We start from the raw sequence: 115343 nt of genomic DNA, 5'->3' as shown, positions 1-115343 counted from the left end.
GGGGCACGGGCTCGGTCTTCCTGCTCCTGGACGAGCCCGAGGTCTACGGCCTGCCCCCGGACCCGGTCGTGCCCACGGCGCGGCTGGCCGAGATGTTCCGCACCGCGGGCATCGCCGGGCTGGGGCTCCTCGGGGCTGCCGCCGTCGCGTTCCTGGGGAGGCGCCCGTGACGACGTCCCGCTTCGACAGCTACCGGCCGCCGGAGGACGGGCCGCGACGCCGGCGCCGCACCTCGGTGCGCGACGCGGTGACCGGGGCCGCCCGCGACGTCGTGCAGGGCGGCCGCAGCTGGCTGGACCGTGACGGCGGTGGTCGGCGCGAGGCGCCCGCGGTGCCCGACGCCGAGTTCGTCGACTACTACGGCCAGCCCGTCATCAAGCCGGTGCCGTGGAAGCACGAGATCCCGGCCTACCTCTTCCTGGGCGGCGTGGCCGCGGGCTCCGGCCTGATCGCCGCGGGTGCCGCGGCGACCGGGCGTCCGGGTCTGCGCCGGAGCAGCCGGCTGACGGCGATGACCGCGGTCGCGCTCAGCGGGGCGACGCTGGTGGCCGACCTGGGCCGGCCGGAGCGCTTCCTCAACATGCTGCGGACGGTCAAGCTCACCTCGCCGATGTCGGTCGGCACCTGGATCCTCTCCGGCTACGCCGCCTTCGCCGGTGCGGCCACGGCGGCCGAGGTGTCGCGGATGGTGCCGCTGCCCGCCACGGGACCGCTCGCCGTGGCGAGGACGGCGCTGGGGGTCGTGGAGGCCCCGGCGACGGTCGGGCAGGCGCTCTTCGCGCCGCCGCTGGCGGCCTACACCGCGGTGCTGCTCTCGGACACCGTGACGCCGGTCTGGTTCGAGAGCCGGCGGCAGCTGCCCTTCGTCTTCGTGGCGTCGGCGGCGATGGCCTCGGCGGGTGTGCAGCTGGCGCTCGGTCCCGGCCGGACGGGGCCGGTGCAGCGGCTCGCGGTGCTCGGCGCCGCCACCGACCTGGTCGCGACGCACCGGCTGGAGCAGCACCTGGAGGGCCTGGAGCTGCGCGAGCCGCTCGAGACCGGCCCCGCCGGACGCAAGCTGCGGCTGGCCAAGGCGCTCACGGTCGCGGGCGGCCTCGGGGCCCTCGGGGCCCGCCGCAGTCGCGCGCTCGCCGTGGCGTCGGGCGTCGCGCTCGCGGCGGCCTCGGCGCTGACCCGCTTCGGCATCGTCGAGGCCGGCCTCGAGTCGGCGAGGGACCCGCGCTACACCGTCGGTCCGCAGCGCCGCCGGCTCGAGGAGCGACGCGCCCGCGGCGCGGTCCACGACAGCATCACGACCGTCGGCTGACCGCCGTGCGACGCTGGGCCGCATGAGCGATCCCGTGACCGTCCCGACCGGCGCCTCCGTGGAGGACTTCCTCGCGGGGGCCGAGCCCGCCGGGCGTCGTGAGGACGCCCGGGTGCTCGTGCAGCTGATGTCGGAGGTGACCGGCGAGGAGCCCGTGATGTGGGGGCCGTCGATCGTGGGCTTCGGCTCGCAGGCCTACGCCTACGCCAGCGGCCGCACGGGGGACTGGCCCGTCGTCGCCTTCTCCCCGCGCAAGGCCTCGATGGCGCTCTACGGTCTGCAGCACCCCGACCGCGAGGCGCTGCTCGACCGGCTCGGGCCCCACAAGCGCGGGGCCTCGTGCGTCTGGGTGGGGCGCTTCGGCGGGATCGACCTCGAGGTGCTGCGCGAGCTGGTCGCGGCCGCCTGGGCCGCGCGCGACTGACGGGGGCCGGCGCTCCGACCCGAGCCCTCAGACGACCTCGACCATCGCGCCGCCGAGGGCGTCGACCGGCAGCGTCTCGCCGACGACCGGGGCGCCCGGCACCTCGCCGACCACGAGCAGGCCGCCGGAGGTCTGGGCGTCGGCGAGCAGCAGCAGCTCGTCCTCGCCGACCCGCGGCACGAGGTGCGGCCGCACCCAGTCGAGGTTGCGCCGCGAGCCGCCCGGGACGTGGCCGGCGGCCAGGGCCGCGCGGGCACCCGGCAGGTAGGGCACGGCGGCGGAGTCGATACGCGCCGTCACGCGCGAGGCGCGGCACATCTTGTAGAGGTGGCCGAGCAGCCCGAAGCCGGTGACGTCCGTCGCCGCGCGGGCACCCGCTGCCAGCGCAGCCAGTGACGCGTCGCGGTTGAGCCGCACCATGCTCGCGACCGCGTCGGCGCTGACGTCGCCGGTGGCCTTGGCCCGGTTGTTGAGCACCCCGACGCCGAGGGGCTTGGTGAGGCTGATCGGCAGACCCGGCTCGGCCGCGTCGTTGCGCAGCAGCCGGTCCGGGTCGGCGGTGCCGGTGACGGCCATGCCGTAGACGGGCTCGGGCGCGTCGATGCTGTGGCCGCCGAGCACGGGGCAGCCGGCCACCGACGCGACGTCCAGCCCGCCCTGGAGCACCTCGCGCAGCAGCCCCTGGTCGAGGGCCTCGCGCGGCCAGCCGACGAGGTTGATCGCCATGACCGGCGTGCCGCCCATCGCGTAGACGTCCGAGAGCGCGTTCGCCGCGGCGATCCGGCCCCAGTCGTAGGGGTCGTCGACGACCGGGGTGAAGAAGTCGGCGGTGGAGATCACGGCGATCCCGCCCTCGACGCGGACGGCCGCGGCGTCGTCGCCGTCGTCGAGCCCGACGAGGACGTCCGCGCCGATGGCCGGGTCGACGCCGCGCAGGCCGGCGACGAGGTCCTCGAGCTCACCGGCGGGGATCTTGCAGGCGCAGCCGCCGCCGCGGGCGAGCTGGGTCAGCCGAAGAGGTTGCATAAGCCCACCCTAGGAGCAGGGATCTAGGCTGACCCGTGGAGGCGTCCGGGTTCCTGGTGGGCCCCCCGGTCTTCAACACCGGTGAGACCGAGCATCTCGGTCTGGCGGGTTCGATTCCCGTCCGCCTCCGCCAACTCGTCCACGGGCGCCGACGCCCGCCCGCGCAGCCGAAGGGAGCACGGTGAGCCAGTCCGACCCGCGTCGCGCGATCCCGCGCACCGACGCGCTGCTCGCCTCCCCGGCCCTGGTGGAGGCGGCCGCGCGCCTGGGCCGCGACACGGTCCGGGCCGCGGTCACCGGTGCCCAGGAGCGCGCCCGGCGCGGCGAGATCCCGCCCGCCGAGGTGGAGGCGGCCGCGCTCGCGGCGCTGCCGACGCGTGCCAGCTCGCTGACCCCGGTGCTCAACGCCACGGGGGTCGTCGTCCACACCAACCTGGGTCGCGCCCCGCTCTCCGCGGCGGCGCTCGAGGCCGTCCTCGACGCCGCCGGGCACGTCGACGTCGAGCTCGACCTGACCAGCGGCGCGCGCGGGCGCCGGGGGGCCGGGATGCTGGCGGCCCTGCGCGCGGCGGTGCCCGACGCCGGCGGGGCGCTCGTCGTCAACAACGGCGCGGCCGCCCTCGTCCTCGCGACCACCGCGCTGGCGGCGGGGCGGGAGGTGGTCGTCTCCCGCGGGGAGATGGTCGAGATCGGCGACGGCTTCCGGCTGCCCGACCTCATCGCCTCGACGGGGGCGCGGCTGCGCGAGGTCGGCACGACCAACCGCACGCACCTGCGCGACTACGCCGACGCGATCGGGCCGGACACCGGGTGCGTCCTCAAGGTGCACCCCAGCAACTTCCGGGTCGAGGGCTTCGTCTCCGGGGTGGGCCTGGCGGAGCTCGCGACCCTCCGTCGCCCCGACGGCAGCCCGGTCCCCGTGGTCGCCGACATCGGCTCCGGGCTGCTGCGGCCCGACCCGCTCCTGCCCGACGAGCCCGACGCCACCACCACCCTGCGCGCCGGCGCGACCGTCGTCACCGCCAGCGGCGACAAGCTGCTCGGTGGGCCGCAGGCGGGGCTCGTGCTCGGCGACGCCGACGTCGTCGAGCGCCTGCGTCGCCACCCGCTCGCCCGCGCGCTCCGCGTCGACAAGCTCACGGTCGCCGCCCTCGAGGCCACGCTCCGCGGCCCCTCGACGCCGGTCCACGACGCTCTCCACGCACCCGTCGACGAGCTGCGCCGCCGGGCGCGGCGGCTGGCCGACGAGCTCGGCCGCGAGGTCGTGCCGGTCGAGGGCCGGGTCGGCGGCGGCGGGGCGCCCGGGGTCCCGCTCCCGGGCTGGGCCGTCGAGGTTCCCGTCGAGGCGGTCTCCCGGCTGCGGCAGCCGACCGGCGACGTGCCCGCCGTCCTCGCGCGCGTCGACGACGGCCTCGGACTTGTGGACGTGCGCTGCATACCCCCGGACCGGGACGCCGACCTGCTGCGGGCTCTGCGCGAGGCGCTCGCGGCCCCGCCGGCATGAGGCGGGTCCTCGCCACGGCCGGGCACGTCGACCACGGCAAGTCCACGCTCGTCCGGGCGCTGACCGGGCGGGATCCCGACCGGCTGGCGGAGGAGCAGGCCCGCGGGCTGACGATCGAGCTGGGCTTCGCCTGGACCACGCTGCCGGACGGCACCGACGTGGCGTTCGTCGACGTGCCGGGGCACCAGCGGTTCGTCGCGACGACGCTGACCGGTCTCGGGCCCGCCCCCGCCGTCGTCTTCGTCGTCGCCGCCGACCAGGGCTGGCAGGCCCAGAGCAGCGAGCACCTCGCCGCGGTCCGTGCCCTCGGCATCCCCGACGGGCTGCTCGTGCTCGCCCGGGCCGATCTCGCCGACGAGGAGCGGACGGCGCGGACCCGCGAGGAGGCCGAGCGGCGGCTGCGCGGCGCCGGGGTCACCGCCGAGACGGTCGTGGTCTCCGCCCGCACCGGTGCGGGTGTGCCGCAGCTCCGGGAAGCGCTTGGGCGGCTGGTGGCGAGGTTGCCCGAGCCCGACCCGGCGGCCCCCGTCCGGCTGTGGTGCGACCGGTCCTTCACGGTGCCCGGCGCCGGCACGGTCGTCACGGGCACCCTGGGCGGCGGGACCCTGGCCGGCGGGGACCGGCTGGTGGCGTTCGGTCCCGACCGGGCGCGGGAGGTCGTCGTCCGGGGGCTGCACAGCGCGGACGTGGCCCGCGAGAGCGTCGGCCCGGTCTCGCGGGTGGCCGTCAACGTGCGCCGGGTCGAGGCGGCCGACGTGCCGCGCGGCTCGGTGCTGGTGACGCCCGACGCCTTCGGCGAGGCGGTCGTCCTCGACGTCGCGGTGGCGCCGGTCCCGCTCGACCTCGACCCGCGTCCCGGGCGGCCGCTGCCTCCCCAGCACGCCGTGCTCCACGTCGGCACGACCGACCGGCCGGTGCACGTGCGGCCGCTGGGCGAGCGGCACGCCCGGCTCACCCTGCCCTCGCCGCTGCCGTGGCACGTCGGCGACCGCCTGCTCCTGCGCGACCCGGGCACCCGTCGCCTGTGGTCCGCCACCGTCGTGGACGTCGACCCGCTGCCGCTGCGCCGCCGGGGTGCTGCTCGCCGGCGGGCCGAGGACCTGGAGACCGGCGGCCCGCTCGCCGACCTGCGGTTGCGGTCGCGGTCGGCCGTGAGCCCGGACGAGCTGCGGCGGCTGGCCCTGCCGGAACCCACTGCCGGGGCGCGGGTCGGCTCCTGGTGGGTGGACGAGGAGGCGGTGCGGGGCTGGACCGCCCGGGCCGGGCAGGTGGTTCGTGCCCAGTCCGAGGCCCAGCCCCTCAGCGCCGGGGTGCCCGTCGTCGAGCTGGCCCGCCGGCTCGACCTGCCCGACCACCTGGAGGACCTGGGCCCCGACCTCGTGCGGCACGTCGCCCCGCGCGCGGGGCTGGAGATCACCGACGGGCGCGTGCACCTGCCCCGCGACGCCGGGCTGGGTCCGGCCGAGGCCGCCGTCGCCGAGCTCGAGGCGCGGCTGCGCGGGTCGCCGTTCGCGGCTCCGGAGCGCGAGGACCTCGACCGGCTCGGCCTGGGCCCGGCCGAGCTCGCGGCCGCCGCACGGGTGGGTCGGCTGCTGCGGCTGCCCGACGACGTGGTGCTGCTGCCCGACGCCCCGGCCCGGGCGATGCGCGAGCTCGCGACGCTGCCGCAGCCGTTCACGCTCAGCGAGGCGCGGCAGGCCCTCGGCACGACGCGGCGGGTGGCCGTCCCGCTGCTGGAGCACCTCGACGGGCGCGGCTGGACCCGCCGCCTGGACGGGCGGCTGCGCCAGGTCGTGCGCTAGCTCCGCGCCTCGCGGGCTTCCCTCGCCGGGCGCGGCTGGCGGCTCCCGCTCGTGGCTCGTCCCTCGCGGGTCGGACAAGGTTGTGCCGCTGGTGCGCCGTCGCGAACGACGTCCGACCGGCACAACCTTGCCTGGCGCGGGACCCGCCTGCCGCTCAGGCCGGGGTCGCCACCGCCCGCCGGTGCCACCGCCAGAGCGTCGCCCCGACGGCCGACAGCGCGGCGCTCGTCAGGGCCGCCGTGAGCAGGCTGCCCGTCACCAGCGGCGCGAGCACGCCGGCGAGCAGGGCGTTGGAGATCAGCACGGCGAAGGCCGACATCGAGGCGGCCGACCCGAGCCGGTGCGGGAAGAGGTCGAGCAGCGCCAGCTGCAGGACCGGGAAGGCCACGCCGATCGCCGTCCCCAGCAGCGTCGGCCCGACGAGCACCCACGGCAGCCGGGGTGCGAGGGCCGCGAGGGCGACGTTGGCGGACGCGGCGACGAGCACGAGGATCATCGTGCGGTCGACCAGCACAGGGCCGGAGACCCGCCCGGCGACGCGACCGCTGATCCAGGAGCCGACGGCCATGCCGCCCACCAGCGGCACGAAGAGCATCCAGAAGTCCTGCTCGCCCAGCCCGAGCAGGTCGACGACGATGATCGGCGCGGCCAGCACGTAGAAGATGTAGGCGCCGAAGGTCGCCACCATCGCCACCGAGAGGCGCAGGAAGGTGAAGGACCGGGCGACCGCCCAGAGGCCGGCGAGGATCGGGCCGACGCGCAGGGGGACCCGGTCGGCCGGGTCGAGGGTCTCGGGCAGGACCAGCACCATGGCCACCGCGACCACGAGCGCGTAGGTGCCGACGAACCAGAAGATCACCGGCCAGGTCCCGAGCTGGAGCAGCCAGCCGCCGATGATCGGCGCCATGGCCGGCGCGATCGCGAAGATCAGCATGACCTGGCTCATGAGGCGCTGCGCCCGAGCCCCGGAGTAGAGGTCGCGGATCACCGCGCGGCTCACCACCGTCGCGGCCCCGGCGAAGATCCCCTGCACCCCGCGCCCGACGAGCAGCCAGCCGAGGGTGGGGGCGAGCGCGCAGACCACGGAGGCCACGACATACCCGAGGAGCCCGACGAGCATCACCGGCTTGCGGCCCAGGGCGTCCGAGAGCGGCCCGTGCAGGACGCTCATCGCGGCGAAGGAGAGCAGGTAGACGCTCGTCACCTGCTGCAGCGAGGCGGCGTCGGCGTCGAACTGTTCCCCGAGCGAGACGAAGCCGGGGAAGATCGTGTCGATCGTGAAGGGCCCGAGCATGGCCAGAGCGGCCACGACGGTCGTCACGGCCCAGGCGGGAGGCGCTCCACGAGCCCTCACCGGCGAGGACCCTCCGGCAGCTCCACGGTGAACAGCGGCAGGAAGAAGTGCGCGAGCGGCCCGATGAGGACCGCGTAGAGGACGGTGCCGAGACCGACGACCCCGCCGAGCAGCCACCCCACGGCCACCACGACGACCTCCAGGACGGTCCGGACCAGCCGGATCGAGCGCCCGGAGACGCGCGCCAGCCCGGTCATCAGCCCGTCGCGCGGGCCGGGGCCGAACTGCGAGCCGATGTACATGCCGGTGGCCACGCCGTTGAGGAGGATGCCGCCGAGCAGGAGCAGGACCCGCCACCCGAGCTCGTCGGTCTCCGGCAGCAGGGCCAGCGTCAGGTCGGCCGACGGGCCGATGAGCAGGGCGTTGAGCACGGTCCCCAGGCCCGGGCGCTGCCGCAGCGGGATCCACAGCAGCAGCACGAGGATCGAGACGCCGACGACCACCGTGCCGAAGCTCAGCGGCAACTGCTCCTGCAGACCCACGTGGAGCACGTCCCAGGGGATCAGCCCCAGCACGCTGCGCACGACCATCGCCATCGAGGCGCCGTAGAGGAAGAGCCCGACGAGCAGCAGCGTCAGCCGGGGCGCGAGCCGGCCGGCGCGCAGCTGCTCGATCGGGCCGAGGTTGGCCAGCTGGCGCCTCGGGGCAGGGGTTCGGAACACGAGCGCCAGTGTGCCGGACGAGGGGCGGGCTGCCCCGGTCAGCCCTACAGTGAGGACGTCCCCTCGTCCCGACCCGCAGGAGAACACCGCCATGAGCGAGCACCGGCCCGGCATGGGCGCCTTCCCCGTCGACGGGGGATTCGCCTTCCGCGTCTGGGCCCCGCACGCCGACGCCGTCGCCGTCGTCGGCGACTTCAACGGGTGGGACGGGTCCGCGCACCCGATGACGGCCGAGGAGAACGGCCACTGGTATGCCGAGGTGCCGGGCGCCGAGCACGGCCAGGAATACCAGTTCCTCCTCACCAACGGCGAGGCCAGCTTTCTGCGGATCGACCCGCGAGCGCTCGCGGTGACCAACTCCGTCGGCAACGGCATCCTCTACGACCAGGGCCGCTTCGACTGGGAGGGCGACGAGCGGTTCGACACCCCGGCGCAGCACGAGCTCGTCATCTACGAGACCCACATCGGCTCGTTCATGCCCACCCCCGAGGGTGGCCCGGCCGACCTGCACGACCTCAGCGGCCGCCTCGACTACCTCCACGGTCTGGGCGTCAACGCGATCGAGCTCATGCCGCTCATGGAGTTCGCCGGCGACTACTCCTGGGGCTACAACCCGGCGCACGTCTTCGCCGTCGAGCACACCTACGGCGGCCCGGACGCCCTCAAGACCTTCGTCCGGGAGGCGCACCGCCACGGCATCGCGGTCCTCGTCGACGTCGTCTACAACCACTTCGGGCCCAGCGACCTGTCGCTGTGGCAGTTCGACGGCTGGAGCGAGGACGGCAAGGGCGGGATCTACTTCTACAACGACGAGCGGTCGAACACTCCGTGGGGCGACACCCGCCCGGACTACGGCCGGCCCGAGGTGCGCGCCTTCATCCTCGACAACGCCCGCATGTGGCTGCGCGACTACCACGCCGACGGCCTGCGCCTCGACATGACGCCCTACATGCGGCACGTCGACGGCTTCAGCGGCGACATCCCCGAGGGCTGGGCGACGATGCGTGCGGTGGGCGAGCTGGTGCGCACCGAGTTCCCCGGTCGCCTGGCCATCGCCGAGGACCTGCACGCCGAGCCCGCGGTCACCTCCGTCGAGGAGGGCGGGGCCGCGATGCACGCCCAGTGGGACAGCGAGTTCGTCCACCCGGTGCGCGAGGCGCTCATCACTCCCGCCGACGAGGACCGCTCGGTGCCGGCCGTCGCGAAGGCCGTGCTCCACCGCTACCAGCACGCCTTCGACCGCGTCGTCTACGTCGAGTCCCACGACGAGGTCGCCAACGGCAAGGCCCGGATCACCACCGAGGTCGCCGGCGACGACTCCGACGGCTGGCACGCGCAGAAGCGCGCCACCCTGGGTGCGGCGCTGGTCCTCACCGCCCCGGGAATGCCGATGCTCTTCCAGGGGCAGGAGTTCCTGGAGGACGAGTGGTTCCGCGACACCGTGCCGCTGGACTGGGAGCGGGCCTGGGCCTTCCGCGACATCACCCAGCTCTTCCGCGACCTGGTCTCGATGCGCCGCAACCTCGACGGCACCTCCGCCGGTCTGACCGGCCCGAACACCACGCTCGTCACCCTCGACGACGACGCCAACCTGCTCGCCTACGTGCGCTCGACCGACGACGACCAGCACGTCCTCGTCGCGATCAACCTCACCGCCGAGCCGGTGCAGCGCGAGGTGGAGGTGCCCGGCAGCCACTGGCGCCTGGTGCTCAACACCGACGCCAGGCGTTACAGCCAGCTCTTCGGGGACCACCCCACGCCGGACCTGGTCGTCGAGGACGGGCGCGCCATGCTCGACATCGGCCCCTACTCGGCCGCGCTCTTCCTGCCGGCCTGAGGCGGGGGCGAACTCAGGGCCGCAGGTCGCTCCGCGCGCTGCGTGGCGCCATACCGTGCTCGACCCCCCAGCGCACCGCCTGCGACCGGCGGGTCACCCCGATCTTGCGGTAGGCCTGCCGGATGTAGGTCTTGACCGAGTTGATCGACAGGTAGGTGCGCTGCGCGATCTCCTCGTTGGTCAGGCCCTGGGTGATCAGCGCGAGCACCTCGGCCTCACGGCCGGAGAGCCCGGCGGCGCGCCCGGGCCAGTCGCCCGTGGCCTGCTCGGGCGCCACGTTCGTCACGACGTCCGTGCCGTCCCCACCTCGGTCGGCGGTCCCGGACACCACGACCTCACCACCGGCGACCCGCTCGATCGCGTCGACGAGGTCCTCGGCGGGGGTGCTCTTGGCGAGGAAGCCGCAGGCCCCCTTGGCGAGCGCGGCGTCCACGAGCTCGCGGGGCGTGTCCCAGGTGAAGACGACCACCCGCCCCGAGCGTCGGTCGGCCACCACCGCGTCGAGGTGCTCGTCGGGCACCGGGTGGCCGGCGAAGGTGTCGAGGAGGCTGACGTCGACCGGGTGGCGGAGGTCGCCGTCGATGTCCAGCTCGACCACCTCGACCCGGTGCCGGTAGGGCTCGAGCATGGCGGCCAGGCCGCGCACCACGACCTCGTAGTCGTTGAGGATCGCGATGCGCACGGGGCGGGGAGCGCTCATCCAGGCAGGATAGGGGGTGGTCGGACCGTCGTGCCGCACCCGTGCCACACCCCCAGGGGGGTGGCCCGACTTGAACCGCGCGACTAGGCTCGGGGCGTGTCTTCGACAATCGCAGTTCTGACCATGGCCAAAGGTCGTCATGACCACCTCCTGGGCCAGGTCGACGGGTTGTCCGTCGGCTCAATGCCGCCTGTCGTCCACGGCGTCATCTCGATGGGCGACCGCGACCTGACCCGGGGCCGCCTTCCCCTCGGCACCGACCGCTGGCGCACCGTGGTGCGCCCCGTCCAGTCCGACCGCCGCGCCCTGCCCTTCGCCCAGGCGCGCAACACCGGTGCGGAGATCGCCGCCGAGAACGGCGCCGACCTGCTGTTCTTCCTCGGTGGCGACATCATCCCCGGCAAGCGCGCGCTGGAGCGCTTTTCCGACGCCATCGCCGCCGGCCCGCCGGAGGGCGCGACCGGCCCGATCGTCTGGCAGGGCCCCCTCCTCGACCTTCCGCCGGTGGAGAACCCCGCGCTGGGCTACCCCTTCGGTCGCCTCGCCGAGATCGCCACGCCCGTGGCCAGCGACCCGCTCCTGGAGCCGGGGCAGCTCGCGGTCGAGACCGACTGGGGCCACTTCCGCGGCTACTCCTTCGCGATGACCGTCGCCGACTTCGCCGAGGTCGGCGGATTCTGCGCCGACTACGCGGGGCACGGCCTCGAGGATGCCGACTTCGCCGAGAAGCTGAAGCGGGCCGGCGGCTCGCTGGTCTGGGTCGGCGGCGCCGCCTCCTACCGCCAGCCCGTCCCGGCGCCGGAGATCGCCGACGAGCTGCGCATCGCCCTGCGCCACGCCACCACCTGGCGGGCGCGCTGGGCCGAGGACCCCGACCACCCGCTCTTCGACCGGCTGCTCGGCGCCGGCGTGCTCCAGCGCGCCGAGACCGGCGGATTCGTCGCCGTCTGACGCTCCCGGCTGCTCATCCGGTCCTCGTGGTTGCGAGCGTGATCCCGAAGGGCCTTCGGACCGCTCCCGTCGCGGCGGGGGAAGAGCTCCACCGAGCGGCCCCGGGCTGTTCGCATCCCGGGGCCCAGGGCGCCTGCATCCTCGGACTCGGGGTTGAGGATGCAGGCGCCCGCCTGTCCCGGCAGACCCTGACCGAGCGGGCCCCGACCCGGGGGGTGCGTCAGTCGCTCACCCGCACGAACCCATGGGCGCCCCGCTCGGCGTCGACCATGACGTGGGTGACCACCGGATAGGTGCCCGCCTCGGGGAAGGTGAGCTCGACGAAGCCGCCCTGGGCCGCCTGCAGCCCGAGGGCCTGCGAGCCCGCGCCCTCCGCCTCCGGCCCGAGCAGGTAGGCACCCTCGGAGTAGACGGTGTCGAACTGCCCGCCCACCACGTGGAAGGAGCTCGCCCGGTTGGGCCCGGCGTCGAGCACCCAGATCCGCACCCGCTCGCCCACGCGGGCGGTCAGCACGTGCTCGTCGTACTGGTTGGCGATCCCGTTGAAGGTCACGAACGTCGGCCGCTCGGCCCCGATCGCGTCGGCGTCCACCTCGGCCGCCTCGGCGCCGCCCTGCCCGGTCCCCGCCGCGAGGTAGACCTCCGACTGGACGAGGACGTACTCCCGGTCGACCGCGGGCAGCCCCTCCGCCGGCTCCACGATCACCGCCCCGTGCATGCCGGCGGCGATGTGGCTGCTCATCGGCATGGTGGAGCAGTGGTACATCCAGATGCCGGCCCGGGTGGTGGTGAAGGTGTAGACCAGCGACTCGCCCGGCGGGATGGTGCGCATCGGCTCGTCGGGGGCCAGCGCACCGGCGTGGAAGTCGATGGAGTGCCCCATCGTGCCGTCGTTGACGAGGGTGATCTCGAAGGTGTCGCCGACCTTGCCGCGCAGCGTCGGCCCGGGCACCTGCCCGTCGAACGTCCAGCGCAGCTGGGTGACGCCCGGCGCCACCTCGAGCTCCTGCTCGGTCGCACGCAGCGTGAGACGGTGGGTGGTCCCGGCCGGGGTGGTCAGCGGCGGCAGGGCCGGGTCGACGGGATCGGCGACGGAGGCCTCCGGGTCCAGCACCACCGTGGGGTATGCCGTGCCGTCGGCGGCGCCCGCTCCTGCGGCGGCGCCGTGGCCCCCGTGGTCCGCGGCGGCGGCGCCGGACGGATCCGGGTCCGCCCCGGCCGCCGGTGTCCCGCCCTCGTCGACGACCACGACGTCGAGGACCATTCCCATCTGGCGGTGGCCGACGATCGTGCACCAGCCCTGGGCCGACGCTCCCACGACACCCAGGTCGAGGGTGGCGGACTCGCCTGCCCCCAGCCGGGGCGTGCGCTCGCCGAGCAGCTGCAGGTCGTGCACGTTGGTCGGGTCGGTGTTGGTGAGCTCGACCACGAGCCGGTCGCCACGCGGCACCTCGATGCGGGAGGGCTCGAAGCGCATGTCGACGGCCGACACCTGCACGGTCGTCGTCCGACCGGTCGGCTCGACGACAGACGCCGCGACGTCGCCCGCGCCGGCGACCCCGCCCAGGCCCGCGGCCGCGGGGTCGAGCGCGACGCCGACCGAGACCGCGAGCACGAGGGCCGAGACGGCCGCGACGAGCTGGCTGCCCGACCAGACCGAGGGCAGGTGGTCGGGACCGCCGGGGGCCGTGCCGGGGGAGGGGGTGGCGCCCGCCGGCCGCTCGCCCCGGGTGCGGGCCGCCTCGACCTCGCGCCGCGCCCGCACGGCGGCCAGGATGCCGCCCAGCATGAGCGGCACGAAGGTCGCCAGGGCCACCACGACCAGGATCGACAGGATCACCCGGACGATGCTCGGCACCGGCAGGAGGCACAGCAGCAGCCCACCGTTGACGACGACCAGCCGGGCGGTGCCCCAGCGGTCGAACCACGCCTGCCCCGCCCGCACGACCGTCTTGCCTCCTCCGAGCGCGCTCGGCACCAGGTAGGACAGGGCTCCCGGCAGCAGCTGCGCGGCGAAGCCCACGACGAGGATGGCGGTCGTGGTCCCGAAGCCGTCGGTGAACTCCGCCCACGTCTCCGTGGTCGACAGCCGCACCAGGAGAACGACGATCCCCGCCAGCCACCAGACCAGCGACAGCCCGACCGACGCGGGCGCGAACTCCCGCGGACGGGCCGTCCGCGCCGGCGCCAGCACGGCCGAGCCCCACCACAGCAGGGACACGGCATAGAGGGCGAGGGCGGCGACCGTCACCCACCGCAGGTCGGCCAGCGCGCCGGCGACGAGGAGGCCGACCGCACCGACCAGCCCGGGCAGCGCCTGCTCGGCCCGGCGCTCGGCCCGCGGCCCGATCGTCGTGCGCAGCATCGTCGGCCAGAGGGTGAGCAGCGTGCCGGTGACGGTCAGCCCGACCCAGCCGAGCACGTTGACGGTGATGTGCGCCAGCAGCAGCCGGCCGTGGGTCCGGTCGTCGAGCCCCAGGGCCAGGGTGGCGCCCAGCGCGATGCCGACGGGCAGGCACACGGCGGCCGCGAGGTAGTAGCGCACCGTGACGCGGAAACGACCCGGCAGCGCGGCACGGAGCCGGCGGAAGAGCTGCACCCCGTGCCAGACCACGGCGGTCGTCACGAGGGTCGCGCCGACCACCGTCACCGGCCAGGTGGCCGTCGGCACCCCGACGAGCACGGTCGCGGTCCCGACCAGCAGCAGGACCAGCCGCCGGCTCTGCTGCCGCCGCTCGTCCAGGCCCGGCGCGGTCTTGAGCAGCGCCTGGGTGAAGTGGGTGCTCCAGACCATGATCGAGTGCGTCAGGGCCCCGAGCAGGACGAGGTGCACCATGAGCCACCGCGATCCCGGCAGGAACGGGTGGACGAGCGTCGTGACCACGGCCAGCACCATCCACAGCAGACCCGGGTAGTCGCGCAGCGGCCAGCGCCCGCGCGCGCCGCGCCCGGAGGTCGGGCGGGCCGGGGGCGCGGGACGCGAGGGGGACATCGGCAGGGTGGGCATCAGGCGTGCTCCTCCGGAGCGGTCGGTCGGGGGACCGCGGCCATGGCCGCGGGAGGGGTGTGCGGTGCACGCTCCGGTCGGCGGCGTGCGGCCACGGCCGTGCCGACCGTGACGAGGAGGAAGAGCAGGACGGCGGCGACGTTGGCGACGAGCGCGACCTGCCAGCCGTCCGACGCGTCCCGGAGCACCGTGACCACCCGGGCCAGCAGGCTCGTGTGCAGTGCGGCGAGCGGCACCCACATCGGCGTCGAGTAGGGCAGCCGGGCCCGCAGGACCGCGGGCAGGATGACCGGCGCGTGGGCCAGGATCATCGACATCGCGAAGCCGAGGAAGGTCGCGTGGACGACGACGTCGTAGCCCGCCGTCGTCGGGTCGGGGGAGCCCAGCACCGCCAGGCCGAGGCCGGCGACGAGCAGCCAGCCGTAGCCGAGCAGCAGGGCCGCCGCGGCGAACCGGGGCAGACCCGTCGAGCGGACCAGACGGCGGGCGACGTCGTGCTGCAGCAGCCACAGCGTCAGGGCGACGAGGACGACGCCCTGGGCCCGCCCTCCGAGGGAGGGCCACAGGAGCGCGGCCAGGGCGGTGCCGGTGAGGACGGCGGCGAAGGCGGTCAGGGCGCGGTGCGCGCCGGTGGGCATCGCGAGGCGGGCGAGCTCGACGCGCTCGGCGGCGATGGTCAGCACGACGAAGGCGACGAGCAGCGGCACGACCGCCGCGACCTCGAGCCGGGTCAGCAGCAGGGCGGCGCAGGCGGCGAGCACGGCCCCGAGCGCCTGGACGCCGACGAGCGGGTCGCCGTTGCGTCGGCCCAGGGCGCCGTAGACCACGACGAGGAGCACCAGGCCCTGCACCATGAGCAGGCGGCCGAGGAGCGGGTCGGGGAGCACGACGAGGGCGAGGGCTCCCGCCCCGAGCATCCCGGGGGCGAGCAGGCCCCACGCCGCGCGCAGGGCCACGGCGCGCTCGAGGGCGATCACCGTGCCGAGGAAGCCGAGCACCATGAGGGGCCCGTGGAGCAGGGCGAGGCGGGGGCTGCCCGCCGGGGCCGGCACGCCGGCCAGGGTCAGCGCGGCGTCGAGGCCGGCGAGCAGGGCCAGCCCGCCCGGGACGAGCAGGAGCGGGGCCCAGCGGGGTGCTCGGGGAGGACCGGCGACGCTCATGCCACCGGTGGGGGCGTCACGTCGTCGACCTCCTCCCAGTCGGGCCCCTCGAGCGCGATGGCGGAGGCGGGGAAGAGGCCGTTGTCCTCCCGGTCGATGTGGTGCCGCAGGTCGTGCAGGAAGCGGTCGACCAGCGCGGGGTCGCCGGGGTCGGCGCCCCGGATCGCCGCCAGCTGCGCGTCGAGCGTCGTGTGCTCGGCGCAGAGGCTGTCGATGTGGTCGGTGAACTCCTCCTGCCGCCGCATCACCGCGAAGAGGCCGACCTCCTCGCTGCGGGTGTGCGGGTGCAGCAGGCCCTCCACCCGGTCGGCGGCCGCCGCCACCTGCGAGGGGTCGCCCCCCTCGCAGGCGCGGCGGAGCTCGCCGGCGGCATTGATGATCTCGGTGTGCTCGGCCATGAACCGGCCGATCACCGAGATCGACTCGCAGCCGCAGTAGGTGCACATCGTCAGGCGGAGCGGGTGAAGCGCAGCGTCCAGGCCTCGGGGCCGCGGACGAGGTACTCCCACGTCAGCGCGTCGCCCTCGCGGTCGGCGATCTGGGCCAGCAGCGGCAGCGGGTCGTGCGGGGCCACGAGGTCCATCTGGGCGCCGGGGCGGACGCCGGACAGGGCGCCGAAGATCGTCGCGTGCCGGATGGCGTGCGGGATCTCGCGGGCGTCGAGCGCGGGCACGCCCTCGTCGGTGCAGCCGCAGCCGCAGCCTCCCTCGCGGACGGCGGAGATGGGCAGGTCGGTCATGGGGGTTCCTCTCGGTGGGGTGGGGTGTGGCGGGGTATGCCGTGCGCCGGCTCGGTCAGCCGGGCTTCGGGGCGCCGGGGCGGGCGTAGCGCCACCAGGTGATCGCGACGCACATCACGGCCCAGGCGATGCCGATGACGTAGAAGGCGGTCGGGCTCATGATCGTCAGGCCGACGCCGAAGAGGAACGGCCCGAAGGCGGCGATCGCGGCGGTCCAGCCGATGACGCCACCGGCCTGTCGGCGCTCGAAGATCATCGGCATCTGCTTGAAGGTCGAGGCGTTGCCGATGCCGGCGAAGAGGAAGATCGCGATCATGCCGAGGAGGAAGTGGCGGAAGTCGCCGCTGAGGGCCTCGGCCGAGCTGGTGTCGGGGGTCAGGGCCGGAATGGTGATCGCGATCGAGCCGATGAGGCCCAGGCCCGAGATCAGCGTCCAGATCGCGCCGCCCATCCGGTCGGTGAGCGGCGAGAAGAGCACACGGGCGCCGGCGCCGACGAGCGGGCCGAGGAAGACGAAGGCCGCCACGTCCGGCACGTCGTAGCCGGCGACGAGCATCTGGGCGTCGGCCCCCGCACCCTGGACGATGTCGGGGTTGCCGATGCCGTAGAGGTTGGCCATGAGGAGGCCGAACTGCGCCGACAGCCCGGAGAAGGTGCCGAAGGTCATGATGTAGAGCAGCGTCATCCACCAGGTGTCCTGGTTGCCGAAGATGTCGAACTGCTGGCGGATGTTGGCCTTGACCGGCACCGACTTGAGCATCGTCCAGGCGAGCACCGCGCCGACCACCATGAGCGGGATCCACACGAAGGCGGCGTTCTGGTACCAGACCTCCTGCGGCTCCTGGCCCGGGAAGGTCATCGACTGGCTGCCGCCGAAGACCGCCAGCGCGCCGAGGCCGATGAGGTAGGGCGTGAGCAGCTGGACGAAGGAGACGCCGAAGTTGCCGATGCCCGCCTGCAGTCCCAGGGCGGTGCCCTGCTTGCGCTTGGGGAAGAAGTAGGAGGTCGAGGGCATGAAGCCGGAGAAGACGCCGCCGCCGATGCCGGCGAGGAAGGCCAGCACCATGAGCTCCCAGTAGGGGGCGGTCGGCTCCTGCACGCGCACGCCCCAGCCGAGCGTGGAGGCGATGAGCAGCAGCGTGCTCAGGCTCACCATCTTGCGCGTGCCCATCATCGGCGGCAGGACCATCCACACCAGGCGGAAGAGGCCGGCGGCCAGGCCGGGCATGGCGGCCATCCAGTAGAGCTGACCCTGGCTGAAGGTGTAGCCGAGGGCGTTGAGCTTGGGGATGATCGCGCTGGGCAGGAACCAGGCGACGAAGGCCAGCGTCAGGCAGAAGGTGGTGATCCACAGGGTGCGCCAGGCCAGCCCGCTGTCCCAGGTCTCCTCGTTCTCGGGGTCCCAGGACTGCAGCCACTCACCTCCGGTGCGGCGGTCGTCGACGGTGCTCATGGGCAGGTCTCCTCAGAGGGTCGTGCCGACGGCCACGGCGGCCGGGGCAGGGGCGGTGGGGACGGGGGCCTCGAGGTCGTCGGAGACCTCGGGGGAGCGCTCGTGCAGCATCCGCACGACCGTCAGGTGCATCCACACCAGGCAGACGGCGGTGAGCAGGAAGAGCACGAAGAAGGTCGAGGTCGGGAAGCCCGACCACGCCTGGGTGTAGGCGAACAGCGGCGGCAGGAAGAAGCCGCCGAGACCGCCGAGCATGCCGACCAGCCCGCCGACGGGGCCGACGGCGCCGGGGAAGTACTCGGGGATGTGCTTGTAGACGGCGGCCTTGCCCACGCCCATGGCGCAGCCGAGCAGGAAGAGCAGGGCGGTGAACGGGACGATGTGCATCGCGTAGGCCAGGTGCTCGGTCCGGCTGCCGTCGGCGTGCTCGATGACGACGTGGCCGTTGGGCATCATGAGGAGGCCCGTGGTGACGAGCATGACCACGAACGTGCCGTACATCGCCCGGCGGGCGCCCCAGCGGTCGGAGAACCAGCCGCCGACGGGCCGGAGCAGCGAGGCCGGGAAGATGAACAGCGCGGTGAGCAGCCCGGCCGTCGTGAGCGAGACCCCGAAGTTGTTCATGTAGTAGAGGGGCATCCAGGCCGACAGCGCGACGTAGGCGCCGAAGACGGCGACGTAGTAGAGGCTGAAGCGCCAGACGCGGGGCTGCGACAGCGGCGCGAGCATCTCGCGCAGCGGCCGGGTGGCGCCGGGCATGCGGTCCTGGGACGGGGTCACGACCCAGAGCACGACCGCCATGACGAGCAGCAGCACCGCGTAGACGACCGGGATGAGGCGCCACCCGCCCTGCAGCCCGAGCACGACGGTGGTGCCGGCCGTGGCGGCGATGATCGGCGGGCCGATGAACTTGGTCACCGACGCTCCGACGTTGCCGGCGCCGAAGAGCCCGAGCGCGAAGCCCTGGCGCTCACGGGGCGCCCAGGCGGCGTTCCACGCGATGCCGACGCTGAAGGCGTTGCCGGCGAAGCCGACGAGGAAGGCCAGCACGAGCAGCATCGCGTAGCTGTCGGCCCGGCTGACCAGGAAGGCCGGCACGGCCGTGACCGCCAGCATCACCGAGAGCACCTTGCGACCGCCGACGCGGTCGGCCAGCATCCCCGCCGGCAGTCGCCACAGCGAGCCGTTGAGGACGGCGACGGCCGAGACCCACGACAGCTGGGTGTCGCTGAGGCCGAACTCCTCCTGGATCGGCTTGCCGAGGATCCCGAACATCAGCCAGACGGCGAACATCAGGGTGAACGCCACGGTGGACGCCCACATCACCCGGGTGGATCCGTTGCGGTCGGCCCGGTCCGGGGCGGTGCCGGACGTCGAGGGGCTGCTGCTCATCTGCGCTCCTGATTTGGAGGATAAAGATCATCGAAATGGCTGCCGAGTGTGATCCTACACCGCGTAGGAGTATGCTGCGGACAACCGCCCGGGCGGATGGCCCCGTGCTGATTTACGGCACGGAAGGTTGCTCTTATAACCGGGTTTGACCTGCGACGACACTCGTAGGATAGTTCCGGGCCGACGCCCGGGGGAGGTAGTTGCCACCCCCGGACGGCAGCCCTAGATTGTGCGCAACCGCTCATCCAAAAGGACCCTCGACATGACGAACTCGGTGGACGGCAGGGCCTCCCTGCTCGCCTCGGCCGTGCGGCGCAGGATCGTCGAGCACCTCGCCGCGCTGCCCCGGCTGGCCCTCGAGGGCCAGCCCACGCGCTCGAGCGGGATGACCGCGGCCGAGCTCGGCGAGGTCCTGGGGCTGCATGCGACCACCGTGCGTTTCCACCTCGACCAGCTCGTCGCGGGCGGCCTCGTCGAGGCGCACTTCGTGCGGGCGGGACGCGTCGGGCGGCCTTCCAAGCGCTACTTCGTCGCGCGGGAGGAGGTGCCGGTCGAGAGCGCGCCGCAGGTGGGCCCCTACCAGGTGCTCGCCGGGCTGCTGGCCGGCGCGCTGGACCCGGCGGGGGAGACGCCCACCCCCGAGGAGGCCGGTCGGCGCTGGGTCCGCGAGCGCCTGGGTGTCGTGCCCGACGTGACGGGGCCGCGGGGAGAGGCCGCACCGGCCGCCACGACCGGCGAGTGGCTGGCCGCCGTCGGCGGGGTCGTCGACCTGCTCGAGGAGTGGGGCTACTTCCCGGACCTCGAGGTCGACGGCCGGCAGGGTGACGCCCACCTCGTGCTGCGCGACTGCCCCTTCCTCGACCTCGCCCGTGTGCGCCCGGAGGTGGTCTGCGGCGTCCACCGCGGGCTGCTGCGCGGGGCCCTCGAGATGGCCGGCGAGTCCGGCGCCCGGGTGACGCTCCAGCCGTTCACCGGGCCGCGCACCTGCCAGGCCCACCTGCGGCGCGACCGCGACCGCCCCTCCGACCGACCCACCAATCCGACCGAGCCCCTGCCCACCGGCACCGACCAGGAGACCCCCCGATGAGTGACGTATCGACCCCGCGCCTCGACGGCCCCCTCAGCGACGCTCTCGTCGGCACCCGCCGGTTCTTCACCCGGGGGACCGTCTCCGACGACCGGCGCACGCTGCGCCTGGAGGGTGGCCGCTCCGGTGACGCCTTCTACCGCGACCGCTGGAGCCACGACAAGGTGGTCCGCTCCACGCACGGCGTCAACTGCACCGGGTCCTGCTCGTGGAAGGTCTACGTCAAGGACGGGATCATCACCTGGGAGGCGCAGCAGACCGACTACCCCTCGGCCGGCGCCGACCGCCCCGAGTACGAGCCCCGCGGGTGCCCCCGCGGGGCCGCCTTCTCCTGGTACACCTACAGCCCGACGCGGGTGCGCTATCCCTACGTCCGCGGGGTGCTCCTGGAGATGTTCCGCGCCGCCCGGGAGGAGTACGGCGACCCCGTGCTGGCCTGGGCCTCGATCGTCCAGGACGAGGAGCGCGTGCGCACCTACAAGTCGGCCCGCGGCAAGGGCGGGCTGATGCGCGCCAGCTGGGAGGAGGTCGTCGACCTCGTCGCCGCGGCCTACGTCTACACGGTCAAGCGCTACGGGCCCGACCGGATCGCCGGCTTCTCGCCGATCCCCGCGATGTCGCCCGTCTCCTACGCCTCCGGCGCCCGCTTCCACGAGCTCGTCGGCGCCCCGATGCTGTCCTTCTACGACTGGTACGCCGACCTGCCCAACGCCTCCCCGCAGATGTTCGGCGACCAGACCGACGTGCCCGAGTCCGGTGACTGGTGGGACGCCGGCTACCTCATCATGTGGGGCTCCAACGTCCCGCTCACCCGGACCCCCGACGCCCACTGGATGACCGAGGCGCGCTACCGGGGGCAGAAGGTCATCGCCGTCGCCCCCGACTACGCCGAGAACGTCAAGTTCGCCGACGAGTGGGTCGCCGCCGCGCCCGGCACCGACGGCGCGCTCGCGATGGGGATGGGGCACGTCGTCCTGCGGGAGTTCTTCGCCGACCGGCAGGTCGACTTCTTCACCGACTACAACCAGCGCTTCACCGACCTGCCCTTCCTCGTCACCCTCGACGAGGCCGACGACGGCAGCTACCGGCCCGGCAAGTTCCTCGTCGCCGGCGACCTGCCGGACCACCCGGAGTCGGGCAGCGAGAACGCCATGTGGAAGCCCGCCGTGCTCGACGGGGCGACCGGGGAGATCGCGATCCCCAACGGCACCCTCGGCCACCGCTTCGGCGACGAGGGCCTGGGCCGCTGGAACCTCGAGCTCGGCGACCTGCGCCCGGTGCTCACCCTCCACGGCGTCGCCGACGGCGCGGTCGAGGTGGCGCTGCCGCGCTTCGACAACCTCGAGGGCCACCAGGTCCTGGAGCGCCGCGGCGTCCCGGTCCGCCGGGTCGGCGACCGTCTGGTCACCACCGTGCTGGACCTGCTGCTCGCCCACTACGGCGTCGGCCGCGAGGGCCTGCCGGGGGCGTGGCCGACCGGCTACGACGACCCGTCCGCACCGGCCACGCCGGCCTGGGCCGCCCAGGTCACCGGCGTCCCGGAGGAGCAGATCGTGCGCCTGGCCCGGGAGTGGGCGCAGAACGCCATCGACAGCCAGGGCCGCGGCATGATCCTCATGGGCGCCGGCATCAACCACTGGTACCACTCCGACCAGATCTACCGTGCGCTCCTGGTGCTCACCTCGATCACCGGCTGCCAGGGTCGCAACGGCGGCGGCTGGGCGCACTACGTCGGCCAGGAGAAGGTCCGGCCGATCATGGGCTTCCAGCACCTGGCCTTCGCGCTCGACTGGGCCCGGCCGCCGCGGCACATGAACCAGACCGCCTACTGGTACGTCCACACCAGCCAGTACCGCTACGACACCTTCGACACCGACGGGGTCAACGGCGGGACCGGCGCCTTCGCGGGCCGGGCGACGATGGACCTGCTGGCGCAGTCGGTCCGCCTGGGGTGGACCCCGTCCTACCCGCAGTTCGACCGCAGCTCCCTGGACGTCGCCGACGAGGCGGCCCAGGCCGGGATGCCGGCGCCGGACTACGTCGCCCGCTCCCTGCAGGACGGCACGCTGCGCTTCGCCGTCGAGGACCCGGAGAACCCCGAGAACCACCCGCGAGTCCTCGCGCTGTGGCGCTCCAACCTGCTCGGCTCCTCCGCCAAGGGCAACGAGTACTTCCTCAAGCACCTGCTCGGCACCGACAACGCGGTGCGGGCCAGCGAGGCGCCGCCCGAGCTGCGCCCCCGCGACGTCGTCTGGCCGGAGCGGGCCCTGGAGGGCAAGCTCGACCTGCTGCTCACCCTCGACTTCCGGATGACGAGCTCCACGCTGTTCTCCGACGTCGTGCTCCCCGCCGCCACCTGGTACGAGAAGCACGACCTCAACACCACGGACATGCACCCGTTCATCCACTCCTTCAACCCGGCGATCGCCCCGCCGTGGCAGGCCAAGAGCGACTGGGAGGCGTGGAAGGCCATCGCGCGCCGGTTCTCCGAGCTGGCCGAGGACCACCTCGGCACCCGCACCGACGTCGTCACCAAGCCGCTGTGGCACGACACCCCCGAGGCCATGGCCACGGTCCACGGGCGGGTCCTCGACTGGCGCGACGGCGAGGTCGAGGCGGTGCCCGGCAAGACGCTCCCCGTCGTCGCCCAGGTCGAGCGCGACTACCCCGCGGTCTACGCCAAGATGACCTCGATCGGACCGCTGCTGGAGAAGGTCGGCATGGTCACCAAGGGTGTCGCCTACCAGGTGGGCCGCGAGGTCGACCTGCTCCGCCAGCGCCACGGCACCGTCGCCTCCGGCCCCGGCGCCGGCCAGCCACGGCTGGAGACCGACGTGCAGGTCGCCGACGCGATCATGCACCTGTCGGGCGTGAGCAACGGCCACCTCGCCACCCAGGGCTTCCGGTTCCTGGAGAAGCGGACCGGCACCCAGCTGCACGACCTGTCGGCCGAGCACGAGGGCAAGCAGATCACCTTCGCCGACACCCAGGCCGCGCCGGTGCCGGTCATCACCTCCCCGGAATGGTCGGGCTCGGAGAGCGGCGGCCGCCGCTACGCGCCCTTCACCATCAACGTCGAGCGCTCCAAGCCGTTCCACACCCTGACCGGCCGGCAGCACTTCTACCTCGACCACGACTGGGTGCAGGGGATGGGCGAGTCGCTGCCGACCTACCGGCCGCCGCTCAACATGACCACGCTCTTCGGCGAGGCCCCGCTCGGCTCGCAGAGCGACCACGAGGGTGCCGTCGCGGTCTCGGTGCGCTACCTGACCCCGCACAACAAGTGGTCGATCCACAGCGAGTACCAGGACAACCTCTTCATGCTCTCGCTCTCCCGCGGCGGGCAGACGATCTGGATGTCCGACGTCGACGCGGCCAAGATCGGGGTCCGCGACAACGACTGGATCGAGGCGGTCAACCGCAACGGCGTCGTCGCCTGCCGCGCCGTGGTCAGCCACCGGATGCCCGAGGGCACGGTCTTCATGCACCACGCCCAGGACCGGCTCATCGACGTGCCCCGCACCGAGACCAACGACAAGCGCGGCGGCATCCACAACAGCCTGACGCGGATCCTGCTCAAGCCGAGCCACCTCGTGGGCGGCTACGCGCAGCTCTCCTACTTCTTCAACTACATCGGCCCCATCGGCAGCAACCGCGACGAGGTGACGGTCATCCGCCGTCGCACCGCCCCGGTGACCTACTGACCGCCCCGGCCCCACCACATACAGGAGCGACGAACATGCGCGTGATGGCCCAGATGGCGATGGTCATGAACCTGGACAAGTGCATCGGGTGCCACACCTGCTCGGTGACCTGCAAGCAGGCGTGGACCAACCGCCAGGGTATGGAGTACGTCTGGTTCAACAACGTCGAGACGCGGCCGGGGCTGGGCTACCCCCGCGGCTACGAGGACCAGGAGCAGTGGAAGGGCGGCTGGATCCGCACCGACAACGGGCGGCTCAAGCTGCGCGGGGGCGGCCGGATCAACAAGCTGCTGACGATCTTCTCCAACCCCAAGATGCCCTCGATCCAGGACTACTACGAGCCCTGGACCTACGACTACGAGACGCTGCTCAACGCGCCGGCGCAGGACACCTTCCCGGTGGCCGTCCCGCGCTCGCTCATCTCGGGCAAGCAGATCAACATCGAGTGGTCGGCCAACTGGGACGACGACCTCGGCGGCTCGCAGGAGCACGCGGTCAAGGACCCGATGCTCAAGGGCCTCGAGGACAAGGTCAAGCTCGAGTTCGAGCAGACCTTCATGTTCTACCTGCCGCGCATCTGCGAGCACTGCCTCAACCCCAGCTGCGCCGCGTCCTGCCCCTCCGGCGCGATCTACAAGCGCGAGGAGGACGGCATCGTCCTCGTCGACCAGGACCGCTGCCGCGGCTGGCGGATGTGCGTGACCGGCTGCCCCTACAAGAAGGTCTACTTCAACCACAAGACCGGCAAGGCCGAGAAGTGCACCTTCTGCTACCCCCGCATCGAGGTCGGCATCCCGACCGTGTGCGCGGAGACCTGCGTGGGCCGGCTGCGCTACATCGGCCTGATGCTCTACGACGCGGACCGCGTGCTGGAGGCCGCGGCCGTCGAGGACGAGCACGACCTCTACGAGGCGCAGCGCTCGGTCTTCCTCGACCCGCGCGACCCCGAGGTCGAGCGCGAGGCGCTGCGGGCCGGCATCCCGCAGGACTGGGTGGACGCCGCCAAGCGCTCGCCCGTGCTGCGGCTGATCAACGACTACAAGGTGGCGCTGCCGCTGCACCCGGAGTACCGCACCATGCCGATGGTCTGGTACATCCCGCCGCTGTCTCCCGTCGTCGACGTCATCAAGGACACCGGGCACGACGCCGAGGACAAGGACAACCTCTTCGCGGCGATCGAGGCCCTGCGCATCCCGGTCGAGTACCTCGCCAACCTCTTCACCGCCGGCGCCACCGCGCCGGTCGAGGCGGTGCTGCGGCGCCTGGCCGCGATGCGCTCCTACATGCGCGACATCAACCTGGGCCGCGACCCGCAGGCGCACATCCCCGAGGCGGTCGGCATGACCGAGGAGGAGATGTACGAGATGTTCCGCCTGCTGGCGATCGCCAAGTACGGCGACCGCTACGTCATCCCGACGGCCCACGGCGAGCAGGCGCACGCCCTCGAGGAGCTGGCGACCGACTGCCCGGTCAGCTCCTTCGACGACGAGCTGCTCGACACCTCCGGCCCGTTCGGCGAGGGTTCGGGCCGCGGCGCGGTCACCCCGGTCGCGGTCGAGAACCTCCGGATGCTGCAGGAGCGCTCCGGCTCCACGCTCGTCTCCGGCGGGCAGAAGCGCGGCCGCGTCAACCTGCTCAACTGGGACGGGCGGGGCATGCCCGAGGGGCTCTTCCCCGAGCGCTCCGCCGGGGAGGCGACGGCCGCGGCCGACCCGACCGACCCGCAGGCGCTGCTCGACGACGGCCAGGCCCGGCCCGACAACGTGGCCGGCGCCGACGGAGGGCCGCGGTCATGATGCCCTGGCGCCGCCACCGGAAGGCCGCCCCGACGCTCGACGCGCACCAGCAGGCCGACGCCTGGCAGCTGTGCTCGCTCCTCCTGGACCACCCCGAGGCCGGCCTGCCGGAGCAGCTGCCCGCGCTGCGCGCGGTGGTGGCCGGGCTGCCCGGCACCGTCGGGGAGCCCCTGGGCCGTTTCCTCGACCACGCCGAGCGGGTCGGGCTCGCCGAGCTGCAGCGCGACTACGTCGACACCTTCGACGTGACGCGGCGCTGCGCCCTGCACCTGACCTACTTCCTGCACGGCGACACCCGGAACCGCGGCGTCGCGCTCGTGCAGTTCACCCAGCTCTACCGCTCCCACGGGGTCGTGCTCGAGGGCGAGGGGGAGCACGCGGGCGAGCTGCCCGACTACCTGCCCGTCGTGCTCGAGTTCGGCGCAACCGTCGCGCCCGACGCCGCCTGGAAGGTGCTCAACGACCACCGGGTCGGCATCGAGCTGCTGCGTCGCGCGCTGGAGCGGCGCGACTCCCCGTGGCTCGACGTCGTGCGGGCGCTGCGGGCGACGCTGCCCGAGCTCGACGGCGACGACGAGCAGGCGCTCGCCCGGCTCATCGCCGAGGGCCCGCCGCAGGAGTCGGTCGGCCTCGACGACAGCCCCTACGCCGTCGACCCCGCGCTCGACGGCCTCCGCACCCCGCCGACCTCGGGCTGCGCGCCCGCCGGTGCGGCACCGCACACCCCTGAGTCCCTCGGCACCACCATCCCCGTAGGAGCCCCCCGATGAGCACCTTCCTCTGGGTGATCTTCCCGTACATCTGCCTGGCGACCTTCGTGGTCGGCCACGTCTGGCGCTACCGCTACGACAAGTTCGGGTGGACCACCCGCAGCAGCCAGCTCTACGAGGACAGGCTGCTGCGGATCGGCAGCCCGCTGTTCCACTTCGGGATGCTCTTCGTCGTGGTCGGGCACTTCATGGGCCTGGTCGTGCCGCAGAGCTGGACCGACGGGGCCGGGCTGAGCCACGAGGTCTACCACGTCGTGGCGCTCGCCGGCGGCATCCCCGCGGGCATCGCCGCGCTCGTCGGCCTGGCGATCCTCGTCTACCGGCGCCGCACCGTCGGTCCCGTCTTCCGGGCGACCACGGTCAACGACAAGGTCATGTATGCCGTGCTCGGCGTGGTCATCGTGCTCGGCATGTGGAACACCGTCGCGGGCAGCCTGCTCAACCTGGGCATCGCCGGCGACCACTACAACTACCGCGAGGGCGTCTCGGTGTGGTTCCGTCAGGTCTTCTGGTTCCAGCCCGACGCCTCGCTCATGTCGGGCGCGCCGATCGGCTTCCAGCTGCACGCGCTGGCCGCCTTCCTGCTCGTGGCGATGTGGCCGTTCACCCGGCTGGTGCACGTCTTCTCGGCGCCGCTGGGCTACCTGACCCGGCCCTACATCGTCTACCGCAGCCGCGACAGCCGGCCGGGCACGGCGACCGGCACCCGGGCGCAGAAGCGCGGCTGGGAGCGGGTCCAGTGACGGGGCCCTCCGGCCACCCGGTGCTCGGCGAGCTCACCCCGGTCGAGGACGACGCCTCGCGGGTCGTCGACCTGCTCGTCGAGGGCGAGCGGCTGCTGGAGCAGGCCCGCGTGCAGGGGCGCGGGCGTGCGGTGCGCTCGGTCGTGCGGCAGCCCGGGCAGAACGTCGTCCTGCTCGCGCTGCCCGCCGGCGGTGGCCTGCCCGAGCACGACGCCCCCGGCCCGGCCTCGCTGCTCTGCCTGACCGGCGAGGTGGTGCTGAGCACGGCCGGTGCGTCGTGGCGGCTGCCCGCCGGGTCGCTGCACGCGATCCCCGACGCGCGCCACGACGTGCTCGCCGAGGTGGACAGCCTGTGCGTGCTGACGCTCTCTGCCGCCCGGTGAGGCCGGTGCGTACGCTGCAGACCGTGACCACCCGCATCCCGCCGCTCGCCGAGCCGGGTCCCGAGCTGACCCCGACCCAGGTGTCGCGCTACTCGCGCCACCTGCTCGTGCCGGGCATGGGCCTGGACGCCCAGCGCCGGCTGCTCAACGCCCGGGTCGCGGTCGTCGGGGCGGGCGGCCTGGGCAGCCCGATCCTGGCCTACCTGGCCGCGGCGGGCGCCGGGCACCTCACCGTGATCGACGACGACGTCGTCGACGTCACCAACCTGCAGCGCCAGGTCCTGCACCGCACCGACGACGTCGGCCGGCGCAAGGCCGACTCGGCCGCGGAGTTCGTCCGGGGGCTCAACCCGGACGTCACCGTCGAGGTGCGGCACACCCGCATCACGCCGGAGAACGCCGAGGAGCTGCTCGCCGGGCACGACCTCGTGCTCGACGGCGCTGACAACTTCCCCACCCGGTATGCCGTGTCCGACGCCTGCGCCGCGCTCGGCCTGCCGGTGGTGTGGGCGGCCGTGCTGCGCTTCGACGCGCAGATCAGCGCCTTCGTGCCGGGTGTGGACGGGGCGGTCTCGCTGCGCGACCTCTACCCCGTGCCGCCGCTGCCCGAGGACGTGCCGTCCTGCTCCGAGGCCGGGGTGCTCGGAGCCCTCGTCGGACAGGTCGGCTCGATCATGGCCGGCGAGGCGGTCAAGCTGCTGTGCGGTTTCGGCGAGCCGCTCGTCGGGCGGGTGCTGCTGATCGACGCCCTCTCGCAGCGGACCCGTGAGATCCCGCTGCGCCCGGTCGGTGCGGTCGTGCCGCCCCGCGTCCCGGAGCCGGTCCGCGAGCTCGTGCCGCTCGACGAGGTCGAGCCGGAGGAGGTGGCCGCCTTGCTGAGGCGCACACCGCGGCCGGTGCTGCTCGACGTCCGCGAGCCCGCCGAGCACGCCCTCGGCACCGTGCCCGGCGCGCTGACGATCCCGGTGGGCGAGGTGCTGACCTGGGAGGACGGTCGTGCTCCGCTGCCCGACGGACCGGTCGTCGTCTACTGCAAGGCCGGCCCGCGGGCCCGGCGAGCGGCGGCCCACCTGGTCAGGATCGGCCACCCGGACGTGCGGGTCATGACCGGGGGCATGCTCGCCTGGATCGAGCGCGTCGACCCCTCGCTGCCGAGCTACTGACGTGCCGACGGTCGACCTGCTGGTGCTCGCCGGGGGCCGGGGCGCACGGCTCGGCGGCCGGGACAAGGCGGCGCTGACCGTCGCAGGTCGTCCGCTGCTCGACCGGGTGCTCGACGCCGCGCCCGTGCTGGGCGGCCGGGTGGTCGTCGTGGGCGACACCGTCGTGCCGGACGGGGTGCTGCGCACCCTGGAGGACCCGTCCGACGGCGGGCCGGTCGCCGGGATCGCCGCCGGGCTGGCGGCGCTGGGGGCCGGTGCTCCGTGGGTCGCGGTCGTGGCCGTCGACCAGCCGGGGGCCGCGGGGGCCCTAGAAGCGCTGGTCGGTGCCGTGGCCGAGGTCGGCGTCGACGTGGACGCGATCAGCCACGAGGACGCGGAGGGCCACCGCCAGTGGCTGCTCGCCCTCTACCGACGCGAGGCGCTCGAGGGTGCGCTCGCCGGGCTCGGCGAGGCACGGCATACCTCGGTGCGGCGGTTGGTCGCCGACCTGCGGTGGCGGACCGTCGCCGCCGGCGCGGAGCACGTGGGCGACGTGGACACCTGGGCCGACGCCGAGGGCTGGGAACGCCGCCTCGGATCTGTGACAATCGCGATGGACCGACCCGATCTGGAGGAGTGACGACGATGGCGACCGTGAGGTACTTCGCCGCTGCGGCGGAGGCGGCCGGCACCGAGACCGAGCAGGTCCACGCCGACGACCTGGGCACGCTGCTCGACCGGCTGGTCGAGCTGCACGGGGCCGAGCTGGGGCGTGTGCTGCGGCGCAGCAGCGTGCTCCACGAGGGGCAGTACGTCAGCGACCCGGGCCTGCCGCTGACCTCCGACGCGGTGCTCGACGTGCTCCCGCCCTTCGCCGGGGGCTGACCGTCCGGCGCGACCCTCGCGCGAGCCGGAGGTAGCGTCGCCGGGTCCGGAAACGACCCCGACGCAAAGGTTGCACCCGTGTCCCAGCCCGCCACCGTGCTGGTGAGGAGGTGACGCCCCAGCAGCGTGCCCGCGACCGCCGGGCCGTCGTGGCCGCCTCGCTCGGCAACGCCCTCGAGTGGTTCGACATCATCGTCTACGGCTCCTTCGCCGTGGTGATCTCCGAGCTCTCTTCCCCGAGAGCGACCCCACGGTCGCGCTCCTCGCCACCTTCGGCACGCTCGCCCTGACCTACTTCATCCGCCCGGTCGGCGCGATGGTCATCGGCAACTACGGCGACCGCCACGGGCGCAAGGCGGCGCTGACGCTGACGATCGCGCTCCTGACGCTGGGCGTCGGCATCATGGCGTTCACCCCGACCTACGCCACGATCGGCGTGCTGGCGCCGCTCCTCATGCTGCTCTCGCGGCTGATCCAGGGCTTCTCCGCCGGTGGCGAGTTCGGCTCGGCGACAGCCTTCATGATCGAGCACAGCCCGGACCGCAGCGGGTGCCCTTCGTGTGTTCGGCCTGCTCATCGGCCCCGTCGGCTGGTGGATCCGCCGCTCGATGGAGGACACCGCGGAGTTCCAGGAGGCCGAGAAGGTGGACGTGCCGCTCGGCACTGTGCTGCGCTCCCACCTGGGGCGCGTCTTCACCGCGGCCGCCCGCGTCGGCGTCGCGACGATGTCGGTCTACCTCATCCTCTACATGCCGACCTTCGCGGTCACCGCGCTCGAGCTGCCGGCCTACGCCGGCTACATCGGTGCCGCGATCGCCGGGCCCGTCACCTTCACGGTGTCGCCCTTCGTCGGGCACCTGGCCGACCGGGTCGGGACGGTCCCGGTCACGGCGGTCGCCGTCGTCGGCGCGGTCGTGGTCTACCCGCTCTTCCTCGTGCTCATCGCCAGCCCGAGCGTCCTCATGCTGACCGTGGTCGAGGTCGTGCTCGGCCTCGTCATGGCTGCGTACTTCGCCCCGCTCCCGTCGATGATCGCCTCGATCTTCCCGACCGAGGTGCGCACCACGGGTATGTCGGTGGCCTACAACGTCGGCGTCACGACGCTCGGCGGCCTGACCCCGCTGGTGCTGGCGTGGCTCGTCTCGACCATCGCCGACGTCAGTCCGGCGATCTACTACATCGCCGTCTGCGTGCTCTCCCTCGTCGGTCTGCTGCTGGCGCGAAAGGTCTACGGGATGCGCTGACGGGGTGGGGTGGGCCGGCGTACCCCGGCGACCACGCTCCGAGCCCCGACTGACGTACTCGTCGCGTAGATCACTCGTGATCGATCGTGAGTGAGCTGCATGACGAGTACGTGAGTGGGCGCCTGGGCCCGCGAGGGCCAGACGTGCTCTCTCAGCCGCCGATGCGGCTCATCGGCCGCGGCGGCTGCAGGAAGCCCGGCTCGTTGATGCCGTGGCCCGGCAGCTTGGCGCCGATCGACTCGCGGAAGAGGTCGGCCAGCTCGGCGTCGGACGCGCCCGAGCGCAGCGGAGTGCGCAGGTCGGTCTCGCCGGTCGCGAAGAGGCAGTTGCGGATCATGCCGTCGGCGGTGAGGCGGACCCGGTCGCAGGTGCCGCAGAAGGGCATCGTCACCGAGGCGATGACGCCGACCGTGGCCGGGCCGCCGTCGACGAGGAAGAGCTCGGCGGGTGCGCTGCCGCGGGCCTCGTCGGGCAGCGGCGTCAGCTCGTAGGCCGTGCGCAGCCGCTCCAGGATCTCCTCGCCGGTGATCATCTGCGAGCGGTCCCAGGCGTGCTGGGCGTCCAGCGGCATCTGCTCGATGAAGCGCAGCTGGTAGTCGTGCTCCAGGGCGAAGGCCAGCAGGTCGACGGCCTCGTCGTCGTTGACCCCGCGCATGAGCACGGTGTTGAGCTTGACCGGGACCAGGCCGGCCGCGGCGGCCGCCTCGATGCCGGCCAGGGTGTCGCGGATCCGGTCGCGCTTGGCCAGCTCGAGGAAGCGCTCGCGGCGCAGGGTGTCGATGCTGACGTTGACGCGGGTCAGGCCGGCGTCGCGCAGCGCGGCGGCGGTCTTGTCGAGACCGACGCCGTTGGTGGTCATCGAGATCTCGGGGGCCGGGTCGAGCGCGGCGAGGCCGGCGACGACGTCCACGAGGTCGCGGCGCAGCAGCGGCTCGCCGCCGGTCAGCCGGATCTCCTCGATCCCGAGGGAGACCGCGACCCCGGCGAGGCGCACGACCTCCTCGGTGGTCAGCATCGTGTCGCGCGGCAGCCACGGCACGCCCTGCTCGGGCATGCAGTAGGTGCACCGCAGCGAGCAGCGGTCGGTGACGGAGATGCGCAGGTCACGGTGGACGCGTCCGTAGCGGTCGACGAGGCCCGTCATCTAGTGGTCGCCCCCGGCCACCTGGTCGAGGAGGTGCCCCAGCAGCGGGCCGAGGACCGCCATGTCCTCGTCGACCGCGGACGGCCGGCCGGGCAGGTTGACGACCAGGGTGCCGCCGACGCCCTGCTCGGCGGACCAGTCGACGACGCCGACCACGCCCCGGGAGGCGGCGGCATACGGGGTATGACGTGCGCCCTCGCGGCGCATGAGTTCGGCGAGGCCGGGGTTCTCGCGGGTGATGACCTGGCGGGTGCCCTCGGGCGTGAGGTCGCGGGGGCCAATCCCGGTCCCCCCGGTCGTGACGACCAGGCGGTGGCCCGCGGTGACCGCCTCACGGATCGCCCCGGCCACGGTGTCGATGCCGTCGGGGATGAGCACCGGCGCGTCGTCCACGACGAACCCCAGCGCGCGGAGCGCGGCGACGAGGCGACGGCCCGACTCGTCCTCCCGGCGCCCGTCGGAGCTGCGGTCGGAGACCGAGATGGCTACGGCGGTCCGACCGCCCGGACGGGCGTCGTGAGTGCTCACCGTCCCAGGATAACCGCCGCTCAGAGGAACCGGGCCACCGCTCGCGGAGCCGCACGAGCAGACGCTGGAGGAGCGCCTGGGGCAGGCTCTTCCGGGCCCGTGGCGTGTCTTGGGAGAGATCGGTGCCCGAATCCTCGCCGGCGATCCCGACAGGATGTCGAGGCAGGCTGGACAACATTGGACAAAGATTGTACCTTTGCAGACGAACTACTGTTGGGAGAGCACAGCGATGAGCATCCGGCCGTAATGGTCAGCTGCAGTCTCCCGTCCGAGCCCGAAGGTGCCCCATGTCACGACTTGCGAATCTCATCGCCTCACGACGCTCGTCCTGGGTGGTCGCCCTGGTGGGCATGGCCATCGCGCTGGGCGCCATCGTCGGCGTCGGTCAGGCCGAGCGCGACTCGTCGGCCCTCGACCAGCTGCCCGCCGGCTTCGAGAGCACCGAGGGTCAGGCCCTGCTCGACGAGCTGCCGGACGAGGGCACGCAGACCGCGATCGTCCTCTTCACCGTCGAGGACGACAGCATCGCCGAGCGCATCCCCGAGCTCGCCCAGCTGCTCGAGGACGTCGCCCCGGACGGCGCCGAGGCGCCCGGGTCCGGTGGCGGTGCCCCGGCCGCCGAGGGCGCTCCCGCCGAGGGTGCGCCCGCCGGCGACCAGGCCGGCCCGCGCGAGGGCGTGGGGGAGGGCGCCGGCCAGGGTGGCCCGCCCGCCGGTGCCGAGGGCGGCGAGGCCGGTGGTCCGCCTCCGGGTGTCGCCGACGGCGCCTTCCCCGTCATCCCGTCCGAGGACGGCACCGCCGCCATCGGCGTGCTCACGCTGGACGCCCGTGACGCCACCCAGGCCCGCGACGCCGTCGCCGAGCTGCGCACCGGTCTGACCGCCTCCGCCCCGGAGGGGGTGGCCGCGCAGGTCACCGGTCCGGCCGCCATCCGCGCCGACCTCGCCTCCGTCTTCGACGGGGCCAACTTCACGCTGCTCGCCGTCACCGCGGGTGTCGTCGCGCTGCTGCTCATCATCACCTACCGCAGCCCGGTCCTCTGGATCATCCCGCTCTCCGTCGTCGGGGCCGCCGACCAGGCCGCCGCCACCGCCGCGACCCACGTGCTCAAGGCCACCGGCGTCCCGTGGGACGAGTCGACGATCGGCATCCTCTCGGTGCTCGTCTTCGGTGCCGGGACGAACTACGCCTTGCTCCTCATCAGTCGCTACCGCGACGAGCTCCGGCTGCACGAGGACCGCTTCGAGGCCATGCGCGTCGCGCTCCGCCGGGCGGCCGAGCCGATCATCTTCAGCGCCAGCACCGTCGTCATCGGCGTCCTGTGCCTGCTGCTGTCGGTCTTCCCCTCGACCCGCGGTCTGGGCCTGGCCTGTGCCGTGGGCGTCCTCGTCGCGATGACCGCCGTGCTCGTCATCCTGCCGGCCGCGCTGGTCATCTTCGGCCGCTGGATCTTCTGGCCGCAGGTGCCCCGCGAGGGCCAGGCCGTGCTGGCCGAGTCGCGCTCCCTCTGGCGCCGCATCGGCGACACCGTCGCCAAGGCGCCCGCCGCCTACATCGTGGGCACGCTCGTCGTGCTCGGCGCCATGGCCTTCGGCCTGACCCAGCTGCAGAGCGGCCTGTCGCAGGAGGACCAGTTCCTCGACACCCCGGAGGCGATCACCGCGGCCCAGCGCCTGGGCGAGTCCTTCCCGGCCGGCACCTCCGACCCGGTGCTCGTCGTCACCCGCACCGAGGACACCGCCGTGCTCGAGGACCTGGCCGAGACAGTCGCTGCCGTCGACGGCGTCGACCAGGCGACCCCGCTGGAGCCGCAGGTCGGCATCGGCCAGGTGCAGGTCGTCCTCGACGCCGAGCCCGGCAGCGAGGAGGCCACGGCCACGGTGGAGGCCGTCCGCGCAGCCCTCGACGGCAGCGGCGACGTCTACCTGACCGGTGGAGACGCCTCGACCGCCGATGCGGACGCCGGTGCGGTCCAGGACCGCTGGCTCGTCATGCCGCTGATCCTCGCCGGTGTGCTGCTGGCCCTGGCGCTGCTGCTGCGCTCGATCCTGGCCCCGGTGATCCTGGTCAGCAGCGTGGTCATGACCTTCTGCGCGGCGCTCGGTGTCTCGTGGTGGTTGTTCACCGGGGTCTTCGACTTCGGTGCGATCGACGCGACGATGCCCCTGCTGGCCTTCGTCTTCCTCGTCGCCCTCGGCGTGGACTACAACATCTTCCTCATCACCCGCACGCTCGAGGAGGCCGACGTCCACGGCACCCGGGAGGGCGTCCTGCGCGCCCTGGGTGCCACGGGTGGCGTCATCACCAGCGCGGGCATCCTGCTCGCGGCCGTCTTCGCGGTCCTCGGCGTCCTGCCGCTGGTCGTGCTGGCCCAGATCGGTGTCGTCATCTGCATCGGCGTCCTGCTCGACACCCTCGTGGTCCGCACCGTCCTGGTGCCGGCGATCGTCCGGGTGCTCGGTGAGCGCTTCTGGTGGCCCCGCAAGGTCGGCCCGGGCCACGGCCCGAAGCACACCCCGGCCGCGGTCGAGGCCGCCGAGGCGGTCCCCGCCTCCTGACCTCCGGTCGCCGACGGCGCGTCGATCCCTCCGGATCGGCGCGCCGTCGTCGCGTCTCAGAGGATGAAGCGGAACAGCGGGCTGTCGTGCGGGATCGGCTCGACGTCCATCGACGAGGCATCCATCCGTTCCAGCAGGCCGGGCAGGTCCTCCCGGCGGCCCAGCTCGATGCCGACCAGCGCCGGGCCGGTCTCGCGGTTGTTGCGCTTGACGTACTCGAAGAGCGAGATGTCGTCGTCCGGCCCCAGCACCTCGTCGAGGAACCGGCGCAGCATCCCCGGCTCCTGCGGGAAGTCCACGAGGAAGTAGTGCTTGAGCCCCTGGTCGATGAGCGAGCGCTCGACGACCTCCGGATAGCGCAGCACGTCGTTGTTGCCGCCCGAGACGACGGCCACGACCGTCTGCCCGGGCTCGACGCCGATGCGGTCCAGGGCCGAGGCGGCCAGCGCCCCGGCAGGCTCGGTGATGATGCCCTCGGTCTGGTAGAGCGCGATCATCTCGGTGCAGATCCGGCCCTCGGGCACCGCCAGCAGCTCCGGCTCGTGCCGGGCGACCACGGCATACGTCCAGTCGCCCGCGCGCCGCACGGCCGCCCCGTCGACGAAGACGTCGATCTCCTCCAGCGTGGTGGGCCCGCCGCGCCAGGTGGCCTCGATCATGCTCGCGGCCCCGGCCGGCTCGACGCCGACCACGCGCACGCCGGGGTGGCGCTCACGGATCCAGGTGAGGCAGCCGGCCAGCAACCCGCCGCCCCCGACCGGCACCACGAGCACGTCGACGCTGCGGCCCTGCGCCTCGAGGTCCTCGACGATCTCCATGGCGATGGTGCCCTGGCCGGCGATGGTGTCCGGGTGGTCGAAGGCCGGCACGAGCGTGGCGCCGGTGCGCTGCACGTCCTCCAGCGCCGCGGCCGCGGCCTCGTCGTAGGTCGCCCCGCACACCACGGTCTCGACCCAGTCGCCGCCGATCGCGGCCACCCGCTCGCGCTTCTGGCGCGGGGTGCGCGCGGGCAGGTAGATGCGGGCGTTGACGCCGAGGGAGGCGCAGGCGTGGGCGACGCCCTGGGCGTGGTTGCCGGCGCTGGCGCAGACGACGCCCGCCCAGACCTGCTCGGTGTCGAGCTGCGCGATGAGGTTGGCCGCGCCGCGGCCCTTGTAGGAGCGGACCGGCTGCTGGTCCTCGCGCTTGAGGTAGACCTGCGCGCCGGTCTGCTCCGACAGCCGCTGGCTCGCGGTCAGGCCGGTGCGGGCGACCCGGCCGCGGATCCGCTCGGCGGCCGCCTCGACGTCGGCCGCGGTCGGCAGCGGGCCGGGAGGGGGAGCGGTGGGCGGCGCGGTCTCCATGCGGAGATCCTAGGCGCGCCCGCGGAGGACTGGACCCGCGAGGACCGGCTCAGCCGAAGAGGATCGCGGCCTCGTCCCACTGGTCGCGGGGGACGACCTTGAGCGCGCTGGTGGCGTCACGGAGGCGGACGTTGACGATGTCGATGCCGTGGAGGGCGACCATCGTGCCCCACATCCGGTCGCTCACGGCGTCGACCGCCGCGGTGCCGAACCGGGTGGCGAGCACCCGGTCGTAGGAGCTCGGGACGCCGCCGCGCTGCAGGTGGCCCAGCGTGGTGTTGCGGGTCTCGACGCCGGTGGCCTCCTCGATCATCCGGGTCACCCGCTCGCCGATGCCGCCGAGCAGCTGGCGGCCGAAGCCGTCGGTGCGGTCGCTGGCGACCGCCCCCTCCTCCCCGGCGAAGGTGAAGCCCTCGGCCACGACGACCACCGGCGCGCGGCCACGGTCCATCGCGTGACGCACCCAGCCGAAGAGCTGCGAGGGCGTCACCGGCACCTCGGGGATGAGGATGGCGTGGGCTCCGGAGGCGATGCCGGCGTGCAGGGCGATCCAGCCGACGTTGCGGCCCATCACCTCCACGACCATGCAGCGGCTGTGCGCCTCGCCGGTGGTCCGCAGCCGGTCGATCGACTCGGTGGCCACCGAGACGGCGGTGTCGAAGCCGAAGGTCCGGTCGGTCGCCGACAGGTCGTTGTCGATCGTCTTGGGGACGCCGACCACGTTGATCCCGGCGTCGTGGAACATCCGCGCCACCGTCAGCGTGCCCTCGCCGCCGATCGCGATGAGCGCCTCGATGTCGTGCTTGTCCATGACCTCCTTGACGCGGTCGGTGCCGCCGTTGGTCATCGGGCTGACGCGCGAGGTGCCCAGGATCGTGCCGCCGACCTTGGACAGGCCGCGGACCCGCTGGCGCGGCAGCGGGACCAGGTCGTCCTCGACCAGGCCGCGGAAGCCGTCGCGCACCCCCACGAACTCGTGGTCGTAGATGCGGTCGCCCTTGAGCACGATGCCGCGGATGACGGCGTTGAGACCGGGGCAGTCGCCCCCGGCGGTCAGCACGGCGATCTTCATGGGATTCTTCCTCGCAGGACGGTCCGGAACGGACGGGTGCCGGCCCGGCCCGGAGGCCCTGACCGGCGCCGATGCGCTCCCAAGGGTATGCGGTGCCCTTGCCTCCCCGTCAACGTCGGGCCGGGCCCGGTGCAGGGGTGGCCGGGGCTGTGGCAGGCTGTGGCTCGATCTGCCCGTCCCCGCTCCCAGGAGGACCCTCGTGTCGACCGCCGCTCTCGCCGCCCGTCCGGGCGTGCTCGCCGACCGCTTCGTCGCCCGCAGCACCCGTGTCACCGACGTCGCGCTCGTCGTGACCGGCGCCGCCGTCGTGGGCCTGCTCGCGCAGGTGACGATCCCGATGTGGCCGGTGCCGATCACCGGCCAGACGCTGGCCGTCATGCTCGTCGGCGGTGCGCTGGGCATGCGTCGCGGCGCGGCCGCGCTCACGACCTACATGGTCCTCGGCCTGGCCGGCGTGCCGTGGTTCGCCGAGCTCGGCGGCGGCCCCGCCTACCTGCTCAAGCCGTCCTTCGGCTTCGTCGTCGGCTTCATCGCCGCCGCCGCCGTGGCCGGCTGGTTCGCCGAGCGCGCCTGGGACCGCAAGCCGCTGCTGGCGATGGCCGGCTTCTGCCTCGCGACGATCACGCCCTTCCTCGTGGGCGTCCCCTACATGGCGGCCCTGCTCGGCCTGACCGACCCGGCCACGATCGCCGCCTACGGCATCACGCCCTTCATCGTCCCGGGCCTGATCAAGGCCGGTCTGGCCGCCGCGGCCTTCCCGCTGGCCTGGCGCCTCATCCGCGCCGTCGACGAGCGCCACTGACGCTCCGACTCCTTCCCGTGCGACGGGGTGGCCGCTCCGGCGGCCGCCCCGTCGCCGTCTCCCCGGGGGTATGAGGTGAGGCCGGACTAGCGGTCCTCGGCCTCCTCGAGGGCGGCGCGGGCGTCGTCCCGGTGGCGACGGCTGCGGCGCAGCTCCTCCTCGGCATCCTCCAGGGCGGTCGAGGTGCGCTCGTGGTCCTCCTCGGCCTCCTCGACGGCGGCCCGAGCCGCGGCCAGCAGCTCCTCGACCTCGGCGAGGCGGGCGCGGGCGTCCTGCAGCTGGGCGGCCGCCTTCTCCTCCTCCTGGATCGCCGTCCGGCGGGCGGCGCGGGCGGCGGCCACGACCTTCTCGGCCTCGTCGAGCTCCATCTCGAGCTCGGAGAGGTCGTCGTCGCCGTCGTCCTCCGGCTCGTCGTCGGCGTCGTCCCCCGGCTCCTCGACGCCCTCGTCCTCCTCGAGGTCCTCGTCCTCCTCGTCCTCCTCGGTCGCGTCAGCCCCGCCACCCTCGATCCGCGTCAGCACGACACCGGTGCTCGTGGTCGCGACGGCGTCGGCGATGTCGACCTCGCCGAACCCGCTGTAGGAGAGCGCGCGGGTCAGCGTGCCGCTCGTCACCACCTCGGTCGCGTCCGCGTCGGCCAGCGCGGCGACGGCGGTGTCGCGCACCTCCGACTCCACGGCGGCGGTCAGCGATCCGCCGGCGTGCTCGCGCGCCGCCGCCACCCAGGCCGTGAGCACCGCGTCACGGTCCTCGCGCAGCGCGGCGAGGGCCTTCGCGTCGAGGGTCGACTGGGCGTGCCGCATCCGGGCACCCACGTCGCGCAGCCGCTCCACCACGGGGTCATCGGCGCGGACGAGCTTGTTGACGGCGGCCGCGGCGACGCTGGGCTTGCGCAGCGCCGCGACCTCCTTGGCCACCTCCCGCAGCCCCTCCGAGCGCAGCCTGGTGACCCACTCCTTGCGGGTGGCGACGAAGTCGGTGGGCTCCACGGCATACACCGCGTCGACGGCGCGGGCCAGCGCCTCGTCCGCGCTATCGACCTGCTCCTCGCCCATGGCAGCGACCCTAGTGGCGTCGGCGGCCCCGCGCGGCCCGGCTAGGGTGACGCTCGTGACCACCGTCGTGCCGCTCCACGCGCTGGGCACCGACGTGGACGTCGAGGTCGGCGGCCCGGAGCCGGCGCAGCTGGCCGCCGAGGTCCGCGAGCGCTGGCACCTGGCGCTGCGCGACGCCGTGCCACCGGGTGCTCCGGGCGACAGCAGCACGACAGGGGCCCCGCTCGTCGTCCGGGCGGCCCTCCTCGCCGAGGAGGAGCCCGCGGCCCCCTGGTCCCGGGAGAGCCCCGTCGTCCAGGACACCGACGCGCGCCGGCTCCTGCAGCGCCTCACCCAGACCATCACGCACGCGGTCATCACGGCCCGCACCGGCGAGCTGCTCATGCTCCACGCCGCCGGGCTGGCCCACCCCGCCACCGGCGCGACCGCGGTCTTCGTCGCGCCCGGCAACACGGGCAAGACCACACTGTGCCGCGTGCTCGGGCCCGGCCGCGCCTACGTCAGCGACGAGACGGTCGGCATCCGTCGTGACGGCACGGTCGCGCCCTACCTCAAGCCGCTGTCCACCCGCCGCGACGACTGGGCCGGGACCAAGGACGAGCAGGCCCCCGGCAGCGCCGGGCTCGCCGCCCCGCAGGTGACGCCGTGGGTCGCGGGCGTCGTCCTCCTCCGCCGCGAGCCTGGGCACGGGGGCCCGCCGGTCGTCGAGGAGCTCGACGTCCTCGACGCGGTGCTCGAGCTGACCCCGGAGACCTCGGGCTTCATGCGGACCGAGGGGCCGCTGCGCTGGCTCGCCGACGTGCTCGAGCGCACCGGGGGCGCCCGCCGCGTCGTCTGCGCCCACGTCGCCGACCTCGAGCCCCTCGTCGCGGAGACCTGCGACCGGGAGTCGCCGTGGTGAGCGTCCGCGCCGTGCCGGCCCACGACGAGCTGCACCGTGAGGGCGAGTCGCTCGTCCTGGTCGACGGCCAGGTGCACCGGGTGTCGGCGCTCGGCACCGTCCTCCGCGAGCGCGCCGCCGTCCCGGCGACCGTCGAGGAGCTGGCCGAGGCCCTCGTCGAGGTCTTCGGGCCCCCTCCGGACGGGAACGCCCTGGGCATGACCGGCGAGGCCGTCCAGGTGCTCCTCGACGCCGGGCTGTTGGAGACCGTCGACGGCCGGTAGCCGGACCTCCGGCACCGACGGCCGGTCATGCAGCACACTGTCACGCGTGCCTGTCGCCCCCTACCTCGCCCTGGTCCTCGCGCTCGGCGCGACGTGCCAGCTGGTGGCGTACCGGCTGCGGGTGCCCTCGATCCTCCTGCTGCTGGTCGCCGGCTTCCTGCTGGGTCAGGTCGTCACGCCCGAGGCGGTGCTGGGCCGGGACGTCCTCTTCGCCGGGGTGAGCGTCTCCGTCGGCATCATCCTCTTCGAGGGGTCGTTGTCGCTGCGCTTCCGCGACCTGCAGGGGCTGGGCAAGGCGGTCGTGCGGCTGTGCACGGTCGTGGTGGCGATCGCCTGGGCGCTCATCACCGCCTCCGGCATGATCGCCGGCGTCGGTTGGCAGCTCTCGCTGCTCATCGGCGCGCTGCTCGTCGTCACCGGCCCGACCGTCATCGCGCCGATCGTCCGGCAGCTGCGACCCACGCGCCGGGTCTCCTCGATGCTGCGCTGGGAGGGCATCGTCGTCGACCCCATCGGTGCGGTGCTGGCCGTCATCGTCTTCCAGACCGTCATCATCGGCGGACCGGAGCTCTCCCTCGGGCCGGCCCTGCTCACGCTCGGGCGGCTGGTGCTCATCTCCACCGTGCTCATGCTCGTCATCGGGGGCGCGCTCGAGGTCGCCATGCGCCGCCACCTCATCCCCGACTTCCTCGAGGGCGTGGTCTTCCTCGCCGCCGCGGTCGGCGCCCTGGTCCTGTCCAACGTGCTGCAGCCCGAGAGCGGCCTGCTCACCGTGACCATGCTCGGCATCTACCTGGCCAACCGGCCGGGGCTGCGGCTGGACCACGTCCGAGAGTTCAAGGAGCACCTCCAGGTGCTCATCGTGGGCGCGCTCTTCGTGCTGCTCGCGGGACGGATCTCCCCGGCCGAGGTCGTCTCGGTGGCCCCCACCGCGCTCGTCTTCGTCGCGCTGCTCATCCTCGTCGTGCGCCCGGCCTCGGTGTGGCTCGGTCTGCTCGGCACGCCCGCCACCCGCGAGGAGCGGACGCTGCTGTCCTTCATGGCCCCCCGCGGCATCGTCGCCGCGGCGGTCACGAGCATCTTCGCCCTCGAGATCGACACCGCCGCCGAGGAGGCGGTGCTGGCCTCCCGGCAGTTCGGGCTGCCCCCGCTCGAGACCCTCGCCCTCGAGGCCGAGGCCGAGCGCCTCACCGCGCTGGTGGCCGAGGCCGAGCACCTGGTGCCGCTGGTCTTCGTCACGATCGTCGTCACCGTGGCCGTCTACGGCCTGGGCGTCGGGCGCCTCGCCGAGCGCCTCGGTCTGGCCACGACCAGCCCCACCGGCATCCTCTTCGCCGGCGCTCCGCTCTGGGCCCGGCAGGCCGCCGGCATCCTCCAGGGCCTCGGCGTGCCGACCCTGCTCGTCTCGGTGTCGCCGGCGGAGGTCAGCCAGGCCCGGATGGCGGGGCTGCGCGTCGAGCGCACCCACATCCTCTCGGAGTACGCCGTCGAGACGATGGAGCTGGCCGGCATAGGCTCCCTCGTCGCGGTGACCTACGACGACGAGACCAACGCCACGGCGGCCCGCGAGTTCGCCCACACGCTCGGCAGCCAGCAGACCTTCCAGCTGCGGCGCCAGAGCGAGCCGCTCGACGACAGCTCCCACGCCCGGCGCGGCGCGGGCTCGGCCGTCGAGTCCAAGCAGCGGACCGCGGGCAAGCTCACGGCCCGGGTCGCCTTCCGTCCCGCGCTCTCGGCGCCCGAGCTCGAGCAGCGCCTGCGCGAGGGCATGACGGTGCGGCAGACCAAGCTCACCGAGCAGCACACCCTCGACGACTTCCTCGCGCGCCAGCCGGAGGCGGTGCTGATGTTCGTCGTCTCCGAGGGCCACGCGACGGTGATCGGGCAGGACACCGCCGTGCCCCGCTCGGGCGCCACGCTCGTCGCCCTCGTCCAGCCACGGCCCGAGGGACGCTGAGGGACCGCCTCAGAGGTCGAGGTCGACCCAGACCGCGTGGTGGTCGCTGGCCGCGTCCACCGGGCGGGTGAGCGTCTCGTACATCGGCCACCGCCCGGACGCGGTCCACACACCCCTGCGGTGCATGCCGCCGGCCCGGACCGCGTCGAAGACCGCCGGCGAGCAGAGGACGTAGTCGATCTTGTTGCCGGCCCGCCCGGTCGTGTAGGTCCCGGGCCAGCCGCCGTCGTCGAAGGCGGGGTGGGTGCTCACGTCGCGCGGCCCGCCGTTCCCGAGCAGCGGCGCGAGCGGCTCGGAGTCCGGGGTGTCGTTGAGGTCGCCGAGGATCACCACCAGCTCCTCGCCCGCGGCCAGCCGCGCCTCGTAGATCTCGCGCACCCGCGTCGCCTGCCTGGCCCGGGCGCGGTTCGAGCTGGCCTGGCTGCCGTAGCCCTTGGACTTGAGGTGGTTGACCATCACGACCAGCCGCCCGCCCCCGGGTAGGCCCACCTCGAGCTCGGGGCAGTCGCGCGAGAAGATCCGCTGCCCCTCCGGCGTCCGGTCGTCCACGTGGCTGGTCACCCGGCCGATCGGATAGCCCTCCCGGGTCATCAGCCCGACGTCGATGCCACGTTCGTCGTTGCCGTCGATGAGCATGACGTGCTCGAACTCCCAGCCCGCAGCGGGCCGCACGAGGTCGTGGCTGAAGTGGCCCAGCGCGACGCGGTCCTCGGCCTCCACGACCCCGAGCACGTCGGGGGCCAGGTCGGCCACCACCCGGGCGGTATGCCGCAGCGCCAGCTCGGTGGGGGACTGCCGCCGCAGCTCCAGCCAGCCGATCCAGTCACCGCGCCCGTCGGCCTCGACGACGATCTCCCCGCCGGTCCTCCGGCGCACGAGCCGGCCGCGGTTCTGCCGCAGCCGCATCAGCGGCGCCTCGTCGGAGGCCCCCAGCCCGAGCCGCACGAGCAGCTCGACGATCCGTTCCTTGTCGACCGCGGAGTAGGTGTCCTGCTGCAGCACCCGCGTGAGCTCGGCATACGCCTCGAGGTCGTCGCGGTGCACCTCCCAGGTGTCCGCGGCGAGGATCCGCGCCCGGTCGAAGAGGTTCTCCACGTTGAACGTCGCCACGCGCGTGACCATGGGACCACTGTGGCACGGAGGCGAGCGCCGCGGGAGGGCCCGCGGGCGCCGGTCCGGGCAGGGGTCGCCGAGGCCCTACTCTTGAAAGATCCCCCACCGTCGTGCCTCCCGAAAGAGGGTTCCCTCGTTGACCCTGCCTGCTCCCGCCACCGCCGCGCCGGCGCCCCCGCGCGCCCGCAACCTGGCGCTGGTCGTCCTCGCCCTCCTGCTGGGCGGCTTCGGGGTGGGCATCACCGAGTTCGTCACGATGGGCCTGCTGCCGCAGATCGCCGAGGGGGTCGGCGTCGACATCCCCACCGCGGGCCACGTCATCTCCGCCTATGCCGTGGGCGTGGTGATCGGTGCCCCGCTCATCGCCCTGGGCGCCGCCCGGCTGCCGCGCCGCGGCGTGCTGGTCGGTCTCATGCTCGTCTTCGCCGTGGGCAACGCGCTGACCGCGCTGGCCCCCGGCTACGGCACGCTCCTCGCCGCCCGGGTGCTCGCCGGCCTGCCCCACGGGGCCTACTTCGGGCTCGCCGCCCTGGTCGCGGTGGCGCTCGCACCTCCCGGCCGCGGCGGACGGGCGGTCGGCACCGTCATGCTGGGCCTGCCCATCGCCATGGTCGCCGGGGTGCCGCTGGGCACCTGGGCCGGGCAGCAGCTGGGCTGGCAGCTCGTCTACTGGGCGGTCGCCGGCATCGCGGTGCTCACCGCGGTGCTCGTGCGCCTCTGGGTGCCGGCCTTCGCGCCCGAGCGCACGGCGACCGCGCGCACCGAGCTGCGGGCCTTCACCAGCCTGCAGTTCTGGCTGACCATGCTCATCGGCGCGGTCGGCTTCGGCGGGATGTTCGCGATGTACTCCTACATCGCCCCCACGGTCACCGAGGTCACCGGGCTGAGCCAGTCGTGGGTGCCGGTCTTCCTGCTCGTCCACGGCGCCTTCTCGATCGTCGGCACCTGGCTCGGCGGCCGGCTGGGCGACTGGTCGGTGCTGCGCACCCTGCTGCTCATGGGCCTGGTGTCGGCGGGCTCGTTGCTGGCCTTCTGGCAGGCGGCCCGCTGGCCGGTCCCCGCCCTGCTCGTGCTCCCGCTCATCGCGCTCTCCGGCTCGGCCTGGGTGATCGCGCTGCAGCTGCGGCTGATGTCGGTGGCGGGCCCGGCCAGGACGCTGGGCGCGGCGATGAACCACTCCTCGCTCAACATCGCCAACGCCCTCGGCGCATGGGTCGGCGGCCTGGTCATCGCGGCCGGCCACGGCTACCGGGCGCCGTCGCTGGTCGGCGCGGCGCTCTCGCTCGGCGGGCTGGTGCTGCTCGGGGTGTCGCTGCTCGTGCACCGGCGCGACACCCGCCCGGCCCCGGCTAGATGACCTCGATCTCGGGATAGCGCGGCTGCCACATCCGCTCGTAGACCTGCTGGATCGGGTCGGACAGCGGCCGCTCGGCCACGCCCTCCTCGGCGGCCTGCGTGGCGACCGCGATCGCCACGGTCGCGGAGACGAGGCGCAGGTCGCTCATGCTCGGCAGCAGCGGCGCACCGGGACGCCAGGTGTTGACCAGCCCGGCCAGCGCCTGGGCGGCCGCCGAGATCATGCCCGGCGTCACGCGGTTGGCCCGGCAGGCGGCCACGCCCAGGCCCAGGCCCGGGAAGATCAGCGCGTTGTTGGACTGGGCGATCGTGTGGCGCACGCCCTGGTGGTCGACCGCCTCGAACGGGCTGCCGGTCGCGATGAGCGCCCGCCCGTCGGTCCACTCCAGCACGTCGGCGGGCGTGGCCTCGGCCCGGCTCGTGGGGTTGGACAGCGGGAAGATGATCGGCCGCGGCGTGTGCGCCGCCATCTCCCGGACGACCTCCTCGGTGAAGGCCCCGCCCTTGGTGGAGGTGCCGATGAGGATGGTCGGCCTGACGTTGCGCACGACGTCGAGCAGCCCGATCGAGGACGGGTCCTTGACGTCCCAGCCCGCCACGTCGAGCCGGCTGCGCGCCCACGGCTTCTGGAAGTCGTGCAGCCGGTGGTCGCCCTCGAGGTAGAGGCCCTGGATGCCGATCGGCCAGAAGCGCGAGTAGGCGTCCTCCGGCGTCGTCGAGCGCCCCGTCCGGAGCATCTCGTCGCGCACCAGGCCCGCGATCCCCATGCCGGCGCTGCCCGCGCCGAAGACCACGATCCGGTGGTCCTCGAGGTCGATGCCGGTGACGTCGACCGCCGCGAGGAGCGCGGCCAGCACGACCGCGGCCGTGCCCTGGATGTCGTCGTTGAAGGTGCAGACCTCGTCCTTGTAGCGGTCGAGGATCCGGTAGGCGTTGGCGGTGCCGACGTCCTCCCAGTGGATCATCGCGTGGGGGAAGAGCGTGGTGACCGTCTGGACGAACTGGTCGATGAAGTCGTCGTAGCGCTGCCCGCGCACCCGACCGTGGCGCTCGCCGAGGTAGAGGTCGCTGGACAGCAGCCCGAGGTTGTCGGTGCCGGTGTCGAGGACGACCGGGATGGTGCGCCGGGGGTGGATGCCGGCGGCGGCGGTGTAGACCGACAGCTTGCCGATCGCGATCTGGATGCCGCCGATGCCCTGGTCGCCGATGCCCAGGATGCCCTCGGAGTCGGTCACGCAGAGCAGGTCGACGTCCTCGGCGCTCAGGCCGTAGTTCTTGAGGGCCTGCTCCATCTTCTCGGGATGGTCGATGGAGAGGAAGACGCCGCGGGGGCGGTTGTAGGTCGAGCTGAAGCGCTCGATCGCCTCACCGATCGTCGGCGTGTAGATGACCGGGAGCATCTCCTCCAGGTGGGAGGAGAGCAGGTGGTAGAAGAGCACCTCGTTGCGGTCGCGCAGCGCGTTGAGCGTGAGGAACTTGCCGAGCATCGACTTGTTGGAGCGGTACTGCTCGTAGACCCGGCGCGTCTGGTTCTCCAGCGTCGTGAAGCCGGTGGGCATCAGCCCGTCGATCTCCAGCAGCTCGCGCTGCTCGGAGGTGAAGGCCGTGCCGCGGTTGGTCATCGGGTTCGACAGGACCGCTCGCCCGCGGGTGCGGATCCGCAGCACGCTGTTGCCGACGGTCGTGTCCTGGTCGTACTCCCTGCCCATGAACCCACTCTAGGACCGTGCGGTCCGGTGGTGACGGCCGAGTCCCGCTGCCACGATGGGCGGCATGACGACCCTCTACCTCGGCGGATACACGAGCGACCGGCCGGAGGGCCGCAGCGGCCTCGCACGGGTGACGCTCACCGAGCAGGGATTCGGCGACCCCGAGCCCCTGGCGGACCTCGCGGACCCCTCCTGGGTGGTGCGCGACCCCCTCTCGGAGGACGTATATGCCGTGTCCGAGTCGGCCTCCCGGGTCGCCAGGGTGCGCCCCGGGGAGGGTGTGGTCGCGACCGCCGCGGCCGGCGTCGAGGGGCCGGCCCACCTGGCGGTCTCGCCCGACGGGCGGTGGCTGGTGGCCTCCGGCTACGGCAGCGGCAGCCTGGGGCTGCTCGACGCAGGGTCGCTGGAGCCGGTGTCGTCGCTGTCCTTCACCGGCGACGGGCCGCACGAGCGGCAGGACGCCCCGCACGTCCACCAGTCGGTCTTCCTCGACGACGCCCGGCTCCTGGTCTGCGACCTCGGAGCCGACCGCGTGCGGGAGGTGCGGATCGAGGACGGCGAGCTGCGGCATACCGGGGACGTGGAGATGCCCCCGGGCGCGGGGCCGCGCCACCTCGCCCTCGCCCCGGGGAGGGACGACCTGGCGTGGGTCGTCGGCGAGCTCGACCAGAGCGTCTCGACGCTGCGGCGCGAGGACGGCGCCTGGGAGGTGGCGCAGACCCTGACCACCACGCCGGAGGGCCCGGGGCCGGGGGAGACCACGACCGGCGGGATCGTCGTGGCGCCCGACGGCGCGCACGTCTACGTCTCGACGCGGGGCGCCGACACCGTCTCGGTCCTCGCCGTCGACGTCGTCGGCGCCCTGGCCCTGCGGCAGCAGGTCGTCGTGGCGAGCTGGCCACGCTTCGTCGGCTGGGTGCCGGGGGCGGAGGGGCGGCTGCTCCTCGTGGCGGCGGAGCGCGACGACGCCGTCGACGTCTGGGCGGTGGACGAGGGCCTGCTCGAGGAGACCGGCCACAGCGTGGCCTGGTCGGCACCCACCTGGGCCGGCTGACGCGCCGCTAGACGCTCTCGACCGCGCGCCGCTGGTGGCGGCGCCACAGCACGGTGCTGGCCACCACGACGACGACCGCGACGAGGCCCGCGATCGCGAGCGGCTCGCGGGCCAGCGCACCGACCGCGGCGGCCCACACGGCGAGGCCGATCGTGCTGTAGATCAGCGCCCAGGCGGCCGCCCCGGGCAGCTGGGCGAGGGTGAAGGTCGGCCAGGGGATGCGGAGCAGTCCGGCGGCACCCAGGACCAGGGTCTGGAAGCCGACGGTGAGGTAGCACAGCGGGATGACCACCAGGCCCCAGCGGTGGATCGACGCCCGGCCCCGGGCGACGCCCTCCCCGGACAGCCAGGTGTGCACCGCTGCCTTCCACCCGGTGGTCGGGGCGGTGCGGCGCAGCGTCTGCTCGGTCACGACCCGCGCGATCCAGTAGGTCGCCTGGCCGCGAGCCATGGCCACGAGGAGCAGGAAGCCGAAGGCGACGGCGAAGCCGTGCCGCTCCCAGAAGAAGCCCTCGCTGCCGGTCGCGCCGGCCAGAACGGTGTCCATGGCCCAGCCAGGGTATCGCCGCGACCGGCGCGGTCGGCCGGGCGCTGCGAGGATGGGACGCATGCCGCACGCACCCACGACGCTGGTCATCCTCGGCGCCTCCGGCGACCTCACCCGACGCCTGCTGCTGCCGGGCCTCGGGACCCTCCTGTCGGTCGAGCCGGAGCGAGCCGTCCGGGTGGTCGGCGCCGACCGGGTCGAGCTCTCCGACGAGGACTGGTCGACCCGGGTGGGGGAGGCGTTCGCCGAGGCCGAGCTCGACGAGGCGGCCGCCGGGCCGGTCGTGGAGGAGACACGCTACGTGCGCACGGACGCGCTCGACGAGGGGCAGCTGCGGGCGCTGCTCGACCAGGTCGAGGCCCCCCTGGTCCTCTACTTCGCCCTCCCGCCGTCGGTGACGGTGCAGGTCTGCGCGCTCCTGGAGCGGATCGGCGTGCCGCGCGGCACCCGGCTGGCGCTGGAGAAGCCCTTCGGCAACGACCTCGACACCGCCCGCGAGCTCAACCGCCAGCTGCTGCGGGTCGTGCCCGAGGACGACATCTTCCGCATCGACCACTTCCTGGGCGTCAACACGATCCTCAACCTCGTGGGCCTGCGCTTCGCCAACCGGCTGCTCCAGCCGATCTGGTCACGCGACCACATCGAGAAGGTCGAGATCCTCTACGACGAGACGCTCGCTCTCGAGGGCCGCGCCGGCTACTACGACGGCGCTGGCGCGCTCATGGACATGCTGCAGTCGCACCTGCTGCAGATCCTGGCGTTCTTCGCGATGGAGGCGCCCGCGACGATGGACGCCAAGGAGGTGCGCTCGCTCAAGGCGCAGGTGCTCCGGGCCGTCCACCCGTGGCGCCACGACCCGGTCGCCTCCTCCCGCCGGGCGCGCTACACCGCGGGCACCCTCGAGGGCCGCGAGGTGCCCGACTACGCCGCCGAGGAGGGCGTCGACCCCTCGCGGGGCACCGAGACGCTGGCTGAGCTGGTCGTCCAGCTCGACAACGCGCGCTGGGCCGACGTCCCCTTCGTGCTCCGCTCCGGCAAGGCCCTGGGGCAGGCCCGCAAGGAGGTCGTGGTCACCTTCCGCCCGCCCGCCCACGTGCCGACCGGCCTCCAGGACACCGACGCCAACGACCGGCTCGTCCTCGAGCTCAAGCCCGGCGCGGTCGTGCTCGACCTGTCGATGAACGCCGAGGGGGACCCCTTCGTGCTGGAGCAGAAGGAGCTGCAGGCCCAGCTCGGCAAGGCCCGGATGCTGCCCTACGGCGAGATCCTCGGTGCCATCCTCGACGGCGACCCGCTGCTCACCATCCGCGGCGACGAGGCCGAGGAGCTCTGGCGGATCGTCGAGCCGGTGCTCGAGGCGTGGCGCGACGGCAAGGTCGAGCTCGAGGAGTATGCCGCGGGCTCGGACGGTCCGGAGGGCTGGGGGACCGTCCCCGGCTGAGTCGGCGCTCTCGGGGTCCCAGGCTCCCCAGGACCGTGCCGGGCGGCCCCTGCCGACCCGGCGGTGCGGCATACCCCCGGGGCTGTTGGGGTGGACAGCCCCGCCGACCTGCGTGACCCTGGTTGGCCGATGACGGGACCGCGGGGGACCTTCTCGACACGACCTCCCTCCACCTGACCACGCCTCCGCGTGCCCGTCAGGACGGAGAGAGCATGAGAGACCTCGCGCGGCGCCTCGGGCTGCGGACGGACCCCTACATCTTCTTCTGGTCCGCGGGCCTGATGATCGTCATCCTGGCGCTCCTGCTGCTTGCTCCGGGGCCGATCGGGACGGCCTTCGGCCACGGCCGCGACTGGATCGTGACCAACCTGGGGTGGTTCTTCATCCTCGGCGTGACGGCCTGGGTGATCTTCCTGGTCTGGGTGGCGTTCAGCCGCTACGGGCAGCTGCGGCTCGGCAAGGACGACGACCGTCCGCAGTACTCCAACCTGTCGTGGTTCGCGATGCTCTTCGCCGGTGGCATCGGCACGGTGCTGATGTTCTGGGGCGTCGCCGAGCCGATGTCGCACTTCGCCGACCCGCCCTTCCGCGACGTGGAGCCCTACTCGGTCGAGGCGGCGCGCAACGCGATGAGCATCGCGCTCTACCACCTGAGCATCCACACCTGGGCGATCTTCACGCTGCCCGGGCTGGCGTTCGGCTACTTCGTCTACCGCAAGGGCCTGCCGCTGCGCTTCTCCTCGGCGTTCTACCCGGTGCTCAAGGAGCGCATCCACGGGCCGGTCGGGCGCACGATCGACGTCTTCGCCGTGCTCGGCACGCTCTTCGGCCTGGCGGTCTCGCTCGGGCTCGGCACCTCGCAGATCAACGCCGGGCTCACCGAGCTGCTGGGCGTGCCCGACGCCGTCTGGGTGCGGGTGCTCATCATCACCCTGCTCACCGCGGTCGCGACCGCGTCGATCGTCGCCGGCCTCGACAAGGGGGTGAAGCGGCTCTCCAACATCAACATCGGCATGGCCATCGGCCTGATGATCTTCGTGCTGGTCTTCGGCGAGACCGTCTTCCTGCTGCGGCAGCTCTTCGAGAGCCTCGGCCTCTACCTGCAGGACGTCGTCCGGCTGGCCTTCTGGAACGACGCGATGGCGGAGTTCAACAAGGAGGACGGCTGGGGCTGGCAGGGCAGCTGGACCGTCTTCTACTGGGCGTGGACCGTGACCTGGTCGCCGTTCATGGGCATCTTCCTGGCCCGCATCTCGCGCGGTCGCACGGTGCGGGAGTTCGTCGCGGGCGTGCTCATCGCCCCGTCGGTCTTCACGCTGATCTGGTTCGTCGTCTTCGGGTGGTCGGCGATGAAGATCGACGGCATCGGTGGTGACGGGGGTCCGCTGTCGGCGGCGGTGGCCGAGAGCGTGCCGCTGGCGATGTTCGCCTTCTTCGACAACTTCCCGGCGGCGACGCTGGTGTCCGGCGTCGCGATCGTGGTCGTCGCCCTCTTCTTCGCGACCTCCGCCGACTCCGCCTCGCTGGTCGTCGACATGCTCTGCTCGGGCGACGGCGAGGCCGGCCCGGTGCGCCAGCGGGCCTTCTGGGGCATCTCCCTCGGTGCGATCGCGGCGAGCCTGATCGTGCTCGGCGGCGACGAGGCGCTGGAGACCCTGCAGCAGGTCATCACCGTGATGGGCCTGCCGATCTTCGTGCTCGTCTTCGCGATGCTCGTCACGCTCTTCCTGGCGCTGCGGCAGGAGAAGTTCGTCGTGCAGCGCGGCGTCGTGCCCGCGGGCGAGGCGGCACTGGCTCCGGTCGACGAGCCGGTGGGCGAGGTCGAGGGTGAGCGTGCCGAGGCTCAGGTCGCGGAGGCCGAGCGGCAGGCCGCCTCCGACCGCTAACCGCTGACGCGCGCGTCCGCCTGGCGGCACGGCATACGCCCTGGTCCGGCCCACTCCCGCGCACTCACCTCACGTCGTTGTCCTGATGGCCTGATGCATCGGTCCATCACGACAACGACGTGTGGGGAGTGGGTCGCGCTCCGCGCCACCGGGGTATGCCGTGCTCAGGCGCCGGCGGGCGCGGCACCTCCGGCGTCGCCGGCGCCGCCAGCGCCACCACCCTGGTGCGGGCCGCCGACCGGCTGCGCCCGCGACGAAGCGCGCGGCGAGCCGCGTCGCGACCGGCGGCCGTCGCCGCGGTCGGACGCGCGCTGCGCCTTCTTCTCCGCGCGACGGCCGCGCAGGCCGGAGGCCCAGGACGCGCCGCGCTCGACGAGCTCGTAGAGGACCGGCACGAGGATCAGCGTCAGCAGGGTCGAGCTGATCAGGCCGCCGATGACGACGATCGCCAGCGGCTGGGAGATGAACGCACCGCCGCCGGTGATCGCCAGCGCCATCGGGGTCAGCGCCAGGATGGTCGCCAGCGCCGTCATGATGATCGGCCGCAGACGGTGACGGGCGCCCTCGAAGAGCGCCTCGGTCCGCTGCAGGCCGCGGACGCGGTACTGGTTGACGAGGTCGATGAGCACGATCGCGTTGGTCACGACGATGCCGACGAGCATGAGCATGCCGACCATCGAGGCGACGTCGAGCGGCTTGTCGGTGATGAGCAGCAGACCGATCGAGCCGGTCGCCGCGAAGGGCACCGAGACGAGCAGGATGAGCGGCTGCACCAGCGAGTTGAAGGTCGCCACCATGACCAGGTAGACGATCGCGATCGCCGCGAGCAGCGCCAGCCCCAGCGCGCTGAAGGCCGCCTCCTGATCGGCGGAGATGCCGCCCAGCTCGACCTGCACGCCGGCCGGGACGTCGAGCGTCTCCAGCCGGTCGCCGATCTCGCCGCTCAGCGCACCGAGGTCGTCACCGGTCGGGCGACCGGTCACCGAGGCGGCGCGCAGGCCGTCGACGCGGGTGATCGTCACGGCCTCCTCGACCGTCTCCAGCTCGGCCAGCTCGCCGAGGGTGACCGGCTCGCCGTCGGCGGTGGCCGCGACCTCCAGGGCGGAGAGCGCGTCGAGGTCCTCGGCGCTCCCCTGGCGGACGACCACGTCGACCTGCTGGGCGTCGAACTCGACCCGGCCGACCTGGGCGCCGTCGGTCGCGGCCTGCACCAGCTGGCCGATCTGGGCCTCGGTCAGGCCGACCTCGGCCGCGGCGGCGCGGTCGACCGAGACGCGCAGCGAGGGGACGGTGTCGGTGAGGTTGTTGGTGACGTCGGCGGCGCCGACCTCCTGCAGCAGCCCGGTCACGGCCTCGGCGGCGGTGCGCAGGTCGTCCTCGTCCTGGGCCTGCACGACGACCTCGAGCTCGCTGGTGCCCATCTGCTGCCCGGCGCTGGCGGTGATGGTCGCGCCCTCGACGAGCTCCTCCTCGACGTGCGAGGTCAGCTCCTCGCCGAAGGCCTCGCCGTCGACACCCTCCTCGAGGGTCATCGCGAAGGTCGCGGTGTTGGAGCCGGAGCCGAAGAAGACCGCCTCGATGCCGCCGGGGCTGCCGGCGACGACCTGGTAGGCCGCGACCTCCTCGCGACCGGCCAGCCACTCCTCGATCTCCTGGGCCTGCTCGTCGGTCTCGGCGAGCCGGGTGCCGGTGGGCATGGTGAGCGTGGCCTGGAGGGTGTTCTCGCCCGAGGAGCCGATGAAGTCGGTCTTGAGCAGGGTGGCGGCGTAGCCGGTGCCGCCCAGCACGAGCGCGGCGAGCAGCACGGTGACCCACGGGTGGCCGACCGCGGTGCGCAGCACCGGCAGGTAGGCGCGCTGCAGCCGGTCGGGCGCGTCGTCGGCCTCGGGGCCGCTCTCCTCGTGCCTGCCACCGCCACCGCTGCCGAGGAACCAGTAGCCCAGCACCGGGATGATCGTCAGCGCGACGAGCAACGAGGCGAGCATCGCCAGCGCCACGGTCACCGCGAACGGCCGGAAGAGCTCGCCCACCTGACCACCGACGAAGCCGAGCGGCAGGAAGACCGCCACCGTCGCGACGGTCGCCGAGGTGATCGCGCCGGCGACCTCGCGGGTCGCCTCGACGACGGCCGTGCGGCGCTCGTCGCCGCGGGCGATGTGGCGCTTGATGTTCTCGATGACGACGATCGAGTCGTCGACGACGCGGCCGACGGCGATCGTCAGCGCACCGAGCGTCAGGATGTTGAGGCTGTAGCCCAGCGCCTGCAGCCCGATCAGGGCGATGAGCAGCGACAGCGGGATCGACATCGCGGTGACCAGCGTCAGGCGCACCGAGAGCAGGAAGACGAGCACGACGAGGATCGCGAAGCCCAGTCCCAGCAGGCCCTCGGTCGCCAGGTCCTCGATCGACTTCTCGATGAAGGGCGCCTGGTCGTAGATGGTGACCAGCTCGCCGCCGCCGAGCGCGACGCCGATCTCGTCCTGCAGGTCCTCCAGCGCGTGGGAGATCTCGACGGCGTTGCCGTCCGGCGTCTTGGTGATCGCCAGGCCGACGCTCGGCTCCCCGTTGGTGCGCGTGTATGCCGTGGCCTCCCTGGTCTCCAGCGTCACCGTCGCGACGTCGCCGAGGGTCGGGACCTCGACCTCGCCGGCTGCGTCGAGCGCCCCCTGGGCCTGCTCGGCGGCGGCCGCGGCGGCGGCGGCGCCGGCCGCCAGGGCGGGGTCGGTGGGGTTCTCCGCGGCGGCGGTGGCCGCGTCGTCGGCGGCCGTCTGCGCCTCGGCAGCGGCAGCACGCTGCTGGCCGGCCGCCTGCTGCGCGCCCAGGACCTGCGGGGTGAGCAGCGGCAGCGCCTCGATCTGCTCGACCGAGGTGAGGCGGGAGCCGACGAGGACGGGCAGCTCGGTGCTCTCGTCGAGGACCGTGCCACCCGGGACCACGACGCCGTTGGCCTGCAGCAGCTGGGCCACGGTCGCGGCGGACGCCCCAGCGTCGGCGGCCTCCTCCTCGTCCAGGTCGATCGTCACGACGCGGTCGGCCACGCCGGAGAGCGTGGCGGCGCGCACGCCGTCGAGGTCCTCGATCTCGGGGATGACGAGGCGCTCGAGCCGGTCCACCAGGTCGGTCGCGTCGACGTCGGAGCCGCCGGTCGCGGCCAGCTGGACGATCGGGAAGTCGTCGAGGTTGCCCGCGAAGATCTGCGGCTCGGCCCCGTCGGGCAGGTTGGCGGCCTGCGCGAGCACCGCACGCTGCAGGTCGGTCTGCACCGCGCCGATGTTGCTGCCGTAGTCGAGCTCGACGATGACCGAGGAGAAGCCGTCGGTGCTCGTCGAGGTCACCTTGACGACGTTGTTCAGGCCCCGCGCCACGATCTCGATGGGCTCGGTCACCTGCTCCTCGACGACCGAGCTGCTCGAGCCGGGCACGGGCGTGGTCACCGCGAGCACCGGGAACTGCAGCGACGGGAAGAGCTCGCGAGGGAGCGCGGAGGTGGACCAGAGGCCTGCCAGCACGGCGAAGAGGGTCGCCAGGGCGATGAGGGCACGGTTGCGGACGCTGAACAGCGTGAGGCGCGACATAGGATGCCTAGCCTAGAACCAACAGTTAGCCCCGGGCGAACTGACCTGACAGCCAGAGGAGACACCGATGAGCGGCACCGGCGAGGCCGGCCGACGGGCGGAGCTGACGGCGTGCGTCGTCGGCGCGGAGGAGGAGCTCCACCGGCTGGTCGTCCACTGGCTCGATCCCGTGCCCATGCCCGCCGACCTCACGCTGCGCCAGGTGCAGGTGCTCGCCCTCGTGCGCGCCACGCCCGACCTCACCGCCCAGGACCTCGCCGGGGTCCTCGACGTCACCACGCCGACGGTGAGCGGCATCCTCGAGCGGATCGTCTCCCGCGGCTGGCTGGAGCGTCGTCCCGACCCGGACGACCGCCGCCGCCAGCTGCTGCGCGTGACGCAGGAGGGCGAGGACGTGCTGGCCGCGCTGGAGGACCCGCCCCGCCGGGCGCGCGCCCGCCTGCTCGACGGCCTGGAGCTCGACGAGCTGGAGGACCTCGGCCGCCTGGTGGGCCGGATGCTCGAGGTGGCCAGACGGATCGGCGGCGACGCCGGCTGACCGCCCGCGCCGCCGCCGACGATCCGTCGCCGCCGACCCGTCGTCGGCGATTCCTCGTCAGCCGGTGAGCTCCCGTGCCAGGGCGGCCGGCAGGTAGTCGTAGCGCGCGAACGACCGGGTGAAGGTCCCGGAGCCGTGCGAGATCGAGCGCAGGTCGATCGGGTAGCGCGCCAGCTCGTGCTCCGGCACCTCGGCCCGCACCACCGTGTGGCCGTCGCCGACCGGCTCGGTGCCGTAGACCTGGGCCCGGCGCCCGCGCAGGTCGGCCATGACGGCGCCGACGTACTCGTCCGCGACCGTGATCTCGACGGCGTCGACCGGCTCGAGCAGGGAGACGGTGGACTCGTTCGCGGCCTCGCGCAACGCCATACCGGCGGCGGTCTGGAAGGCCATGTCGGAGGAGTCGACCGAGTGCGCCTTGCCGTCGCGCAGGGTCACGCGCACGTCCACGCACGGGTAGCCGGCGAGGACGCCCTCGGCGAGCTGGTTGCGCACGCCCTTCTCGACGGAGGGGATGAACTGGCGCGGCACCGCACCGCCGACGACCTTGTCGACGAACTCGAAGCCGGCGCCGCGCTCCAGCGGCTCGATCTCGAGCTGGACGACGGCGTACTGCCCGTGCCCGCCGGACTGCTTGACCAGGCGGCCCTGGACCTGGACCTTGCGCACGAAGGTCTCGCGCAGCGAGGTCTTCACCGGCTCGGTCTCGACCGCGACGTTGTAGCGGCTGCGCAGCTGCTCCAGCACGTCGTCGACCTGGGCGGGGCCGAGGGTCCACAGCACGACCTGGTGGGTCTCGGCGTTGTGCTCCAGCCGCAGCGTGACGTCCTCGCTGAGCAGGCGTTGCAGGGCGCCCGCGAGCTTGTCCTCGTCCTTGCTGGCGGTGGCGCGGATCGCGACCGGCAGCAGCGGCTCGGGCAGCAGCCAGGGCTCCGCGAGCGCGGGCCGGTCGGTGTCGGAGAGCGTGTCGGCCGTCTCGGCCGAGGCCAGCTTGGTGACGAGCACCAGCTCGCCGGCGATCGCCGAGTCGCGCGGCACGGTGCTCGTCGCTCCGGGCACCGGCGTCATGATCTGGCCGACGCGCTCGTCGTCCTCGTCGTGGCCGGGGTGGCCCGGGAGCTCACGGCCGAGGACGCGCTCGAGGTGGCCGCTGACGTGCAGGTGGTCGCCCGAGCTGAGGGTGCCGGAGAAGATCCGCACGAGGGACAGGCGGCCCACGTAGGGGTCGGTGGTCGTGCGCACCACCTGCGACACGAGCGGCCCGGCCGGGTCGGCCGAGATCTCCAGCAGCTCCTCGCCGGCGGGGTCGGTGACCGTCGGGAGCCAGGCCTGGTCGGGCGAGGGGAAGGCGTTGACGACGATGTCGAGCAGCCGCGTCACGCCCATGCCCGTCGGCGGGTTGACCACGACGATCGGGAAGAAGCGGGCCGTGCTGATGGCCGCGCGCAGGTCGGTGCGCAGGGCCTCGCGGTCGAGTTCCTCGCCGGAGAGGTAGCGGTCGAGCAGCGTCTCGTCCTCGGACGTCTCGATGATGGCCTCGACCAGCTCGCCGCGTTGGGTCTCGATCTCCGCGCGCTCGTCGTCGGTCAGCGACCGGGTCGTGCCGTCGGCCTCGTGCCGGACCTCGTCGAGCAGCTCGACGATGCCGGTGAGCTCCTGGCCCTCGACGACCGGGACCGCCAGCGGCACCGCGGCACCGAAGACCCGGCGGCACTGCGCCACGACGCTGTCGAAGTCGGCCCGGGCCAGCTCGAGCTGGGTGACGGCGATCAGTCGCGGGACGCCGACGCCCTCGCACTCGCGCCACAGCATCCGGGTGGCCTCGTCGATGCCGCTGCCCGCGGCGACCACGAAGACCACGGCGTCGGCGGCGCGCAGACCCGCCCGCACGTCGCCCACAAAATCAGGTCGCCCCGGGGTGTCCACCACCGTGACGACCGTGCCGGTGCCCTCGTGCACCGTGCTGGCGACGCCGAGCGCGGTCGAGGCCTCCTCGGCGTCCTTGACGTGCCCCAGCTGGCCGCTGGTGAGCTGGGCGAGCAACGCGCTCTTCCCCGTGCCCTGCGGTCCGACGAGGACCACGTTGCGGATCTCCGAGGGGCTCGAGGGTGCGCGGAACGACGACGCGCCGGTGCGGTTCATGCGCCACAACATACGCCTACTACACAACGTAGTGTCGAGGGGGTGGGGGGCTGCTCAGGAGGCCAGGCCGAGGCGCGCCAGCAGGTGCGTGACGTCGGGCTCGGCGCCGCGGAACCGGCGGTAGGACTCCATGGCCTCGATCGACCCGCCGCGGCCCAGCAGCTCGCGGCGGAAGTGCTCGCCGGCGGCCCGCGTCATGCCCCCGGGCTGCTCCTCGGTCGCCTGCTCGCGGAACCACGCGACGGTGTCGGCGTCCATGACCTCGGACCACAGGTAGGAGTAGTAGCCCGCGGCGTAGCCGCCGCCGAAGATGTGGTGGAAGTAGGCCGAGCGGTAGCGCGGCGGGACGAGCGGCGTGGCCACCCCGGCGCGCTCGAGCGCGGCGGCCTCGAAGGCCTCGACGCCGGAGCCGTCCTCGGGCAGCTCCTCGAGCGGGGTCTGGTGCCAGGCCTGGTCGAGCAGCATCGCCGCGAGCGACTCGAAGGTCGAGTAGCCGCTCTCGGTGCGGCTCGCGACGAGCTGCTCGACCCACTCGTCCGGGATCGGCTCGCCGGTCTCGTGGTGGCGGGCGTACTGCTTGAGCAGCGCCGGCTCCCAGGCCCAGATCTCGTTGACCTGGCTGGGGAACTCGACGAAGTCGCGCGGCACCGAGGTGCCGGCCCGCGAGGGGTAGCGCACGTCGGAGAGCAGGCCGTGCAGGTCGTGGCCGAACTCGTGGAAGAGCGTGATGACGTTGTCCCAGGTCATGAGCGCGGGGGAGCCCTGCGCGGGCGGCGGGACGTTGCAGGTGTTGGTCACCACGGGCAGGTCGCCGAGCAGCTCGCTCTGGTCGACGATCGAGGTCATCCAGGCGCCGCCCTTCTTGGTCGGGCGGGTGAACGGGTCGATGACCAGGGCGCCCAGCGCCGAGCCGTCCTCCTCGCGGACCTCGTAGACCCGGGCCTCGGAGGTGTAGCCGACGAGCTCGGGGCGCTCGACGAAGGTGAGGCCGTAGAGCGCGGTCGCGGCGGCGAAGACGCCGTCGTGCAGCACCCGCTCGAACTCCAGGTAGGGCTTGAGCTGGGCGGTGTCGAAGGCGGTGGCGGCGTTCTCCTGCGTCGCGAGGAACTGCCAGTCCCAGGGCTCGAGGTCGGCGTCGGGGTCGGTGCTCCGCAGGCGGGCCCGCAGCGCCTCGGCCTCGCGGTCGAGGATCTGCATCACGCCGGGCACCAGGCGGCCCAGCAGGTCGTTGACGGCGTCGGTGCCCCGGGCGCAGGACACCTCGTGCACGTAGGCCGCGTGGTGGGGGTAGCCGAGCAACTGGGCCCGCTCGGCGCGCAGCCGGGCGATCCGCACGAGGATGTCGCGGGTGTCGTGCTCGCCGGACAGACCCCGGCCGACCGACGCGCGGTAGATGCGCTCCCGGAGCCCGCGGTGCTGCATGTTGTCGAGGAGCGGCTGTCCGGACGTGTTGACGATCGGCACCAGCCAGCCGTCGAGGCCCCGGTCCTGCGCCGCCTCGCGCAGCCGGGCCACGTCGTCCTCGGCCAGCCCGGCCAGCTCGGCCTCGTCGGTCACGTGGACGGCCGCGGCGTTGCGCCCGGCGACCAGGGCGGTGTCGAACTCGTTGGAGAGGCGGGCCAGCTCGCCGTTCAGCTCGCGGAGCCGCTCCTGCTGCTCCGCCGGCAGCGTGATGCCGCCACGCTCGTAGGCGCGCAGGCGTTCGGAGAGGTTGAAGGCGTCCTGCTCGTCGAGCTCGACCTCACCGGCCTCGGCGCGCTCGGCGAGCGCCCGCAGTCGGCCGTAGAGCGCCGGGTCGAGCAGGATCGCGTCGGAGTGCGCGGCCAGCCGGGGCGAGAGCTCGGCCATGATCGCGTCGCGCTCGGGGTTGGTGTCCGCCGACCGGGCCACCCAGAAGGCCGACAGCGTCCGCTCCAGCACCTGCCCGCTGCGCTCCCAGGCGTGCAGCACGTTCTCGACCGTCGCGGGCGAGCCGTCCTCGGCGATCTGCCGCAGCTCGGCCAGGTGCTGCTCCATCCCGATCTCCAGCGCCTCGCGGGCGTGGGCGTCGGTGGCGTGGGCGTAGTCGGGGAGCGCGAAGGGCAGGGTCGAGGGGGTGAGGAACGGGTTCGTCATCCCTCCATTCGAGCACAGCGCTCACCACCAGTCCGGCTCGGCCGTCGCGAGCGTCACCGGCGCGGCGAAGGTGCCGACGAGCTCGCGGTGCCACGCGTGGCGTGTCGCGCGCAGCTCGGCCCAGGTCGTGAACCGGTAGCGGTAGAGCAGGGCCCGCACCTCCTCCGGCCGCTCGCCCGAGAAGGGGTCGTGCGCCAGCAGCCGCAGCGTCGCCGGGTCGGCCTCGAGCAGCCGCCGCAGCAGCCGGGGCAGCCACGGCCAGGCGTAGCGCCGCGACAGCGAGGCGACCCACATCAGCCAGTCGAGCCGCAGGTGGGAGGGCGCGACCTGCCGCGGCCAGCGCGCCGGATCGCCGGGCTCGCCGCGGAAGCCGTACTCGAGCCACACGCCGTCCGTGCCCCGTCCCTCGAGCACGACCTCGTGGCGGATCTTCGTCACGGTGCCGAAGGCGCCGTAGGTGTTCACCAGCCGCAGCGGGTCGAAGGAGGCGTTCATCGCCTGCCGCGGCGAGACCATGTTGAGCACGGGATGCCGGCTCAGCACCAGGACCAGCGCGGTCACGACGAGCACCGCCCCGACCCAGGGGTATGGCGTGCCGCCGGCCGTGGTGGGCACCAGCCAGTCCTGCACGGGGCCGGGGAGCAGCCAGGTCCAGAAGGCGTCGGGCAGCACCGAGGCGGCGAGCACGACCGCGAGCCAGTTGAGCCAGGTGAAGTTGCCGCTGGCGACCAGCCACAGCTGGGTGACGAGCATGATGCCGGCGCAGACGCCCGACACCGGCCGGGGCAGGAGGAGCCCGAAGGGCACGACGAGCTGGGTGACGTGGTTGGCGGCCACCTCGACCTTGTGCAGCGGGCCGGGCAGGTGGTGGAAGAACCACGACAGCGGCCCGGGCATCGGCTGGGTCTCGTGGTGGTGGTGCAGGCAGGTCAGGTCGCGCCAGCACGGGTCGCCGCGCATCTTGATCAGCCCGGCCCCGAGCTCGAGCCGGAGGAGCAGCCACCGCAGCAGGAGCAGGACGAGCAGCGGCGGGGCGGTGTGCGCGGTGCCGAGGAAGATCGCCAGGAAGCCCACCTCGCACAGCAACGACTCCCAGCCGAAGGAGTACCAGACCTGGCCGACGTTGACGATCGAGAGGTAGAGCGCCCACATCGCCGCCCAGACCGTCATGGCGAGCGGCAGCGGGAGCCGGGCCGTTCCCCCGGCCAGGGCGTGCGCGAGGACCGCCCGCCCGAGCCATCCGTCCTCGGCGACGAACCACTCCATACCCCTCGACGGTAGGCCGCCCACGCCCGTCGGTCACGCCGCATAGGGTCGGGGGATGAGCGACGACACGACGACCCCGCCCGCCGAGACCGCCGCCCCCGAGCCCCGCGACCTGCTGGTCGAGACCTTCCACACCCTGGAGACCGACGAGGGCCCGCTGAGCTACACCGCTCGGACCGGGCGCGTGGTGCTGCGCGAGGAGGAGTACAAGGACGACGTCTTCGAGGGCTGGACGCCCCGCGCCGAGCTCGCCGTCACGGCCTACACCCTCGACCTGCCGGAGGGCGCCGACCGCACCGAGCGCCCGATCACCTTCGTCTTCAACGGCGGCCCGGGCTCGAGCTCGGTGTGGCTGCACCTGGGCGTGCTCGGCCCCCGCGTCGTCGACGACGGCGAGGTCGGCGACCCGACGCCGCCGCCCTACGGCCTGCTCGACAACCCGCACACGCCGCTGCGCGCCACCGACCTGGTCTTCATCGACCCCATGTCGACCGGGCACTCCCGCGCGGTCAAGGGCGGCAAGGCCAAGGACTACCTCGGCTTCGGCAAGGACGTCGAGCAGATCGCCGAGCTCATCCGGCTGTGGTGCACCCGCGAGGACCGCTGGATGAGCCCGAAGTTCGTCTGCGGCGAGTCCTACGGCACCACGCGTGCCGTGGGCGTGGCCGAGCACCTCCTCTCCCGCTTCGGTATGCAGCTCAACGGGCTCGTCCTCATCAGCTCGGTCCTCGACTTCGGCAACCAGACCTTCCACGCCGCGCGCGCCGACGACGCCTACCAGTGCTACCTGCCGACCTACGCCGCGATCGCGCACTTCCACGGCAAGCACCCGGGACGGACCCTGCAGGAGGTGCTCGCCGAGGCCGAGACGCTGGCCAGCGGCACCTACCGGTGGGCGCTGGGGCGCGGCAGCCGCCTGACCGAGGAGGAGCGTGCCGACCTGCTGGCCCGGCTCTCGTCGGTGACGGGGCTGTCGGAGGACTACCTCGACCGGTGCGACCTGCGGCCCGAGCACTGGCGCTTCTGCACCGAGCTGCTGCGCGACCAGGGGCTGACGGTCGGGCGCATCGACGGTCGCGTCACGGGCGTGCTGCACTCCGGCATCGCCGAGGGGATGGACGCCGACCCCTCGATCGACGCGCTGCTCGGCCCCTACGCCGCCGCGATCCACCACTACCTGCGCAGCGAGCTGCGGTCCGAGCTCGACCTGCCCTACGCCGTCTTCTCCGACGCCCTGGGGCAGTGGTCCTACAAGGAGTTCGAGGGCCGTCCGGTGAGCGTGACCGACAAGCTGGAGCGCGTGATGCGCGCCAACCCCCACCTGCGGGTGCGGATCGAGTACGGCTACTACGACCTGGCCACGCCCTACGCCGCGGCCGAGGACACGGTCGCGCACCTGCGGCTGACCGAGCAGGCGCGCGACCGCCTCGAGCACGTCTACTTCGAGACCGGGCACATGCCCTACCTCGGGGCCGCCACCCGGCGCGACGAGGCGGAGGGGATCACCGACTTCGTGCGGCGGGCGAGCGGCCGCTGAGGGTCAGGCCGGCTCGGGCGTGGCGTCCGCCGAAGCGGTGGCCACGGCCACCTCGCCGGCGGGCGCCTCGGTGGCCTCGAGCTCGACCACGGGAGCCGGCGACGGCTCGTCGAGCTTGACCGCCACGACGCCGGCGAGGATGAGCAGGCCGCCGAGCAGCTGGACCGGGGCCGGCATCTCGCCGAGCAGGGCCCAGGCCCAGAGGACGGCGAAGAGCACCTCGACGAGGCCGACGAAGGAGGCGACCTTGGCCTGCAGCATGCGGGTGGCCATGATGCCGGTGGCGTAGGCGAAGGCGGCCGCGACGGCACCGAGCCACAGCACCGGCACCCACCAGGCCACCGCGATGCCGGCGACGGAGGTGTCGGCGGTGCTGGCGTGGAAGGGCACGATGCCGACCACGCCGGCGAGGCTCACGACGACGGTGCCGACGGCCATGCCCAGCGCCGAGAAGGTGATGGGCGGCAGGCCGTTGCTCTCGTCGGCGGCGAGGATGAAGAAGACCGCCAGACCGACCGCGGCGCACATGCCGAAGATCACGCCGATCGTGCTCACCTGCACGTCGCCGAGGACGTCGAGGATGAGCAGCAGCCCGGCCATCGCGATGACGCCGCCGATAAGGGTCAGGCGGCGCGGACGCTGCCCGTGGACCAGCCAGAGCCAGCCGACGACCAGGATCGGACCGAGGTACTCCAGCATCAGCGCGACGCCGACCGAGAGGTGGCTGACCGCGAGGAAGTAGAAGAGCTGGGCGCCCGCGACGGCGAAGACGCCGAACAGCCCCACGTGCAGCCAGGTGCGCCCCCGTCGCAGCAGGTGCCAGCGGCCGCGCATCGCCAGCGCGGCGGGCACCGACAGGATGAGCGCGCCCAGCGCCATGCGGGTCGTCACGGTCGCGGCCGGCGACCAGCCGGTGGCGAAGACGCTCTTGGCCACGGCCCCTGAGCTGCCGAAGGTGAACGCCGAGATGAGCGCCAGCAGGAGGCCGATGACCATCACCGCGCGCGGCGAGCGCTGTCGTCGGGCCACGGGGGTGGGGGTGGAAGGTGCACGACGGGCCGAGGTCGCAGTCATGGCGGCGGCCTCCTCTCGGACGAGCGGGCCGGTCACGGCCCGACATAGGATCATGGGTGTCAGCCGTTGACACCCATGACGATATGAGAGAGGAGCGTCAGGAGTCAACATGCATTTTGCCCATGACACCGAACTCGCCCTGCAGGGCGCCGCCGACCTGGTCAACACCCTCTCCAGCGACGGGGACACCCTCGTCACCCAGGACCAGCTCGACGACTTCGTGGCCCGCTGGGGCTGGAGCGGCACGATCCGGCACGACGACGTCGAGCTGGCGGAGGTGCGCGCGCTGCGCCCGGTCTTCCGGCAGATGTGGGAGCTCGAGGAGGAGGGCGTGGTCGACCTGGTCAACCGGATGCTCGCCGACAGCCACGCGCTGCCCCGCCTGGTCCGCCACGACGACTGGGACTGGCACCTGCACGCCACCTCCGACGACGCCCCGCTGGCGACCCGCATGACCGTGGAGTTCGCGATGGCCATGGTCGACCTCGTCCGCGCGGGCGAGCTCGGCCGCCTCGGCACCTGCGGCGCCGACGACTGCGACGACGTCCTCGTCGACCTCACCCGCAACCGGTCGCGCCGCTTCTGCAGCACGACCTGCGGCAACCGGATCGCCGCCGCCGCCTACCGCGAGCGGCAGGCCGCCGCCGACGCCTGAGGGGTATGCCGTGCACCCGGCGGGTGCACGGCATACCCGCGAGGCTCAGGCCTCCTGCTCCTCCAGCACCTTGTCGGTGCGCACCTGACGCTCCATGGCGTCGAACTCCGCCTGGATCTCCGGGTCGTCCTGCGCGGTCATCTTGGAGACCACGACGGCGACGAGCAGGTTGAGGAGGAAGCCGGGGACGATCTCGTACATGCGACTGCTCAGGGCGTCGACGTTGCCCCAGACGAAGACCACGACCGCACCGGTGACCATGCCGGCGATCGCGCCCTTGGCCGTGAGCCGTCGCCAGTAGAGCGAGAGCAGCACGATCGGGCCGAACGCGCCGCCGAAGCCGGCCCACGCGAAGGCCACGAGCTCCAGGATCGAGGAGTCGGGGTTGAGCGCCAGGAGGAAGGCGATGAGGGCCACGACGAGCACGCCGAGGCGGCCCAGCATGACCTCGGTGCGCGGCGCCGACCGACGGCCGAGCAGGTTGTAGAGGTCCTCGACGAGCGCGGAGGAGCAGACCACGAGCTGGGACGACATCGTCGACATGATCGCCGCGAGCACCGCCGCCAGCACGAAGCCGGCGACCAGCGGGTGGAAGAAGATCTGGCTGAGGACGAGGAAGACCGTCTCCGGGTCGCCCAGGTCACGCGCCGGGTCGTTGGCGAAGTAGCCGATGCCGAGCAGCGCGGTGCTGATGGCGCCGAGGCAGGTGAGGATCATCCAGCTGATGCCGATGCGTCGGCCGGCCTTCGCGTCCGCGGCGCTGCGCAGCGCCATGAAGCGCACGATGATGTGCGGCTGGCCGAAGTAGCCCAGCCCCCAGGCGGCGGTGGAGAAGATGCCGAGGCCGAAGAGGAGGGCGTTGGTGTCGCCCGCTCCGGCGAAGAGGTTGAGCGCGTCGGGGTTGACCGCGCGCATCGAGTCGACGGCCTCGCCCGGACCGCCCACCACGAAGAGCGCCACGATCGGCACCGTGATCAGGGCGGCGAACATGAGCAGGCCCTGGACGACGTCGGTCCAGCTCGCGCCGAGGAAGCCGCCGAACATCGTGTAGAGCAGCGTCACGCCGGAGACCACGAGCAGCCCCGTCATGTAGGGCCAGCCGAAGGAGGAGTCGAAGAACTTGCCCGCGGCGACCATGCCGGAGGAGACGTAGAAGGTGAAGAACACGAGCACGATGACGCCGGCGGCGATGCGCAGGACGTGCGAGCGGTCGCGCAGGCGCTTCTCGAAGTAGCTCGGGATCGTGATGGCGTTGGACGCCACCTCGGAGTAGGCGCGCAGCCGGGGCGCGACGAACTTCCAGTTGAGCCAGGCGCCGATGACGAGGCCGATGGCGATCCAGGACTCGAAGAGGCCCGAGACGTAGATCGCGCCGGGCAGGCCCATGAGCAGCCAGCCGGACATGTCGGAGGCGCCGGCCGAGAGGGCGGCGACGCCCGGCGGCAGGCCGCGGCCCGCCAGCATGTAGTCGTCGAGGTCGGAGGTGCGTCGGAAGGCGGCGTAGCCGATGGCCAGCATCCCGAGCAGGTAGATGACGATGGCGGTGAGCTGGAACGCGCTGTCGCTCATGACTGAGCCCTTCGCAGGAGGTCGGACGGTCCGTCCGTCGAGTATGGCAGCGTAGGCGCATGGCGTCTCCCCTCCGACACGGCGACGACGGCCTCCGGCCGGCGACCCGCGCCGTCGCGCTCGGCCGGCCGCAGCCGGTCCCCGGCGCGCCCGTCAACCCCCCGGTGCACCTGACCTCGACCTACGTCGCCGACGGCGAGGTCAACTACGCGCGGGTGTCCAACCCGACCTGGGAGGCCCTGGAGGAGGTGCTCGGCTCGCTGGAGTCGGGCACCGCGCTGACCTTCGCCTCCGGCATGGCGGCGGTCGCGGCCGTCGTCGGCCAGGTGCCGGTCGGTGGCGTCGTGGTGCGGCCGCGGCACGTCTACAACGGCACCACCGGGCTGCTCGCCGAGCGCGCCGCCGCGGGGGCGCTGACCGTCCGCACCGTCGAGGCGGAGGACACCGAGGGCATCGTGCGCGCCTGCGAGGGCGCCGACCTGCTGCTGCTGGAGTCCCCGAGCAACCCGATGATGGAGCTCACCGACGTCGTGGGGGTGGTGCGCCGCCTGCGCGAACGCCTGGGGGAGCGGCGGCCGGTCGTCGCCTGCGACAACACCTTCGCCACCCCGGTCGCCCAGCAGCCGCTGCGCTGGGGCGCCGACCTGGTCGTGCACTCGGCCACGAAGTATCTCGCCGGGCACTCCGACACCCTCCTCGGCGCCGTCGTCGTCTCGCCCGACCGGCCCGACCTGCTGGAGCGGGTGCGCACCTACCGGACGCTGCACGGCGCCATCCCCGGTCCCATGGAGGCGTGGCTGGTGCTGCGCGGCGTGCGCACCCTGCACGTGCGTCTGGAGCGGGCGAGCGCGACGGCCGAGCTGCTCGTCGACCGGCTCGAGGGCCACCCTGCGGTCGAGCGGGTCCGCTATCCCGGCTTCGGGGCGATGGTCTCCATCGAGGTCGCCGGCGGCGCGGACGAGGCCGAGGCGGTCTGCTCGGCGGTGCGCGTGTGGTCGCACTCCACGAGCCTGGGAGGCGTCGAGTCGCAGATCGAGCGTCGGCGCCGGCACCCGCTCGAGGTCGACACGGTGCCGGAGAACCTGCTGCGGCTCTCGGTCGGGGTCGAGGATCCCGAGGACCTGTGGGAGGACCTGGCGCAGGCGCTCGACCAGCGCTGACGCCCAGCGGGGGAGTCGGGCCGGCGGTCACCGGCGACCCGGCGCGACGTCATACCCCTGGTAGAACTGCGTGCGGACACGCAGAAGGCCCGCGCCGTGCGGCGCGGGCCTTCTGGAAGTCTGTCGAAGGACGACTCAGAGAGCGCGGACCTTGTCAGCCTGCGGACCCTTGGGGCCCTGGGTGACGTCGAACTCCACCTTCTGGCCCTCCTGGAGCTCACGGTAACCGGAGCTGTCGATCGCCGAGTAGTGGACGAAGACGTCAGCGCCTCCGCCATCCTGCTCGATGAAGCCGAAGCCCTTCTCGGAGTTGAACCACTTCACGGTGCCTGTAGCCACTGGTGCTGCCTTACTTTCTGGATTGCTGTCGGGATCCCGCAGTGCGCGGCATCCCCGGTACTACCGAAGAGATGTCGTATGGATCCGTGCTTCGGACGTACCTGACGCAAGGAACCGCGTCGGACAAAGCAACGGCAGCTGTCGACGACGCTAGCACGGATCTGCGCGGAGCGGGGACTCCTCGCGCGAGCCGTGCCCGGCCCGGACCCCCGTCGTCGCAGGTCAGGGGGTCGGGGTGAGATTCACATCTCGGACAGCGCGTAGCTGTAGAGGTCGGGCTCCCGCTCGACCACGCGCAGCGGCTCCCCGCCGTCGGGGTCGGGCACGCGCAGCACCCGGCAGGTCTCCTCCTCCACGACCTCCGCCGGCACGCCGGCCGAGGCCAGGGGCTCGAGCAGGGACTCGACGCGGCCGGTCAGCTCGAAGGCCAGCTCGGTGCCGACCTCGCTCATCGGCTGCACGCCGTGGAGGCCGCCGGTGCGGGCGGTGAGGTCGGCCCAGGTGCCGTCCTCGAGGGTCACGCGGCGCCGCAGCCCGAGCCCGTCGAGGACGTCGAGCGCCACCCGGCCGGCGGGGGTGCGCCAGACGGGCAGGACCGCGAGGGAGGGCTCGGAGGCCGCCAGCTCCTCGGGGTTGGGAGTGAGGGGCTCGAGGGTCAGCTGCACGCCGTCGTCCGCGGTGATGACGGCCAGCGGGCCGCCCTCGCCCTCGAGGAGCTCGATCGGCACGCCCTCGGCGCGGGCGGCCTCGACCGCCTCGGCCAGCGGCACGCTCGTCTCCAGGCAGAGCTCGGTGCTGCCGGCGGGGTGGGCGTCGTCGGCGGGGCGCAGCGCGAGGCGTCCGGCGCCGAGCTGGTAGACCGCCTCCCCGTCGTCCCCGGAGAGCCGGACGCCGCCGAGCGCCTGCAGGACGACGTCCCAGGCGGGAAGGTCGTCCGTGCGGCGGACCGGGCGGACGCTCAGGGGGTCTCGCGTCGTGCTCATCTGTGGGGGCTCCTCGGGCGCGGGGGGCTTGTCCCAACCTAGCGCCCGCGGGCCCGGCTACGTTAAGCCCATGGCCATCTACGCCGTCCAGTACACCTACTCCGAGGACACCGACGCCCTCGACGAGCACCGCCCGGCCCACCGGGCGTTCCTGTCCGGCCTGGCCGAGGACGGCGTCGTCCTCGTCTCCGGGCCCATGGCGCGGCAGGCCGACGGCCCCGCCGCGGCCCTCCTCCTGCTCTCCGGCGACTCCGAGGAGGCCGTGCTCGAGCTGCTCCGCGAGGACCCCTTCCAGCAGCTCGGACTGGTCCAGCAGGTCGGCATCCACCGGTGGGACCCCGTCATCGGTGCCGGCTGGCTGCTCGAGGGGCTGTCGGGCCTGCGCTGAGGGGATCCGCCCGCAGGCGGTCCGGCAGGGTCGCTCGGGTCCTCGCTCAGGCGCCCTCGGCGGTGACCCAGGTGCCGGCCTCGCCGTCGACGAGCGCCACGGCCTCCTCGAGGTTGCCGATCGCGGCGGCGACGCGCTGCTGGTGCCCGCCGACCTCGACGAACCGGCAGACCGCCTCGACCTTGGGCCCCATCGACCCGGCGGGCAGGTCGAGCGCGCGCAGCGCCCCGGGCGTCGTGCGCCGGATCGGCCGCGCCCGGTCGGTGCCGAAGTCCTCCATCACGGCCGGCACGTCGGTGAGCACGAGCAGCCGGTCGGCGCGGAGCCGGTGGGCCAGCAGCGCCGCCGAGAGGTCCTTGTCGATGACCGCCTCGACGCCCTGGAGGTCGCCGGTCGGGGTCCGCACGACCGGCACCCCGCCGCCGCCGGCGCAGACGACGATGACCGAGTCGTCGAGCAGCTGGTCGATGAGCCTGGTCTCGATGATCTCCCGCGGCCGCGGGGAGGGGACCACGCGCCGCCAGTGGTCGCCGTCCCGGCGCACCTGCCAGCCGTGGCGCTGCGCCAGCTCGCGCGCGGTCGCCTCGTCGTAGACCTCGCCGACGAACTTCGTCGGCTCGGCGAAGGCCGGGTCGTCGGCGTCGACGAGGGTCTGGTTGAGCACGGCCGCGAGCTGGCGATAGGGCCGCTCGTTGCCGAGCGCCTGCAGGATCCAGTAGCCGATGAGCCCCTGGGTCATCGCCCCCAGCGCGTCGAAGGGGTAGGGCTCGCTGAGCCGGGCGTCGGCCGCGCTCTCCATCGCCAGGATGCCCACCTGCGGGCCGTTGCCGTGGGTGATCACGACCTCGTGGTCGTCGGTCAGCGGCGCCAGCGCGTGCATGGCGCGCCGGATGTTGACCACCTGCGCGTCGGCGTCCGGCACCTGACCGCGCTGCAGGAGGGCGTTGCCCCCGAGCGCGACGACGATCCTCATGCCGGGAGTATGTCGCGTCCGTCGACTCCTGCGCCGACGTCGGGTCGCGTGCGCGGGGGACGCGCCCGCCCCGGCCCCTGCCCGGGGCGGGCACGTCCCGGGCAGGGCGTCAGTGCCCGGCGTGGCCGCCCTTCGCCCCGCCGCCGAGGTCGACGGTGGTGCAGACCAGGCGCGCCCCTGCCGCGCCGGTCACGGGGTTCGTCGGGTCGGCGTGGAGCACCACCGAGCCGGCGGCGCCCGCGTGGACGGTCCACGGCACGACGGTGGTCGTGATGCCCTTGCCCTTGGCGTCCGTGGTCACGTCGAGCCAGATCTCGCGCTCGCCGAGCGGCGTGGCGGCGTCGGTGCCGTGCTGGTAGTGCCCGCCCGAGGCGAGCGGGTCGGTGCCGCACCGGCCCGTGTGCACGTGGGCGCCGAAGGTGCGGTGGGCGGGCAGCCCGCTGACCATGAGGCGCACCTGCGTGTATCCGTCCCGGGACCACGCGTGCACCTGCGTCCTGGCGGACGCGTAGGCCGTGTCGTGCACGACCGTCGGACCGCGACCGTGGTCGACCACGGTGCTCGCCGCGGCCGCCGCGGCGGGGACCACGGTGAGCGCCACCAGCGTCGCCACGACGCCGCCCTTGAGACTGACCATCCGTTTCCTCCTCGTGTGCGGCGGGTCCCCTGCGGACCCGGCCCGAGGGGTTGTCGCGTCGGGCGGCCGGGACGGTTCGCGGCGCGGGTGTGATGCTGCTCACACGTCCTACGCCGTGGTGCTCGGGGAGCATGGGGGCATGCGAGCCTTCGTCGCCGTCGAGCTGCCCGAGGACGTCGTCACGGCCGTCGAGGACTTCCTCGAGCCGCGTCGCGAGGGCGTCGCGTCCCGGCGCGAGTGGCGCTGGACCCGCCGCGAGCACCTGCACCTGACGCTGGCCTTCCTGCCCGACCTGGAGGAGTGGCGCGAGGAGGAGCTCGTCGAGGAAGGCCAGCGGTATGCCGCGCGCCACCGCCCCCTCGACCTGCGCCTGGCCGGAGCGGGCGCCTTCCCGTCGCCGGGCTCGGCCCGGGTCCTCTGGGCCGGCGTCGACGAGGGGGAGCCGGGGACCCTGGCGACGTGGGCCGCGGGGCTGCGCGCCGTGGCCAGCCACGCGGGTGTGCGGGTCGACGGCACCCGCTTCACGCCGCACGTCACGCTCGCCCGGGCCGTCGGCCGGCCGCACCCGGCGGGGCACCTGCTCCAGGCGCTCGACACGCTGCACACCCCGTCCTGGCGGGTGGACGATCTCGCCCTCGTGGCGTCCCACCTGGGGCAGGGACCGCGGGGCACGCCGCGCTACGAGGTCCGCCACCGCTGGACCGTGGGGGCGGCGGGGACGCCGGCCTGACCGCCGGGGCGGATCGGCCGTGTGGGACCCTGGGCGCCGTGATCGAGCAGCCCGCGCCCACCCCGCCCCCGCCGGCCGACGACAGCCGCGTCGCCTCGATCGCCTGGGCGGTCGCGGTCATCGTCGTGGCGCTCGTGGTCGCGCTCATCGCGTGGCTGGCGCTCGGTCAGGACCGCTCCGGGCAGCAGGCCGCGCCCGCTGCCCCGAGCGTCCCCGTGCAGGAGCAGCAGGTCGAGCCGCAGCAGCCGGCGCAGCCCGAGGCGCAGGAGCCGTCCCCCGAGGTCGCCGCCCTGCTGCTGGAGCTGCAGCGGCGCGACCCCGCGGACACCATGGCGGTCGGCCGCGTCGACGCCCCGGTCGTGATGATCGAGTACCTCGACTACCGCTGCCCCTACTGCGCGCGCTTCGCCCTGGAGGTCCGCCCCGGCCTGCAGGAGCTCGTCGACGAGGGCGTGCTGCGCATCGAGTACCGCGACCTGGTGCTCTTCGACGAGCCCTCCCGGCAGGCCGCCGTCGCGACGCGTGCGGCCGCGGCGCAGGACCGGCTCGCGCCCTACCAGGAGGCCGTCTTCGGGCTCTCGCGGGAGGGGCACGGCGAGGTGGACCGGCAGGTGCTGCTGGACCTCGCGGAGCAGGTGGGGGTCCCGGACCTGGCCGCCTTCGAGGCCGCGCTGGACGATCCGGAGCTGGCCGCCGCCGTCGACGCCGACACCGCCGAGGCGCGGTCGCTCGGGCTGTCCTCGACGCCGACCTTCATCGTCAACACGAGGGTGGTCCAGGGCGTGCAGCCGGCGGACTACTTCGAGCGGCTCGTCGCGCAGGAGCGTGACCGGGGGCTCGTCTCGGGCTGAGACTCCTGCCGCGGTCTCAACAGCAGGCGTCCCGCGCCGCCGCCCGCGTCAGGGTGCGGACGAGGTGGTCGCCGCGTCGTCGCGGGTCAGCGTCGGGGCGTCCCCGGCCGGGGTCGGGATCGTCACGGTCTGGGTGGCGTCGTCGGTGCGGACCGCCTCGTCCGTCGTCACGACCGGGCGCAGCGACGAGGTCAGCACCCCGAGCGAGGGGCCGCAGGTGCGCTCCTGCGGCGGGTCGGGCTGGATGGTGCGCCCGTTGACGAGACGGACGTCGTCGTACTGCGGCCGCCCCGAGACGAGGTTGCGATAGCTGTAGCGGACGAGGCTGACGATCGAGCAGTCCTCGCCGAAGCTCAGCACGTCGAAGCTGTAGGGATGGCCCTGGAGCTCACCGGCGGTGTCCGGGTCCTCCTCGGCGGCCTGCTGCGCCTCCTCGGTGAGGGGCGGCAGGCGGAACTGGTTGACCAGGCCGCCTCCGGTGAAGGACCCCACCTGGATGTGGCCGCGCGACACGTCGGGGGCGTGCATGTGACCGTTGACCGTCGCCCCGGCGGCCTCGACCCGCTCGGCGGCGTAGGGCTGGTGCGCGACGACGAGGTCGGTCGGCTCGTTGCCCTCGGTGAGCTCGCGGAAGCGCTCGGCCAGCGCGGCCTGCTCGCCCGCGAAGTCGGCGTCGCGCTGGTTGTAGAAGCGGGCGTCGTTGAAGCCGCTGATCGAGACCCCGTTGACGTCCACCCGCACCAGCTCGCCGTCCGTCGGCTCGAGGAGCAGCACGTTGGGGATCTGGGCGAGGCGGCGCAGCACCGCCTCGTCGGTCGCGGAGACGGCGTCGTGGTTGCCGCGCACGAAGATGTAGGGCACCCCGAGGCTCTCGATCCCGGCGTACATGCCGGTGAGATCGCCCTCGCGCGGCTGGCCGAAGTTGAGCAGGTCGCCGGAGTCGATGACGGCGTCGATGCGCTCGCTGGCGACGATCTGCCGCATGAGCGGGAACTGGTTCATCCCGTGCAGGTCGCTGACGAGCAGGAAACGGGCGGCGACGGGCACGTCGACCGTGCCGGGGGTGAACTCCTCGCGCAGCGCGTCGGAGAGCGCCAGCAGGTTGGTGACGTAGACCGCCCCGTGCGACGCGTTGCTGGCCAGGTTGTCGAGCAGCCGGGTGTTGGTCTGCACCAGCGACAGCAGCGACGTCGCGCGGTACTCCGCGACGTTGTCGACGCGGTAGGTGAAGTAGGCCGCGGCGCCCGGCCCGGCGAGGGCGACCGCGGTCGCGGTGGTGGCCGCCCCGACGACGCGGAGCAGGTGGTGCGGGCGCGCCACGGCATACGTGAGGAGGACGAGGACCGAGGTGACCAGGGCGCCGGTGGCGAACTTCCACCCGACCTCCCGGACCCCGTGGTCGATCGCCGCGCGCAGCTCCTGCTGGTCGGGCTGCAGCGCGGCGGCGTCGAGGCGGCCGCTGCGGAGCAGGTCGGTGACCTCCTCGCGGACCCCGACCTGGGCGGTGAGGCCCGGTGCGGGCAGCCGCCCCTCGAAGGTGATGATGACGTCGCCGACGACCGTCGGGAGCTCGACGGTGGAGTCCAGGCGCGGCGTCACCGAGACGTCGGCGGTGAAGTAGTCGGTCTCGGTGGTCACGGGCCACAGCTGGGTGGTGGCCACGCCGCCGAGGAAGGCGACGGCGGTCAGGAGCATCAGGACGACCCCGCGACGCAGCCCCGTGAGCACGGCGGGCGGCGGCACGGGCACACGTCGTCGGCTGTCACGGGTGGCCATCGCGCTCCCAGCGTAGACGCGCCCGCTCGGACGGGCGCCCGGTACCCACCCGCCCGCTACCCTCCCGGGCATGGACGCTGACGTCGTGGTGGTCGGGGCAGGACTCGCCGGGCTGGTGGCCACCTCCGAGCTGGTCGCCGCCGGCCGTCGGGTGGTGCTCGTCGACCAGGAGTCGACCACCCACCTCGGCGGGCAGGCCTGGTGGAGCTTCGGCGGGCTCTTCCTCGTCGACAGCCCCGAGCAGCGCCGGATGGGCATCCGCGACAGCGAGGAGCTGGCCTGGCAGGACTGGACCGGCAGCGCCGGCTTCGACCGGCTGGAGGGGCCGGACGCGCAGGACCGGTGGGGCCGGGAGTGGGCCCGGGCGTATGTCGCGTGGGCGGCGGGGGAGAAGCGGTCCTGGCTGCGCGAGAAGGGGATCGGGCTCTTCCCCGTCGTCGGCTGGGCAGAGCGGGGCGACGGCAGCGCCACCGGGCACGGCAACTCGGTGCCGCGCTTCCACATCACCTGGGGCACCGGGCCGGGCGTCGTCGAGCCCTTCGAGCGGGCGGTGCGCGACGGGGTCGAGCAGGGCCTGGTCGAGCTGCGCGGACGGCACCGCGTCACCGGCCTGGTCGTCACCGACGGGGCCGTCACCGGCGTCCGCGGCGACGTCCTCGGCGGGGCCGAGGTCGAGCGCGGGGCCCCGTCCGGCCGGGAGGTGGTGGGCACCTTCGAGCTGTCGGCCCAGGCGGTGGTCGTGACGAGCGGCGGCATCGGCGCCAACGCCGACCTCGTGCGCCGGTGGTGGCCGGACCGGCTGGGCACCCCGCCGGTCGAGATGGTCACCGGTGTCCCGGCCTACGTCGACGGCTCGATGCTCGACCCCGTCGAGGCGGTCGGCGCGCGGCTGGTCAACCGCGACCGGATGTGGCACTACGTCGAGGGCCTGCCCAACCACTCGCCCGTCTGGCCGGGGCACGGCATACGCATCCTGCCGGGGCCGAGCTCGCTGTGGCTCGACGCGCTGGGGCGGCGGCTGCCCTTCCCGTGCCTGCCCGGCTTCGACACCCTCGGCACGCTGGCGCACCTGCGGACCGCGGCCCCGGAGCACGACCACTCCTGGTTCGTGGCGACGACGACGATCCTGGGCAAGGAGTACGCCCTCTCCGGCTCGGAGCAGAACCCCGACCTGACCGGGCGGTCGGTGCGGCAGGTGCTGGGCCGGGTCACGACGGGGGTGCCCGCTCCGGTGCAGCGCTTCGTCGATTCCGGCGCCGACGTGGTGCTGGCCGACACCGTGGAGGAGCTGGCGGCCCGGATGAACGCGCTCACCGGGTCGTCGCTGGTCGACGCCGCCGAGCTGCGGCGGCTCGTCGAGGCGCGTGACCGCGAGCTGACCAACGACTACGGCAAGGACGTGCAGACCGCGCTGGTCAGGGCGGCCCGGCGCTCGCGCGGCGACCGGCTCGTGCGCACCGCGCCGCCGCACCGCTTCCTCGACCCGAAGCACGGGCCGCTCGTCGCGGTCCGCCTGCGGGTGCTCACGCGCAAGACGCTCGGCGGGGTCCAGACCGACCTCGACGGGCGGGCGCTCGCCGCGAACGGCACCCCGGTGCCGGGGCTCTGGGCCGCCGGCGAGGTGGCCGGCTTCGGCGGGGGCGGGATGCACGGCTACCGCTCGCTCGAGGGGACCTTCCTGGGTGGCTGCCTCTTCGGCGGGCGGCAGGTGGGGAGGGCGCTGGCGGCCTCGCTCTGAGCGGGGTCGTCGGGGGCTCGTCCGGGCCGGTCGTGTGGTTGGCTGAACCAGTGGACTGGCAGACGATGCGGCGCAAGGCGGGGACCGCCGCCCTGGTGGGCTTCCGGGTGCTGCCGACGCCGCTCAAGCGGGCCGCGGTCCGGGTGGGATCGCCGAGCTACACCGTGGGGGCGGTCTGCGTCCTCGAGCACGACGGGGCCGTGCTCTTCCTGTGGCAGCCGCACCGCGAGGGATGGAGCCTGCCGGGCGGGCTGCTGGGCAAGCACGAGGAGCCGGCCGACGCGGTGCGCCGCGAGGTGGCCGAGGAGGTCGGCCTCGACATCGACCCCGGCGAGCCGGTGACGGTGCGGGTCGACCCGGAGAACCAGGTCGTCGACGTCGTCTTCCGCGTCGAGCTCGAGACCCGTCCCGAGCTGGAGCTGGCCACCGAGGCGCGCAAGGCGCAGTGGTTCACGCCCGAGCAGCTCGCCGAGGCCGACCGCGACACCTTCGGCATCATGGCCGCGCTCGCCCGGTCGGCGCAGCCACCGCGGACGGGGCGGTTGAGGGACGGCGCGCAGGGCTGAGGGCGCGAAGCCGCCCCGGGGGTCTAGGCGCGGACGTCGAGCAGGATCTTGCCGACGTGGCCGGAGGCCTCCATCTCGCGGTGGGCCTCGGCGGCCTGCTCGAGCGGGTAGCGCGACTGGATGACGGTCCGCACCGCGCCGGCCTCGATCCAGGGCCAGACGTGCTCGCGCACCGCCGCGACGATCTCGGCCTTGCCCGCGGTGGAGCGCGAGCGCAGCGAGGTGGCGATGACCCGGCCGCGCTTGGAGAGCAGCTGACCCAGGTTGAGCTCGGCCTTGGTGCCGCCGAGCAGCCCGATGACCACCAGCCGCCCGTCCGGGGAGAGGGCGTCGACGTTGCGGGCGAGGTACTTGGCCCCGACCACGTCGAGGATGACGTCGGCGCCGCGGCCGTCGGTCGCGGCCCGCACCTCCTCGACGAAGTCCTGCTCGCGGTAGTTGACGAGCACGTCGGCGCCCAGCTCGCGGCAGGCCTCGAGCTTGTCCGCGGAGCCGGCCGTGACGGCGACGCGCGCGCCGAGCTGGCGGGCGACCTGGATCGCCATGGTGCCGATGCCGCTGGAGCCGCCGTGGAGCAGGACCGTCTCGCCCTCGCCCAGGCCGGCCTCGAGGACGAGGTTGCTCCAGACCGTGCAGGCGACCTCGGGCAGCGCGGCGGCGTCCGCGAGGCTGATGCCGGACGGGACGGGCAGCAGCTGGCCCACGGGCACGGCCACCTGCTCGGCATACCCACCACCGGCGAGGAGCGCGCAGACCTCGTCGCCGACCGCCCAGCCGGCGTCGTCGGTGCCCGGGCCGAGCGCGGCGATCGTGCCGCTGACCTCGAGGCCCGGCAGCGGGGAGGCGCCCTTGGGTGGGGGGTAGTAGCCCTTGCGCTGCTGGACGTCCGCGCGGTTCACGCCCGCGGCGACGACGTCGACGAGCACCTCGCCCTCGCCGGGCACGGGCGGGTCGACCTCGGCCGGGACGAGGACGTCGGGGTCACCGGGCTCGTTGATCGTGATGGCGCGCATGCGTCCACCCTAGAGAGCCCGTCGGCGGTCAGCCGATCAGGATGCCCGCGATGGTCGCGCTCATGAGGTTGGCCAGCGTGCCGGCCGCGATCGCGCGCAGGCCGAGCTGCGCGATCTCCTTGCGTCGGTCCTTGATCAGCCCGCCCAGGCCACCGAGCAGGATGCCCAGCGAGCCGAGGTTGGCGAAGCCGGTCAGCGCGAAGGTGACGATCGCGGCGGTCTTGGGGCTGAACTCCTCGATCGCCGGCGCGAAGTTGCTGAAGGCGACGAACTCGTTGACGACGACCTTCTGCCCGACGAAGCTGCCCGCGCTGGTCGCCTCGGCCCAGGGCACGCCGATGGCCGTCATGACCGGCGCGAAGACGTAGCCCAGCAGCTGCTCGAAGGTCAGGTCGGGCTGGCCGAACCAGCCACCGACGACGCCGAGCAGCAGGTTGATGAGGGCGATGAGCGAGATGAAGGCCAGCAGCATCGCACCGATGTTCAGCGCGAGCTTGAGGCCGTCCGCCGCACCGGAGGCGGCGGCGTCGATGACGTTGCGGTACTCCATGCCCGCGACGTCGTCCTCGTCCGGCTCGGACTCGTCGGGTGGGGCGTCGCCCTCGTCCGACTCGTTCTCGTCGTTGATGCCGTCGTCGTCGGTCTCCTCGTGCTCCTCGGGCTCGGTCTCCGGCTCGAGCAGCTTGGCCATCATGAGCGCTCCGGGGGCCGCCATGAAGGAGGCGGCGATGAGGTATTCCAGCGGGGCGCCGAGCAGGGAGTAGCCGACGAGCACCGAGCCGGCGACGGTCGACAGGCCACCGACCATGACGGCGAAGAGGCCCGAGCGCGTCAGCCCGCCGAGATAGGGGCGGATGACCAGCGGGGCCTCGGTCTGGCCGACGAAGATGTTGGCCGCGGCGTTGACCGACTCGGCCTTGCGGGTGCCCAGCGCCCAGCCGAGCGCGGCGCCGAGCTTCTCGACGACGACCTGCAGGATGCCGAAGTGGTAGAGCACCGCGGTGAGCGAGGCGAAGAAGATGATGACCGGCAGCACCTGGAAGGCGAAGACCACGCCGGCGTCCTCGCCCTGCGGCAGCACCGGGCCGAAGAGGAAGCCGATGCCCGCGTTGGCCGAGTTGATGACCGCCTGGACACCCTCGGAGACGGCGCGCAGCGCGGCCTGGCCGGCGGGCCAGTAGAGGACGAGCACCCCCATGGCGACCTGGATGGCCAGGGCGGTCAGCACGGTCCTCCAGCGCACCCCGCGGCGGTTGGAGGAGAGCAGCAGGCCGAGCGCGATGAGGGCGACCATGCCCCCGAGGCCCCAGAGGATGTCCATGCGCCCCGACGGTAGTGACGCGGGGGCGCCGGGGCGAGCGCGATCGACTCGGCTAGAGCGTGACCAGGCCGCGGACCAGCGCCGTCACCGCGCCGGTGAGCGCGACGGCGGTGGCGATGCGAGCGGCGGTCCGCATCGAGAGCCGGCGCGACACGGGTCGGCCGAGCTGCACGCCCAGCAGCGCCGCGACGGCGAGCGCGGGCCAGGACCACCACGGCACCAGCCCGGGGTCGGGCCCGGCCCCGACGAGCATCTTGGTGACCACCGAGGAGGCGTTCGCGACGAGGAAGACCGGCTGCAGGGTTGCGGCGAAGCTGCGCTGGTCCCACCGGGTGGCCAGGGCGTAGGCCTTCATCGCCGGGCCGGCGACGCCCGCGGCCGTGTTCATGAAGCCGGCGACGAGCCCGGTGGCGACGCCGGCGATCCCGCCCCGGCCGAGCGTCGTGCGGCGGGCGAGGACGGCGCTCCCGACCAGTGCCAGCAGCACGCTGCCGCCGACGAGGATGTCGAGCCAGGACTTGGGGGTCGAGCGCACGGCCAGCGCGCCGCCGATCGACCCCAGGACGATGAGCGGCGCCAGCCGGCGGAAGCCCCGCCAGTCGACGTGCCGGCGCAGCGCGCCCAGCACGAGCAGGGCGACGACGACGGCCGCCGCGTTGCTGACGGTCACGCCCGTGACCGGGCCGAGCAGCAGGGTGGCGAGCGGTGCGACGACCATGCCCATCCCCATACCCGCGACGCGCTGGAGCAGTCCGCCGAGCAGGACGACGGCGCAGATCAGCAGCACCGAACCGGTCACCGCGCTCCTCTCCCGGGACGGCGCGGGCGGAGGTCGTCCGCGCCCGGTCACGCTACCCGCGGGCTCCCGGGGGTGCGACGCGGGGAGGGGTCGGGTGCCCGCTCAGCCGCGGCGGTGCCCGAGCCGGCGGGAGATCTCGGCCGCCGCGCGCCGCACCTGGGTCACGACCTCGTCCCGGACCTCCGGCGTGAGGTGCACCCGCTCCGCGGTGACGGCGACGCCGGCGACGGGGTGCCCGGAGTGGTCGAGCACCGCGGTGGCGACCGAGTCGAGGCCGGGGGTGACGAAGCCCTGCTCCAGGGCGTAGCCCCGGGTGCGGGTCTCGGTCAGCAGCGGCCGCAGCGTGGTCAGCGACGTCGGGCCGACCCCGTGCCGCTGCACGAAGGCGTCGGCGGAGGGGAAGAGCGCGCGGACCTGGGCCGGTGGGAGGGCGGCGAGGATGGCCAGCCCGGTCGCCGTGAGGGAGGCCGGGAGACGGACGCCGACGTCGGAGACGAGCGAGGGGCGGCCCGCGACGCGCTCCTCGATGAGGTAGACGACGTCGCGCCCGTGCAACGCGCCGAGGTGGGCGTTGTGGCCCGTCGTGTCGGCCAGCCGCGCGAGCACAGGGCGGGCGAGGCGCTGCAGCGGGGCGTGCCGGGTGTAGGCCGAGCCCAGCTCGAAGGCCGCCACCCCGAGGCCGTAGCGGCGCTCCTCGGGCAGGTGCACCACGAAGCCGCGGTCGGTGAGGACCGCGAGCAGGTGGTAGGTCGTCGAGCGCGGCAGCCCGAGCTCGCGGGCGACGGTCGCGGCGGGCAGCGGGGTGGCGTGCCGGGCCAGCAGCATGAGCACGTCGAGCGCGTGCGCTGCAGCGGGTGCGTTGGCCACCGCGCCAGTATGCCGTCGCGCGGCCGTCTAGGGTTCGGTGCCATGGACGACGCCGAGATCAGCCGCTTCTGGGCCGACGCGCGGGTGCGCGGCGGCCTCAACCCGGTCGAGTCCTACATCGGGGCCAGCGCGTCGAGCGTGGTGCCGCCGCCCGCGTGGTCCTACGGGTCGACGCCGCAGGAGTCGGACCGCTTCGTCGAGCAGGTGCTCGCGGGGGCCCGGACCGCGACGTCGAGCCTGCTGTCGTCCTACGAGGAGGAGGCGCAGCGGCAGGCGGCCCTGGAGGAGTCCCGTCCCGTCGAGGCGTCGGGCGACACCCTGGTCCGGACCGCCGTCGACGTCGCGCTGCCCGAGCCCGGGCTGCTGTCGATCGTCCTCGACGGCCAGGAGCGCCCGCGCGCGCTGATCCGCACGACGCACGTGCAGGTCGCACGGCTGGGCGACGTCGACGCCGAGCACGCCCGGCGCGAGGGCGAGCACTCGCTGGAGTCGTGGCGGCGGACCGTGCGCACGACGCTGGCCGCCGAGCTGGCGGAGGGCGAGGTGCTCGGCGACGACACCCGGGTCGTGCTGGAGCGCTTTGTCTGCGTCGTGCCCGCGACGGCGCGTCGGGCGGCCCGCCGGGCCGGGCTGCTGTAGCCGGGCCCGACGGGGAGGGCCGGCGGTGCCGACCGGTCGATCGAGGGATGCGAGGCCGGGAGGCCCCGGAGCTCAGCGCCCCTTGAGGATGCTGCCGAGCAGGTCGTCGAGACCGCCGGCCTTGCCCGCGCCACCGCCGGCGCCGCCGAGGATCCCGCCGAGCAGGTCACCGAGGATGCCACCGCCGGCGCCACCGGCACCGCCCGCGGCCGCGCCGCCGGGCAGCTGGCCGCCGACGCGCTTGGCCAGCCAGGACAGCACGATCGGGGCGAGGATCGGCAGGAGCTTCTTGACGAGGTCGTTGCTGGCCCCGCCGGTCGCGCCGAGGCGGTTCACCACGACGTCGGTGTTGTCGCCGAAGACGTGCCCGACGATCTTGCGGCCGTCCTCGGGGTCGACCTGGTCGAGGTTCACCCCGCCGTCGACGACGGGGGAGGCCTCGTGGCGGCGGAGCGCCCCGGCCAGGGACTCGGCGCCCTGCGGATCCTGCGCGTTGAGCTGCATACCTCCGACGAGGGCGGGCAGCAGCTGGCGCACCGCCTGCTCCGTCTCGGCCTCGTCCGCGCCGACGCGGGCGGCGAGCTGGGAGACGGGAAGGGCGGCGAGCAGGTCGTCGAACTGGCTCATGATGGCCTCCTGTGGGCGCGGCCCCAGTGGTCGGGCCGTCTGCGACCGAGCGTAGTGCGGGCTTCCGGACAGCCGCCAGGGTCCCCCTACCTGCCGGACGGCGGCCCGGGCCTCCGGCGCACCCCCGGCGCCCTGCCCCCGCAGCGTCTGTCATGCGAGACGCAAGACGAGCATCCGGGGCGCGACGGCATACCGGGATCGTGTGGAGTAGCGCCATGACCCGTCTTCCGTCTCCCACCGCTCCGTCCGAGGTCGTCGTCGACGTCGGACCGCTGAGCCACGAGGACGTCGTGGCCGTCGCCCGGCACGGCGCCCGCGTCCGCCTCTCCGACGCCGCCGTCGAGGGGATCGCCGCGACCCGCCGGATCATCGAGGGCCTGGCCGACGACAGCGAGGCGCACTACGGCATCTCGACCGGCTTCGGCGCCCTCGCCACCACCAGCATCCCGCCGGAGAAGCGCGCCCAGCTGCAGCGCAGCCTCGTGCGCAGCCACGCCGCCGGCTCGGGCCCCGAGGTCGAGCGCGAGGTCGTGCGGGCCACGATGCTGCTGCGCCTGTCGACCCTGGCCACCGGGCGCACCGGCGTGCGGCTCGAGACCGCCCAGGCGTATGCCGCGCTGCTCGACGCCGGGATCACCCCGGTCGTGCACGAGTACGGCTCGCTGGGGTGCTCCGGCGACCTGGCCCCGCTGGCGCACTGCGCGCTCGCGGTCATGGGCGAGGGGTCCGTGCGCGACGCGTCCGGCACGCTGCTCCCGGCGGCCGAGGCGCTCGCCGCCGCCGGCATCTCGCCCGTGGAGCTGCGCGAGAAGGAGGGGCTGGCGCTCATCAACGGCACCGACGGCATGCTCGGCATGCTCGTGCTGGCGCTGCACGACCTCGGCACCCTGCTCGCCACCGCCGACGTCGCCGCGGCGATGAGCGTCGAGGGCCAGCTGGGCACCGACGACGTCTTCGCCGCCGACGTGCAGGCGCTGCGCCCGCACCCCGGCCAGGCCGCCTCGGCCGCCAACATCCGCACGGTGATGGCCGGCAGCGCGATCCGCGAGAGCCACCGGACGGAGGCCTGCACCCGGGTCCAGGACGCCTACTCGCTGCGCTGCTCCCCGCAGGTCCACGGCTCGGCCCGCGACACCTGCGACCACGCGCGGATGGTCGCCGACCGCGAGCTGGCCGCCGCCGTCGACAACCCGGTCGTCACGCTCGACGGCCGCGTGGAGTCCAACGGCAACTTCCACGGTGCCCCCGTGGCGCACGTCCTCGACTTCCTCGCGGTCGTGACGGCCGACGTGGCGAGCATCGCCGAGCGTCGCACCGACCGGTTCCTCGACGTCGCGCGCAACCACGGCCTGCCGCCCTTCCTGGCGGACGACCCGGGCACCGACTCGGGCCTGATGATCGCTCAGTACACCCAGGCCGCCGTGGTCTCCGAGCTCAAGCGCCTCGCGGCCCCGGCCAGCGTCGACTCGATCCCGTCCTCGGCCATGCAGGAGGACCACGTCTCGATGGGCTGGAACGCCGCCCGCAAGCTGCGCCGCTCCGTCGACGGCCTGGCCCGCGTGCTCGGCATCGAGGTGCTCACGGCCGCCCGCGCGCTGGACCTGCGCGCGCCGCTCGCGCCGGCCCCCGCGACCGGTGCGGTCGTGCGGCTGCTGCGCGAGGCGGGGGTGGAGGGTCCGGGTCCGGACCGCTTCCTCTCGCCCGAGATCGAGTCGGTCGTCGACCTCGTGCTGGACGGCCGCGTGCGCGCCGCCGCCGAGGAGGTCGCCGGGCCGCTGGCCTGAGGGGGCGTGGCGCTGGTTCCCCTTCAGCGCAATCACAGTGGTGGTTTGTGGTCGTCATGACGACCACGAACCACCACTGCGTTTGGCGGCCTCGCTAGGAAACGGCCTGGACGGGACAGGACGGCGAGCACCGGTGCGGGCGTCCGGTCCAGCCGCGCTGGCGGAGGGCGAGCGCGAGGTCGCTCGCCACCTCGCACGGCGTCTGGTCGAGCTCCAGCGGCGTGACCCGGAGCGTGATCTCGCCGCGGCCGGCGGCCCTGCGGTCGCGCCTCCGGTCGTGGTGGAACCGCTCGCCGGCGTGCCAGAGGCGCCCGTCGATCTCGACGTTGACGCGGAACTCCGCGGACCTGAGGTCGGTGCGCGTGCGGTCCGGCTGCTTCGCCTGCCGTGCGAAGGGGGGTATGCCGTGCGGCGCGCGGACCCGGCCCTCGAACCAGGTCTCGGGCAGGCTCTCGGCCCCGTCGGCCACCTCCCAGAGGGCAAGGCGCAGCTGGTGGCGGAGCCGGTGGCGTGCGCGGGACTCCAGCTCGTGGAGCAGCGTGTGGCCGTCGACGAAGTGCGTCTGGCAGGCGCGGGCAGCGAGGGCCACGGCGGCGTCCGCCGAGCAGCTCTGGCGGTCGGCGAGGTCGATGACCGTGACGGCCAATCCCGTGGCCGGCAGCCCGCCCGCGTTCACGGCGTCCACCTGGATGCGCCGGCGACCTCCATCCCGGCGACCGGCAGGCGATGACGCTGTCTCGGCACGGCCACCGTGATCGTCGTCGGTGCCGCGCGCTCGAGCCCCCAGAGGTGGGCCGCGGACTCCAGCGCCGGCGCGCTGCCCGGGCCGGCGCGCAGGAGGGCTGCCCGGGCGCGCGCCTTCCACTCCACCTTCCCGCTGTTGGTCAGGTAGACGCACCGGTGGATCGTCCTCCAGTCGCCGCGGGTGAGCCGCCACTTGATCTGGGCCGGCGTCATGCCGCAGCCCAACGCCTGCTCGCGGCTGACGACGCCCTGCTGCCTGCGGGCGAGGCGGGTGAGGTCCATCCCGCGATGCTGCCCGGACGAGCGACGGGCGGACACCAGTTGTCCACAGGTCTGACCCGCCCCGGAGAGAGGCTCGACCACGTCCGGCCCGAAACACAGTGGTGGATCGTGGCGGTCATGACAACCACGACCCACCACTTCGTCCCGCTCGTGCGACAGTGGCTCACCTGATGAGCGAGCTGACCTGGGTCCTGACCGCCTGCTCCCTGCTCTTCGTCGGCGCGGGGGCGTTGGGCTACCTCGGCGTGGCCAGGAGCTGGGTGACGACCTTCTGGCCGTCGCCGCGCTGGATCTTCGCGATGCTCTGGCTCGGCCTCGCCGCCCTGCTCACCACCATCGCGCTGCCGGCGCTGGATCGTCCGGCCGTGGCGCTCGTCCTCGGGGTCCCCGCCCTGCTGCTGTGGCTCGTCGGGCTGGTCAGCCTCGCCTGGATGCCCCGGTGGCTGCTGCCCCGGTGGTTCGTGCGCCGGCGCGACGCGATCGACGACGCCGTCCTCTCGGTCGACCAACCTCACGTCTGACATCCGAGACGGACGCTCCGCTCGGAGCCTCGACGGGCCACCCCGCGGCCGGTCGAATGGGAGGTAGTCCACCGTATACCTCGTCGAAGGAGACCTCCATGGAAGGCGCCCGCCCGGTCCGTGCCGCCCGCGGCACCACCCTCACCGCTCGCTCGTGGGCCACCGAGGCCCCCCTGCGGATGCTCATGAACAACCTCGACCCCGAGGTGGCCGAGCGTCCGGACGACCTGGTCGTCTACGGCGGCACCGGCCGCGCCGCGCGCGACTGGAAGAGCTTCGACGCGATGGTGCGCACGCTCACCGACCTGCGCGAGGACGAGACGATGCTCGTGCAGTCGGGTCGCCCGGTCGGTGTCTTCCGCACCCACGAGTGGGCGCCGCGCGTGCTCATCGCCAACTCCAACCTCGTGCCCGACTGGGCCAACTGGCCGGAGTTCCGCCGCCTCGAGCACCTGGGCCTGACGATGTACGGCCAGATGACCGCCGGCTCGTGGATCTACATCGGCACGCAGGGCATCCTGCAGGGCACCTACGAGACCTTCGCGGCCGTCGCGGCCAAGCGCTTCGGCGGCACCCTCGCCGGCACGCTGACCCTGACCGGCGGCTGCGGCGGCATGGGCGGGGCGCAGCCGCTGGCCGTCACCCTCAACGGCGGCACCTGCCTCATCGTCGACGTCGACGAGTCGCGCCTGCGCCGCCGGGTCAAGAGCCGCTACCTCGACGAGGTGGCCCCCGACCTCGACTCCGCCGTCGAGCGCGTGCTGCGCGCCAAGGCCGACAAGGAGGCCGTCTCCGTCGGCGTCGTCGGCAACGCCGCCGAGGTCTTCCCCGAGCTGCTGCGCCGCGGCGTCGAGATCGACGTCGTCACCGACCAGACCTCGGCCCACGACCCGCTGTCCTACCTGCCGGTCGGCGTGAGCCTCGAGGAGTGGCACGAGTACGCCGAGAAGAAGCCCGAGGAGTTCACCGACCGTGCCCAGGCCTCCATGGCCAAGCACGTGGAGGCCATGGTCGGCTTCCTCGACGGCGGCGCCGAGGTCTTCGACTACGGCAACAGCATCCGCGACGAGGCCCGCAAGGGCGGCTACGACCGCGCCTTCGACTTCCTGGGCTTCGTCCCGGCCTACATCCGCCCGCTCTTCTGCGAGGGCAAGGGCCCCTTCCGCTGGGCCGCGCTCTCCGGCGACGAGAAGGACATCTACGCGACCGACAAGGCCGTGATGGACCTCTTCCCGGAGAACGACCACCTGCAGAAGTGGCTCCGCGGAGCCCGCGAGAAGGTCGCCTTCGAGGGCCTCCCGGCGCGCATCTGCTGGCTCGGCTACGGCGAGCGCGACAAGGCCGGCGCCCGCTTCAACGAGATGGTCGCCAGCGGCGAGGTCTCGGCCCCGATCGTCATCGGCCGCGACCACCTCGACTGCGGCTCGGTCGCCAGCCCCTACCGCGAGACCGAGGGCATGATCGACGGCTCCGACGCGATCGCCGACTGGCCGCTGCTCAACGCCCTGGTCAACACCGCCTCGGGCGCCTCGTGGGTCTCGCTGCACCACGGCGGCGGCGTCGGCATCGGCCGCTCTCTGCACGCCGGTCAGGTCTCGGTCGCCGACGGCACCGAGCTCGCCGCCCAGAAGCTCGAGCGCGTCCTCACCAACGACCCCGGCATGGGCGTCATCCGCCACGTCGACGCGGGATATGCCGAGGCCGAGGCGGTCGCGCAGGAGCGCGGCGTCCGCGTCCCGATGCGGGAGGGCGAGCCGGCATGACCACGGATCTCGGGGGGAAGGTCGAGACCGCCCGGCCGCAGATGTGGAAGTTCTTCGTGCTGTCCGCGATCGGGATCGTCATGTTCTTCGTGCCGATCACGATCGGGGAGCGCAGCACGATCCCGCTCGACCACATCGTCAGCTGGCTCCGGGAGACGGTCCCGGCGGCGCTGCCCTGGTACGCCCTCCTCCTCATCGCGGCGGGTGCGGCATACCCGTGGGTGAGCGGCACCTGGCGGCGCAACCGCACCACGACCGTCTTCTCCGTGCTGCGGGTGGTCGGCCTCGTCGTCGGGGTCATGCTCGTCCTCGAGGTCGGCCCGGCGTGGCTCTTCGAGGACGACATGGGGCCGTTCCTGCTCAACTCGCTGGTCGTGCCCGTCGGGCTGCTCGTGCCGATCGGCGCGGTCTTCCTGGCGATGCTCGTCGGCTACGGGCTCATGGAGTTCGTCGGCGTGATGGTGCGGCCGATCATGGTGCCGCTCTTCCGCACGCCCGGTCGCTCGGCCATCGACGCGGTCGCCAGCTTCGTCGGGTCCTACTCGCTCGCGCTGCTCATCACCAACCGGGTCTACCTGGAGGGCAAGTACAACCGCCGCGAGGCGATGGTCATCGCGACCGGCTTCTCGACGGTCTCGGCGACCTTCATGATCGTCGTCGCCAAGGCGCTCGACCTCATGGGCCACTGGACGCTCTACTTCTGGTCCACGCTGGTCATCACCTTTCTCGTCACCGCGATCTCGGTGCGGATCTGGCCGCTGTCGCGCGAGCCCGAGGAGTATGCCGAGGGCGCCACCCCGCAGCCCGAGACCGATCCCGAGGGCTCGCGGCTGGCGACCGCCTGGCAGGAGGCGCGGGCCACGGTGGCCGCCGACCCCGGCATCGGGCGGACGGTCCTGGCCAACCTCAAGGACGGCCTGCTCATGGCGATGGCGATCCTGCCCTCGATCCTCTCGGTGGGCCTGATCGGCCTGGTGCTGGCGAAGTACACCCCCGTCTTCGACTGGCTGGGCTACCTCTTCTACCCGGTGACCTGGGCGCTGCAGATCCCCGAGCCGATGCTCGTGGCCAAGGCCGCGGCGCTGGGCGTCTCGGAGATGTTCCTGCCGGCGGCGCTGGTGGCCGGGTCGGCGATGTCGGTGAAGTTCGTCGTCGCCGTGGTCTGCGTCTCGCAGGTCATCTTCTTCTCGGCGATGGTGCCCAGCCTGCTCGGGACGCAGCTCCCGATCTCGATCCCGAAGCTGCTGGTCATCTGGTTCGTCCGGGTGGTGCTGAGCCTCGTGCTCGCCATCCCCCTGGCGCTCTGGCTCTTCTAGCTCCCCCTACCCTCTGAGGGTGCCGCCCGTCCTGCTCCTCGCCCTCGCGGCGCTCTTCTGGGCGGGCAACTACCTCGTCGGCGAGCAGGTCGTGCGCCGCCTCGACCCGCTGTCGATGACCTGGCTGCGGTGGGCGCCCGCCGTCGTGCCGCTCCTGGTGCTCGCACACCTGGTCGAGCGGCCCGACTGGCGGGCGCTGCTGCGCCGGTGGCGGACCCTCCTCGCCGTCGGGCTGGTCGGCCTCGGTGCCTATCCGTTCCTGCTCTACCTGGCGCTGCGCCATACCTCCGCGGTCAACGCCTCGATCGTCAACGCGGTCAACCCCGCCGCGATCGTCGTCGCCGCCGTCCTCCTCGGCCAGGCCAGGGTCGCCCGCCGCGGCTGGCTCGGCGTGGGCCTCGGCCTGGTCGGGGTGCTGCTCGTGCTCACCGAGGGCGACCTCGACCGGCTGCTCGGGCTGCGCCTCAACCCGGGCGACCTGCTCATGCTCGGGGCCGTCGCGGCCTGGACCGTCTACACGCTCGCGGGCCGCCGCCTGACGCTGCCGCCGCTGGCCGCGACCGCCGCGCAGGCCGCGCTCGTCACGCTCGCCCTCGCCCCCGTCGTCGCGGTCTCCGGGCTCCAGCTGCCCTCGGAGTCCTCGACCTGGTGGGGCCTGCTCTACATCGTCGTCTTCCCGTCCATCGGCGCCTACCTGTGCTGGAACTGGGCCGTCCCGCGGGTCTCGCCCGGCACCGCCGCGACCTCGATGAACCTCGTCACCGTCTTCACCGTGCTGATCTCGGCGGTGCTGGGCCGCCCGCCGACTCTCGTCCAGCTGCTCGGCGGCGTGCTCGTCATCGGCGGCATGCTGCTGGCCACCCCGCGGGCCGCCCGGACGGGACCGGCCCCCGGCGGTGGGGCACCATGACGGCGTGACCACGTCCGTCCGCGTCTACCAGCGGCTCGTCCGCGCCGACCGCTCCGACCAGACTCCCGAGGAGCAGCGCCGGACCGGTGCCGCCGGCCTGCGCCAGATCGCGGCCAACACCCTGCAGTCGGTGGGCGACGAGGTCGTCAACGCCAAGACGGTGCTGCCCTGGGCGCTCACCGCGGTCGGCGCGCCCGCCCCCTTCCTCGCCCTCCTCGTGCCGGTCCGCGAGTCGGGCTCGATGCTGCCGCAGGCCGCGATGTCGCCGGTGCTGCAGCGCTCGCCCCGCCGCCGCCACTTCTGGCTCTGGGGCGCCGCGGGCCAGGCCCTCGCCACGGCGGGTATGGCGTGCGCCGTCGCCGCACTCTCGGGCTGGGCCGCGGGCGTCACGGTCGTCCTCTTCCTGGCGGTCTTCGCGCTCGCCCGCTCGCTCAACTCCCTCGCCGGCAAGGACGTGCTGGGCCGCACGGTGCCCAAGGGGGAGCGTGGGCAGATCAACGGCATCTCCACACTTTTTGCCGGCGCCGTCGCGATCACCCTCGGCCTCGGCATCCGGATCCTCGGCGGCTCGGACGTCTCGGTCCACGTGCTCGCGCTGCTGCTCGCCGCGGCGGCGGTGGCCTGGGTGCTCGCGCTGATCGTCTTCGCCGGGGTCCGAGAGCCGGAGGTCGAGCCGGTCGAGCCGCCGGCGGAGGGCTGGGTCGCCTCGTCCTGGCAGCTGCTGCGCGACGACGGGCCGTTCCGGCGCTTCGTGCTGGCCCGCGGGCTGCTGCTCGTCTCGGCCCTGGCGCCGCCCTTCGTCGTCACCCTCGCCGCGCAGGCGGGGGAGACCGGCCTGTCGGGGCTGGGCCCCTTCGTCGTCGCCCAGGGCGTGGCAGGCCTGCTGGGCGGCCGGATCTTCGGGCGGCTGGCCGACCGGTCGTCGCAGCGGCTGATGACCTGGGCCGCGGGGGCCGCGACCGTGCTGCTCGTCCTCTTCCTGCTCCTGCACCTGGGCCCGGCCTCCGGCGGTGGCGCGTGGCTGTGGCTCTACCCCACGACCTACCTGCTGCTGGCGCTGGCGCACACCGGCGTGCGGGTCGCCCGCAAGACCTACGTCGTCGACATGGCGGGGGAGGAGAGGCGCACGCGCTACGTCGCGGTGTCCAACACCGCGATCGGCGTGCTGCTGCTCGTCGTCGGCGCGGTCTCGGGCGGGCTGGCGGTGCTCGGGCCGGTCGTGGCCCTCGTCTTCCTCGCGGTGCTGGGCGGCGTCGGGGTCGCGGTGGCGCGGACCCTGCCCGACGTCAGCAAGCGCTGACGGGGACCCGGGAATATCCCCGGACGCGTGCGATAAGAGAGGTTCAGACCCGTTCCCCCGCGCACGCGCGAGCCCGAGCTCGACCCCTCGAGCGCGCCCGCCTCAAGCGCTTCTCGCCGCGCGACATGCTCCACCCGCAGGTGCTGCCCGTCGCCACCTTCATGCTCGTCATGGCCGTCGGCTACTCCGGCGTGCTCACCTACCTCAACTCCTACGCCGCCGACAAGGGCCTCGAGACCGGCGCCAGCGTCTTCTTCCTGGCCTACGCCGTCGTGCTCTTCGTCGCCCGCATCGTCCTCGGCCCGCTGCAGGACCGCCGCGGCGACAACCTCGTGGTCTACATCGCGATCGTCGCCTTCGCGCTCAGCCTCGGCCTGCTCGCCGTGGCGGGCTCGGACCTGGTCCTCGTGCTCGCCGGCGGTCTCATGGGCCTGGGCTTCGGCACGCTGATGTCGGCCCTGCAGACGGTCGCCGTCACCCGGGTGCCGCGGCACCGGATGGGCGTGGCCATCTCCACCCACTACTTCATGATCGACCTCGGCGTCGGGGTGGGCCCGGTCGTGCTCGGCCTGCTGCTCGCCCAGATCGGCTACGCCCCCATGTATGGCGTGCTCGCCGCCGGTCTCTACGACGGGGTGCACGGTCGTCGTGACCGCGCGCGTCGCCGGTCGACGGTCAGCGACCCGCTGACGGCTCCGTGACGTCGGCCACCTGCGCCTTCCAGTAGGCCAGGGCCGCCTCGGCCGTCACCGTCACGGCGACGCCGTGGGCGCCGGCGCCGAGGGAGATCTGCCGCTCCGCGTCGCCGGCGAGCGTCTCGTCGGCGACGACCGGCCAGGCCGTCGTCGCGCCGAAGGGCGTGATCGTGCCGCGCTCGTAGCCCGTCACCTCGCGCGCCACCTCGGCGTCCGGCATCGACAACCGGTTGACGCCGAGCACCGCGCGGAGCTTGGGCCAGGAGATCTCCCGGTCGCCCGGGACCAGCACGAAGAGGTAGTCGTCCTCGCCGCGGCGCACGACCAGGGTCTTGACGATGTCGCGCGGCTCGACGCCGCGGGCCTCGGCCGCCTCGGCCAGCGAGCCGACGCGGCCGTGGCGGGTGACGGCATACTCCAGGCCGCTGCTGACGACCGCGGCCAGGGCGCGTTCCTCGCTCATGCCGCCACGCTACCCGCGCCATCCTGATGCGGTCGGACGGCGCGATTGCATAACTCGGGGTTGGAGGCTGCATAATATGAAGATGCAGTCCCGATTCCCCGCCGTCGTCGACGACGTCACCGTCCGCCTCATCGCCGGCGTCGTCCTCGTCGTGGTCCTGGCGAGCCTCGCCCTCCAGCAGTGGTGGCTCTTCCTGCCGCTCGCCGTCGACTTCACCCTCCGCGCCGCCCTCGGCCCGAAGGCCAGCCCGGTCGCACGCTTCGTCTCCGCGGTGGTCCGGCCCCGCGTGACGGCGCTGCCCCACCCGACCGCCGGCACGCCCAAGCGCTTCGCCGCCGCCATCGGCGCGACCATGACGGTCGCCGCCTCCGTCCTGTGGCTCGCGCACCTGGCGACCGGGGCGGGCTGGCTGATCACCGGGGTCGTGGCGATCGCCGTGGTCATGGCGGTCTTCCCGGCGCTCGAGGCCTTCGCCGGGCTGTGCGTCGGCTGCGTGATCTTCGGCTGGCTCATGAAGGCCGGCGTGGTGCCCGAGGACGTCTGCGTGGAGTGCTCGACCATCACGGCGCGGCTGAGCGCCGCGGAGCCGGCCTGACCGGTCCCGTCTCGCATCCCGGACGCTGCCGACAGGTCGGGCGACCCGCGAGAGGCCCCGCCTCCTAGAGTCGGAGGCGTGACGACCCGAGCGAGCAGCACAGCGTTCGACTCCATGTGGTCCGACCTCGAGCCGGTCGGACGGGCGAGCAGCGGCGGCTACCGCCGCTTCGCCTGGACCGCGGATGACCACACCCTGCGGGAGTGGTTCGCGGCCGAGTGCGCCCGTCGCGGCCTCGACCTGACGACAGACCGCGTGGGCAACCAGTGGGGCTGGTGGTGGGACGGGCCGGGCACCGTCGACGAGGCCGTCGCGGCCGGTCGCAAGGCGCTGGTGATCGGCTCCCACCTCGACTCGGTCCCCGACGGTGGTGCCTTCGACGGCCCGCTCGGGGTGGTGTCGTCGCTCGCTGCGGTCGACCTGCTCCGCGCCGCGGGCGTGACCCCGCAGGTGCCGGTCGCCGTGACCAACTTCGTCGACGAGGAGGGCGCCCGCTTCGGCATCGCCTGCGCCGGCTCGCGGGTGCTCACCGGCCAGCTCGCCCCCGAGCGGGCGCTGGCGCTGACCGACGCCGACGGCACGACCTACGCCGACGCCCTGCGCGCCGCCGGCCGCGACCCCGCCGAGCTCGGCCCCGACCCCGAGACGCTGGGCCGCATCGGCGCCTTCGTCGAGCTCCACGTCGAGCAGGGCCGGGCGCTCGTCGACCTGGACGCCCCGGTCGCCGTCGCCAGCGACATCTGGCCGCACGGCCGCTGGCGCTTCGACTTCCCCGGCGAGGCCAACCACGCCGGCACCACACGGCTGGTCGACCGTCGCGACGCGATGCTCGGCTACGCCGACCTCGTGCTCGGCGCCCGCCACGTCGCCACCCAGCGCGGCTGCGTCGCCACCGTCGGCAAGGTGCACGTCACCCCCGGCGGCGTCAACGCCATACCCTCGCACGTCACCGGCTGGCTCGACGCGCGAGGCGCCGACGAGGACCAGGTGGTGGCGATGGTCGAGGAGCTCACCGCCCGCGCCGGCGAGATGGGTGCCACGGTCACCCAGGAGAGCTGGACGCCCACCACCCGCTTCGACGCGGCGCTGAGCGAGCGGCTGCGCCGGGTGCTCGACCGCGACGCCGCCGTGAGCGCGCCCGTCCTGGGCACCGGTGCCGGGCACGACGCCGGCATCCTCGCCACGGCCGGGGTGCCGAGCGCGATGCTCTTCGTCCGCAACCCCACGGGCGTCTCGCACAGCCCCGCGGAGCACGCCGAGGCCGACGACTGCCACGCCGGCGTCGAGGCGCTGGCCGCGTGCGTCCAGGACCTGACGACGGAGGGCGCGGCGTGACCAAGGTGCTGCTCACCGGCATGTCGGGCACCGGCAAGTCGACGGTGCTCGAGGCGCTGCGCGAGCGAGGGTGGCGCACGGTGGACACCGACGTCGACGGGCTCGTCGACGAGTACCCCGACCGCACCGAGCTGCGCCTGCCCGAGATCGAGGCGATCCTGCGCCAGCCCCGCAACGACCGCCCGCTCGTGGTCGCCGCGACGGGCGAGGGCCAGGAGACGCTCTACCCGTTCGTCGACGCCGTCGTCCTGCTGACGGCACCGTGGCCGGTCATGCAGGAGCGCCTGATGACGCGCCCCGGCAACGACTTCGGCAAGGACCCTGGCGAGCTGGAGCGGGTGCGGATGGACACCGAGGACTTCGAGCCGCTGCTGCGCCGGGGCGCCGACCTCGTGCTCGACACCGGCGAGCTGGCGCTCGAGGAGGTCGTCGACCGCATCGACGGCCTGGCGACCGTGACCGACGGGGTCCGCCGGTGAGCACGACCTGGGCCGCCTCCGCCGCGCACCTGCCCGGAGGCCTCGCCCGTGACGTCCGGCTCACCGTCGAAGGCGGGCGCTTCGTGGCCGTCGAGACCGGCCGCCCGGCCGAGCCCGGCGACCACCGGCTGCCCGGCGTCGTCCTGCCCGGCCTCGCCAACGCCCACAGCCACGCCTTCCACCGCGCCCTGCGCGGGCGCACCCACGGGGGCGGCGGCACCTTCTGGACCTGGCGCGAGGGCATGTATGCCGTGTCCGCGCGGCTCGACCCGTCGAGCTATCTCGCGCTCGCCCGGGCCGCCTACGCCGAGATGGCGCTGGCCGGGGTCACCGCGGTGGGGGAGTTCCACTACCTGCACCACGGTCCGGGCGGCGCGCGCTACATGGACCCCAACGCGATGGGCGCGGCGCTCGTGCAGGCCGCGGCCGACGCCGGGATCCGGCTGACGCTGCTCGACACCTGCTACCTCACCGGCGGACTCGGCGCCGACGGCTACCGCGAGCTCGAGGGCCCGCAGCTGCGCTTCGGCGACGGCGACGCGACGGCCTGGGCGCTGCGGGTCGAGGACCTGCGCGACCACCTCGACGGCGGCGCCGCGCACGTCCGCGTCGGTGGGGCCATCCACTCCGTGCGTGCCGTGCCGCGCGACCAGCTCGCGACGGTAGCGGACACGGTGAGAGCGCGGGGGGCCGGTGCCGGTCAGGCACCGCTGCACATCCACCTCTCCGAGCAGCCCGCCGAGAACGAGGCCTGCCTCGCCGCCCACGGCCGCACCCCGACCGGGCTGCTGGCCGACGAGGGCGTGCTCGGGCCCGACCTGTCGGCGGTCCACGCCACCCACCTGACCGACGAGGACGTCGCGCTGCTCGGCGGCGCCCGCTCGTGGGCCTGCTTCTGCCCGACGACCGAGCGCGACCTGGCCGACGGCATCGGCCCGGCCGTCGCGCTGCGCGAGGCCGGGGCCCGGATCTCGCTGGGCTCCGACCAGCACGCCGTCGTCGACCTGATCGAGGAGGCGCGGGCGCTGGAGATGCACGAGCGGCTCGCGACCCTGCAGCGCGGCCGCATCGCCCCGGCCGACCTCCTCGCCGCCGCCACCGCGCACGAGAGCATCGGCTGGGCAGACGCCGGCCGCCTCGAGGTCGGGGCGCGCGCCGACCTCGTCGCCGTCCGCGACGACACCGTCCGCACGGCCGGGGCCGACCCCGACCAGATCCTGCTGGCCGCGACCGCCGCCGACGTCGACACCGTCGTCGTCGACGGGCAGGTCGTCGTCGAGGCCGGCCGCCACCGGCTCGGCGACGTCGGCCGCCTGCTGCACGACGCCATCACCCCCCTGTGGAAGGACAGCTGAGCGCACCATGAGCATGCTCATCACCGGCATCAAGGAGCTCGTCACCGGCGACCCGGAGGTCGAGGGCGCCATCACCGACCCGCTGCACGCCGGCCTGGGCGTCCTGCGGGACGCCGCGATCGTGATCGGGGGCGGCGGCGAGGACAGCGCGCCGACCGTGCAGTGGGTCGGCCACGCCGCCGCCGCGCCCGCGGCCGACTGGGCCATCGACCTGGAGGGCCGCTCGGTCGTCCCCGGCTTCGTCGACAGCCACAGCCACCTGGTCTTCGCCGGCGACCGCTCGGCGGAGTTCGCGGCGCGGATGTCCGGCACCCCCTACGACGGCGGTGGCATCGCGACCACCGTCGAGGCCACCCGCAGCGCCAGCGACCCCGAGCTGCGGACCCTGCTGCAGCACCGCGTGCAGGAGATGCGCGCCCAGGGCACCACCACCGTCGAGGTCAAGAGCGGCTACGGCCTCACCGTCGAGGACGAGGTGCGCGCGCTGCGTCTGGCCCGCGAGGTCACCACCGAGGTGACCTACCTCGGCGCCCACGTCGTGCCGCCGGACCGTCGCGACGCCGCCGGACGGGCGGCCTACCTCGACCTGGTGTGCGGCGAGATGCTCGAGGCGTGCGCCCCGCACGCGCGGTGGATCGACGTCTTCTGCGAGCCCGCGAGCCCGCACGCCTTCGACGGCGAGGAGTCGCGCCGCGTCCTGGAGGCCGGGCGCGCCGCCGGTCTGGAGCTGCGGGTGCACGGCAACCAGCTCTCCGAGGGCCCGGGCGTGCAGCTGGCCGTCGAGCTCGGCGCCGCGAGCGTCGACCACTGCACCTTCCTGTCCGACGCGGACGTCGAGGCGCTGGCGGGGAGCGGCACGGTCGCGACCCTGCTGCCGGGCGTGGAGTTCTCGACCCGCCAGCCCTATCCCGACGCGCGCCGCCTGATCGGCGCCGGCGCGCAGGTCGCGATCGCGACCGACTGCAACCCCGGCACCTGCTACTCCTCCTCGATGCCGCTGATGATCGCGCTCGCCGTGCGCGAGATGGGTATGACGCCCGCTGAGGCCCTGCGCGCCGCCACCGCCGGTGGTGCCGCCGCGCTGCGCCGCACCGACGTCGGGCGGATCGCGGTCGGCCTGCGCGCCGACTTCGCGCTGGTCGACGCCCCGAGCTGGCTGCACATCCCCTACCGCGTCGGCGTCCCGGTCGTGAGGGCGCTCGAGGTCTGAGGGGCGCGGGGGCCGGGCTCGGCCTGCACGTCATACCCCGGTCGTAGCCGCTCCAGCCCACGGGCCGACGCCCGCGCACCGGGCGCGCCCGTAGGCTCGCCCGTGATGAACGAGCTGCGTGATCTGGCCCGCGACGTCCGCTCCCACCCGTGGGTCCCCGACGTCGTGATGGTCGCTGCCCTGTCGATGTGGGTGCTGTTCACCGCGGCGTTCGGTGGCTTCGGGGAGCTCGTCCTCGGGCTGCTCCAGATCGTGCCGTTGTTCTGGCGTCGCCGCGAGCCGCTCAAGGCCGCCGCGGGCGTCGCCGCCGCCTGCCTGCTGCAGGTGGCCTTCACCGACTCGCCGCACCCGGCCAACGTCGCCGTGCCGATCGCGGTCTACAGCGCGGCGGCCTTCGGGACCCGGCGGCAGTCGTTCACGGTGCTCGGCCTGGGCCTGGTCGGTGCGCTGATCGCGGGGGCCGACTGGCGCTGGCGCTACGAGCCGATCACCCAGCAGCTGGTGGCCATCGGCTTCCAGACCTTCTTCATGAGCATGTTCGTGCTCGTCGCCTGGGTGCTGGGCGACGTCGTGCGCCGCCGGCGCGCGGTCGTGGCCCGCCTCGAGCAGCAGAACGCCGCGCTCGCCCGTGACCAGGCCCAGCGTGCCCGCCTCACCGCCCAGTCCGAGCGTGCGGCCATCGCCCGCGAGATGCACGACGTCGTCGCGCACTCGCTCGCCGTCGTGGTCGTGCAGGCCGACGGGGCGCTCTACGCCGCGCGCCAGGCGCTCGCCCAGCCCCCGTCCGAGGGCGGCGACCGGGCCGCGCTCGAGCGCGCCGTGCAGACCTTCGAGACGCTCGCCGACACCGCCCGCACGTCCCTCGCCGACACCCGGCGTCTCGTCGGCGTGCTGCGCGACGAGGGCTCCGGCGCCGAGCTCGCACCGCTGCAGGGCCTGGCCCACCTCGACGACCTGGTGCAGCGCGTCCGCGACTCCGGCGTGCCCGTCCACCTCGCGGTCCGCGGCCCCGTCGACGACCTGCCCAAGGAGATCGACCTGGCGGCCTACCGCGTCGTCCAGGAGGCGCTGACCAACGTCATGAAGCACGCCGGGCCGCAGGCCTCCGTCGACGTCGACCTGCTGCGCACCCCCGCGGTGCTGCTCGTCCGGGTCACCGACGACGGCGGCGGCTCGCCCCACCCGCCGGCCCCGCGCGGCGACGGTCTGGGCAACGGCCTGCTCGGCATGACCGAGCGCGTCGAGGTGCTCGACGGCACCGTCCACGCCGGCCCGCGGGCGCGCGGCGGCTGGGAGGTCGTGGCGACGATCCCGGTCGGCCCGCGCGACGGCATACCCTCGACCCGACCCGAGTGGAAGGAGGACGCGTGAGCGGCGACGGACCCGTGCGGCTGTTCCTCGTCGACGACCAGGAGCTGGTGCGCGCCGGCTTCCGGATGGTTCTCGACGCCCAGCCCGACATGACCGTGGTGGGGGAGGCCGGTGACGGTCTCGCCGGCGTCGAGGGCGTCGCGGCGACCCGTCCCGACGTCGTCCTCATGGACATCCGGATGCCCCGGCTCGACGGCGTCGAGGCGACGCGGCGCATCCAGGAGACCGAGGACCCGCCCAAGGTCCTGGTCCTGACGACCTTCGACCTCGACGAGTACGCCTTCGCCGCGCTCAAGGCCGGTGCCGCGGGCTTCCTTCTCAAGGACGCCGGCCCCGCCGAGCTGCTCGCCGCCATCAAGGCCGTGCACGCCGGCGACGCCGCGATGGCACCGTCGACGACCCGCCGCATGCTCGAGCGCTTCGTGCCCCAGCTGCCCGACGGCGAGCTCGAGATGGCCCAGGCCGCCGAGCGCCGCGCGGCCGCCGCCCGCCTGGCCCCGCTCACCGACCGCGAGCGTGAGGTCCTCGAGGCGGTCGGCCGTGGCCTGACCAACAGCGAGATCGCCGCCGAGCTCTACCTCGCCGAGGCGACGGTTAAGACCCACATCGGCCGCGTGCTCCACAAGCTCGACCTGCGCGACCGCGTGCAGATGGTCATCACGGCCTACGAGACCGGGCTGGTGGGCCGCCCCGACCAGGGCTGAGCGACCTCCCCGCGTTGCTATCCTGGGAGCGGCGCCCCGCGCGCCCCGGACGACGGTTCAGTACCCGGTGACGACAAGACTGGCCAGCCTGTTGTTGACCAACTCTCAGGAGTGAATCGTCATGGACTGGGTCCTGCTCATCGGCTCGGGCGTCCTGGAGGCCGTCTGGGCCACCGCGCTCGGCGCCTCCGACGGACTGCGCCGCTGGCGCCCCGCCGTCGTCTTCCTCGTCGCCACCGTGCTGTCCGTCTGGGGTCTGGCGCTGGCGATGCAGACCATCCCCACCGGCACCGCCTACGCCGTCTGGACCGCGACCGGCGCCAGCCTCACGGTCGTCTGGGCCATGGTCCGCGGCACCGAGCCGGCCTCGCTCGTGCGCACGCTGCTGCTGCTCGGCATCGTCGCCTGCGTCGTCGGCCTGAAGGTGGTGTCCTAGCCATGGCGTGGGTGATCCTGCTGGTCAGCGCCGTCTTCGAGGCCGTGTGGGCGACCGCGCTCGGCGCCTCCGACGGGTTGACCCGGCCCGGCCCGACGACCGTCTTCGTCGTCTTCTCGGTGCTCAGCCTCGTCGGCCTCGGCCGGGCGATGCGCACCATCCCCACCGGCACCGCGTATGCCGTGTGGACCGGTGTCGGCGCCCTCCTCACCGTGCTCTGGGCCGCCGCCACCGGCAGCGAGCCGCTCAGCCTCCTCAAGGGCTTCTTCCTGCTCGGGATCATCGGCTGCGTCGTGGGGCTCAAGCTCAGCACCCCGACGGAGGCGCCCGGGCGCGCCGACGAGCCACGTCATACCCCGGTATGACGTGCGCCGCCGGCGGTCGGGACCACCGGCGGACGAGGGATGAGGTCGCGCGCACCTAGCGTCGTGGGTATGACGACGACAGACGTGCAGCGGCCGTCCGCCACGACGCTGGCAGCCAGCGCCACCGACCTGACCAAGACCTACGGCACCGGCGAGACCGCCGTGCGTGCCCTCGACGGGGTGTCCGTGGGCATCGAGGCGCGACGCTTCACCGCGATCATGGGCCCGAGCGGCTCGGGCAAGTCCACCCTCATGCACCTGCTGGCCGGGCTCGACACCCCCACCGGGGGCCGGGTCTTCCTCGGCGACACCGAGCTGACCTCGCTCTCCGACAAGCAGCTGACGACGCTGCGTCGTCGGGCGGTCGGCTTCGTCTTCCAGGCGTTCAACCTGCTGCCGACGCTCACCGCGCGCCAGAACCTGCGGCTGCCGCTCGACCTCGCCGGCCGCAAGGTCGACGCCGAGTGGGAGCGCACGGTCGTCGAGGGCCTCGGCCTGTCCGACCGTCTCGGCCACCGGCCCGGTGAGCTCTCCGGCGGTCAGCAGCAGCGCGTCGCCCTCGCCCGTGCGCTGGTCACGCGTCCGGAGGTGATCTTCGCCGACGAGCCGACCGGTGCGCTCGACTCCGCCACCGGCGCCGAGGTGCTCGCCCTGCTGCGCCGCTCGGTCGACGAGTGGGGCCAGACCGTCGTCATGGTCACCCACGACCCGTCGGCCGCCGCCGTCGCCGACCGCGTGATCCTGCTGGCCGACGGCCAGATCGCCGGCGACATCGTGGACCCGGACGCCGACGCGGTGCTGCAGGCCGTGCGCGCCCTCGGGCGGGCGTGATGGCGCGCCTCGGGTCCGGCTGGATGACGGCCGGTCTGGCCTCGCGCGGCCGGCGGCTGCTGTCCGCCGCCGTCGCGATCATCATCGGCGTGGGCTTCCTGTCCGCCAGCCTCGTGGTCCTGATGACCGCCAAGGCCGGTGTCGAGAACGCCGTCGCCGCGAGCGTCAAGGACGCCGACCTGGTGCTCTCCTCCGAGGACGAGTGGCTGTCCACCGACGTCTACGACGAGGTCGCCGCCCTCGACGAGGTGGCCTCGGTGCGCGGCGAGGGCTCGGTCGGCGCCGAGCGCATCCCGGGCCAGTGGGCCTACGGCAGCGCCGTGCCCGTCTCCGGCGTCACCCTGCTGCAGGGCGAGATGCCGGACGCCGACGGCGAGGTCCTGATCTCCCGGTCGCTCGCCGACTCCGCCGACCTGGGTGCCGGTGACGAGCTGAGCCTCACCCCCATGTCGATGGAGGACGGCCAGCCGACGGCGGCCGTGTCCCTGCTGGTCAGCGGCGTCGCGGACTTCGGCCAGACCGACCCGATGCTCAGCTATGGCGACACCTTCGCCGGCTCGGACGCCACGCTGCGGCAGATCGACCCCTTCCTCAGCTACATGACCATCGCGGTCGAGCTGACCGACGGGGCCGACGAGGCGGCCGCTCGTGCGGCCATCGCCGACGCGGTGACGGTCGGCGACCTGACCGTGCAGACCGGTCCCGAGGCCGCCGAGGCGCGCGTGTCCGGGATGACCGGTGACACCGCGGTCTTCGCCGCGATCCTGCTCGGCTTCGGCGCGATCGCGCTGCTGACCGCCGCCATCGTCATCGCCAACACCTTCACGATCACGCTGGCCCAGCGCACCGGCGAGCTCGCCCTGCTGCGCTGCGTCGGCGCGACCCGCGCCCAGGTCCGCCGCCAGGTGGTGCTGGAGGCCGTCGTGCTGGGGCTCGTCGCCTCGGCGGTCGGCGTCGCCGTCGGCATCGCGGCGGGCGCCGGCCTGCTGGCCCTGGGCCGTCGCTTCGACCTGGGCATCCCGCTCGACGTCGACCTGCAGGTCGGGGCCGTGACGATGGTCGTGCCGGTCGTGGTCGGCACCCTCGTGACCGTGCTCGCCAGCCTGTGGCCGGCCGTGCGGGCCACCCGGGTGTCGCCGCTCGCCGCGCTGCGGCCCACCGGCCCCTCCGCCGAGCGCCGCCGCGTCGGCTGGGTCCGCCTCGGGATCGCCGCCCTGCTCATCGGGGTCGGTGTCGCCGCCATGGTCTACGCCGCCACGAACCGTGACGTCCTCTCCGGCATCGCCGGTGGCCTGGTCTCCTTCCTCGGCGTGCTCGTCGCGGCCGTCGTCATCGTGCCGGCGGCCGTGCGCGCCCTCGGCCTCGGCGCACGCGTCGCCGGGGTCCCCGGTCGGCTGGCCGTGGACAACGCCGTGCGCAACCCCGGTCGGGCCGCCGCCACGAGCGCCGCTCTGCTCGTCGGCGTCACGCTCATCACGATGACGTCCATCGGTGCGGCCACCGGCCAGCGCACCGCGCTGGGCGAGATCGACCGTGCCTACGCCGTGGACTTCCTCGTCACGACCCCGAGCGGGTTCACCGACGAGGGGGTCGTCGACAGCGAGGAGGGCGCCCTCGACGGGGGCACCTCGGAGGACCCCGACCCGACCACGCTCGCGCGCTCCGTCGCCCCGGATCCGCTCGACCAGGGCGTGCCGGCCCGGCTGGCCGACGTCGACGGCGTCGCCGCGGTCGTGCCCGTCGAGACCGCCACCGTCGTGCTCGGCCAGGCCTGGGACACGACGCTCGCGATCGGCCTCGACCCCGCGACGGCGGGCGACGCGATCCGCAGCGACAAGCTCGTCGCCAGCATCGCGCCCGACACCGTGGGGCTCAACGACCTCATGCTGATGATCAACGGCCTGGAGGCGGGCGACACCCTCACCCTCACCGGCGCCGCCGGGTCGCGCGAGCTGACCGTCGTCGAGCTCGGGCTCGGCACCGCCGCGGTGGTGCACGAGCAGACGCTCGCCGAGCTGGCCGGGGAGACCTCGGTCCTGGGCGGGGCGATGCTGCAGATCGACGACGACGCCGACCTGGCCGCCGTGATGGGCGGTATCGACGACATCGCCTCGGACGCGATCCTGAACGTGGCCGGCGCCGCCGTCGAGCGGGCCCTGATCGTCCAGGTGCTCGACGTGCTCGTGCTCGTCACCACGGCGCTGCTCGGTGCGGCGGTGGTCATCGCGGTCGTCGGCATCGCCAACACCCTGTCGCTGTCGGTCGTCGAGCGGCACCGCGAGCACGCGCTGCTGCGCGGCCTGGGCCTGACCCGTGGCCAGATGCGCGGGATGCTCCTGACCGAGGGCGTGCTGCTGGCGCTGGTCAGCGCCGGTCTGGGGCTCGCGCTGGGGCTCGGGTATGCCGTGCTCGGCATCCAGACGATCCTCCCGGAGGACACCCCGGTGCAGCTCGCGGTGCCGTGGGCCCGTGTCGGCATCATCGTCGGCCTGGCGCTCCTCGCCGGTGTCCTCGCCAGCGTGCTGCCCGCGCGGCGCGCCACCCGGGTCAGCCCGGCCGAGGGGCTGGCCGCCGCCTGAGAACCGCCGGGGGCGGGGTCGGGACGCCCTGCCCCCGGGTGCCGGGGCCGCTCGCGCGGGACACGCGAGCCGGCCCGCCGGACCGGTCGGGACACCGGTCCGGCGCCTCCCGCCCGGTCGCCCTCCAGGGGCGGCCGGGCGGTGACGTGCGGGGAAGACGTGCCCCTGCCACCGGTCCCTCCGGCGCCCTCCGACGGCCCGGCCGCACCGGATCGCGATCGAAAAACCGCAGGTCAGCCCAGCCTTCCCTTGCTGGAAACCCCCGCCGGAGGGGAGTAGACCTGAAGCATGGGCAAGGTCGTCTCAGCACTGCGGCGTCACCCCCTCGTCGGGATCACGCTGGTGGTCCTCGCGCTCGTCCTCGGCCTCCTCGCCGCCGACCAGGGCGTGGCGGCGCAGTGGATCGCCAGCGTCTTCGTCATCGGCGTCGTGCTGCGCACCGGGGCGGACATGGTGCAGGACCTGGTGCGCGGTCACTACGGGCTCGACATCCTCGCCGTCGTCGCGATGGTCGCCACCGTCGCGGTGGGGGAGTACGTCGCCGCCGTGCTCATCGTGCTCATGCTCTCCAGCGGCGAGGCGCTCGAGGAGTATGCCGCGGCCCGGGCCCGCGCCGAGCTCACCGCCCTCCTGGACCGGGCCCCGCAGCTGGCGCACCGCATACCCGATGCCGACGGCGCGGACCCCGGGGAGCCGTTCGTCGAGGACGTGCCCGTGGAGGAGGTCGTGCCCGGCGACGTCCTGCTCGTGCGCCCGGCCGAGGTGGTGCCGGTCGACGGCGTGCTCCTCGACGAGGAGGCCGAGCTCGACGAGTCGTCGCTGACCGGCGAGAGCCTGCCGGTGCTGCGCACCCGCGGGGAGAACGTCCTCAGCGGTGCCGTCAACGGTGCCCGGGCGGTCCGCATGATCGCGACGGCCCGGTCGGCCGACTCGCAGTACCAGCACATCCTGCGCCTCGTGGCCCGGGCCGAGGAGGACAAGGCGCCGACCGTCCGGCTCGCCGACCGCTTCGCGGTGCCCTTCACCGTGGTCTCGCTGCTCGTCGCCGGGATCGCGTGGTGGGCCTCGGGCGACCCGGTCCGCTTCGCCGAGGTGCTCGTGCTCGCGACCCCGTGCCCGCTGCTCATCGCCGCGCCGGTCGCCTTCCTCGGCGGCATGAGCCGGGCCGCGCGGCTCGGCATCGTGGTCAAGGGCGGCGCGACCCTGGAGGCGCTCGCCCGGGCCCGGTCGGTGGCCTTCGACAAGACCGGCACCCTGAGCCAGGGGCGGCCCGAGCTGGTCCGGATCGAGCCGGCGCCGGGCGTCGACCCCGACGAGCTGCTGCGGCTCGCGGCCTCGGCCGAGCAGTCGTCGACGCACGTGCTGGCCGACGGCGTCATGCGCGCGGCGACCGGGCGCGGGCTGGTGCTGGCCGAGGCCCACGCCGGCGAGGAGCACGCGACCCACGGCGTCGTCGCCGACGTCGACGGCCACCGCGTCGTCGTCGGCAAGCTGGCGTTCGTCCGCGGCACCGACCCCCGGGCGGAGCTGCCCCGCCTCGGCGCGGGCGAGACGGCGGTCTCGGTCGCGATCGACGGCGCGTTCGCCGGCAGCCTCGTGCTCATGGACCCGGTGCGGCCCAACGCCGCGGCCACCGTGCGGGTGCTGCGCGAGCTCGGCATCGAGGACGCCGTCATGCTCACCGGTGACTCCCGGACGACCGGTGAGTCGCTCGCCCGGGACGCCGGGGTGGGTGAGGTGCACGCCGAGCTGCTGCCGCAGGACAAGGTCGAGCTGATCGCCGCGATGCCGCACCGTCCCGTGATCATGGTCGGCGACGGCGTCAACGACGCGCCCGTCCTCGCGGCGGCGGACGTCGGGATCGCGATGGGTGCCCGCGGCGCGACCGCGGCCAGCGAGGCGGCCGACGTCGTCATCACCCGCGACGACATCGGCAAGGTCGTCCAGGCCGTCGAGGTCGGCCGGCACACCTACCGGGTGGCGCTCACGGCGATCTGGATCGGCATTGTGCTCAGCCTCGGGCTCATGGGCGTCGCCGCCTTCGGCCACATCCCCGCGGTCGCCGGCGCCCTGACCCAGGAGCTGGTCGACCTCGCGACGATCCTCTACGCGCTGCTCGCGCTGCGTGCGGGTCGGGCGCAGCACCCCGAGCTGGCCCTGCCGCAGCGGGAGGTGCGGGCGCCGGTGGGCGTGCGGGGCTGACGGCCCCTCAGCCGCGGGCGAGCCGCTGCCGCAGGCCGGACGCGCGCACGACCCGGCGCTCGACCGCGGCGCGGACGACCTCCTCGGAGCCGACGACGCGCACGCGCGCCTGCGCGCGGGTGACCGCGGTGTAGAAGAGCTCGCGCGTCAGCAGCGGGGAGTCGGCCTCGGGCAGCAGGGCGGTGATCTCCTCGGCCTGGCTGCCCTGGGCCTTGTGGATCGTCATGGCGTGCATCGTCTCGACGTCGCCGAGGCGGCTGGGGGCGAAGCGCTGCGGGCCGGCGGCACCCTCGACGACGGCCATCCGCACCGGGGTGCCGTCGGGCGTCTGCGAGGCGACGACCACGCCGGTGTCGCCGTTGAGCACGCCGGTGGCGTAGTCGTTGGCGGTGACGAGGAGGGGGCGACCGACGTACATCGGGTCGTAGAAGGTCAGCCCCGTCTCCTCGCCGAGCCAGGTCTCGGTGAGGTGGTTCCAGGTGCGGACGCCCTGCGGCCCCTCGCGGTGGGCGCACAGCAGCCGGTGCCGGCCGAGCGCCTCCATGGCGGCCACGGCGTCGCCGCGGCGGGCCGCCTCGAGCACCGCGCGGGCATGCCGCGTCAGCAGCGGGCGCAGGGCGGCTGCGGGGTCGGGGTCGCGGACCCACTCGACCTCGTCGTCGCCCTCGGCGAGGGCCGCCACGACACCGTCGGCATCGCCCTCGCGCAGGGCCTCGGCCAGCGCACCGATCGTGCGGCCGAAGCGGTGGACCGTCCGGAGCCGGGCCACGGCCACCAGGGGCGGTCGGGCCTCCACGGACGCGTCGGTCTCCGCGGACGCGTCGGTCTCAGACGCCGCATCCTCGACCGACGCCCCCGCCACGATGTCGGCGAGCACCGCGCCGGCGTCGACCGAGACCAGCTGGTCGGCGTCGCCGACGAGGACCAGCCGGGCGCCGGGGCGCAGCGCCTCGAGCAGCCGGGCCATCTGGGTGAGCGAGACCATCGAGGCCTCGTCGACCAGGACGACGTCGTGGGGGAGCCGGTTGTCGCGGTCGTGCCTGAAGCGGGTGCGGCTGTCGGGCCGCCAGCCCAGCAGCCGGTGCAGGGTCATCGCCTCGACGTCGCCGAGCGGCTCGATCACGGCGCGGACCGTGGGGTCGGGCGTGCGCTCGAGGATCCCGGCCAGCGCACCGGAGACGGCAGCCTTGACCCGCGCGGCCGCCTTGCCCGTGGGCGCGGCCAGCCCGACCCGCAGCGGCCGGTCGCCCGCGACGGAGGCCTGCTCGGCCAGCAGCGCCAGCACCCCGGCCACCGTCGTCGTCTTGCCGGTGCCCGGCCCGCCGGTCAGCACGGCCGTGCGCGACCGGGCCAGCACCCGCGCGGCGGCGCGCTGCTCGGCATACCCGTCTCCGGGGAAGACCCGCTCCAGCCCCGCCTCGAGCACGGCCTGGTCGACCGCCACCGGCCCGAGCCCGGCGCGCGCCCGCAGGTCGTCGACGACCTGGACCTCCTGGTGGTGGTAGCGCTGGAGGTAGACCAGCCCCTGGTCGACGACGAGCGCACCCTGGGACGCGAGCTTGCTCGCGGCCACCCGTTCGGTCCAGCCGTCGGGGTCCGGCCAGGGCAGCGAGGCCAGCTCGCCCTCCTGCGGCGCGACGGACGCCAGGTCGACGGCGACCGAGCCCGACCGCACCGCCCGCGCGGCGAGCGCCACGGCGACGACGGCGTCCTCGTCCTGCTCGCGGGTGACCCGCGCCAGGGTGCGGGCGAGGTGGACGTCGGCGGCGGTGAGGACGCCGGCGCGGTTGAGCTCGCCGAGCACGCCCCTGGCCGATCGGGCCAACCGCCGGTCGTGCTCGCCGACCGGCTCGAAGGTGTCGAGGACCGTCATGACGCCTCCTCGGCCGCGCGACCGTCGAGCAGGTCGGACACGCCGGTGACCAGGCGCACCGGCGGCTTCCAGGCGAAGACGCCGCACGGCCGGCCGTCGACGACCGGGGTCTGCGGCCCGCACATCCCGCGGACGTAGAGGTAGAGCACGCCGCCGAGGTGCCGCGCCGGGTCGTAGCCGGGCAGCCGCCACCGCAGGAAGCGGTGCGCGACCACGGCATACAGGAGCGCCTGCAGCGGGTAGGAGGAGTGGCCCATCGCCTCGTCGAGCATCTCCGGCCGGTAGTCGGCCGCGGTGAGCGGCTGGTCGGGGCGGCCCAGCCAGTTGGTCTTGTAGTCGACGACGAGATAGCGCCCGCCGGTGCGGAGCACGACGTCGACCGATCCCGTGAGGTAGCCGCGCAGCTCCTGCCCGGCGAGCTCGGGCTCGCGCTCGAGCACGTCGGCCCAGCCGCGCACCGGGTCGCCCGAGGGCAGGTGCGCCCGCAGCAGCGGCACGAGGTCGCCGAGGACAGCAGCCCCGTCGCGTCCGGGCACGGTGCGCCGCAGGTCGCCGCCGCCCAACGGCAGCTCGAAGTCGAGCTCGCAGAGCCGGTCGGACCGCCCGATCGAGCGCAGCGTGGCGTCGCCGGCGAGCGGCCCGAGCGGGGTGTCGCAGACCGCCACGAGCGCGTCGGCGAGCACCTCGGCGTCGAGCGCGACGGGCCACTGCACCCGCTGCTCGCCGATGTGGTGCAGCAGCTCGGCGCGCAGGTCGTCGGCCTGCGGGTCGGCGTGCTCGAGCACGGCGTGGACGAGCGAGCCGAAGGTCGCGCCCACCGGCAGCTCGGCCATCGGCGAGGGCACGTCGGCGCCCGGCACCGCGATCTCCAGCCCGGGCAGCGCGGGCGTCTCGGCCACCACCGGGTCGGGGGTGTCGGGCTCGTCCTCGCGCGGAGTCACCTCGGGCTCGCTGCCGACACCGCCGGTCAGCTCGGCGCCCGCGGGGTCACGCGGCGTCGACAGCGCGGTGTATGACGTGCGCCGCCAGGCGTGGTCGATCTGCCGCGTCCACCGCCCCACCGTCAGCTCGGCCGGCTCGTCCGACGGCACGGGGCGCTCGGGCTCGACGTGGTCGGCCCGCTCGAGGGAGAAGGCGCCCAGGTCGGCCCAGGTGCGCAGCCGGGCCGTGGCCTGGCCGTCGTCCCGCGGCACCCTGGCCGACGCCGGCACCGGACCGACGCCGGGGTCACGGCCGAAGAGCACCCGGTGCAGCGGGGCCGGGCCGGCGTTGCGGCTCGTCGGCGACCACCAGGTGACGACCTGGGACTGGGCGCGGGTGAGCGCGACGTAGAGGAGCCGGAGCGACTCGCCGGCGTCCTCCTCCTTGTGGCGGCGCACCGACTCGGCCCACGTCGGGTTGGCGTTGCGGCCCCCGACGTCGAGGTAGCGGCGGCGCCCGGGCGGGTCGTCGTGGCACAGCGGGATGCGCGGCACGTCGGGCACGTGGCGGTCGGCGAGCGTCGGGAGGTAGACCACCGGGAACTGCAGCCCCTTGCTGCCGTGGATCGTGAGCAGCTGCACCGCGGCCGAGTCGCTGTCGAGCCGGCGGGTCCGGGCGCCGGCGGAGCGCGGGGCGTCCTCGGCCATCTGCGTGCGGAGCCACTCCAGGAGCGCCACGAGTCCCAGCTGGCCCTCGCGCCCGGCGTCGTGGAGCAGCTCGGCGACGTGCTTGAGGTCGGTGAGCGTGCGCTCGCCGCCGACCTGGCCGAGCACCCGGGCGGGCAGGCCGTCGGCGACCAGCCGCTCCAGCACGGCGGCCAGTCCCTGGCGGGCGTAGACCCCGGCCAGGTCACGGGCCAGCTGGGCCAGCCGGTCGTCGAGCTCCTCGCCGCCGGCGTCGAGGTCGGCCACGGCATACCCGAGGAGGTCGGTGAGGGCGGCGCCGCGCGTGAGCAGCGCGCGGTGCGGCGCGGCCATCGCCTCGAGAAGCGCCAGCCAGTCGGTGGCGGCGCGGCTGGTCAGCACGCTGGACCCGCCGGCGCTGACGGCGTGGATGCCGACCTCGCGCAGCGCCTGCTGCGCCGTCAGGAGGTCCTTGCCGCGGTGGGCGAGCACGGCGACGTCGGAGGCCTGGACCGGCCGCCCGTCGAAGGTGGCGCCGGAGGACAGCAGCCGCGCGACGTCGAGCGCCAGGTCGCGGGCGATGTGCTCGCGGGTCGGGCCGATGCGCTCCTCGTCGTCGAGGTGCTCGGCGAGGAGGACCTGACGCAGCCGCACCGGCTCGTCGCTCGGGGCGCCCTGCAGGCGCGCGCCCTCCTTGGCGGGGGTGACGGGGCGCACCGTGATCTCGGGGTGGCCGAGCTCGGCGCCCTCGAGCATCACCGAGAGGGCCTTCACGACGCCCGGGTCGGAGCGGAAGTTGCGCGGCAGGGTGCGTCGGTCGGTGGCCGAGTCGGCGGCTTCGAGGTAGGTGACGATGTCGCCGCCGCGGAAGGCGTAGATCGCCTGCTTGGGGTCGCCGATGAGCACCATCGCGCGGGCGTGGCCGGTGAAGGCCCGGTCGAGGATCTCCCACTGCACCGGGTCGGTGTCCTGGAACTCGTCGACGAGCACGACCTTCCAGCGCCGGCGCATGCGGTCGCGGGCGGGGGAGCCGGGCTCCTCGAGGGCGTCGGCGAGCTGGGTGAGCAGGTCGTTGTAGTGCATCACCTGCAGCCGCCGCTTGCGCAGGTCGAGCTCGGCGCGCACGGCCCTGGCGAAGCCCACCCGGCGGGCGGCGGAAGTGCCCTTCTCGGCGGTCGTGGGCCACAGGTCGGCGTGCACGTCCTCGACGGCGGCCCGAGCCAGCTCCAGCGCCTCGGAGCGGCTGAAGAGGGGCTTGGACTCGCCCCGGAAGCCGCGGAGGTAGAGGTCGTCCACGACCTCCACGAGCAGGTCGTCGAGGTCCTCCACGAGCTCGGCCGAGGCGTCGGACGTGCCGGCGACGCCCAGGCTGCGCAGCACCTCGTGGCAGAACTGGTGGACGGTCGCGATCGTCGCCGCGTCGAAGCTGGTCAGCGCCGTGCGCACGCGGGTATGCCGTCGCGCCCGCTCCTCGGGGTCGGTGTCGAGCAGGAGGGTGAGCAGCTCGTTGGCGGGATCGGGCTCGCGTCGCCCGGCGAGCACCGCCTCGGCCTCCGCCAGCTGCTCGCGCACGCGGGCCCGCAGCTCCTGGCTGGCGGCCCGGCTGAAGGTGACGACGAGCATCTCCTCCAGGGGCACCACGCCCTCGGCGACGTAACGGGTGACCAGCGCCGCGATCGTCCAGGTCTTGCCGGTGCCGGCGCTCGCCTCGAGCAGCATGGTGCCGCTCGGCAGCGGGTCGCATATCGAGAACTCCCGCAGCTCCTGCGCCATCACGGCCTCCCCATGGTCTCGGCGCCGGGCTGCAGGACCGGCCCCCAGACCCGCATCGCGAGCTGGCCCAGGCGGGAGGTGACCTCCGGCAGCCAGGTCTCGTCGGGGCCCGGCGGCAGGGCCGCGAGGGCGGAGTAGGGGAGCGCTCGGCCGAAGACCCGCAGCCACGACGCGTCGTCCTGCTCGCCCGCCACGAAGCCCCCGTCGGTGGTCGTCCAGTCGCGCGCGGCCTGGTTGTGGGCCAGCCCCTCGCGCCCGGTGCGGGCGTAGGTCTCGGCCCACCGCGCGGCGGTGCGGACCGGCAGCGGCAGCACCTCGCACAGGCCGCGGTCGTGCACGTCGACGAGCTGGGCGAGCAGCTCGGCCGCCGTGGCGGGGTCGTGCGGGCCGTGGACGTAGAGGACGGGGCCCTTGTCGCCCTTGCCCCAGGAGTGCTGCCCGACCAGCCGGCTCGTGCCACCGGTGCCCGCCGCGGCGAGGGCGAGGGAGAGGATCCAGGAGCGCACGCGCTGCTTGGCCCGGACCGAGGAGTAGGTGACGGTCAGCGCGGAGCCGTCGACCATCCCGGCCACCGTGCCGACGAGCCGGCGACCGCCGGGTAGGGCGACGTCGACGTCCACGCTGTCGCGCGGCAGACCCTGGCCCCAGGTGCCCGTGCCGACGACCCGCCAGGTCGCCTCGCACAGCCGCTGGACCGCGGTGGTCACCGTCTGCATCGTCGCCGTCCCGAGCTCGTCCGGCGGCAGCGAGCCGCGCCAGCGCTCGGCCTGGACGGTGCGGGCGGGATCGCGGCCGGACAGGACGGCCTGCAGCATCCGGTCGCCGATCTGCCAGGTGTCGAGGGCGTCGAGCTCGACCGGGATGCCCTCGCCTCGCAGCTCGGGCACCTCGGGCAGCACCATCCCGAGCCGGCCGCGCAGGAACGCCTTGGCGGGGTGCTCGAAGAACCGGACCAGGTCCTCGAGCGCGACCTCCCCGTCGGCCCGTGGCGGCAGGTGGGTCGCCGCGATCGTCGCCGGCGGGGTCCGCTCGCCGGCGGACGCCAGCGCCCCGGCGAGCGCGGCCGGGTCGAAGCTGAAGGGCCGCCCGTCGGGGAGCAGCGCCTCGTCCTCGGCGAGCGGTGCGCCGAGGTTGCGGCGGTCGTAGGGCTGCAGCGGGTGGCGGGTGACGAGGTGCTCGACGGGCGGGCCGTCCGCGGTGGCCCGCACCGCGTCGACGAGCTCGCCGAGCGGCACGGCGGGCGGGCGCTCCTGGCCGGAGTGCTCGTCGGCGCCGGTGTAGGTGATGACGAGGGTGTCGCGGGCGGCCATGACGGCGTCGAGCAGCAGCTGGCGGTCCTCGCTGCGCAGGTCGCGCTCGCCGGTCACCGGGCGCCGGGCGAGGGCGTCGTCGCCGTCGGCGCTGCTCGACCGCGGGAAGACGCCGTCGTCCATGCCGACCAGGCAGATGACCCGGTGCGGCACCGAGCGCATCGGCACCATCGTGCAGACGGTGAGCGTGCCGGTGCGGAAGTTGGAGCGGGTGGCCCGCCCGGCCGACTGCTCGCGGAGCAGCGCGTGGACGTCGGAGAGCGTCAGCGACGGGGTGCGGCCGGCGCGCGACCGGGCCGCGGCCCCGACCCGGGCGAGCTCGCGCTCGAGCTGGGCCAGCTGCCAGGCGTCTCGGTGCGGCACGTCGGCCAGCGCCTGCACGCCGTCGGAGATCACGGCGAGCCACTGCTCGACGGTGTCGGCGTCGCGCAGGTCGCGCAGTGTGCTCCCGAGGCGGTCCAGCAGCTCGGCCAGCCGCCCGGCCAGGTCGAGGTCGCCGCTGTCGAGGTCGTCGAGCGCCAGCACCTCGCCGAGGGCGTCGAGGTCGCGGCCGTCGACCGCGGCGCCGACGAGCACCCGGTCGAGGCCGGCGCGCCAGGTGTTCTGGTGCAGGTTGCTCAACTGGTAGGTCGCGCGGTGCTCGGCGTCGAGGCCCCAGCGCACCACCACCGCCTCGACCCAGTCGCCGACCCGCTCGAGGGCGTCGTCGTCGAGGCCGAACCGCTGCCGCACCGGCGCGCTGCGCGCCAGGTCGAGGACCTCACCGGTCGTCAGCCGTCCGCCCGCGAGCTCGACGAGGCGGTCGGCCAGCCCCAGCAGCGGGTTGGTGTGGCGCGGGGCGCGGTCGGCCAGCCGCACGCGCAGGCCGTGGGCCGGATGGGTGGCGCCGGTGCCGTCGCGCACGACCTCGCCCAGGCCGAAGCCGGCGTGCACCAGCGGGGCGTAGGCGTCGATGTCGGGGCACATCACGAGGATGTCGCGCGGCTCGAGCGTCGGGTCGTCCTGGAGCAGCCCGACGAGGACGTCGCGCAGCACCTCGACCTGGCGGGTCTGCCCGTGGCAGGCGTGCACCTGGACGCTGCGGTCGTCGGCCGCCAGCGCCCGGCCCCGGGCCGCCCGCTCGTCGGCGGAGGGCACGCGGTCGGCGGCGAGGTCGTCCTGCAGCAGGTGCAGCAGCGTGGGTGGCCGGTCGCCCTGCCCCGGGGCGTCGAGGAGGGGAGCGGCGACGCGGTCGACCCCGTCGGCCAGCGCGAGGGTGCGCTGCAGCTCGCGGGCGTCACGGCCCAGGCTGGCGAGCAGCGGGTGCTGGACCACGGCCGCCGAGTCGTCCTCGGCCCGGGGCACCGGACCGGCGGCAGCGGCCGGCGCCAGCGCCTTCCACGCCGCGGGCGACGCCTGCGGCAGCCACAGGTGCACGTCGAGGTGCTCGCCCAGGGCGCCCAGCACCTCCACCTCGCTGCGCGCGACGCGTGTGTGCCCGAAGAGCGAGAGCCGGCCCGGCAGCACCAGGCCGTCGCCCAGCCGCAGCCCCTCGGCCCCGCGCTCGCGGAGCAGGCCCACGACCCGCGCGTGACGGACGTCCGGCGGCTCGGCGTCGACCTCGGCCAGCACGCGGCGCCACAGCTCGGGCTGCCAGGCGAGGTCGCCGGAGACGGTCTCCCCGTCGCCCAGGCCGTCGCCCGCCCCGCCCTCGCGCCAGTCGGCCAGCATCGCGGGGCGCTGGGCGGCGTAGTCGGCGAAGAGCCCGGCCAGGCGCCTGGCCACGGCATACCTCCGGCCGCGGCGCAGCTCGCCCTCGGTGCCGGTCAGCCCGTGCCCGAGGTGGGTGGCCAGCGTGCTGGCCCAGGGCTCGGCGAGGCTGGCGTCGACGGCACGGAGCACCGGCCAGGTGAGCTGCTCGGGGTGCCAGGGGTCGTCGCGCTCGATGCCGAGCACCAGCGCGACGAGCGAGTGCGGGGTGAGGAAGCGCACCCCGGCGCAGACCCCGTCGTGGCCGCCGCCGGCGCCCAGCCGGTGGGAGAGCCGCTGGGCCAGCCAACGCTCCACGCCGCGCGCGGGCACGGCGACGACCTCCTCGGCGAAGGGGTCGGCCAGGGGCGTCGCGAGGAGCTCGGCCAGGCCGTCGGCGAGCACGTCGGTGCTCGTCGCACGGTGCACGAACAGGGTCACGCGGTGACCCTATCCGCGACCACGGACAGGTCTTGTAGCAGAGGGCCGCGCGGCGCGGCAATGGGTACAACTACCCATGTCGCAGGGCGGTCGTGAGGAGGCACCCTGGCGGTGCGGGTACAACACCGGCAGGGGAGTCCCAGGGACAGGGACACGCCGGGCGGGGGCCCCGATGGCAGGGACGCCCGGGCAGGGCTGGCGTCCCTGCCACGGGGGTCGTCAGCGGACCGCGGTGACCGTCCCGCCCGTCAGCGCGACGAGCTGGTCGAAGGTCAGCGGGAAGACCGTGTCGGGGGTGCCGCCGGCCGCCCACACCTCGTCGTGGGCGCGCAGGTCCTCGTCGACGAGGGTGCGCAGCGGGGCCGGGTGCCCGGTCGGGGCCACGCCGCCGATCGCCTGGCCGGTCGCGGCCCGCACCTGGTCGGCGTCCGCCTTGCGCACCGCGGTCGCACCCACCGCCCGGGCGATGACGTCCGTGTCCACGCGCGCGGCACCGCTGGCCATGACGAGCAAGGGCTCGTCGTCGGCCAAGAACACGAGGCTGTTGGCGATCGCGGCCACCTCGCAGCCGAGCTGCTCGGCGGCGAGCACGGCGGTGCGGGCGTGCGAGTCGAGCACGACGATGCTGGAGTCGATCCCGGCCCGGTGCAGGGCGTCCTGGACCTCGACGTTACGGGGATGCATGGCGGGAGTATGCCGCAGCGCGTCGCGCCGCCCCGCCGGGGGCTGGCTCAGTCCGTCCGACGCGGCGCGAACAGCTCGGGGAAGTGCTCCTTGGCCAGCCGCTTCGGCGCGACCGACAGCCACGCCTCGGTGAGCAGCTCGCGCAGCTCGTCGACGTCGATCTCCGGCAGCCGGGAGGCGCGCACCAGGACCGCGACCGTGTCGTGGTTGCGGAAGTGGTCGATCGTGAAGAACGGCAGCCGGTCGTCCTCGATCAGGGCGTCGCGGTCCTCCCGGCTGGCGCAGCGCAGCACGACGACGTCGTCGTAGGGCTCGCCGGTCTCGGGGTCGACCGCGTCGCCGCGCGGGTGCCGGAAGAGCAGGAAGCCCCGGCCCCTGGGCCCGCGCGGCACGACGTAGGTCGGCACGTCGCCCCACGTCACGCCGAGCTCGGTCTCCGGCAGGGACCGGCAGATCTCGTGCAGGATCTCGACGCTCGCGGGGCGCATGCCCTTCAGGCTAGAGGTCGGAGAGCAGGACGGAGGGGTCCTCGACGCAGTCGGCGACGAACCGCAGGAAGCCGCCGGCCGTGCCGCCGTCGCAGACGCGGTGGTCGAAGGTGAAGGACAGCTGCGTCACCTTGCGCGCCTTCACCCTGCCCTTGTGCACCCACGGCTTGTCGACGATCCGGCCCACACCCAGCATCGCGGCCTCGGGGTGGTTGATGATCGGCGTCGAGCCGTCCACCCCGAAGACCCCGTAGTTGTTGAGCGTGAACGTCCCACCGGTCAGCTCCGCGGGGGTCAGCCTGCCCTCGCGCGCCTTCTCGGTCAGTGTGCGCAGCGCCTTCGCCAGCTCGGCGGTGGTCATCGTGTGCGCGCCATGGACGACGGGCACGACCAGGCCGCGCGGGCTCTGGGCCGCGAAGCCCAGGTTGACCTCGCCGTGGCGCACGATCTCGCCCTTGTCCAGGTCGACCGAGGAGTTCAGCGCGGGGTATGCCGTGAGCCCGGCCACCGTGATCCGCGCCAGC

At 73.9% G+C, this 115343-nt stretch carries 99 protein-coding genes, 1 tRNA gene, 1 pseudogene and 1 riboswitch (1 of these 102 running past the window's edge); of the genes and pseudogenes, 58 read left to right on the top strand and 43 right to left on the bottom strand.

Going from position 1 to position 115343, the window contains the following annotated elements:
* The 3 genes in view from FB476_RS15625 to FB476_RS15615 are tightly spaced (at most 22 nt apart) and all read left to right on the top strand, a layout consistent with a single transcriptional unit that may run on beyond the window.
* Positions 1–170: the 3' end of a 4Fe-4S dicluster domain-containing protein gene (locus FB476_RS15625; RefSeq protein ID WP_141821110.1), read on the top strand. 940 nt of this gene lie to the left of the window's left edge; 170 of the gene's 1110 nt are visible here — the last part of the coding sequence; its start codon lies beyond the left edge, outside the window; its stop codon occupies positions 168–170.
* The gene (gene nrfD / locus FB476_RS15620; protein WP_141821108.1) at positions 167–1306 is read left to right on the top strand and encodes an NrfD/PsrC family molybdoenzyme membrane anchor subunit; all 1140 of its coding nucleotides are present in this window, start codon (positions 167–169) and stop codon (positions 1304–1306) included. The genes FB476_RS15625 and nrfD overlap by 4 nt, the downstream gene beginning before the upstream one ends.
* Positions 1307–1328: 22 nt before the next feature.
* Complete coding sequence (locus tag FB476_RS15615) at positions 1329–1730, top strand: DUF1801 domain-containing protein (protein WP_141821106.1); 402 nt, start codon at positions 1329–1331, stop codon at positions 1728–1730.
* A gap of 27 nt (positions 1731–1757) precedes the next feature.
* Here FB476_RS15615 and selD read toward each other — a convergent pair whose 3' ends face one another.
* Positions 1758–2756 (bottom strand): selenide, water dikinase SelD, encoded by a 999-nt coding sequence (gene selD, locus FB476_RS15610; protein WP_141821104.1) that lies wholly within the window; start codon positions 2754–2756, stop codon positions 1758–1760.
* Positions 2757–2793: 37 nt separating this feature from the next.
* Here selD and FB476_RS15605 point away from each other — a divergent pair.
* The 3 genes from FB476_RS15605 to FB476_RS15595 all read left to right on the top strand — a co-directional run bounded on the left by FB476_RS15605 (position 2794) and on the right by FB476_RS15595 (position 6062).
* Positions 2794–2889, top strand: a tRNA-Sec gene (locus tag FB476_RS15605).
* Between the two features lie 48 nt (positions 2890–2937).
* Positions 2938–4260 (top strand): L-seryl-tRNA(Sec) selenium transferase, encoded by a 1323-nt coding sequence (gene selA / locus FB476_RS15600; protein ID WP_141821102.1) that lies wholly within the window; start codon positions 2938–2940, stop codon positions 4258–4260.
* Positions 4257–6062 carry a SelB domain-containing protein gene (locus FB476_RS15595; RefSeq protein ID WP_141821100.1) on the top strand — a complete coding sequence of 602 codons (1806 nt, stop codon included), beginning with the start codon at positions 4257–4259 and terminating at the stop codon, positions 6060–6062. Before selA ends, FB476_RS15595 begins: the two co-directional genes overlap by 4 nt.
* Positions 6063–6216: 154 nt before the next feature.
* On the opposite strand, the gene FB476_RS15590 is transcribed toward FB476_RS15595, so the two are convergent.
* Together FB476_RS15590 and yczE are read right to left on the bottom strand one after the other, a co-directional pair.
* Positions 6217–7416, bottom strand: coding sequence for a multidrug effflux MFS transporter (locus tag FB476_RS15590; protein ID WP_238329832.1), 1200 nt, complete (start codon positions 7414–7416; stop codon positions 6217–6219).
* Entirely contained in the window at positions 7413–8078 is a 666-nt protein-coding gene (yczE, locus tag FB476_RS15585) for a membrane protein YczE (protein WP_141821098.1), read from the bottom strand. The genes FB476_RS15590 and yczE overlap by 4 nt, the downstream gene beginning before the upstream one ends.
* Positions 8079–8169: 91 nt before the next feature.
* On the opposite strand from yczE, the gene FB476_RS15580 reads away from it, so the two are divergent.
* On the top strand, positions 8170–9915 hold the full coding sequence (locus FB476_RS15580) for an alpha-amylase family glycosyl hydrolase (protein ID WP_238329831.1): 1746 nt from the start codon (positions 8170–8172) through the stop codon (positions 9913–9915).
* A gap of 13 nt (positions 9916–9928) precedes the next feature.
* On the opposite strand, the gene FB476_RS15575 is transcribed toward FB476_RS15580, so the two are convergent.
* Positions 9929–10615: a response regulator transcription factor gene (locus FB476_RS15575; RefSeq protein WP_141821096.1), complete on the bottom strand. Its 687-nt coding sequence runs from the start codon at positions 10613–10615 to the stop codon at positions 9929–9931.
* A 96-nt stretch (positions 10616–10711) separates the two neighbouring features.
* On the opposite strand from FB476_RS15575, the gene FB476_RS15570 reads away from it, so the two are divergent.
* Positions 10712–11566, top strand: a complete 855-nt coding sequence (locus tag FB476_RS15570) for a glycosyltransferase family 2 protein (protein ID WP_141821094.1) — start codon at positions 10712–10714, stop codon at positions 11564–11566.
* A gap of 220 nt (positions 11567–11786) precedes the next feature.
* Here the strand turns inward: FB476_RS15570 and FB476_RS15565 are convergent, their stop codons facing one another.
* The 6 genes from FB476_RS15565 to FB476_RS15540 are packed head-to-tail and all read right to left on the bottom strand — an operon-like array spanning position 11787 to position 19317.
* On the bottom strand, positions 11787–14573 hold the full coding sequence (locus FB476_RS15565; protein ID WP_141821092.1) for a multicopper oxidase domain-containing protein: 2787 nt from the start codon (positions 14571–14573) through the stop codon (positions 11787–11789).
* Positions 14573–15733, bottom strand: coding sequence for a hypothetical protein (locus FB476_RS15560; protein ID WP_202877059.1), 1161 nt, complete (start codon positions 15731–15733; stop codon positions 14573–14575). The genes FB476_RS15565 and FB476_RS15560 overlap by 1 nt, the downstream gene beginning before the upstream one ends.
* A complete protein-coding gene (locus FB476_RS15555; protein ID WP_238329830.1) occupies positions 15730–16131 on the bottom strand; it encodes a hemerythrin domain-containing protein in 402 nt (133 codons plus the stop codon). The genes FB476_RS15560 and FB476_RS15555 overlap by 4 nt, the downstream gene beginning before the upstream one ends.
* A 50-nt stretch (positions 16132–16181) precedes the next feature.
* Positions 16182–16472, bottom strand: a complete 291-nt coding sequence (locus tag FB476_RS15550) for a DUF2249 domain-containing protein (protein ID WP_141821088.1) — start codon at positions 16470–16472, stop codon at positions 16182–16184.
* A 55-nt stretch (positions 16473–16527) separates the two neighbouring features.
* Positions 16528–17925, bottom strand: a complete 1398-nt coding sequence (locus FB476_RS15545; protein ID WP_141821086.1) for an MFS transporter — start codon at positions 17923–17925, stop codon at positions 16528–16530.
* Between the two features lie 12 nt (positions 17926–17937).
* Complete coding sequence (locus FB476_RS15540; RefSeq protein ID WP_141821084.1) at positions 17938–19317, bottom strand: MFS transporter; 1380 nt, start codon at positions 19315–19317, stop codon at positions 17938–17940.
* Positions 19318–19579: 262 nt separating this feature from the next.
* Between FB476_RS15540 and FB476_RS15535 the strand changes: the two genes are divergently transcribed.
* The 12 genes and pseudogenes from FB476_RS15535 to FB476_RS17025 all read left to right on the top strand — a co-directional run bounded on the left by FB476_RS15535 (position 19580) and on the right by FB476_RS17025 (position 31071).
* On the top strand, positions 19580–20404 hold the full coding sequence (locus tag FB476_RS15535) for a helix-turn-helix transcriptional regulator (RefSeq protein ID WP_141821082.1): 825 nt from the start codon (positions 19580–19582) through the stop codon (positions 20402–20404).
* Entirely contained in the window at positions 20401–24108 is a 3708-nt protein-coding gene (locus FB476_RS15530; protein ID WP_141821080.1) for a nitrate reductase subunit alpha, read from the top strand. Before FB476_RS15535 ends, FB476_RS15530 begins: the two co-directional genes overlap by 4 nt.
* 35 nt (positions 24109–24143) lie before the next feature.
* Positions 24144–25904: a nitrate reductase subunit beta gene (narH, locus tag FB476_RS15525; protein WP_141821078.1), complete on the top strand. Its 1761-nt coding sequence runs from the start codon at positions 24144–24146 to the stop codon at positions 25902–25904.
* Positions 25901–26674 (top strand): nitrate reductase molybdenum cofactor assembly chaperone, encoded by a 774-nt coding sequence (gene narJ, locus FB476_RS15520; protein ID WP_202877058.1) that lies wholly within the window; start codon positions 25901–25903, stop codon positions 26672–26674. The genes narH and narJ overlap by 4 nt, the downstream gene beginning before the upstream one ends.
* Positions 26671–27417, top strand: coding sequence for a respiratory nitrate reductase subunit gamma (gene narI / locus FB476_RS15515; protein ID WP_141821077.1), 747 nt, complete (start codon positions 26671–26673; stop codon positions 27415–27417). Before narJ ends, narI begins: the two co-directional genes overlap by 4 nt.
* Entirely contained in the window at positions 27414–27800 is a 387-nt protein-coding gene (locus tag FB476_RS15510) for a cupin domain-containing protein (RefSeq protein WP_141821075.1), read from the top strand. The genes narI and FB476_RS15510 overlap by 4 nt, the downstream gene beginning before the upstream one ends.
* 23 nt (positions 27801–27823) lie before the next feature.
* Positions 27824–28963, top strand: coding sequence for a ThiF family adenylyltransferase (locus tag FB476_RS15505; protein WP_202877057.1), 1140 nt, complete (start codon positions 27824–27826; stop codon positions 28961–28963).
* Between the two features lies 1 nt (position 28964).
* The gene (gene mobA / locus FB476_RS15500; RefSeq protein WP_141821073.1) at positions 28965–29582 is read left to right on the top strand and encodes a molybdenum cofactor guanylyltransferase; all 618 of its coding nucleotides are present in this window, start codon (positions 28965–28967) and stop codon (positions 29580–29582) included.
* A 5-nt stretch (positions 29583–29587) separates the two neighbouring features.
* Positions 29588–29827: a MoaD/ThiS family protein gene (locus FB476_RS15495; protein ID WP_141821071.1), complete on the top strand. Its 240-nt coding sequence runs from the start codon at positions 29588–29590 to the stop codon at positions 29825–29827.
* Between the two features lie 110 nt (positions 29828–29937).
* On the top strand, positions 29938–30117 hold the full coding sequence (locus FB476_RS17035) for a hypothetical protein (RefSeq protein ID WP_238329829.1): 180 nt from the start codon (positions 29938–29940) through the stop codon (positions 30115–30117).
* Between the two features lie 26 nt (positions 30118–30143).
* Positions 30144–30308, top strand: a pseudogene (locus FB476_RS17030) (MFS transporter); the annotation flags it as partial.
* Positions 30309–30387: 79 nt separating this feature from the next.
* Positions 30388–31071: an MFS transporter gene (locus FB476_RS17025; RefSeq protein ID WP_238329828.1), complete on the top strand. Its 684-nt coding sequence runs from the start codon at positions 30388–30390 to the stop codon at positions 31069–31071.
* 151 nt (positions 31072–31222) lie between these two features.
* Here the strand turns inward: FB476_RS17025 and moaA are convergent, their stop codons facing one another.
* Both moaA and FB476_RS15480 read right to left on the bottom strand, forming a co-directional pair.
* Positions 31223–32215, bottom strand: a complete 993-nt coding sequence (gene moaA / locus FB476_RS15485) for a GTP 3',8-cyclase MoaA (RefSeq protein WP_141821069.1) — start codon at positions 32213–32215, stop codon at positions 31223–31225.
* Entirely contained in the window at positions 32216–32743 is a 528-nt protein-coding gene (locus FB476_RS15480) for a MogA/MoaB family molybdenum cofactor biosynthesis protein (protein WP_238329827.1), read from the bottom strand.
* Positions 32744–33030: 287 nt separating this feature from the next.
* On the opposite strand from FB476_RS15480, the gene FB476_RS15475 reads away from it, so the two are divergent.
* Positions 33031–35301, top strand: coding sequence for an MMPL family transporter (locus FB476_RS15475; RefSeq protein ID WP_141821067.1), 2271 nt, complete (start codon positions 33031–33033; stop codon positions 35299–35301).
* 56 nt (positions 35302–35357) lie between these two features.
* Here the strand turns inward: FB476_RS15475 and ilvA are convergent, their stop codons facing one another.
* Both ilvA and FB476_RS15465 read right to left on the bottom strand, forming a co-directional pair.
* Positions 35358–36644, bottom strand: coding sequence for a threonine ammonia-lyase IlvA (gene ilvA / locus FB476_RS15470; RefSeq protein ID WP_141821065.1), 1287 nt, complete (start codon positions 36642–36644; stop codon positions 35358–35360).
* 49 nt (positions 36645–36693) lie between these two features.
* On the bottom strand, positions 36694–37716 hold the full coding sequence (locus FB476_RS15465; RefSeq protein WP_141821063.1) for a 6-phosphofructokinase: 1023 nt from the start codon (positions 37714–37716) through the stop codon (positions 36694–36696).
* A 199-nt stretch (positions 37717–37915) separates the two neighbouring features.
* Between FB476_RS15465 and FB476_RS15460 the strand changes: the two genes are divergently transcribed.
* Positions 37916–38518, top strand: a complete 603-nt coding sequence (locus FB476_RS15460; protein WP_141821061.1) for a biotin transporter BioY — start codon at positions 37916–37918, stop codon at positions 38516–38518.
* Between the two features lie 86 nt (positions 38519–38604).
* Here the strand turns inward: FB476_RS15460 and FB476_RS15455 are convergent, their stop codons facing one another.
* Entirely contained in the window at positions 38605–39573 is a 969-nt protein-coding gene (locus FB476_RS15455; RefSeq protein ID WP_141821059.1) for a hypothetical protein, read from the bottom strand.
* 55 nt (positions 39574–39628) lie between these two features.
* Here FB476_RS15455 and FB476_RS15450 point away from each other — a divergent pair, with 55 nt between their 5' ends.
* From FB476_RS15450 to FB476_RS15440, 3 genes are read left to right on the top strand one after another with little or no spacing between them, the layout of a single operon-like run.
* A complete protein-coding gene (locus tag FB476_RS15450) occupies positions 39629–40474 on the top strand; it encodes a hypothetical protein (protein ID WP_141821057.1) in 846 nt (281 codons plus the stop codon).
* Positions 40471–40737 (top strand): hypothetical protein, encoded by a 267-nt coding sequence (locus FB476_RS15445; protein ID WP_141821055.1) that lies wholly within the window; start codon positions 40471–40473, stop codon positions 40735–40737. The genes FB476_RS15450 and FB476_RS15445 overlap by 4 nt, the downstream gene beginning before the upstream one ends.
* A 46-nt stretch (positions 40738–40783) precedes the next feature.
* Positions 40784–42694, top strand: coding sequence for a cation:proton antiporter (locus FB476_RS15440; protein WP_141821053.1), 1911 nt, complete (start codon positions 40784–40786; stop codon positions 42692–42694).
* Between the two features lie 9 nt (positions 42695–42703).
* Here the strand turns inward: FB476_RS15440 and FB476_RS15435 are convergent, their stop codons facing one another.
* Positions 42704–43816, bottom strand: a complete 1113-nt coding sequence (locus FB476_RS15435; protein ID WP_141821050.1) for an endonuclease/exonuclease/phosphatase family protein — start codon at positions 43814–43816, stop codon at positions 42704–42706.
* 127 nt (positions 43817–43943) lie between these two features.
* On the opposite strand from FB476_RS15435, the gene FB476_RS15430 reads away from it, so the two are divergent.
* Positions 43944–45164 carry an MFS transporter gene (locus tag FB476_RS15430; protein WP_238329826.1) on the top strand — a complete coding sequence of 407 codons (1221 nt, stop codon included), beginning with the start codon at positions 43944–43946 and terminating at the stop codon, positions 45162–45164.
* Here the strand turns inward: FB476_RS15430 and FB476_RS15425 are convergent.
* Positions 45157–46872, bottom strand: coding sequence for an NAD-dependent malic enzyme (locus tag FB476_RS15425; protein ID WP_141821048.1), 1716 nt, complete (start codon positions 46870–46872; stop codon positions 45157–45159). The genes FB476_RS15430 and FB476_RS15425 overlap by 8 nt on opposite strands.
* Positions 46873–46936: 64 nt before the next feature.
* On the opposite strand from FB476_RS15425, the gene FB476_RS15420 reads away from it, so the two are divergent.
* Complete coding sequence (locus tag FB476_RS15420) at positions 46937–47926, top strand: lactonase family protein (RefSeq protein ID WP_170233689.1); 990 nt, start codon at positions 46937–46939, stop codon at positions 47924–47926.
* Positions 47927–47933: 7 nt separating this feature from the next.
* Here FB476_RS15420 and FB476_RS15415 read toward each other — a convergent pair whose 3' ends face one another.
* Positions 47934–48473 carry a DedA family protein gene (locus FB476_RS15415; RefSeq protein WP_170233688.1) on the bottom strand — a complete coding sequence of 180 codons (540 nt, stop codon included), beginning with the start codon at positions 48471–48473 and terminating at the stop codon, positions 47934–47936.
* A 61-nt stretch (positions 48474–48534) separates the two neighbouring features.
* Here FB476_RS15415 and FB476_RS15410 point away from each other — a divergent pair, with 61 nt between their 5' ends.
* Both FB476_RS15410 and FB476_RS15405 read left to right on the top strand, forming a co-directional pair.
* The gene (locus FB476_RS15410) at positions 48535–49914 is read left to right on the top strand and encodes a glucose-6-phosphate dehydrogenase (protein ID WP_141821042.1); all 1380 of its coding nucleotides are present in this window, start codon (positions 48535–48537) and stop codon (positions 49912–49914) included.
* 212 nt (positions 49915–50126) lie between these two features.
* The gene (locus FB476_RS15405) at positions 50127–51800 is read left to right on the top strand and encodes a BCCT family transporter (RefSeq protein ID WP_141821040.1); all 1674 of its coding nucleotides are present in this window, start codon (positions 50127–50129) and stop codon (positions 51798–51800) included.
* 164 nt (positions 51801–51964) lie between these two features.
* Here FB476_RS15405 and FB476_RS15400 read toward each other — a convergent pair whose 3' ends face one another.
* Entirely contained in the window at positions 51965–55375 is a 3411-nt protein-coding gene (locus FB476_RS15400; protein WP_141821038.1) for an efflux RND transporter permease subunit, read from the bottom strand.
* Positions 55376–55442: 67 nt separating this feature from the next.
* Here FB476_RS15400 and FB476_RS15395 point away from each other — a divergent pair, with 67 nt between their 5' ends.
* Positions 55443–55913 carry a MarR family winged helix-turn-helix transcriptional regulator gene (locus FB476_RS15395; protein WP_141821036.1) on the top strand — a complete coding sequence of 157 codons (471 nt, stop codon included), beginning with the start codon at positions 55443–55445 and terminating at the stop codon, positions 55911–55913.
* 57 nt (positions 55914–55970) lie between these two features.
* Here the strand turns inward: FB476_RS15395 and FB476_RS15390 are convergent, their stop codons facing one another.
* The 3 genes from FB476_RS15390 to FB476_RS15380 are packed head-to-tail and all read right to left on the bottom strand — an operon-like array spanning position 55971 to position 61436.
* The gene (locus tag FB476_RS15390; protein WP_141821034.1) at positions 55971–58055 is read right to left on the bottom strand and encodes an elongation factor G; all 2085 of its coding nucleotides are present in this window, start codon (positions 58053–58055) and stop codon (positions 55971–55973) included.
* Between the two features lie 54 nt (positions 58056–58109).
* Complete coding sequence (locus FB476_RS15385) at positions 58110–60170, bottom strand: M3 family metallopeptidase (protein WP_141821032.1); 2061 nt, start codon at positions 60168–60170, stop codon at positions 58110–58112.
* 21 nt (positions 60171–60191) lie between these two features.
* The gene (locus FB476_RS15380; RefSeq protein ID WP_141821030.1) at positions 60192–61436 is read right to left on the bottom strand and encodes a lipase maturation factor family protein; all 1245 of its coding nucleotides are present in this window, start codon (positions 61434–61436) and stop codon (positions 60192–60194) included.
* A 55-nt stretch (positions 61437–61491) separates the two neighbouring features.
* Between FB476_RS15380 and FB476_RS15375 the strand changes: the two genes are divergently transcribed.
* Positions 61492–62973 carry a S10 family peptidase gene (locus FB476_RS15375; protein ID WP_141821028.1) on the top strand — a complete coding sequence of 494 codons (1482 nt, stop codon included), beginning with the start codon at positions 61492–61494 and terminating at the stop codon, positions 62971–62973.
* 3 nt (positions 62974–62976) lie between these two features.
* On the opposite strand, the gene FB476_RS15370 is transcribed toward FB476_RS15375, so the two are convergent.
* Positions 62977–64047, bottom strand: coding sequence for an EamA family transporter (locus FB476_RS15370; protein ID WP_202877056.1), 1071 nt, complete (start codon positions 64045–64047; stop codon positions 62977–62979).
* A gap of 109 nt (positions 64048–64156) precedes the next feature.
* On the opposite strand from FB476_RS15370, the gene FB476_RS15365 reads away from it, so the two are divergent.
* Positions 64157–64702 carry a CGNR zinc finger domain-containing protein gene (locus FB476_RS15365; RefSeq protein ID WP_141821026.1) on the top strand — a complete coding sequence of 182 codons (546 nt, stop codon included), beginning with the start codon at positions 64157–64159 and terminating at the stop codon, positions 64700–64702.
* Positions 64703–64747: 45 nt separating this feature from the next.
* On the opposite strand, the gene putP is transcribed toward FB476_RS15365, so the two are convergent.
* Positions 64748–66271, bottom strand: coding sequence for a sodium/proline symporter PutP (gene putP, locus FB476_RS15360; RefSeq protein WP_141821024.1), 1524 nt, complete (start codon positions 66269–66271; stop codon positions 64748–64750).
* A 59-nt stretch (positions 66272–66330) separates the two neighbouring features.
* On the opposite strand from putP, the gene FB476_RS15355 reads away from it, so the two are divergent.
* Positions 66331–67431: a trans-sulfuration enzyme family protein gene (locus FB476_RS15355; RefSeq protein WP_141821022.1), complete on the top strand. Its 1101-nt coding sequence runs from the start codon at positions 66331–66333 to the stop codon at positions 67429–67431.
* 135 nt (positions 67432–67566) lie between these two features.
* Here FB476_RS15355 and FB476_RS15350 read toward each other — a convergent pair whose 3' ends face one another.
* Positions 67567–67770: a cold-shock protein gene (locus FB476_RS15350; protein ID WP_141821020.1), complete on the bottom strand. Its 204-nt coding sequence runs from the start codon at positions 67768–67770 to the stop codon at positions 67567–67569.
* 242 nt (positions 67771–68012) lie between these two features.
* Positions 68013–68753 (bottom strand): ACT domain-containing protein, encoded by a 741-nt coding sequence (locus tag FB476_RS15345; protein WP_141821018.1) that lies wholly within the window; start codon positions 68751–68753, stop codon positions 68013–68015.
* Between the two features lie 70 nt (positions 68754–68823).
* On the opposite strand from FB476_RS15345, the gene FB476_RS15340 reads away from it, so the two are divergent.
* Complete coding sequence (locus tag FB476_RS15340; protein WP_141821016.1) at positions 68824–69141, top strand: YciI family protein; 318 nt, start codon at positions 68824–68826, stop codon at positions 69139–69141.
* A 46-nt stretch (positions 69142–69187) separates the two neighbouring features.
* Here FB476_RS15340 and FB476_RS15335 read toward each other — a convergent pair whose 3' ends face one another.
* On the bottom strand, positions 69188–70114 hold the full coding sequence (locus FB476_RS15335; RefSeq protein WP_141821014.1) for a carbamate kinase: 927 nt from the start codon (positions 70112–70114) through the stop codon (positions 69188–69190).
* A 109-nt stretch (positions 70115–70223) separates the two neighbouring features.
* On the bottom strand, positions 70224–70751 hold the full coding sequence (locus tag FB476_RS15330; RefSeq protein ID WP_141821012.1) for a superoxide dismutase family protein: 528 nt from the start codon (positions 70749–70751) through the stop codon (positions 70224–70226).
* Between the two features lie 139 nt (positions 70752–70890).
* On the opposite strand from FB476_RS15330, the gene thpR reads away from it, so the two are divergent.
* Positions 70891–71481, top strand: coding sequence for an RNA 2',3'-cyclic phosphodiesterase (gene thpR / locus FB476_RS15325; protein WP_141821010.1), 591 nt, complete (start codon positions 70891–70893; stop codon positions 71479–71481).
* A 38-nt stretch (positions 71482–71519) separates the two neighbouring features.
* Positions 71520–72332, top strand: coding sequence for a DsbA family protein (locus FB476_RS15320; protein WP_141821008.1), 813 nt, complete (start codon positions 71520–71522; stop codon positions 72330–72332).
* Between the two features lie 48 nt (positions 72333–72380).
* Here FB476_RS15320 and FB476_RS15315 read toward each other — a convergent pair whose 3' ends face one another.
* Entirely contained in the window at positions 72381–74108 is a 1728-nt protein-coding gene (locus FB476_RS15315) for a metallophosphoesterase family protein (RefSeq protein WP_141821006.1), read from the bottom strand.
* Between the two features lie 70 nt (positions 74109–74178).
* Here FB476_RS15315 and FB476_RS15310 point away from each other — a divergent pair, with 70 nt between their 5' ends.
* Together FB476_RS15310 and FB476_RS15305 are read left to right on the top strand one after the other, a co-directional pair.
* On the top strand, positions 74179–75846 hold the full coding sequence (locus tag FB476_RS15310) for an FAD-binding dehydrogenase (protein ID WP_141821004.1): 1668 nt from the start codon (positions 74179–74181) through the stop codon (positions 75844–75846).
* Between the two features lie 50 nt (positions 75847–75896).
* A complete protein-coding gene (locus FB476_RS15305; protein WP_141821002.1) occupies positions 75897–76412 on the top strand; it encodes an NUDIX domain-containing protein in 516 nt (171 codons plus the stop codon).
* 23 nt (positions 76413–76435) lie between these two features.
* Here the strand turns inward: FB476_RS15305 and FB476_RS15300 are convergent, their stop codons facing one another.
* From FB476_RS15300 to FB476_RS15285, 4 genes are all read right to left on the bottom strand, one after another.
* Complete coding sequence (locus FB476_RS15300; protein ID WP_141821000.1) at positions 76436–77425, bottom strand: NAD(P)H-quinone oxidoreductase; 990 nt, start codon at positions 77423–77425, stop codon at positions 76436–76438.
* Between the two features lie 28 nt (positions 77426–77453).
* The gene (locus FB476_RS15295) at positions 77454–78746 is read right to left on the bottom strand and encodes a NupC/NupG family nucleoside CNT transporter (RefSeq protein ID WP_141820998.1); all 1293 of its coding nucleotides are present in this window, start codon (positions 78744–78746) and stop codon (positions 77454–77456) included.
* Between the two features lie 52 nt (positions 78747–78798).
* Entirely contained in the window at positions 78799–79545 is a 747-nt protein-coding gene (locus tag FB476_RS15290) for a sulfite exporter TauE/SafE family protein (RefSeq protein WP_141820996.1), read from the bottom strand.
* 102 nt (positions 79546–79647) lie between these two features.
* Positions 79648–80412, bottom strand: a complete 765-nt coding sequence (locus FB476_RS15285; protein WP_141820994.1) for an IclR family transcriptional regulator — start codon at positions 80410–80412, stop codon at positions 79648–79650.
* Between the two features lie 42 nt (positions 80413–80454).
* Between FB476_RS15285 and FB476_RS15280 the strand changes: the two genes are divergently transcribed.
* The gene (locus tag FB476_RS15280; protein ID WP_170233687.1) at positions 80455–81051 is read left to right on the top strand and encodes an ASCH domain-containing protein; all 597 of its coding nucleotides are present in this window, start codon (positions 80455–80457) and stop codon (positions 81049–81051) included.
* Positions 81052–81123: 72 nt separating this feature from the next.
* Here FB476_RS15280 and FB476_RS15275 read toward each other — a convergent pair whose 3' ends face one another.
* Positions 81124–81678: a DUF937 domain-containing protein gene (locus FB476_RS15275; protein WP_141820991.1), complete on the bottom strand. Its 555-nt coding sequence runs from the start codon at positions 81676–81678 to the stop codon at positions 81124–81126.
* A 215-nt stretch (positions 81679–81893) separates the two neighbouring features.
* Here FB476_RS15275 and hutH point away from each other — a divergent pair, with 215 nt between their 5' ends.
* Positions 81894–83462 (top strand): histidine ammonia-lyase, encoded by a 1569-nt coding sequence (gene hutH / locus FB476_RS15270; RefSeq protein ID WP_141820989.1) that lies wholly within the window; start codon positions 81894–81896, stop codon positions 83460–83462.
* 94 nt (positions 83463–83556) lie between these two features.
* Here the strand turns inward: hutH and FB476_RS15265 are convergent, their stop codons facing one another.
* Both FB476_RS15265 and FB476_RS15260 read right to left on the bottom strand, forming a co-directional pair.
* Complete coding sequence (locus FB476_RS15265) at positions 83557–84138, bottom strand: hypothetical protein (RefSeq protein ID WP_141820987.1); 582 nt, start codon at positions 84136–84138, stop codon at positions 83557–83559.
* Positions 84135–84488 carry a type IV toxin-antitoxin system AbiEi family antitoxin domain-containing protein gene (locus tag FB476_RS15260; RefSeq protein ID WP_141820985.1) on the bottom strand — a complete coding sequence of 118 codons (354 nt, stop codon included), beginning with the start codon at positions 84486–84488 and terminating at the stop codon, positions 84135–84137. The genes FB476_RS15265 and FB476_RS15260 overlap by 4 nt, the downstream gene beginning before the upstream one ends.
* A 170-nt stretch (positions 84489–84658) precedes the next feature.
* On the opposite strand from FB476_RS15260, the gene FB476_RS15255 reads away from it, so the two are divergent.
* The 6 genes from FB476_RS15255 (at position 84659) to FB476_RS15230 (ending at position 90999) form a co-directional block, all read left to right on the top strand.
* Positions 84659–85009, top strand: coding sequence for a hypothetical protein (locus FB476_RS15255; RefSeq protein ID WP_141820983.1), 351 nt, complete (start codon positions 84659–84661; stop codon positions 85007–85009).
* A gap of 98 nt (positions 85010–85107) precedes the next feature.
* Positions 85108–86772: a urocanate hydratase gene (hutU, locus tag FB476_RS15250; RefSeq protein ID WP_141820980.1), complete on the top strand. Its 1665-nt coding sequence runs from the start codon at positions 85108–85110 to the stop codon at positions 86770–86772.
* Complete coding sequence (locus FB476_RS15245) at positions 86769–88088, top strand: YjiH family protein (protein WP_141820979.1); 1320 nt, start codon at positions 86769–86771, stop codon at positions 88086–88088. The genes hutU and FB476_RS15245 overlap by 4 nt, the downstream gene beginning before the upstream one ends.
* Positions 88089–88107: 19 nt before the next feature.
* On the top strand, positions 88108–88998 hold the full coding sequence (locus FB476_RS15240) for a DMT family transporter (protein ID WP_141820977.1): 891 nt from the start codon (positions 88108–88110) through the stop codon (positions 88996–88998).
* A gap of 4 nt (positions 88999–89002) precedes the next feature.
* The gene (locus FB476_RS15235) at positions 89003–90298 is read left to right on the top strand and encodes an MFS transporter (protein ID WP_141820975.1); all 1296 of its coding nucleotides are present in this window, start codon (positions 89003–89005) and stop codon (positions 90296–90298) included.
* Complete coding sequence (locus FB476_RS15230) at positions 90295–90999, top strand: MFS transporter (protein WP_337678363.1); 705 nt, start codon at positions 90295–90297, stop codon at positions 90997–90999. Before FB476_RS15235 ends, FB476_RS15230 begins: the two co-directional genes overlap by 4 nt.
* Here the strand turns inward: FB476_RS15230 and FB476_RS15225 are convergent.
* Positions 90974–91456: an aminoacyl-tRNA deacylase gene (locus FB476_RS15225; protein WP_141820971.1), complete on the bottom strand. Its 483-nt coding sequence runs from the start codon at positions 91454–91456 to the stop codon at positions 90974–90976. The two genes, FB476_RS15230 and FB476_RS15225, sit on opposite strands and share 26 nt — an antisense overlap.
* Before the next feature lie 82 nt (positions 91457–91538).
* On the opposite strand from FB476_RS15225, the gene FB476_RS15220 reads away from it, so the two are divergent.
* The 12 genes from FB476_RS15220 to FB476_RS15165 all read left to right on the top strand — a co-directional run bounded on the left by FB476_RS15220 (position 91539) and on the right by FB476_RS15165 (position 104918).
* Positions 91539–92051 (top strand): DUF4395 domain-containing protein, encoded by a 513-nt coding sequence (locus tag FB476_RS15220; RefSeq protein WP_141820969.1) that lies wholly within the window; start codon positions 91539–91541, stop codon positions 92049–92051.
* Positions 92052–92129: 78 nt separating this feature from the next.
* Positions 92130–93386: an allantoate amidohydrolase gene (locus FB476_RS15215; RefSeq protein ID WP_272949405.1), complete on the top strand. Its 1257-nt coding sequence runs from the start codon at positions 92130–92132 to the stop codon at positions 93384–93386.
* Positions 93383–93865: an AAA family ATPase gene (locus tag FB476_RS15210; RefSeq protein WP_202877055.1), complete on the top strand. Its 483-nt coding sequence runs from the start codon at positions 93383–93385 to the stop codon at positions 93863–93865. The genes FB476_RS15215 and FB476_RS15210 overlap by 4 nt, the downstream gene beginning before the upstream one ends.
* A complete protein-coding gene (locus FB476_RS15205) occupies positions 93862–95220 on the top strand; it encodes a formimidoylglutamate deiminase (RefSeq protein WP_141820967.1) in 1359 nt (452 codons plus the stop codon). The genes FB476_RS15210 and FB476_RS15205 overlap by 4 nt, the downstream gene beginning before the upstream one ends.
* A gap of 7 nt (positions 95221–95227) precedes the next feature.
* Positions 95228–96430, top strand: coding sequence for an imidazolonepropionase (gene hutI / locus FB476_RS15200; RefSeq protein WP_141820965.1), 1203 nt, complete (start codon positions 95228–95230; stop codon positions 96428–96430).
* A 105-nt stretch (positions 96431–96535) separates the two neighbouring features.
* On the top strand, positions 96536–97801 hold the full coding sequence (locus tag FB476_RS15195) for a sensor histidine kinase (RefSeq protein WP_141820963.1): 1266 nt from the start codon (positions 96536–96538) through the stop codon (positions 97799–97801).
* 65 nt (positions 97802–97866) lie between these two features.
* Positions 97867–98505 (top strand): response regulator transcription factor, encoded by a 639-nt coding sequence (locus FB476_RS15190; RefSeq protein WP_238329837.1) that lies wholly within the window; start codon positions 97867–97869, stop codon positions 98503–98505.
* A 25-nt stretch (positions 98506–98530) separates the two neighbouring features.
* A riboswitch (guanidine-III (ykkC-III) riboswitch) is annotated at positions 98531–98593 on the top strand.
* Between the two features lie 33 nt (positions 98594–98626).
* Entirely contained in the window at positions 98627–98941 is a 315-nt protein-coding gene (locus tag FB476_RS15185; RefSeq protein WP_141820959.1) for a DMT family transporter, read from the top strand.
* A gap of 2 nt (positions 98942–98943) precedes the next feature.
* On the top strand, positions 98944–99306 hold the full coding sequence (locus FB476_RS15180; RefSeq protein ID WP_141820957.1) for a DMT family transporter: 363 nt from the start codon (positions 98944–98946) through the stop codon (positions 99304–99306).
* 69 nt (positions 99307–99375) lie between these two features.
* Positions 99376–100137 carry an ABC transporter ATP-binding protein gene (locus FB476_RS15175; protein WP_141820955.1) on the top strand — a complete coding sequence of 254 codons (762 nt, stop codon included), beginning with the start codon at positions 99376–99378 and terminating at the stop codon, positions 100135–100137.
* On the top strand, positions 100137–102716 hold the full coding sequence (locus FB476_RS15170; protein ID WP_141820953.1) for an ABC transporter permease: 2580 nt from the start codon (positions 100137–100139) through the stop codon (positions 102714–102716). Before FB476_RS15175 ends, FB476_RS15170 begins: the two co-directional genes overlap by 1 nt.
* A 288-nt stretch (positions 102717–103004) precedes the next feature.
* On the top strand, positions 103005–104918 hold the full coding sequence (locus FB476_RS15165) for a heavy metal translocating P-type ATPase (protein ID WP_141820951.1): 1914 nt from the start codon (positions 103005–103007) through the stop codon (positions 104916–104918).
* A gap of 7 nt (positions 104919–104925) precedes the next feature.
* Here the strand turns inward: FB476_RS15165 and recD are convergent, their stop codons facing one another.
* The 6 genes from recD to FB476_RS15135 all read right to left on the bottom strand — a co-directional run.
* Positions 104926–106791 carry an exodeoxyribonuclease V subunit alpha gene (gene recD / locus FB476_RS15160; RefSeq protein WP_141820949.1) on the bottom strand — a complete coding sequence of 622 codons (1866 nt, stop codon included), beginning with the start codon at positions 106789–106791 and terminating at the stop codon, positions 104926–104928.
* Complete coding sequence (locus tag FB476_RS15155) at positions 106788–110168, bottom strand: UvrD-helicase domain-containing protein (RefSeq protein ID WP_141820947.1); 3381 nt, start codon at positions 110166–110168, stop codon at positions 106788–106790. Before FB476_RS15155 ends, recD begins: the two co-directional genes overlap by 4 nt.
* On the bottom strand, positions 110168–113647 hold the full coding sequence (recC, locus tag FB476_RS15150; protein ID WP_141820945.1) for an exodeoxyribonuclease V subunit gamma: 3480 nt from the start codon (positions 113645–113647) through the stop codon (positions 110168–110170). Before recC ends, FB476_RS15155 begins: the two co-directional genes overlap by 1 nt.
* Before the next feature lie 219 nt (positions 113648–113866).
* The gene (locus FB476_RS15145) at positions 113867–114331 is read right to left on the bottom strand and encodes a YbaK/EbsC family protein (RefSeq protein WP_141820943.1); all 465 of its coding nucleotides are present in this window, start codon (positions 114329–114331) and stop codon (positions 113867–113869) included.
* A gap of 47 nt (positions 114332–114378) precedes the next feature.
* The gene (locus FB476_RS15140; protein ID WP_141820941.1) at positions 114379–114819 is read right to left on the bottom strand and encodes an MmcQ/YjbR family DNA-binding protein; all 441 of its coding nucleotides are present in this window, start codon (positions 114817–114819) and stop codon (positions 114379–114381) included.
* 10 nt (positions 114820–114829) lie between these two features.
* The coding region (locus FB476_RS15135; protein ID WP_202877054.1) for a 2-oxo acid dehydrogenase subunit E2 at positions 114830–115343 on the bottom strand (514 nt) is incomplete at its 5' end.

This window comes from Ornithinimicrobium humiphilum (assembly GCF_006716885.1).
Lineage (GTDB): Bacteria > Actinomycetota > Actinomycetes > Actinomycetales > Dermatophilaceae > Ornithinicoccus > Ornithinicoccus humiphilus.
Note: the sequence above shows the minus strand (reverse complement) of the source record. Positions and strands in the feature narration are given on the sequence as shown.

Coding starts and splice junctions, on each gene's coding strand:
- FB476_RS15180 (WP_141820957.1), top strand. CDS start 98,944: ATGGCGTGGGTGATCCTGCTGGTCAGCGCCGTCTTCGAGGCCGTGTGG.
- FB476_RS15370 (WP_202877056.1), bottom strand. CDS start 64,047: ATGACTGCGACCTCGGCCCGTCGTGCACCTTCCACCCCCACCCCCGTG.
- hutI (WP_141820965.1), top strand. CDS start 95,228: ATGAGCATGCTCATCACCGGCATCAAGGAGCTCGTCACCGGCGACCCG.
- FB476_RS15415 (WP_170233688.1), bottom strand. CDS start 48,473: ATGGACACCGTTCTGGCCGGCGCGACCGGCAGCGAGGGCTTCTTCTGG.
- putP (WP_141821024.1), bottom strand. CDS start 66,271: ATGAGCGACAGCGCGTTCCAGCTCACCGCCATCGTCATCTACCTGCTC.
- hutH (WP_141820989.1), top strand. CDS start 81,894: ATGACCCGTCTTCCGTCTCCCACCGCTCCGTCCGAGGTCGTCGTCGAC.
- FB476_RS15495 (WP_141821071.1), top strand. CDS start 29,588: ATGGCGACCGTGAGGTACTTCGCCGCTGCGGCGGAGGCGGCCGGCACC.
- FB476_RS15380 (WP_141821030.1), bottom strand. CDS start 61,436: ATGGAGTGGTTCGTCGCCGAGGACGGATGGCTCGGGCGGGCGGTCCTC.
- FB476_RS15545 (WP_141821086.1), bottom strand. CDS start 17,925: ATGAGCACCGTCGACGACCGCCGCACCGGAGGTGAGTGGCTGCAGTCC.
- FB476_RS15595 (WP_141821100.1), top strand. CDS start 4,257: ATGAGGCGGGTCCTCGCCACGGCCGGGCACGTCGACCACGGCAAGTCC.
- FB476_RS15535 (WP_141821082.1), top strand. CDS start 19,580: ATGACGAACTCGGTGGACGGCAGGGCCTCCCTGCTCGCCTCGGCCGTG.
- narI (WP_141821077.1), top strand. CDS start 26,671: ATGAGCACCTTCCTCTGGGTGATCTTCCCGTACATCTGCCTGGCGACC.
- FB476_RS15345 (WP_141821018.1), bottom strand. CDS start 68,753: ATGAGCACGACGCGAGACCCCCTGAGCGTCCGCCCGGTCCGCCGCACG.
- FB476_RS15550 (WP_141821088.1), bottom strand. CDS start 16,472: ATGACCGACCTGCCCATCTCCGCCGTCCGCGAGGGAGGCTGCGGCTGC.
- narJ (WP_202877058.1), top strand. CDS start 25,901: ATGATGCCCTGGCGCCGCCACCGGAAGGCCGCCCCGACGCTCGACGCG.
- thpR (WP_141821010.1), top strand. CDS start 70,891: ATGCGAGCCTTCGTCGCCGTCGAGCTGCCCGAGGACGTCGTCACGGCC.
- FB476_RS15365 (WP_141821026.1), top strand. CDS start 64,157: ATGCATTTTGCCCATGACACCGAACTCGCCCTGCAGGGCGCCGCCGAC.
- FB476_RS15465 (WP_141821063.1), bottom strand. CDS start 37,716: ATGAAGATCGCCGTGCTGACCGCCGGGGGCGACTGCCCCGGTCTCAAC.
- ilvA (WP_141821065.1), bottom strand. CDS start 36,644: ATGGAGACCGCGCCGCCCACCGCTCCCCCTCCCGGCCCGCTGCCGACC.
- FB476_RS15190 (WP_238329837.1), top strand. CDS start 97,867: ATGGTTCTCGACGCCCAGCCCGACATGACCGTGGTGGGGGAGGCCGGT.
- selD (WP_141821104.1), bottom strand. CDS start 2,756: ATGCAACCTCTTCGGCTGACCCAGCTCGCCCGCGGCGGCGGCTGCGCC.
- FB476_RS15420 (WP_170233689.1), top strand. CDS start 46,937: ATGACGACCCTCTACCTCGGCGGATACACGAGCGACCGGCCGGAGGGC.
- FB476_RS15395 (WP_141821036.1), top strand. CDS start 55,443: ATGAGCGGCACCGGCGAGGCCGGCCGACGGGCGGAGCTGACGGCGTGC.
- FB476_RS15355 (WP_141821022.1), top strand. CDS start 66,331: ATGGCGTCTCCCCTCCGACACGGCGACGACGGCCTCCGGCCGGCGACC.
- FB476_RS15170 (WP_141820953.1), top strand. CDS start 100,137: ATGGCGCGCCTCGGGTCCGGCTGGATGACGGCCGGTCTGGCCTCGCGC.
- FB476_RS15295 (WP_141820998.1), bottom strand. CDS start 78,746: ATGGACATCCTCTGGGGCCTCGGGGGCATGGTCGCCCTCATCGCGCTC.
- FB476_RS15300 (WP_141821000.1), bottom strand. CDS start 77,425: ATGCGCGCCATCACGATCAACGAGCCCGGTGACCCCGACGTCCTCGTC.
- FB476_RS15425 (WP_141821048.1), bottom strand. CDS start 46,872: ATGGGCAGGGAGTACGACCAGGACACGACCGTCGGCAACAGCGTGCTG.
- FB476_RS15185 (WP_141820959.1), top strand. CDS start 98,627: ATGGACTGGGTCCTGCTCATCGGCTCGGGCGTCCTGGAGGCCGTCTGG.
- FB476_RS15375 (WP_141821028.1), top strand. CDS start 61,492: ATGAGCGACGACACGACGACCCCGCCCGCCGAGACCGCCGCCCCCGAG.
- FB476_RS15255 (WP_141820983.1), top strand. CDS start 84,659: ATGAGCGAGCTGACCTGGGTCCTGACCGCCTGCTCCCTGCTCTTCGTC.
- FB476_RS15145 (WP_141820943.1), bottom strand. CDS start 114,331: ATGCATCCCCGTAACGTCGAGGTCCAGGACGCCCTGCACCGGGCCGGG.
- FB476_RS15340 (WP_141821016.1), top strand. CDS start 68,824: ATGGCCATCTACGCCGTCCAGTACACCTACTCCGAGGACACCGACGCC.
- FB476_RS15400 (WP_141821038.1), bottom strand. CDS start 55,375: ATGTCGCGCCTCACGCTGTTCAGCGTCCGCAACCGTGCCCTCATCGCC.
- FB476_RS15475 (WP_141821067.1), top strand. CDS start 33,031: ATGTCACGACTTGCGAATCTCATCGCCTCACGACGCTCGTCCTGGGTG.
- FB476_RS15275 (WP_141820991.1), bottom strand. CDS start 81,678: ATGAGCCAGTTCGACGACCTGCTCGCCGCCCTTCCCGTCTCCCAGCTC.
- FB476_RS15140 (WP_141820941.1), bottom strand. CDS start 114,819: ATGCGCCCCGCGAGCGTCGAGATCCTGCACGAGATCTGCCGGTCCCTG.
- FB476_RS15435 (WP_141821050.1), bottom strand. CDS start 43,816: ATGGTCACGCGCGTGGCGACGTTCAACGTGGAGAACCTCTTCGACCGG.
- FB476_RS15260 (WP_141820985.1), bottom strand. CDS start 84,488: ATGGACCTCACCCGCCTCGCCCGCAGGCAGCAGGGCGTCGTCAGCCGC.
- recD (WP_141820949.1), bottom strand. CDS start 106,791: ATGACGGTCCTCGACACCTTCGAGCCGGTCGGCGAGCACGACCGGCGG.
- FB476_RS15220 (WP_141820969.1), top strand. CDS start 91,539: ATGCAGTCCCGATTCCCCGCCGTCGTCGACGACGTCACCGTCCGCCTC.
- FB476_RS15175 (WP_141820955.1), top strand. CDS start 99,376: ATGACGACGACAGACGTGCAGCGGCCGTCCGCCACGACGCTGGCAGCC.
- FB476_RS15245 (WP_141820979.1), top strand. CDS start 86,769: ATGACCACGGATCTCGGGGGGAAGGTCGAGACCGCCCGGCCGCAGATG.
- FB476_RS15280 (WP_170233687.1), top strand. CDS start 80,455: ATGGACGACGCCGAGATCAGCCGCTTCTGGGCCGACGCGCGGGTGCGC.
- FB476_RS15615 (WP_141821106.1), top strand. CDS start 1,329: ATGAGCGATCCCGTGACCGTCCCGACCGGCGCCTCCGTGGAGGACTTC.
- FB476_RS15560 (WP_202877059.1), bottom strand. CDS start 15,733: ATGAGCGTCGCCGGTCCTCCCCGAGCACCCCGCTGGGCCCCGCTCCTG.
- FB476_RS15155 (WP_141820947.1), bottom strand. CDS start 110,168: ATGGCGCAGGAGCTGCGGGAGTTCTCGATATGCGACCCGCTGCCGAGC.
- FB476_RS15195 (WP_141820963.1), top strand. CDS start 96,536: ATGAACGAGCTGCGTGATCTGGCCCGCGACGTCCGCTCCCACCCGTGG.
- FB476_RS15530 (WP_141821080.1), top strand. CDS start 20,401: ATGAGTGACGTATCGACCCCGCGCCTCGACGGCCCCCTCAGCGACGCT.
- FB476_RS15225 (WP_141820971.1), bottom strand. CDS start 91,456: ATGAGCGAGGAACGCGCCCTGGCCGCGGTCGTCAGCAGCGGCCTGGAG.
- FB476_RS15580 (WP_238329831.1), top strand. CDS start 8,170: ATGAGCGAGCACCGGCCCGGCATGGGCGCCTTCCCCGTCGACGGGGGA.
- FB476_RS15410 (WP_141821042.1), top strand. CDS start 48,535: ATGCCGCACGCACCCACGACGCTGGTCATCCTCGGCGCCTCCGGCGAC.
- FB476_RS15565 (WP_141821092.1), bottom strand. CDS start 14,573: ATGCCCACCCTGCCGATGTCCCCCTCGCGTCCCGCGCCCCCGGCCCGC.
- FB476_RS15330 (WP_141821012.1), bottom strand. CDS start 70,751: ATGGTCAGTCTCAAGGGCGGCGTCGTGGCGACGCTGGTGGCGCTCACC.
- FB476_RS15165 (WP_141820951.1), top strand. CDS start 103,005: ATGGGCAAGGTCGTCTCAGCACTGCGGCGTCACCCCCTCGTCGGGATC.
- FB476_RS15540 (WP_141821084.1), bottom strand. CDS start 19,317: ATGAGCAGCAGCCCCTCGACGTCCGGCACCGCCCCGGACCGGGCCGAC.
- FB476_RS15315 (WP_141821006.1), bottom strand. CDS start 74,108: ATGGCCACCCGTGACAGCCGACGACGTGTGCCCGTGCCGCCGCCCGCC.
- narH (WP_141821078.1), top strand. CDS start 24,144: ATGCGCGTGATGGCCCAGATGGCGATGGTCATGAACCTGGACAAGTGC.
- FB476_RS15385 (WP_141821032.1), bottom strand. CDS start 60,170: ATGACGAACCCGTTCCTCACCCCCTCGACCCTGCCCTTCGCGCTCCCC.
- FB476_RS15575 (WP_141821096.1), bottom strand. CDS start 10,615: ATGAGCGCTCCCCGCCCCGTGCGCATCGCGATCCTCAACGACTACGAG.
- FB476_RS15555 (WP_238329830.1), bottom strand. CDS start 16,131: ATGGCCGAGCACACCGAGATCATCAATGCCGCCGGCGAGCTCCGCCGC.
- moaA (WP_141821069.1), bottom strand. CDS start 32,215: ATGACGGGCCTCGTCGACCGCTACGGACGCGTCCACCGTGACCTGCGC.
- FB476_RS15390 (WP_141821034.1), bottom strand. CDS start 58,055: ATGAACCGCACCGGCGCGTCGTCGTTCCGCGCACCCTCGAGCCCCTCG.
- FB476_RS15405 (WP_141821040.1), top strand. CDS start 50,127: ATGAGAGACCTCGCGCGGCGCCTCGGGCTGCGGACGGACCCCTACATC.
- FB476_RS15310 (WP_141821004.1), top strand. CDS start 74,179: ATGGACGCTGACGTCGTGGTGGTCGGGGCAGGACTCGCCGGGCTGGTG.
- hutU (WP_141820980.1), top strand. CDS start 85,108: ATGGAAGGCGCCCGCCCGGTCCGTGCCGCCCGCGGCACCACCCTCACC.
- FB476_RS15455 (WP_141821059.1), bottom strand. CDS start 39,573: ATGGGCGAGGAGCAGGTCGATAGCGCGGACGAGGCGCTGGCCCGCGCC.
- FB476_RS15335 (WP_141821014.1), bottom strand. CDS start 70,114: ATGAGGATCGTCGTCGCGCTCGGGGGCAACGCCCTCCTGCAGCGCGGT.